The 110,908-nt window shown below is 62.4% G+C and carries 110 protein-coding genes and 1 tRNA gene (2 of these 111 only partly in view); 58 read left to right on the top strand and 53 right to left on the bottom strand.

Annotation, left to right across the window (positions count from 1 at the left end; genetic code table 11):
• From GTP69_RS10310 to GTP69_RS10220, 19 genes are all read left to right on the top strand, one after another.
• Window positions 1-788, top strand: partial view of an MFS transporter gene (locus tag GTP69_RS10310; protein ID WP_161054804.1) — the 3' portion only. It extends 565 nt beyond the left edge of the window; 788 of the gene's 1,353 nt are visible here — the last part of the coding sequence; its start codon lies beyond the left edge, outside the window; its stop codon occupies window positions 786-788.
• Between the two features lie 16 nt (window positions 789-804).
• Window positions 805-1,752: a glycoside hydrolase family 43 protein gene (locus GTP69_RS10305; RefSeq protein ID WP_161054803.1), complete on the top strand. Its 948-nt coding sequence runs from the start codon at window positions 805-807 to the stop codon at window positions 1,750-1,752.
• A gap of 72 nt (window positions 1,753-1,824) precedes the next feature.
• Window positions 1,825-2,883, top strand: a complete 1,059-nt coding sequence (locus GTP69_RS10300) for an aldose epimerase family protein (protein WP_161054802.1) — start codon at window positions 1,825-1,827, stop codon at window positions 2,881-2,883.
• A 132-nt stretch (window positions 2,884-3,015) separates the two neighbouring features.
• Window positions 3,016-4,758: an IlvD/Edd family dehydratase gene (locus GTP69_RS10295; protein WP_161054801.1), complete on the top strand. Its 1,743-nt coding sequence runs from the start codon at window positions 3,016-3,018 to the stop codon at window positions 4,756-4,758.
• A 50-nt stretch (window positions 4,759-4,808) separates the two neighbouring features.
• Entirely contained in the window at window positions 4,809-5,801 is a 993-nt protein-coding gene (araD1, locus tag GTP69_RS10290; RefSeq protein WP_161054800.1) for an AraD1 family protein, read from the top strand.
• Window positions 5,798-7,366: an aldehyde dehydrogenase (NADP(+)) gene (locus tag GTP69_RS10285; RefSeq protein ID WP_161054799.1), complete on the top strand. Its 1,569-nt coding sequence runs from the start codon at window positions 5,798-5,800 to the stop codon at window positions 7,364-7,366. The genes araD1 and GTP69_RS10285 overlap by 4 nt, the downstream gene beginning before the upstream one ends.
• Before the next feature lie 30 nt (window positions 7,367-7,396).
• Window positions 7,397-8,164, top strand: coding sequence for an SDR family NAD(P)-dependent oxidoreductase (locus GTP69_RS10280; protein ID WP_161054798.1), 768 nt, complete (start codon window positions 7,397-7,399; stop codon window positions 8,162-8,164).
• 86 nt (window positions 8,165-8,250) lie between these two features.
• Window positions 8,251-10,176 carry a glycoside hydrolase family 97 protein gene (locus GTP69_RS10275; protein WP_161054797.1) on the top strand — a complete coding sequence of 642 codons (1,926 nt, stop codon included), beginning with the start codon at window positions 8,251-8,253 and terminating at the stop codon, window positions 10,174-10,176.
• Between the two features lie 18 nt (window positions 10,177-10,194).
• A complete protein-coding gene (locus GTP69_RS10270; protein WP_161054796.1) occupies window positions 10,195-11,745 on the top strand; it encodes an alpha-N-arabinofuranosidase in 1,551 nt (516 codons plus the stop codon).
• A gap of 4 nt (window positions 11,746-11,749) precedes the next feature.
• Window positions 11,750-13,336: a glycoside hydrolase family 43 protein gene (locus GTP69_RS10265; protein WP_161054795.1), complete on the top strand. Its 1,587-nt coding sequence runs from the start codon at window positions 11,750-11,752 to the stop codon at window positions 13,334-13,336.
• Window positions 13,337-13,349: 13 nt separating this feature from the next.
• A complete protein-coding gene (locus GTP69_RS10260) occupies window positions 13,350-14,363 on the top strand; it encodes an arabinan endo-1,5-alpha-L-arabinosidase (protein WP_161054794.1) in 1,014 nt (337 codons plus the stop codon).
• Window positions 14,363-16,789 (top strand): glycoside hydrolase family 127 protein, encoded by a 2,427-nt coding sequence (locus tag GTP69_RS10255; RefSeq protein WP_161054793.1) that lies wholly within the window; start codon window positions 14,363-14,365, stop codon window positions 16,787-16,789. The genes GTP69_RS10260 and GTP69_RS10255 overlap by 1 nt, the downstream gene beginning before the upstream one ends.
• Window positions 16,790-16,899: 110 nt before the next feature.
• On the top strand, window positions 16,900-17,865 hold the full coding sequence (locus GTP69_RS10250; protein ID WP_110849412.1) for an ABC transporter substrate-binding protein: 966 nt from the start codon (window positions 16,900-16,902) through the stop codon (window positions 17,863-17,865).
• Window positions 17,865-19,415 carry a sugar ABC transporter ATP-binding protein gene (locus GTP69_RS10245; RefSeq protein ID WP_161054792.1) on the top strand — a complete coding sequence of 517 codons (1,551 nt, stop codon included), beginning with the start codon at window positions 17,865-17,867 and terminating at the stop codon, window positions 19,413-19,415. The genes GTP69_RS10250 and GTP69_RS10245 overlap by 1 nt, the downstream gene beginning before the upstream one ends.
• The gene (locus GTP69_RS10240; RefSeq protein WP_371867884.1) at window positions 19,408-20,502 is read left to right on the top strand and encodes an ABC transporter permease; all 1,095 of its coding nucleotides are present in this window, start codon (window positions 19,408-19,410) and stop codon (window positions 20,500-20,502) included. The genes GTP69_RS10245 and GTP69_RS10240 overlap by 8 nt, the downstream gene beginning before the upstream one ends.
• Before the next feature lie 5 nt (window positions 20,503-20,507).
• Window positions 20,508-21,506: a galactofuranose ABC transporter, permease protein YjfF gene (yjfF, locus tag GTP69_RS10235; protein WP_161054791.1), complete on the top strand. Its 999-nt coding sequence runs from the start codon at window positions 20,508-20,510 to the stop codon at window positions 21,504-21,506.
• Window positions 21,507-21,546: 40 nt separating this feature from the next.
• Window positions 21,547-22,500 carry a glycoside hydrolase family 43 protein gene (locus tag GTP69_RS10230; RefSeq protein WP_161054896.1) on the top strand — a complete coding sequence of 318 codons (954 nt, stop codon included), beginning with the start codon at window positions 21,547-21,549 and terminating at the stop codon, window positions 22,498-22,500.
• Window positions 22,501-22,556: 56 nt separating this feature from the next.
• Window positions 22,557-23,495, top strand: a complete 939-nt coding sequence (locus GTP69_RS10225) for a LysR family transcriptional regulator (protein ID WP_110849415.1) — start codon at window positions 22,557-22,559, stop codon at window positions 23,493-23,495.
• Window positions 23,496-23,539: 44 nt separating this feature from the next.
• Window positions 23,540-24,907, top strand: coding sequence for a hypothetical protein (locus GTP69_RS10220; protein WP_161054790.1), 1,368 nt, complete (start codon window positions 23,540-23,542; stop codon window positions 24,905-24,907).
• Here the strand turns inward: GTP69_RS10220 and GTP69_RS10215 are convergent.
• The 3 genes from GTP69_RS10215 to GTP69_RS10205 form a co-directional block, all read right to left on the bottom strand.
• Window positions 24,904-25,233: a four-helix bundle copper-binding protein gene (locus tag GTP69_RS10215; RefSeq protein WP_161054789.1), complete on the bottom strand. Its 330-nt coding sequence runs from the start codon at window positions 25,231-25,233 to the stop codon at window positions 24,904-24,906. The genes GTP69_RS10220 and GTP69_RS10215 overlap by 4 nt on opposite strands.
• An 89-nt stretch (window positions 25,234-25,322) precedes the next feature.
• The gene (locus GTP69_RS10210; protein WP_161054788.1) at window positions 25,323-25,742 is read right to left on the bottom strand and encodes a DNA-binding transcriptional response regulator; all 420 of its coding nucleotides are present in this window, start codon (window positions 25,740-25,742) and stop codon (window positions 25,323-25,325) included.
• Window positions 25,735-26,238, bottom strand: coding sequence for a GAF domain-containing protein (locus GTP69_RS10205; RefSeq protein WP_161054787.1), 504 nt, complete (start codon window positions 26,236-26,238; stop codon window positions 25,735-25,737). Before GTP69_RS10205 ends, GTP69_RS10210 begins: the two co-directional genes overlap by 8 nt.
• A 136-nt stretch (window positions 26,239-26,374) precedes the next feature.
• Between GTP69_RS10205 and GTP69_RS10200 the strand changes: the two genes are divergently transcribed.
• Both GTP69_RS10200 and GTP69_RS10195 read left to right on the top strand, forming a co-directional pair.
• Window positions 26,375-27,337 (top strand): bifunctional helix-turn-helix transcriptional regulator/GNAT family N-acetyltransferase, encoded by a 963-nt coding sequence (locus GTP69_RS10200; RefSeq protein WP_161054786.1) that lies wholly within the window; start codon window positions 26,375-26,377, stop codon window positions 27,335-27,337.
• 12 nt (window positions 27,338-27,349) lie between these two features.
• Complete coding sequence (locus GTP69_RS10195; RefSeq protein ID WP_161054785.1) at window positions 27,350-29,755, top strand: penicillin acylase family protein; 2,406 nt, start codon at window positions 27,350-27,352, stop codon at window positions 29,753-29,755.
• Here GTP69_RS10195 and GTP69_RS10190 read toward each other — a convergent pair.
• Window positions 29,691-30,887: an acyltransferase family protein gene (locus tag GTP69_RS10190; RefSeq protein ID WP_161054784.1), complete on the bottom strand. Its 1,197-nt coding sequence runs from the start codon at window positions 30,885-30,887 to the stop codon at window positions 29,691-29,693. The genes GTP69_RS10195 and GTP69_RS10190 overlap by 65 nt on opposite strands.
• 182 nt (window positions 30,888-31,069) lie before the next feature.
• Between GTP69_RS10190 and GTP69_RS10185 the strand changes: the two genes are divergently transcribed.
• Window positions 31,070-31,792, top strand: coding sequence for a PEP-CTERM sorting domain-containing protein (locus GTP69_RS10185; protein ID WP_161054783.1), 723 nt, complete (start codon window positions 31,070-31,072; stop codon window positions 31,790-31,792).
• Here GTP69_RS10185 and GTP69_RS10180 read toward each other — a convergent pair.
• The 3 genes from GTP69_RS10180 to GTP69_RS10170 are packed head-to-tail and all read right to left on the bottom strand — an operon-like array spanning window position 31,789 to window position 35,220.
• A complete protein-coding gene (locus GTP69_RS10180) occupies window positions 31,789-32,523 on the bottom strand; it encodes a LytR/AlgR family response regulator transcription factor (RefSeq protein WP_161054782.1) in 735 nt (244 codons plus the stop codon). The two genes, GTP69_RS10185 and GTP69_RS10180, sit on opposite strands and share 4 nt — an antisense overlap.
• Entirely contained in the window at window positions 32,511-33,527 is a 1,017-nt protein-coding gene (locus GTP69_RS10175; protein ID WP_229260883.1) for a sensor histidine kinase, read from the bottom strand. The genes GTP69_RS10180 and GTP69_RS10175 overlap by 13 nt, the downstream gene beginning before the upstream one ends.
• Before the next feature lie 58 nt (window positions 33,528-33,585).
• The gene (locus GTP69_RS10170) at window positions 33,586-35,220 is read right to left on the bottom strand and encodes a Na+/H+ antiporter (RefSeq protein WP_161054780.1); all 1,635 of its coding nucleotides are present in this window, start codon (window positions 35,218-35,220) and stop codon (window positions 33,586-33,588) included.
• Between the two features lie 119 nt (window positions 35,221-35,339).
• Between GTP69_RS10170 and GTP69_RS10165 the strand changes: the two genes are divergently transcribed.
• The 3 genes from GTP69_RS10165 to GTP69_RS10155 all read left to right on the top strand — a co-directional run bounded on the left by GTP69_RS10165 (window position 35,340) and on the right by GTP69_RS10155 (window position 37,158).
• A tRNA-Gly gene (locus tag GTP69_RS10165) sits at window positions 35,340-35,415 on the top strand.
• Between the two features lie 125 nt (window positions 35,416-35,540).
• Entirely contained in the window at window positions 35,541-36,503 is a 963-nt protein-coding gene (locus GTP69_RS10160; RefSeq protein WP_161054779.1) for a chemotaxis protein, read from the top strand.
• Window positions 36,504-36,576: 73 nt separating this feature from the next.
• On the top strand, window positions 36,577-37,158 hold the full coding sequence (locus GTP69_RS10155) for a DJ-1/PfpI family protein (RefSeq protein ID WP_161054778.1): 582 nt from the start codon (window positions 36,577-36,579) through the stop codon (window positions 37,156-37,158).
• Window positions 37,159-37,160: 2 nt separating this feature from the next.
• Here GTP69_RS10155 and fghA read toward each other — a convergent pair whose 3' ends face one another.
• On the bottom strand, window positions 37,161-38,003 hold the full coding sequence (gene fghA / locus GTP69_RS10150) for an S-formylglutathione hydrolase (RefSeq protein ID WP_161054777.1): 843 nt from the start codon (window positions 38,001-38,003) through the stop codon (window positions 37,161-37,163).
• Between the two features lie 86 nt (window positions 38,004-38,089).
• Between fghA and GTP69_RS10145 the strand changes: the two genes are divergently transcribed.
• A complete protein-coding gene (locus GTP69_RS10145) occupies window positions 38,090-39,277 on the top strand; it encodes a cation:proton antiporter (protein WP_161054776.1) in 1,188 nt (395 codons plus the stop codon).
• On the top strand, window positions 39,277-40,395 hold the full coding sequence (locus tag GTP69_RS10140) for a YbdK family carboxylate-amine ligase (RefSeq protein WP_161054775.1): 1,119 nt from the start codon (window positions 39,277-39,279) through the stop codon (window positions 40,393-40,395). Before GTP69_RS10145 ends, GTP69_RS10140 begins: the two co-directional genes overlap by 1 nt.
• Here GTP69_RS10140 and GTP69_RS10135 read toward each other — a convergent pair whose 3' ends face one another.
• The 6 genes from GTP69_RS10135 to GTP69_RS10110 all read right to left on the bottom strand — a co-directional run bounded on the left by GTP69_RS10135 (window position 40,396) and on the right by GTP69_RS10110 (window position 44,898).
• Window positions 40,396-41,103 (bottom strand): substrate-binding periplasmic protein, encoded by a 708-nt coding sequence (locus GTP69_RS10135; RefSeq protein ID WP_371867883.1) that lies wholly within the window; start codon window positions 41,101-41,103, stop codon window positions 40,396-40,398.
• Window positions 41,104-41,156: 53 nt separating this feature from the next.
• Window positions 41,157-42,146 (bottom strand): gamma-glutamyl-gamma-aminobutyrate hydrolase family protein, encoded by a 990-nt coding sequence (locus GTP69_RS10130; RefSeq protein ID WP_161054773.1) that lies wholly within the window; start codon window positions 42,144-42,146, stop codon window positions 41,157-41,159.
• A 121-nt stretch (window positions 42,147-42,267) separates the two neighbouring features.
• A complete protein-coding gene (locus GTP69_RS10125) occupies window positions 42,268-42,738 on the bottom strand; it encodes a nuclear transport factor 2 family protein (RefSeq protein ID WP_161054772.1) in 471 nt (156 codons plus the stop codon).
• A gap of 18 nt (window positions 42,739-42,756) precedes the next feature.
• Entirely contained in the window at window positions 42,757-43,740 is a 984-nt protein-coding gene (locus tag GTP69_RS10120) for a saccharopine dehydrogenase family protein (protein WP_161054771.1), read from the bottom strand.
• Window position 43,741: 1 nt separating this feature from the next.
• The gene (locus GTP69_RS10115) at window positions 43,742-44,137 is read right to left on the bottom strand and encodes a VOC family protein (RefSeq protein WP_161054770.1); all 396 of its coding nucleotides are present in this window, start codon (window positions 44,135-44,137) and stop codon (window positions 43,742-43,744) included.
• A 17-nt stretch (window positions 44,138-44,154) separates the two neighbouring features.
• Entirely contained in the window at window positions 44,155-44,898 is a 744-nt protein-coding gene (locus GTP69_RS10110) for an SDR family NAD(P)-dependent oxidoreductase (protein WP_161054769.1), read from the bottom strand.
• Between the two features lie 145 nt (window positions 44,899-45,043).
• Between GTP69_RS10110 and GTP69_RS10105 the strand changes: the two genes are divergently transcribed.
• Both GTP69_RS10105 and GTP69_RS10100 read left to right on the top strand, forming a co-directional pair.
• The gene (locus GTP69_RS10105; protein WP_202424365.1) at window positions 45,044-45,919 is read left to right on the top strand and encodes an AraC family transcriptional regulator; all 876 of its coding nucleotides are present in this window, start codon (window positions 45,044-45,046) and stop codon (window positions 45,917-45,919) included.
• Between the two features lie 6 nt (window positions 45,920-45,925).
• Entirely contained in the window at window positions 45,926-46,684 is a 759-nt protein-coding gene (locus tag GTP69_RS10100; RefSeq protein WP_161054767.1) for a substrate-binding periplasmic protein, read from the top strand.
• Here GTP69_RS10100 and GTP69_RS10095 read toward each other — a convergent pair.
• On the bottom strand, window positions 46,681-47,571 hold the full coding sequence (locus GTP69_RS10095; protein ID WP_161054766.1) for a LysR family transcriptional regulator: 891 nt from the start codon (window positions 47,569-47,571) through the stop codon (window positions 46,681-46,683). The two genes, GTP69_RS10100 and GTP69_RS10095, sit on opposite strands and share 4 nt — an antisense overlap.
• Window positions 47,572-47,807: 236 nt before the next feature.
• Here GTP69_RS10095 and GTP69_RS10090 point away from each other — a divergent pair, with 236 nt between their 5' ends.
• Both GTP69_RS10090 and GTP69_RS10085 read left to right on the top strand, forming a co-directional pair.
• Window positions 47,808-48,791, top strand: a complete 984-nt coding sequence (locus GTP69_RS10090) for an Lnb N-terminal periplasmic domain-containing protein (RefSeq protein ID WP_161054765.1) — start codon at window positions 47,808-47,810, stop codon at window positions 48,789-48,791.
• 54 nt (window positions 48,792-48,845) lie between these two features.
• Window positions 48,846-49,601 (top strand): substrate-binding periplasmic protein, encoded by a 756-nt coding sequence (locus GTP69_RS10085; protein WP_161054764.1) that lies wholly within the window; start codon window positions 48,846-48,848, stop codon window positions 49,599-49,601.
• On the opposite strand, the gene GTP69_RS10080 is transcribed toward GTP69_RS10085, so the two are convergent.
• Window positions 49,561-51,102 (bottom strand): class I adenylate-forming enzyme family protein, encoded by a 1,542-nt coding sequence (locus GTP69_RS10080; protein WP_161054763.1) that lies wholly within the window; start codon window positions 51,100-51,102, stop codon window positions 49,561-49,563. The two genes, GTP69_RS10085 and GTP69_RS10080, sit on opposite strands and share 41 nt — an antisense overlap.
• A gap of 34 nt (window positions 51,103-51,136) precedes the next feature.
• Window positions 51,137-51,463 carry a flagellar basal body rod C-terminal domain-containing protein gene (locus GTP69_RS10075; RefSeq protein WP_161054762.1) on the bottom strand — a complete coding sequence of 109 codons (327 nt, stop codon included), beginning with the start codon at window positions 51,461-51,463 and terminating at the stop codon, window positions 51,137-51,139.
• Window positions 51,464-51,624: 161 nt separating this feature from the next.
• On the opposite strand from GTP69_RS10075, the gene GTP69_RS10070 reads away from it, so the two are divergent.
• The 6 genes from GTP69_RS10070 (at window position 51,625) to trxC (ending at window position 58,014) form a co-directional block, all read left to right on the top strand.
• The gene (locus tag GTP69_RS10070) at window positions 51,625-52,482 is read left to right on the top strand and encodes a substrate-binding periplasmic protein (RefSeq protein WP_161054761.1); all 858 of its coding nucleotides are present in this window, start codon (window positions 51,625-51,627) and stop codon (window positions 52,480-52,482) included.
• Window positions 52,483-52,549: 67 nt separating this feature from the next.
• On the top strand, window positions 52,550-54,181 hold the full coding sequence (locus GTP69_RS10065; RefSeq protein WP_161054760.1) for an OFA family MFS transporter: 1,632 nt from the start codon (window positions 52,550-52,552) through the stop codon (window positions 54,179-54,181).
• A gap of 64 nt (window positions 54,182-54,245) precedes the next feature.
• Window positions 54,246-55,124: an ABC transporter ATP-binding protein gene (locus GTP69_RS10060; RefSeq protein WP_161054759.1), complete on the top strand. Its 879-nt coding sequence runs from the start codon at window positions 54,246-54,248 to the stop codon at window positions 55,122-55,124.
• Window positions 55,121-56,701: an ABC transporter permease gene (locus tag GTP69_RS10055; protein WP_161054758.1), complete on the top strand. Its 1,581-nt coding sequence runs from the start codon at window positions 55,121-55,123 to the stop codon at window positions 56,699-56,701. Before GTP69_RS10060 ends, GTP69_RS10055 begins: the two co-directional genes overlap by 4 nt.
• Before the next feature lie 96 nt (window positions 56,702-56,797).
• Window positions 56,798-57,415 carry a phasin family protein gene (locus tag GTP69_RS10050; protein WP_161054757.1) on the top strand — a complete coding sequence of 206 codons (618 nt, stop codon included), beginning with the start codon at window positions 56,798-56,800 and terminating at the stop codon, window positions 57,413-57,415.
• 140 nt (window positions 57,416-57,555) lie between these two features.
• Window positions 57,556-58,014: a thioredoxin TrxC gene (gene trxC / locus GTP69_RS10045; RefSeq protein WP_161054756.1), complete on the top strand. Its 459-nt coding sequence runs from the start codon at window positions 57,556-57,558 to the stop codon at window positions 58,012-58,014.
• Here the strand turns inward: trxC and GTP69_RS10040 are convergent, their stop codons facing one another.
• The 10 genes from GTP69_RS10040 to dctP are packed head-to-tail and all read right to left on the bottom strand — an operon-like array spanning window position 58,015 to window position 67,108.
• Complete coding sequence (locus GTP69_RS10040; protein ID WP_161054755.1) at window positions 58,015-58,926, bottom strand: ACP S-malonyltransferase; 912 nt, start codon at window positions 58,924-58,926, stop codon at window positions 58,015-58,017.
• On the bottom strand, window positions 58,923-59,954 hold the full coding sequence (locus GTP69_RS10035; RefSeq protein WP_371867881.1) for a triphosphoribosyl-dephospho-CoA synthase: 1,032 nt from the start codon (window positions 59,952-59,954) through the stop codon (window positions 58,923-58,925). The genes GTP69_RS10040 and GTP69_RS10035 overlap by 4 nt, the downstream gene beginning before the upstream one ends.
• The gene (gene mdcG, locus GTP69_RS10030; RefSeq protein WP_229260881.1) at window positions 59,951-60,604 is read right to left on the bottom strand and encodes a malonate decarboxylase holo-[acyl-carrier-protein] synthase; all 654 of its coding nucleotides are present in this window, start codon (window positions 60,602-60,604) and stop codon (window positions 59,951-59,953) included. The genes GTP69_RS10035 and mdcG overlap by 4 nt, the downstream gene beginning before the upstream one ends.
• Window positions 60,588-61,304 (bottom strand): biotin-independent malonate decarboxylase subunit gamma, encoded by a 717-nt coding sequence (gene mdcE, locus GTP69_RS10025; protein ID WP_161054754.1) that lies wholly within the window; start codon window positions 61,302-61,304, stop codon window positions 60,588-60,590. The genes mdcG and mdcE overlap by 17 nt, the downstream gene beginning before the upstream one ends.
• 1 nt (window position 61,305) lies before the next feature.
• Window positions 61,306-62,208: a biotin-independent malonate decarboxylase subunit beta gene (locus GTP69_RS10020; protein WP_161054753.1), complete on the bottom strand. Its 903-nt coding sequence runs from the start codon at window positions 62,206-62,208 to the stop codon at window positions 61,306-61,308.
• A complete protein-coding gene (gene mdcC / locus GTP69_RS10015; RefSeq protein ID WP_161054752.1) occupies window positions 62,205-62,519 on the bottom strand; it encodes a malonate decarboxylase acyl carrier protein in 315 nt (104 codons plus the stop codon). The genes GTP69_RS10020 and mdcC overlap by 4 nt, the downstream gene beginning before the upstream one ends.
• 12 nt (window positions 62,520-62,531) lie before the next feature.
• Window positions 62,532-64,184 carry a malonate decarboxylase subunit alpha gene (gene mdcA, locus GTP69_RS10010; protein WP_161054751.1) on the bottom strand — a complete coding sequence of 551 codons (1,653 nt, stop codon included), beginning with the start codon at window positions 64,182-64,184 and terminating at the stop codon, window positions 62,532-62,534.
• Window position 64,185: 1 nt separating this feature from the next.
• Window positions 64,186-65,535 (bottom strand): TRAP transporter large permease, encoded by a 1,350-nt coding sequence (locus GTP69_RS10005; protein WP_161054750.1) that lies wholly within the window; start codon window positions 65,533-65,535, stop codon window positions 64,186-64,188.
• Window positions 65,532-66,089: a TRAP transporter small permease gene (locus tag GTP69_RS10000; protein WP_371867879.1), complete on the bottom strand. Its 558-nt coding sequence runs from the start codon at window positions 66,087-66,089 to the stop codon at window positions 65,532-65,534. Before GTP69_RS10000 ends, GTP69_RS10005 begins: the two co-directional genes overlap by 4 nt.
• The gene (gene dctP / locus GTP69_RS09995; RefSeq protein ID WP_161054748.1) at window positions 66,086-67,108 is read right to left on the bottom strand and encodes a TRAP transporter substrate-binding protein DctP; all 1,023 of its coding nucleotides are present in this window, start codon (window positions 67,106-67,108) and stop codon (window positions 66,086-66,088) included. The genes GTP69_RS10000 and dctP overlap by 4 nt, the downstream gene beginning before the upstream one ends.
• A gap of 122 nt (window positions 67,109-67,230) precedes the next feature.
• Between dctP and GTP69_RS09990 the strand changes: the two genes are divergently transcribed.
• Complete coding sequence (locus GTP69_RS09990) at window positions 67,231-67,893, top strand: GntR family transcriptional regulator (RefSeq protein ID WP_161054747.1); 663 nt, start codon at window positions 67,231-67,233, stop codon at window positions 67,891-67,893.
• 1 nt (window position 67,894) lies between these two features.
• Here GTP69_RS09990 and GTP69_RS09985 read toward each other — a convergent pair whose 3' ends face one another.
• A complete protein-coding gene (locus GTP69_RS09985; RefSeq protein ID WP_229260880.1) occupies window positions 67,895-68,926 on the bottom strand; it encodes an AraC family transcriptional regulator in 1,032 nt (343 codons plus the stop codon).
• A gap of 133 nt (window positions 68,927-69,059) precedes the next feature.
• On the opposite strand from GTP69_RS09985, the gene fabF reads away from it, so the two are divergent.
• From fabF to GTP69_RS09965, 4 genes are all read left to right on the top strand, one after another.
• Entirely contained in the window at window positions 69,060-70,313 is a 1,254-nt protein-coding gene (fabF, locus tag GTP69_RS09980) for a beta-ketoacyl-ACP synthase II (protein WP_161054746.1), read from the top strand.
• 96 nt (window positions 70,314-70,409) lie between these two features.
• On the top strand, window positions 70,410-70,844 hold the full coding sequence (locus tag GTP69_RS09975; protein WP_161054745.1) for a nuclear transport factor 2 family protein: 435 nt from the start codon (window positions 70,410-70,412) through the stop codon (window positions 70,842-70,844).
• Between the two features lie 3 nt (window positions 70,845-70,847).
• Complete coding sequence (locus GTP69_RS09970; RefSeq protein WP_161054744.1) at window positions 70,848-71,366, top strand: RNA polymerase sigma factor; 519 nt, start codon at window positions 70,848-70,850, stop codon at window positions 71,364-71,366.
• The gene (locus tag GTP69_RS09965; protein ID WP_161054743.1) at window positions 71,363-72,178 is read left to right on the top strand and encodes an anti-sigma factor family protein; all 816 of its coding nucleotides are present in this window, start codon (window positions 71,363-71,365) and stop codon (window positions 72,176-72,178) included. The genes GTP69_RS09970 and GTP69_RS09965 overlap by 4 nt, the downstream gene beginning before the upstream one ends.
• Here the strand turns inward: GTP69_RS09965 and GTP69_RS09960 are convergent.
• Window positions 72,175-73,026, bottom strand: a complete 852-nt coding sequence (locus tag GTP69_RS09960; protein WP_161054742.1) for a LytTR family DNA-binding domain-containing protein — start codon at window positions 73,024-73,026, stop codon at window positions 72,175-72,177. The genes GTP69_RS09965 and GTP69_RS09960 overlap by 4 nt on opposite strands.
• Window positions 73,027-73,158: 132 nt before the next feature.
• On the opposite strand from GTP69_RS09960, the gene GTP69_RS09955 reads away from it, so the two are divergent.
• On the top strand, window positions 73,159-74,682 hold the full coding sequence (locus GTP69_RS09955) for a carboxylesterase/lipase family protein (protein WP_161054741.1): 1,524 nt from the start codon (window positions 73,159-73,161) through the stop codon (window positions 74,680-74,682).
• Here GTP69_RS09955 and GTP69_RS09950 read toward each other — a convergent pair whose 3' ends face one another.
• Window positions 74,683-75,150 (bottom strand): RrF2 family transcriptional regulator, encoded by a 468-nt coding sequence (locus tag GTP69_RS09950; protein WP_161054740.1) that lies wholly within the window; start codon window positions 75,148-75,150, stop codon window positions 74,683-74,685.
• Between the two features lie 121 nt (window positions 75,151-75,271).
• On the opposite strand from GTP69_RS09950, the gene GTP69_RS09945 reads away from it, so the two are divergent.
• Window positions 75,272-75,523 (top strand): hypothetical protein, encoded by a 252-nt coding sequence (locus tag GTP69_RS09945; RefSeq protein WP_161054739.1) that lies wholly within the window; start codon window positions 75,272-75,274, stop codon window positions 75,521-75,523.
• Window positions 75,524-75,533: 10 nt separating this feature from the next.
• Here GTP69_RS09945 and GTP69_RS09940 read toward each other — a convergent pair whose 3' ends face one another.
• On the bottom strand, window positions 75,534-76,718 hold the full coding sequence (locus GTP69_RS09940) for a multidrug effflux MFS transporter (RefSeq protein ID WP_110849630.1): 1,185 nt from the start codon (window positions 76,716-76,718) through the stop codon (window positions 75,534-75,536).
• Window positions 76,719-76,867: 149 nt separating this feature from the next.
• Between GTP69_RS09940 and epsC the strand changes: the two genes are divergently transcribed.
• The gene (gene epsC, locus GTP69_RS09935) at window positions 76,868-77,791 is read left to right on the top strand and encodes a serine O-acetyltransferase EpsC (RefSeq protein ID WP_161054738.1); all 924 of its coding nucleotides are present in this window, start codon (window positions 76,868-76,870) and stop codon (window positions 77,789-77,791) included.
• Window positions 77,792-77,796: 5 nt separating this feature from the next.
• Here the strand turns inward: epsC and GTP69_RS09930 are convergent, their stop codons facing one another.
• Complete coding sequence (locus GTP69_RS09930; protein ID WP_161054737.1) at window positions 77,797-78,453, bottom strand: hypothetical protein; 657 nt, start codon at window positions 78,451-78,453, stop codon at window positions 77,797-77,799.
• Window positions 78,454-78,598: 145 nt separating this feature from the next.
• Between GTP69_RS09930 and GTP69_RS09925 the strand changes: the two genes are divergently transcribed.
• Window positions 78,599-78,973, top strand: coding sequence for a YXWGXW repeat-containing protein (locus GTP69_RS09925; protein WP_161054736.1), 375 nt, complete (start codon window positions 78,599-78,601; stop codon window positions 78,971-78,973).
• On the opposite strand, the gene GTP69_RS09920 is transcribed toward GTP69_RS09925, so the two are convergent.
• The 5 genes from GTP69_RS09920 to GTP69_RS09900 are packed head-to-tail and all read right to left on the bottom strand — an operon-like array spanning window position 78,958 to window position 83,801.
• The gene (locus GTP69_RS09920; protein WP_161054735.1) at window positions 78,958-80,280 is read right to left on the bottom strand and encodes an LLM class flavin-dependent oxidoreductase; all 1,323 of its coding nucleotides are present in this window, start codon (window positions 80,278-80,280) and stop codon (window positions 78,958-78,960) included. The genes GTP69_RS09925 and GTP69_RS09920 overlap by 16 nt on opposite strands.
• Window positions 80,281-81,099 (bottom strand): MetQ/NlpA family ABC transporter substrate-binding protein, encoded by an 819-nt coding sequence (locus tag GTP69_RS09915; protein ID WP_161054734.1) that lies wholly within the window; start codon window positions 81,097-81,099, stop codon window positions 80,281-80,283.
• Between the two features lie 8 nt (window positions 81,100-81,107).
• Window positions 81,108-81,800 (bottom strand): methionine ABC transporter permease, encoded by a 693-nt coding sequence (locus GTP69_RS09910; RefSeq protein ID WP_202424363.1) that lies wholly within the window; start codon window positions 81,798-81,800, stop codon window positions 81,108-81,110.
• Window positions 81,793-82,605 (bottom strand): methionine ABC transporter ATP-binding protein, encoded by an 813-nt coding sequence (locus GTP69_RS09905; RefSeq protein WP_161054733.1) that lies wholly within the window; start codon window positions 82,603-82,605, stop codon window positions 81,793-81,795. The genes GTP69_RS09910 and GTP69_RS09905 overlap by 8 nt, the downstream gene beginning before the upstream one ends.
• Entirely contained in the window at window positions 82,605-83,801 is a 1,197-nt protein-coding gene (locus tag GTP69_RS09900) for an acyl-CoA dehydrogenase family protein (RefSeq protein ID WP_161054732.1), read from the bottom strand. Before GTP69_RS09900 ends, GTP69_RS09905 begins: the two co-directional genes overlap by 1 nt.
• 199 nt (window positions 83,802-84,000) lie before the next feature.
• Between GTP69_RS09900 and ssuE the strand changes: the two genes are divergently transcribed.
• From ssuE to GTP69_RS09870, 6 genes are all read left to right on the top strand, one after another.
• Window positions 84,001-84,588 (top strand): NADPH-dependent FMN reductase, encoded by a 588-nt coding sequence (ssuE, locus tag GTP69_RS09895; protein WP_161054731.1) that lies wholly within the window; start codon window positions 84,001-84,003, stop codon window positions 84,586-84,588.
• Window positions 84,589-84,597: 9 nt separating this feature from the next.
• Window positions 84,598-85,584, top strand: coding sequence for a sulfonate ABC transporter substrate-binding protein (locus GTP69_RS09890; RefSeq protein ID WP_161054730.1), 987 nt, complete (start codon window positions 84,598-84,600; stop codon window positions 85,582-85,584).
• A 17-nt stretch (window positions 85,585-85,601) separates the two neighbouring features.
• Complete coding sequence (gene ssuD, locus GTP69_RS09885) at window positions 85,602-86,747, top strand: FMNH2-dependent alkanesulfonate monooxygenase (RefSeq protein ID WP_202424372.1); 1,146 nt, start codon at window positions 85,602-85,604, stop codon at window positions 86,745-86,747.
• Entirely contained in the window at window positions 86,748-87,506 is a 759-nt protein-coding gene (gene ssuC / locus GTP69_RS09880; protein WP_161054728.1) for an aliphatic sulfonate ABC transporter permease SsuC, read from the top strand. It begins immediately after the preceding gene.
• A 9-nt stretch (window positions 87,507-87,515) separates the two neighbouring features.
• Window positions 87,516-88,343, top strand: a complete 828-nt coding sequence (locus GTP69_RS09875) for an ATP-binding cassette domain-containing protein (protein ID WP_161054727.1) — start codon at window positions 87,516-87,518, stop codon at window positions 88,341-88,343.
• 130 nt (window positions 88,344-88,473) lie between these two features.
• Window positions 88,474-89,040, top strand: a complete 567-nt coding sequence (locus tag GTP69_RS09870) for a YceI family protein (RefSeq protein WP_110849482.1) — start codon at window positions 88,474-88,476, stop codon at window positions 89,038-89,040.
• Between the two features lie 50 nt (window positions 89,041-89,090).
• On the opposite strand, the gene GTP69_RS09865 is transcribed toward GTP69_RS09870, so the two are convergent.
• Together GTP69_RS09865 and GTP69_RS09860 are read right to left on the bottom strand one after the other, a co-directional pair.
• Window positions 89,091-89,678, bottom strand: a complete 588-nt coding sequence (locus GTP69_RS09865; protein WP_161054726.1) for a chromate transporter — start codon at window positions 89,676-89,678, stop codon at window positions 89,091-89,093.
• A complete protein-coding gene (locus GTP69_RS09860; RefSeq protein ID WP_161054725.1) occupies window positions 89,675-90,247 on the bottom strand; it encodes a chromate transporter in 573 nt (190 codons plus the stop codon). Before GTP69_RS09860 ends, GTP69_RS09865 begins: the two co-directional genes overlap by 4 nt.
• A gap of 134 nt (window positions 90,248-90,381) precedes the next feature.
• Here GTP69_RS09860 and GTP69_RS09855 point away from each other — a divergent pair, with 134 nt between their 5' ends.
• On the top strand, window positions 90,382-90,573 hold the full coding sequence (locus GTP69_RS09855; RefSeq protein ID WP_161054724.1) for a hypothetical protein: 192 nt from the start codon (window positions 90,382-90,384) through the stop codon (window positions 90,571-90,573).
• A gap of 268 nt (window positions 90,574-90,841) precedes the next feature.
• On the opposite strand, the gene GTP69_RS09850 is transcribed toward GTP69_RS09855, so the two are convergent.
• Both GTP69_RS09850 and GTP69_RS09845 read right to left on the bottom strand, forming a co-directional pair.
• Window positions 90,842-91,732 (bottom strand): PAS domain S-box protein, encoded by an 891-nt coding sequence (locus GTP69_RS09850; RefSeq protein WP_161054723.1) that lies wholly within the window; start codon window positions 91,730-91,732, stop codon window positions 90,842-90,844.
• Between the two features lie 324 nt (window positions 91,733-92,056).
• Window positions 92,057-92,419, bottom strand: coding sequence for a hypothetical protein (locus GTP69_RS09845; protein ID WP_161054722.1), 363 nt, complete (start codon window positions 92,417-92,419; stop codon window positions 92,057-92,059).
• A 198-nt stretch (window positions 92,420-92,617) separates the two neighbouring features.
• Between GTP69_RS09845 and GTP69_RS09840 the strand changes: the two genes are divergently transcribed.
• On the top strand, window positions 92,618-95,587 hold the full coding sequence (locus GTP69_RS09840) for a sensor histidine kinase (protein WP_161054721.1): 2,970 nt from the start codon (window positions 92,618-92,620) through the stop codon (window positions 95,585-95,587).
• 5 nt (window positions 95,588-95,592) lie between these two features.
• Here the strand turns inward: GTP69_RS09840 and GTP69_RS09835 are convergent, their stop codons facing one another.
• Entirely contained in the window at window positions 95,593-95,964 is a 372-nt protein-coding gene (locus GTP69_RS09835) for a hypothetical protein (RefSeq protein ID WP_161054720.1), read from the bottom strand.
• A 117-nt stretch (window positions 95,965-96,081) separates the two neighbouring features.
• Between GTP69_RS09835 and GTP69_RS09830 the strand changes: the two genes are divergently transcribed.
• Entirely contained in the window at window positions 96,082-96,768 is a 687-nt protein-coding gene (locus tag GTP69_RS09830; protein ID WP_161054719.1) for a hydrolase, read from the top strand.
• Window position 96,769: 1 nt separating this feature from the next.
• On the opposite strand, the gene GTP69_RS09825 is transcribed toward GTP69_RS09830, so the two are convergent.
• The 5 genes from GTP69_RS09825 to GTP69_RS09805 all read right to left on the bottom strand — a co-directional run bounded on the left by GTP69_RS09825 (window position 96,770) and on the right by GTP69_RS09805 (window position 101,217).
• Complete coding sequence (locus tag GTP69_RS09825; protein WP_161054718.1) at window positions 96,770-97,393, bottom strand: response regulator; 624 nt, start codon at window positions 97,391-97,393, stop codon at window positions 96,770-96,772.
• Window positions 97,372-98,109: a sensor histidine kinase gene (locus GTP69_RS09820; RefSeq protein WP_161054717.1), complete on the bottom strand. Its 738-nt coding sequence runs from the start codon at window positions 98,107-98,109 to the stop codon at window positions 97,372-97,374. The genes GTP69_RS09825 and GTP69_RS09820 overlap by 22 nt, the downstream gene beginning before the upstream one ends.
• Before the next feature lie 141 nt (window positions 98,110-98,250).
• On the bottom strand, window positions 98,251-99,225 hold the full coding sequence (locus GTP69_RS09815; RefSeq protein WP_161054716.1) for an MBL fold metallo-hydrolase: 975 nt from the start codon (window positions 99,223-99,225) through the stop codon (window positions 98,251-98,253).
• Between the two features lie 71 nt (window positions 99,226-99,296).
• Window positions 99,297-99,920: a response regulator gene (locus GTP69_RS09810; RefSeq protein ID WP_202424362.1), complete on the bottom strand. Its 624-nt coding sequence runs from the start codon at window positions 99,918-99,920 to the stop codon at window positions 99,297-99,299.
• A 148-nt stretch (window positions 99,921-100,068) separates the two neighbouring features.
• Window positions 100,069-101,217 (bottom strand): helix-turn-helix transcriptional regulator, encoded by a 1,149-nt coding sequence (locus GTP69_RS09805; RefSeq protein ID WP_161054715.1) that lies wholly within the window; start codon window positions 101,215-101,217, stop codon window positions 100,069-100,071.
• Window positions 101,218-101,394: 177 nt separating this feature from the next.
• Between GTP69_RS09805 and GTP69_RS09800 the strand changes: the two genes are divergently transcribed.
• Entirely contained in the window at window positions 101,395-102,378 is a 984-nt protein-coding gene (locus GTP69_RS09800) for a hypothetical protein (protein WP_161054714.1), read from the top strand.
• Between the two features lie 14 nt (window positions 102,379-102,392).
• Here the strand turns inward: GTP69_RS09800 and GTP69_RS09795 are convergent, their stop codons facing one another.
• Window positions 102,393-103,034 carry a phosphohydrolase gene (locus GTP69_RS09795; protein ID WP_161054713.1) on the bottom strand — a complete coding sequence of 214 codons (642 nt, stop codon included), beginning with the start codon at window positions 103,032-103,034 and terminating at the stop codon, window positions 102,393-102,395.
• Between the two features lie 96 nt (window positions 103,035-103,130).
• Between GTP69_RS09795 and GTP69_RS09790 the strand changes: the two genes are divergently transcribed.
• A complete protein-coding gene (locus tag GTP69_RS09790) occupies window positions 103,131-106,232 on the top strand; it encodes an NAD(P)-binding protein (RefSeq protein WP_161054712.1) in 3,102 nt (1,033 codons plus the stop codon).
• Here GTP69_RS09790 and GTP69_RS09785 read toward each other — a convergent pair.
• The 3 genes from GTP69_RS09785 to GTP69_RS09775 are packed head-to-tail and all read right to left on the bottom strand — an operon-like array spanning window position 106,229 to window position 107,721.
• Window positions 106,229-106,774, bottom strand: coding sequence for a GNAT family N-acetyltransferase (locus GTP69_RS09785; RefSeq protein ID WP_161054711.1), 546 nt, complete (start codon window positions 106,772-106,774; stop codon window positions 106,229-106,231). The two genes, GTP69_RS09790 and GTP69_RS09785, sit on opposite strands and share 4 nt — an antisense overlap.
• A complete protein-coding gene (locus GTP69_RS09780; RefSeq protein ID WP_161054710.1) occupies window positions 106,771-107,352 on the bottom strand; it encodes a helix-turn-helix domain-containing protein in 582 nt (193 codons plus the stop codon). Before GTP69_RS09780 ends, GTP69_RS09785 begins: the two co-directional genes overlap by 4 nt.
• A gap of 42 nt (window positions 107,353-107,394) precedes the next feature.
• On the bottom strand, window positions 107,395-107,721 hold the full coding sequence (locus tag GTP69_RS09775; protein ID WP_161054709.1) for a hypothetical protein: 327 nt from the start codon (window positions 107,719-107,721) through the stop codon (window positions 107,395-107,397).
• Between the two features lie 152 nt (window positions 107,722-107,873).
• On the opposite strand from GTP69_RS09775, the gene GTP69_RS09770 reads away from it, so the two are divergent.
• Window positions 107,874-108,944 (top strand): flavodoxin family protein, encoded by a 1,071-nt coding sequence (locus GTP69_RS09770; RefSeq protein ID WP_161054708.1) that lies wholly within the window; start codon window positions 107,874-107,876, stop codon window positions 108,942-108,944.
• 7 nt (window positions 108,945-108,951) lie between these two features.
• Here GTP69_RS09770 and GTP69_RS09765 read toward each other — a convergent pair whose 3' ends face one another.
• Both GTP69_RS09765 and GTP69_RS09760 read right to left on the bottom strand, forming a co-directional pair.
• On the bottom strand, window positions 108,952-109,611 hold the full coding sequence (locus tag GTP69_RS09765) for a class I SAM-dependent methyltransferase (RefSeq protein ID WP_161054707.1): 660 nt from the start codon (window positions 109,609-109,611) through the stop codon (window positions 108,952-108,954).
• 57 nt (window positions 109,612-109,668) lie between these two features.
• On the bottom strand, window positions 109,669-110,908 hold the 3' portion of the coding sequence (locus GTP69_RS09760; RefSeq protein WP_161054706.1) for an MFS transporter. 149 nt of this gene lie beyond the right edge of the window; the window shows 1,240 of its 1,389 coding nt (coding positions 150-1,389); its start codon lies off the right edge, out of view — the gene reads right to left on this strand; it ends in the stop codon at window positions 109,669-109,671.

Below are 110,908 nucleotides of genomic sequence, written 5' to 3'. Positions count from 1 at the left end.
TGGCGGCGATGGGCGTGGCATTGTTCCTGTTCTGCTTCTTCACCACCACCGAGCGCGTGGTGCACAAGGTGCAGCGCCAACCGCTGGGCGACCAGATCAAGGTCTTGATGCAGAACGACCAGTGGCTGATCCTGTGCGCCGTGTGCGTGGTCGGCACCATCGGCTACGTGGTGCGCGGCTCGGTGGCCATCTATTACGCCAAGTATTACCTCGGCGCGAATACGGAAACTGTGTCGGCCTTCCTGTCGACCGGCGTGGCGGCCGCTATCCTGTCGATGGTCGCCTCGACCTGGATTACCAAGTTCTATTGCAAGGTCAAGCTGTTCCGCTGGACCCAGATTGCGGTGGGCGTCATCAGCGTCGTGATGTACTTTGCGGTCAAGCCGGGCGACACGGTGCTGGCCTTTGCCTTGTATTTCCTGCTGTCGTTCGTGGTGGACCTGCACGCGCCGGTGTTCTGGTCGGCGATCGCCGAGACCATCGACTACGGCATGGTCAAGACCGGCCAGCGCGTCTCCGGTTTCGCCTTCGGCGGCATCTCTGTGTGCCAGAAGGCCGGCATGGGCATCGCCGGCGCGCTGGTGGGCGTGCTGCTGACGTACTTTCAGTATCATCCCAACCAGGAGCAGAGCGCCTTTGCCATGCACGGCATTGTGCTGATGCTGACGGTGATTCCTGGCTTCTTCCACACCGTCATGGGCCTGCTGATGTTCCGGTATCGTCTCACCGATGCCCGCTACGGCGAGGTCAAGGCGCAACTGGGCGCCAAGGATTATGTGGCAGTTTAATTTTTTGGAAAACGACATGGACAACGTTCTTACCCCATTGATCGAGCAGCGCGCCGATCCGCATATCTACCGCCATACCGATGGCTATTACTACTTCACCGCCTCGGTGCCGCAGTACGACCGCATTGAGCTGCGCCGCGCGACAACCATCGCCGGCCTGGTGGATGCCGAAAAGGTCGACGTCTGGCACAAGCCGGACACCGGCGCGTACAGCGAACTGGTTTGGGCGCCTGAACTGCACTTCAATGACGGCGCCTGGTACGTCTACTTCGCCGCCGCGCCGAGTCGCGAGATCAAGTACAAGCTGTTCCAGCACCGCATGTACGCGATCCGTAACACCAACGCCAATCCGCTGGAGGGCGAGTGGGAGTTCATGGGCCAGATCGATACCGGCATCGACACCTTTTGCCTGGACGCCACCACCTTCACCCACAAGGGGCAGCTGTACTACGTGTGGGCGCAGAAGGACGTCGCCATCGAAGGCAATTCCAACATCTACATCGCGCCGATGAAGACCCCGTGGCAGCTGGGCGGTCCGCCGGTCATGCTGAGCAAGCCGGAATTCGACTGGGAGATCCGCGGCTTCTGGGTCAACGAAGGTCCGTCGATCCTGAAAAAGAACGGCAAGATCTTCATCAGCTATTCGGCCAGCGCCACCGATGAAAACTACGCCATGGGCCTGTTGTGGGCGGACGAAAACGCCGATGTGCTGGACCCGGCGGCATGGACCAAGGTCAAGGAGCCGGTGCTGCAAACCGACTTTGAACACAAGGTCTACGGCCCTGGCCACAACAGTTTTACCGTGGCGGATGATGGCGAAACGGTGATGTTGGTTTATCATGCTCGTACCTACACCGAAATTATCGGCGACCCGCTGTGGAACCCGGACCGTCACACGTTCGTCAAACCATTGAAATGGGACGAGCAGGGGATGCCAGTATTCGGGAAACCGTCGATCGCCTAAGTCCGCGAACGCACCATATTCCGGCGGCCGAACAGGGAAACCTCTCGGCCGCCTTGTCATTAGAGAGCCAAGATGCAAGCTACCATCACAGAATCCCCATTCGGCACGTTGCCGGATGGCCGCGAAGCCACGCTGTACACGCTGACCAACGCCAACGGCATGGTCGCCAAGATCAGTAACCTGGGCGGCGTGATCGCCGAACTGCACGTGCCGGACCGCGACGGCCTGCTGGCCGATGTCTGCCACGGCTACGACAACGTCGCTGCGTACACGGGGCAGTCGAATTACTTCGGCGCGCTGATTGGCCGTTACGGCAACCGCATCGCCAACGGCCGTTTCACGCTGGACGGCGTCGACTATCAGCTGGACCTGAACGATGGCGCCAACCATCTGCACGGCGGAACCAATGGTTTTCACCGCCAGTTGTGGGACGCCGAAACCTTCAACACGCCGAAATCGGCGGGCCTGATCCTGTCTTACGTCAGCCCGGACGGCGACCAGGGCTACCCTGGCAGCGTTGAAGTCACCGCCATTTATGAACTGCGCAACGATAACGAGTTACGCATCGCCTTCCACGCGGTGGCCGACAAAGCCACGCCGATCAACCTGACCAATCACGCGTATTTCAACCTGGCCGGCCAGGGCGACATCCTCGGTCACGAGTTGACCATCGTCGCCGACGCGTACACGGAAGTGGGCAAAGGTTTGATCCCAGTTGGCGCCCCGGCATCGGTGCAAGGCACGCCGTTCGACTTCCGCGTACCGCACACGATCGGCGAACGGATCGGCCAAAAAGACGCGCAGCTGGACTTCGGCTCGGGCTACGACCATAACTTCGTCTTGAATAAATCGGCGGAAAAAGCGCTGGAAGTGGCGGCCCGCGTGGTCGACCCGGTGTCCGGCCGCGTGCTGGAAGTGCTGTCGCAGGAGCCGGGTATCCAGTTCTATAGTGGCAACTTCCTCGACGACAGCATCAGTGGAAAAGGGCGTATCTACGGCTATCGCAGCGGCTTCTGCCTCGAACCGCAGCACTTCCCGGATTCGCCGAATCGCCCCGACTTCCCGTCGACCATCCTGCGGCCGAACGAGGAGTATTCCACGGTGATGGCCTACCGCTTCAGCGTGGCCTGACCCATATCGATTTCGATATCGAAGTCGATAAACAATTTATTGGAAAGTTATCTCAGTACATCTTAGTATGCCCTATCGATGCGGGGGCATGACATTCACGTCCCCGCACAGGAAAATACTGAGGAGAATTGCATGTCTGAGAATGACAAAAAGGTGAAGCTGCGCTCCGCCGAGTGGTTTGGTACCCAAGACAAAAACGGTTTCATGTACCGTAGCTGGATGAAAAATCAGGGCATTCCTGATCACGAATTCGAAGGCAAGCCGATTATCGGCATCTGCAATACCTGGTCTGAACTAACACCCTGCAACGCCCATTTCCGCAAACTGGCGGAACACGTCAAGCGCGGCATCTACGAAGCCGGCGGCTTCCCGGTTGAATTCCCAGTGTTCTCCAACGGCGAATCGAACCTGCGTCCTACCGCCATGCTGACCCGTAACCTGGCGTCGATGGACGTGGAAGAATCGATCCGCGGCAATCCGATGGACGGCGTGGTACTGCTGGTCGGTTGCGACAAGACCACCCCGGCGCTGCTGATGGGCGCTGCTTCGGTTGATATCCCGACCATCGTAGTTACCGGCGGCCCTATGCTGAACGGCAAACTGAACGGTAAAAATATCGGCTCCGGCACTGCTGTATGGCAGCTGCATGAGCAAGTGAAAGCTGGTGAAATCTCTATGCACGAATTCATTGGCGCAGAAGCGGGCCACTCGCGCTCCGCCGGCACCTGCAATACCATGGGCACCGCATCGACCATGGCCTGCATGGCTGAATCGCTGGGCACCTCGCTGCCGCACAACGCCGCTATCCCTGCAGTGGATGCGCGCCGCTACGTGCTGGCCCACATGTCGGGCATTCGCATCGTCGAGATGGTGAAGCAGGACCTGAAGCTGTCGAAGATCCTGACCAAAGAGAATTTTGAAAACGCGATCCGCGTCAACGCCGCCATCGGCGGTTCGACCAACGCGGTGATCCACCTGAAAGCCATCGCTGGCCGTATCGGTGTCGATCTGGAACTGGAAGACTGGACCCGTGTGGGCCGCGGCACGCCGACCATCGTCGACCTGCTGCCATCGGGCCGCTTCCTGATGGAAGAGTTCTACTATGCAGGCGGCCTGCCTGGCGTAATCCGCCGCATGGGCGACGGTAACATTCTGCCGCACCCGAACGCGCTGACCGTCAACGGCAAGACCATCTGGGAAAATTGCGTCGATGCGCCAATCTACGATGAAGAAGTAATCCGCACGCTGGATAACCCGATCCGCAAGGACGGCGGCATCTGCATCTTGCGCGGCAACCTGGCGCCACGCGGCGCGGTGCTGAAGCCATCGGCTGCTACCCCTGAACTGATGCAGCATCGCGGCAAGGCCGTGGTGTTTGAAGATTTCGAGCACTATAAATCGCGCATCATGGATCCGGACCTGGACGTCGATAAGGACTCGGTGCTGGTGATGAAGAACTGCGGCCCGAAAGGTTATCCGGGCATGGCGGAAGTGGGCAATATGGGCCTGCCGCCCAAGCTGCTGGCGGCTGGCGTAAAGGACATGGTGCGGATTTCGGATGCGCGCATGTCGGGCACCGCTTACGGCACCGTGGTGCTGCACGTGGCGCCGGAAGCCATGGCCGGCGGCCCGCTGGGCATCGTCAAGGATGGCGACTACATCACGCTGGACTGCGCCGGCGGCTTGCTGAACCTGGAGATTTCGGACGAAGAGATGGCGGCACGCCAGGCGGTCCGCGTGCAGGGCAGCGCGCCTGGTCCCAAGACCGGCTACCAGCAGTTGTACATCGAGCACGTGCTGCAAGCCGACGAAGGCTGCGACTTCGACTTCCTGGTCGGTAACCGCGGCTCCGCGGTACCGCGCCACTCGCACTAAATAACACTTTGTCGCGCCCTCTACGGAGGGCGTGATTCCAAGGAGACCCCATGTTACTCGTACAATTCAAAAACGAACAAGGCGCGCGCCAGGTCGGCGTGCTGGAGCAGAACACCATCCGCATCATCGATGGCTACAGCACCACCTACGCGCTGGCCCAGGATGCGATCCGCAAATCGGTCGGCCTGGCCGCGCTGGTGGATAAAGTGGTCGGCGCGCAAACTGCCGCCTTCGACGCCGTGGCCGCAGCCGGCCGCCTTCTGTCGCCACTCGATCACACCGACGACGCCCACACCTACGTCACCGGCACCGGCCTTACCCACCTCGGCTCCGCCGACACCCGCGACGCCATGCACAAGAAAATCGGCGGCGACGTCGAGTCGCTGAGCGACTCCATGAAGATGTTCCGCATGGGCGTGGAAGGCGGCAAGCCAGCCGCCGGTGAAGCTGGCGTGCAGCCGGAATGGTTCTACAAGGGCGATGGTTCCATCGTCGCCGCCAGCGGCCAGGACCTGTCGATGCCGGACTTCGCGCTGGACGGCGGCGAAGAGCCGGAAGTCGCAGGCCTGTATGTGATCGGCGACGACGGCCAGCCATACCGCGTCGGTTTCGCCATCGGTAACGAGTTCTCGGACCATGTGACCGAGCGCCAGAACTACCTGTACCTGGCGCACTCCAAGCTGCGCGTCTGCGGCCTGGGTCCGGCGCTGCTGGTCGGCGAAGCGCCAGCCAGCATTGAAGGCACCTCGCGCATCTACGACAAGGAAGGCAAGGTACGCTGGGAGAAGCCATTCTTCAGCGGCGAACAGAATATGTCGCACACCATCGCCAACCTGGAACACCATCACTTCAAGTACCCGCTGTTCAAGCGTCCGGGCGACGTGCATGTGCACTTCTTCGGCACCGCCACCCTGAGCGTGGCCGACAACATCGTGGTGCAGCCTGGCGAAACCTTTGAAATCGATTCGCCGCAATTTGGCCCGGCGCTGCGCAACAAGCTGGCCGTGTACAAAACCGAAGTCGCGAAAGTGAAAACCTTATGATTATTACTGGTGATGCACTGATCGGCGGCAAAGCCGTCAAGGGCACGGGCGCCGGCGTCCGTGCGTACAACCCGGCGCTGGGCCAGGTCATCGAACCTGAGTTCCGCACCGTGGACGCATCGCAGATCGACCAGGCCTGCCGCCTGGCCGACGAAGCATTCGACACCTTCCGCGCGCTGAGCGACGACAAGCGCGCCTACTTCCTCGAAACCATCGGCGAGCAGATTATGGCGCTGGGCGATGTGCTGGTCGAGCGCGTGATGGAAGAAACCAGCCTGCCGCGCGCCCGCGTGGAAGGTGAGCGTGGCCGCACGGTCGGCCAGCTGAAACTGTTTGCCAACCTGCTGCGCGAAGGCTCGTGGCACGATGTGCGCTTTGACAAAGCTCTGCCGGATCGGACGCCGCCGCGTCCCGACCTGCGCATGCGCATGATCGGCCTTGGCCCTGTGGCTGTTTTCGCGGCCAGTAACTTCCCGTTGGCTTTTTCTGTCGCTGGCGGCGATACCGCGTCGGCGCTGGCCGCCGGCTGCCCGGTGGTGCTGAAGGCGCACTTTGCGCACCCAGGCACCTCGGAGCTGGTTGGCCGCGCTGTCGTCAAAGCGGTTGAGATCTGCGGCCTGCCGGCCGGCGTGTTCTCGCTGCTGACCGGTGTAGGCAATGAGCTGGGCATTGAGCTGGTGCGTCATCCAGCCATCAAGGCGGTCGGCTTTACCGGTTCGCGTGGTGGTGGTCTGGCGCTGATGGCGGCTGCCGCTGCGCGTCCGGTGCCGATTCCCGTATATGCGGAAATGAGCTCGATCAATCCTGTGTTCCTGCTGCCGCAGGCGCTTAAGAACCGCGCCGAAGATATCGCCGCCGGTTTCGCCGCCTCGCTGACGCTGGGCGTGGGCCAGATGTGCACCAATCCTGGCCTGGTGCTGGCGATTGATGGTCCGGACCTGCAACGCTTCACCGCCGCCGCTTCGCACGCGCTGGTGGGTGGCGCCGCCTGCTCGATGCTGTCGCCGGGGATCGCCGGTAACTTCGCGCGCGGCGTGAATCAGTTGGCTGAACATGCGGACGTGAAGACGCTGGCCTTGGCGCCACAAGCGGAAGGCAAGGGCGCGCCGGCGCTGTTCGTGTCGTCGGCGGCATCGTTCCTGTCGCAGCACGCATTGCAGGAAGAGATTTTTGGCCCGGCGTCGCTGGTCGTAGTGTGCAAGGACGTGGCGGAACTGCGCCAGGTCACGGAGAAGCTGGAAGGCCAGCTGACTGCCACGCTGATGATGGACGAAGGCGATCTGGAAGCGGCGCAGTCGCTGCTGCCGGTGCTGGAGCGTAAAGTCGGCCGGATTCTGGCCAACGGCTATCCAACCGGCGTGGAAGTATGCAGCGCCATGGTGCACGGCGGTCCGTTCCCATCGACTTCGGATGGCCGCACGACGTCGGTCGGCACGGGGGCGATTTCGCGTTTCCTGCGTCCGGTGTGCTATCAGAACCTGTCGCAAGGCTTGCTGCCTGAAGTCCTGCGCGACAACGGCTCAGCCACCTGGCTGCGCCGCGAAGGTGAATTGACTCGTAACTAAAAAAACAGCGATAAAAATCAGGGAGACTGTATGACACAACTGGCCAAGTTCGGCAGCCTGCGCGGCAAGCGCGTATTCATTACCGGCGGCGGCACCGGCATCGGTGAAGCCATGGTGATTTCCTTCGCAGAGCAGGGAGCGCAAGTCGCTTTCGTCGACATCGCCCGCGATGCCAGCCTGGCGCTGATCCGCCGCGTGAAGGAAGCCGGCTATCCCGAACCGCTGTTCCGCCAGTGTGACATTACAGACATCCCTGCGCTGCAGGCCACCATCACCGAACTGGCCGGCCTGGTTGGCGACTTCGATATTTTGGTGAATAACGCCGCCAACGACCAGCGCCACGAAACCGCCGACGTCACGCCCGATTTCTGGGACAAGTGCATCGCCATCAACCAGCGTCCGATGTTCTTCACCTGCCAGGCTGTCCTGCAGGGCATGCAGAAAAAGGGCGCCGGCTCGATCATCAACATCGGCTCGATCTCGTGGCATGTCAAGAATGCCGGCTATCCGGCCTACGCCACCACCAAGGCTGCCACGCATGGCCTGACCCGTGGCCTGGCGCGCGAATTCGGCTCCCACGGCATCCGCGTCAACACGGTCACGCCGGGCTGGGTAATGACCCAGCGCCAGATCGACCTGTGGCTGGACGAAGCGGGCGAAGAAGACATCAAGCGTAACCAGTGCTTGCAGAACAAGCTGATGCCGCAGCACGTGGCATCGATGGTGCTGTTCCTGGCCGCCGACGACGGCGCCATGTGCACCGCGCAGGAATTCATCGTCGACGCAGGCTGGGTATAAGTCACACGCAGTAGCAGCACCGTTCGCCCCCGGAGACACCGCGCATCGACGCGGCGGGGTATCGCAACCATATAAATGGTAGGAACATGGTGAAGACAACCGTAGTCACGGCGCTGACCTGCGCCGCCGCATCCCTGGCCGCCGCCGCGCAACCTTCTGCCGCGCTGCATAGCCCGGACAATCACATCGCCGTCACCGTGGGCCAGACTGACGGCCGGCTGACCTATGCCATCGCCCGCGACGGCAAGCCAGTCCTGCAGGCCTCCGATCTCGGCCTGCAACTGGCCGGCGCCGACCTGACCAACGACCTGACGCTGCTGACGACCTCCACGCCGCGCGCGGTCGAGGACCACTACCAGATGGCAGTCGGCAAACGCAAAGACATCACCTACCGCGCCAACGAACAAACCTGGTCGCTGCAAAACAAAAAGCAGCAGAAGATCGACATCGTCTTCCGCGTGTCGAACGACGGCGTAGCCTTCCGCTACATCGTCGCCGACACCTCGCTGCCGCTGAAAAAACTGGTACAGGAACACACCACCTTCGCGCTGCCAAGCGGTGCCAAGGCCTGGTTGCAACCAATGGCCGTCGCCCAAACCGGCTGGAGCAACACCAATCCATCCTACGAAGAGCACTACCAGATGGAGATCGCGGCCGGCACCAAATCGCCGACCGAAGCAGGATGGGTATTCCCCGCACTGTTCAAGACCGGCGCCAACTGGGTAGCCATCTCCGAAGCGAATATGGACGGCAGCTGGCAAGCCTCGCGCCTCGCACAAGAGTCCAGCGGCGGCATATACAGCATCGGCAACCCGATGCCGGCCGAGGTCTATACCAACGGCGGCCTGCTGGCGGAAACGGAGGGCACGCTGACCTCCCCATGGCGCGTCATCGCCCTCGGCTCACTGGCCACCGTCACCAACTCCACGCTCGGCACCGACCTGGCCGCACCCGCCGTCGACTTCGACGCCACGCGCGTCAAGCCTGGCCACGCGTCGTGGAGCTGGGCGATCCTGAAAGACGACTCCATAGTCTACGACGTACAGAAGAAATTCATCGACTACGCCGCCGACATGAAGTGGGACTACACCCTTATCGACGTCAACTGGGACCGCAACATCGGCTACGACAAGATCAAGGAACTGGCCGATTACGCCGCCACCAAAAACGTAGGCCTGATCCTCTGGTATAACTCGTCCGGCGCCTGGAACAAAACTGAATACACGCCCAAAGGCCAGCTGCTCACGCACGAACAGCGCGTAAAAGAATTCAAGCTTTTGAGCGACATCGGCATCAAAGGCCTGAAGATCGACTTTTTCGCCGGCGACGGCCAGTCGATGATCGCCTACTACAACGACATCCTGCGCGACGCCGCTGATGCCGGCCTGCTGGTCAACTTCCACGGCTCCACGCTGCCGCGCGGCTGGGCGCGCACCTGGCCCAACCTGATGACCATGGAAGCGATCCGCGGCTTCGAGTACACCACCTTCGAACAGAAGGACCAGGATTTGATGCCAAGCCACGCCGCGATGCTGCCATTCACGCGCAACCTGTTCGACCCGATGGACTTCACGCCGATGGTGTTCGGCGACATCCCCAACATCAAGCGCGCCAGCCGCAACGGCTTTGAACTGGCTACCTCGGTGCTGTACCTGTCCGGCATCCAGCATTTTGCCGACACGCCGGAAGGCATGGCCACCGCGCCGGACTACGTAAAGACCTTCCTGCAAAAGCTACCGCGTAGCTGGGACGACAGCCGCCTGGTGGACGGCTATCCGGGCAAATACGCCGTCATCGCCCGCCGCGCCGGCGACACCTGGTACATCGCCGGCATCAACGGCGGAACCACCGACAAAACGCTGACGCTGGACCTGTCCTTCATCGGCAACAAGCAGGGCGTCATCATCACCGATGGCGACGGCCCGCGCAATTTTAGCCAGCGCAGCATCGCTGCCGGCAAAAAAGTAGCAGTAACCATCAAGCCGCACGGCGGCTTTGTCATCCAACTATAAAATCAAGGAGACTGAGAAATGAACCCAATCCAACGTGGTGTACTCGCACTGTGCATGATGACCGCCGGCGGCGCATTCGCTGCCGATGCGGTCAGCCTGACCATCGACACCGGCAAGCCAGGTGCGGTGATTAATAAGGACGTCTACGGCCAGTTCGCAGAACACCTGGGCACCGGCATTTATGAAGGCCTGTGGGTCGGTCCGAAATCGAAGATCCCGAATACCAAGGGCTGGCGTAACGACGTGGTCGGCGCGCTGAAAGACATCCACGTGCCGCTGGTGCGCTGGCCGGGCGGTTGCTTCGCCGACGAATACCACTGGCGCGACGGCATTGGCGCGCGCGAGAAGCGTCCGGTCAAGGTCAACACCAACTGGGGCGGCGTGGACGAATCCAACGCCGTCGGCACGCACGAATTCTTCGATCTGGTAGAGATGCTGGGCGCGGACGCCTACGTCAACGGCAACCTGGGCACCGGCAGCGCGCAAGAAATGTCGGAGTGGGTGGAGTACATGACCTCCGACAGCAAATCGACGCTGGCCAATATGCGCCGCAAGAATGGCCACGACAAACCGTTCAAGGTGGCGTACTTCGCGGTCGGTAACGAGGCCTGGGGCTGCGGCGGCAATATGAGTCCGCAGTACTATTCGGACCTGTACAAGCAGGTTGAGACCTTCCTGCGCGCGCCTAAGCAATATCGCCCGAAGATCATCGCCAGCGGCGGCAACGACAATGACGTGACCTGGTCCGAGGTGCTGAGCAAGGAACTGAAGAAGCAAACCGACGGCATCAGCTTCCACTATTACACCATCCCGACCGGCAAGTGGGAAGTGAAGGGCGCTTCGACCGGCTTCCAGGAAAACGAGTGGATCTCCACCTTGTCCAACACGCTGCGCATGGAAACGCACATCCAGAAAAACAGCGCCGCCATGGACAAGAACGACCCGGAGAAAAAACTGGGCCTGCTGGTGGACGAGTGGGGGACCTGGTATGACGTGGAGAAGGGCACCAATCCTGGCTTCCTGTTCCAGCAAAATACGCTGCGCGATGCAGTGGTCGCGGCGCTCAACTTCAACATCTTCCATGCCCACGCGGATCGCGTGCGGATGACGAATATCGCGCAGATGGTCAACGTGCTGCAGTCGATGATCATCACCGACAAGGACAAGATGCTGCTGACGCCAACCTACTACGCTTACCAGATGTATGTGCCGTTCCAGGGCGCGACCTCGCTGCCGGTGTCGTTGAAGGATAATCCGGACTACAGCGCTGGCGGTTTCAAGGTGCCTGAGATTAGCGCTTCGGCCGCGCGTGGTGCGGACGGCAAGCTGTATGTGGCGCTGGTGAACACCAATCCGAACAAGGCTGCCGATGTAGCGTTGAATATTCCGGGCCAGAGCATCAAGTCGGTGAAGGGCAATCTGCTGACGGCATCGGCCATGGATACGCATAACACCTTCCAGTCGCCGAATGCGATCAAGCCTGTGGCGTTCAGCGCAGCAGCCGGTGCGGATGGCAAGCTGACGGTCAAGGTTCCGGCCAAGGCAGTCATCGTGGTAGCGGTGGAGTAAGCGCGTGGACGATATCAAAATCACGCGCCGCAAGGTGATTACGGCCGGCGGCGTAGCGCTGGTGCTGGCCGGCTGCGGTGGCGGGGGCGGCGGCAGCACCGTCGCCGCCACGCCGACACCGACGCCCGCGCCAACGCCCGCGCCAACGCCGACACCGACGCCCACTCCGACACCTACGCCAACGCCAACGCCGGTGCCAACGCCGGCGCCTACGGCCATCACGTTTGCCGAAGCCTCGGTTCACGATCCATCAGTCATCAAGGTGGACGGCACGTTCTACGTCTTCGGTTCGCACCTGGCTGCGGCCAAGTCGACGGATCTGATGAACTGGACCAAGATCGCCGACAACGTGACCGCCACCAATCCGCTGTTCAACAACGTGGTGACCGCGCTGGCCGATACTTTCGCCTGGGCGCAGGTCACGGACCTGTGGGCGCCGGACGTGGTCAAACTCGCCGACGGCAAGTTCTATCACTACTACTGCGCCTGTAAAGGCGACTCCCCGCGCTCAGCGCTGGGTGTCGCGGTGGCGGACAAGGTAGAAGGCCCATACGTCAACAAGCAGATCCTGCTCAAATCGGGCATGTGGGGCTTGCCGGGCGAGGACGGCGTGACGATCTACGATGCGCTGACCATGCCCAACGTGGTGGACCCGAACACTTTCTTCGACCAGAACGGCAAGCTGTGGATGATCTACGGCTCCTACTCGGGCGGCATCTTCATTCTGGAGATGGATACCACCACCGGTTTGCAGAAACCGGGCCAGGGCTACGGCAAGCATCTGCTGGGCGGTAACCACGCTCGCATCGAAGGCGCCTATGTGCTGTATAGCCCGCAGTCGAAGTTCTACTACCTGTTCACGTCCTTTGGCGGGCTGGATGCAAATGGTGCGTACAACATGCGCGTATCGCGGTCGCTGAATCCGGACGGTCCGTATGTGGACGCGAAGGGCACCGATATGGCCAACGTCAAGGCCAATCCGGCGCTGCCGCTGTTTGACGATGCGTCGATCGCGCCGTACGGTCAGAAGATCATGGGGAACTACCAGTTCGCGCTGGCGTCCGGCGAGACCGGAACGCCGCTGGGTTATGTATCGCCGGGCCACAACTCGGCATACTATGAAGCGTCGACCGGCCAGCACTTCCTGATCTTCCATACGCGCTTCCCGAATCAGGGCGAACTGCATCAGATTCGTGTGCATGAGATGTTCATCAATGCCGATGGTTGGCCGGTGGTGGCGCCGTTCCGCTACGCGCCGCTCAGCAAGAATGCGACCGCGCTGTCGGCTGAGGTGACGGCGGCCGATGCTGTGGGCACGTACAAGATGGTCAACCACGGCAAGGATATTACGACGACGATCAAGCCGTCGGCGAATGTTCTGCTGGCGTCGGATGGCACGGTCACCGGCGCGGCGACGGGTACGTGGAAGCATGATGGCAGTAACAAGGTCACCCTGATGCTCGGCTCGACCGGCACTTTCTCTGGCGTGTTGTCGCGCCAGTGGAATACCAACGCCAGCGCGTTTGTGGTGACGTGGACGGCGCAATCGGTGGACGGTGTGTCCATCTGGGGCGCCCGTACGGGTAATTAAGAAGAGGTTCGCAATGAAGTATGTTTTATCGACGGTGGCGTTGGCGTTGGCGGCCATGGGATGCTCGGCCAAGGAAGTCAGCGTGCATGATCCGGTAATGGCGAAGGAGGGCGATACCTACTATGTGTTCAGCACAGGGCCGGGTATCACTTTCTACAGTTCGAAGGATATGAAGAACTGGACGCCGGAGGGCCGCGTGTTCAAGGGCCAGCCGGTGTGGGCGAAGAAAGCAGCGCCGACGTTTGACGACCATATCTGGGCGCCGGACATCCAGTTCCATGACGGTCAATACTATTTGTATTATTCCGTTTCGGGCTTTGGCAAGAACACATCCGGCATTGGCGTCACCGTTAATAAAACGCTCAATCCACATTCTCCCGACTACAAGTGGGTGGATAAGGGGATGGTGTTGCAGTCGGTGCCGGTGCGCGACGACTGGAACGCCATCGATCCGAATGTGATTGAGGATGGCAAGGGCAATGCGTGGATGTCGTTCGGTTCTTTCTGGAGCGGGCTGAAACTGGTCAAGCTGAATAAGGAGTGGACTGGCATCGCGGAGCCGCAGGAGTGGCATGCGATTGCCAGCCGCACCAGCGGCGAAGCGGCGGCCACCGAGAAGGCGGGGCCGGGCGAGATCGAGGCGCCGTTTATCTTCAAGAAGGGCGATTACTATTATTTGTTTGTGTCGTTTGGACTGTGCTGCAAGAAGGCTGACAGCACTTACCATGTGATGGTCGGCCGCTCGAAGGAAGTGGCGGGGCCGTATCTGGACAAGAACGGCGTTGACATGATGAAGGGCGGCGGCACGCTGGTGATCGCGGGTGACAAGGACTGGAAGGGCCTGGGCCACAATAGTGCTTACACCATGGACGGCAAGGATTACCTGGTGCTGCATGCGTATGAGACTGCGGATAATTATCTGCAAAAGCTCAAGATCATGGAGATGAAGTTTGACGCCACCGGCTGGCCGACGGTCGATCAGGCGGATTTGAATAAATACCGCAGCAACCAGCTGCCGGCGAAATAATGGCCAGCCCGCGCACATCCTCCCGCCGCCACACGTTGAAGTTGGCCGCCGGCGCAGCTGCCACGGTGGCGTCGCATGGCGCGTTTGCCGCTGTGACGCCGGCCGCGCGGGCTGAGGATACCGCCGCGTCGCAGGGGACGGTCGTGCTGTTCCCGCTGAACGCCGTGCGCCTTGGGCCGAGTCCTTTCCTGGAAGCGCAACGCACCGATTTGCGCTACATCCTGTCGCTGGACGCCGACCGCCTGCTGGCGCCATTCCTGCGCGAAGCCGGCCTGCCGCTCAAGCAGCCGACCTACGGCAACTGGGAGGCCACCGGCCTTGATGGCCACATGGGCGGCCATTACCTGTCGGCGCTCGCCTTGATGTACGCATCCACCGGCGATGAAGAAGTCTCCAAGCGCCTGAACTACTTCGTCGCAGAACTCAAACGCTGCCAGCGAGCCAATGGTGATGGCTATATTGGCGGCGTCCCCGGCGGCGCGTCCGCATGGCGCGACATCGCCCAAGGCAAACTGCAAGCCGATAACTTCTCGGTCAACGGCAAATGGGTCCCGTGGTACAACCTCCACAAAACCTACGCCGGCCTGCGCGACGCCTATACCTACGCCAACAACCAGGATGCCCGCGCCATGCTGATCGCCCTGTGCGACTGGACCCTGGACCTGACCTCGCACCTGAGCGACGAACAAATGCAATCCATGCTGCGCGCGGAGCACGGCGGCATGAACGAAGTGCTGGCCGACGTCGCACAGATGACCGGCCAGCAGAAGTACATGGACCTGGCGATCCGCTTCTCCCATCAAGCCATCCTGCGCCCGCTGGAAGAAAACAAGGACCAGCTCACCGGCCTGCACGCCAATACGCAGATCCCGAAAGTCATCGGTTTCAAACGCATCGGCGACATCACCAGCCGCAAAGACTGGCAACAAGCCGCTGCTTTCTTCTGGCAGACCGTCCACGATCACCGCACCGTCGCCATCGGCGGCAACAGCGTCAAGGAGCACTTCCACGACGATAAAGACTTCGGCCCGATGATCGAAGAAGTGGAAGGCCCGGAGACCTGCAACACCTACAATATGCTCAAGCTCACCGAGCTGCTGTTCCTCGGCGACGCAAAAGGCAGCTACGCCGACTACTACGAGCGCGCGCTGTACAACCATATATTGTCATCTCAGCGGCCAGATAGCGGCGGCTTCGTCTACTTCACGCCGATGCGGCCGAATCACTACCGCGTCTATTCGCAGCCGCAGAAAGCCATGTGGTGCTGCGTTGGCTCCGGGCTGGAAAGCCACGCCAAGTACGGTGAATTCATCTACGCCCATCGCGGCGACAGCCTGTACGTCAACCTGTTCATCCCATCCACGCTGGATTGGCGCGAGCAGGGCGTGCAAATCCGCCAGGCCAACCGCTTCCCGGATCAAGACCGCAGCACCATCACCGTCAAGGGTAACAAGACCTTCACGCTGAAGATCCGTTATCCCGAATGGGTGGAGCAGGGCGCTTTGCGGATCACCGTCAACGGCAAGCCGGTAGCCGCCGCCATTGGCGCCGACCGTTACGTCAACGTGCGTCGCGCATGGCGCGATGGCGACAAGGTCGAAATCCGCCTGCCGATGACAACGCGGCTGGAGCAGATGCCCGACAAATCCGCTTACTACGCCGTGCTGCACGGCCCTGTGGTGCTGGCCGCAAAAACCAATCCATTCCCCGGCGAGCAGCTGAACTACCTGGCTGACGACAGCCGCATGGGCCACATCGCCAGCGGCCCTGTATGTCCGCTGGAGCAGGCGCCGGTGCTGGTCAGCGGCAGCGCGGCTTTTGCTAACCGCTTCCGTCCCGTCCCCGGCCGGCCATTGACCTTTACCGCGCCGGGACTGGTGCAGTCGGTGGACGCCGGCCCGACCACCTTCGTGCCGTTCTTCCGCGTGCACGATGCGCGCTACGTCGTCTACTGGCCGTATTCCACGCCAGGCGATCTGGCCCAGCGCCGCGCCAAGGCGGCCGAGGATGAGAAAGAGCGTCTGGCGTTGGACGCGCAGACCATCGACCAGGTGGCGCCGGGCGAGCAGCAGCCGGAGTCCGACCACTTCTTCAAGGCGGAAGGCGCCGACGCTGGCATTAACAAGGGCAAGCACTGGCGCCATGCGACCAGCTGGTTCAGCTACGACCTGACCGACAAGAAAGGCGAAGCCCGCAGCCTAAGGCTGACATATTCAAAACTGGATGCGGGACGCCGTTTCGATATTCTTGTCAACGACAAGCTGCTGGCCGAAGTGCGTCTCGACGCCAGCGCGTCACAGGAGCTGTACACCCGCGACTACCCTATTTCCCCCGGCGCCGCTCAGGCGGGAAAGCTGGTAATCAAGTTTGTCGCCCGTGACGGCTCGGTGGCCGGAGGGCTGTACGGGCTGCGCCTGCTGCGTTGATATACCAAAAAAGATATCGCAGAGTGTGAAAATATCATTGGATAGATATTTATGTTTCTCATAGTATTGATCCAAATAACAATATAAAAAAACTTATCAGGAGACTTGCCATGACATGCAATCGCAGAACCGTATTGGTCACCGCTTTGGCCGCCGCCATCACCCTGAGCGTGCCATCCGCCTTCGCCGCTAAGCCGTTGGTGATCGGTTTCTCGCAGGTCGGCGCCGAAAGTGAGTGGCGCACCGCGAATACCGTCTCGATCAAGGACGCCGCCAAGAAGGAAGGCGTCACCCTCAAATTCGCCGACGCCCAGCAAAAGCAGGAAAACCAGGTCAAGGCCATCCGCTCCTTTATCGCCCAGCGCGTGGACGTGATTGCGTTCTCGCCGGTGGTGGAATCGGGCTGGGATACGGTGCTGCTGGAAGCCAAGCGCGCCAAGATTCCTGTGATCCTGACCGACCGCGCGGTCAAGGTCAGCGATCCGTCGCTGTACGTGACCTTCCTCGGCTCGGACTTCGTGGAAGAGGGCCGCCGCGCCGGCCGCTGGCTGGTAGAGCGTCAAAAGAAAACGCCTGATGCTGTTTTGAATATCGTTGAACTGCAAGGCACCGTAGGCTCGGCGCCTGCGCTGGACCGCAAGAACGGCTTTGAAGAAGTCATCGCCGGCAATCCAAAGTTGAAGGTGATCCGCTCGCAGACCGGCGACTTCACCCGCGCCAAGGGCAAGGAGGTGATGGAAGCCTTCCTGAAAGCCGAGGGTAAGAAGATCAACGTGCTGTATGCGCACAATGACGATATGGCCATCGGCGCGATCCAGGCGATTGAGGAAGCCGGCCTGAAACCGGGCAAAGATATCCTGGTGATTTCCATCGATGGCGTCAAAGGCGCGTTTGAGGCCATGATCGCCGGTAAGCTGAACGTGACGGTGGAGTGCAATCCGCTGCTCGGTCCTCAGCTGATGCAGCTGGCGAAGGATGTCGTCGCCGGCAAGCCTGTACCCAAGCGCGTTGTGACGCAAGAAGGCGTATTCCCGGCCGACGTCGCAGCCAAGGAATTCCCGAACCGTAAATACTGATGACGATGAATTCTTCCGCACCCATGAATCCGGTGCTGGAGCTGCGCGGCATCAGCAAGGCTTTCACCGGTGTACAGGCGTTGAGTGGAGTGTCGCTCAATCTGTATCCCGGTGAAGTGCATACGCTGATGGGCCAGAACGGCGCCGGTAAGTCGACTTTGATCAAGGTGCTGACCGGTGTGTATGCGCCGGATCAGGGCCAGATTCTACTGGCCGGCCAGGCGATCCAGCCGCAGTCCACGCTGGATGCGCAGCACCATGGCATCAGCACTGTTTATCAGGAAGTGAATCTCTGCCCGAATTTGTCGGTGGCGGAGAATATCTTTATTGGCCGTTATCCGCGCAAGCTGGGACGCATCGATTGGGCCAGCATGGCGACGCAGGCCACGGCGCTGCTGGAGCGGATGCAGATTCGGATCGATGTGACGGCGCCGCTGGCGCAGTATCCGTTGGCGATTCAGCAGATGGTGGCGATTTCGCGTTCGCTGCTGGTGTCGGCCAAGGTGCTGATTCTGGACGAGCCGACTTCCTCGCTGGATGAGAAGGAAGTGGATTTGCTGTTCAGCGTTTTGCGTGGCTTGCGCGAGCAGGGCATGGCGATTCTGTTTGTGACGCACTTCCTCGATCAGACCTATGCGATTTCGGATCGGATCACGGTGATGCGCAATGGCGAGCGGGAAGGTGAATACCTGGCCGTCGATTTGTCGCGCGTGGAGCTGGTCAACAAGATGGTTGGTGCGCCGGCCGCTACGCAAGCACCCGCTGTCGCGCAGGCGGATGCCGAGCAAGCGCCTGCCAGCGGCGGCTCGCGCTTCGGCTCCTTCCTGCGTGCTGTCGGCTTGAGCCGCAAGGGCGCCTTGCAGCCGATGGATCTGGAAATCGGCCAGGGTGAAATGCTGGGCCTTGCCGGCCTGCTGGGCTCCGGCCGTACCGAGGCTGCGCGCCTGCTGTTCGGCGCCGACAAGGCCGATGCCGGCACGATCACCATTGACGGCAAGGAGCGCAATTTCTCGTCGCCGCGCGACGCCATCGCCGCCGGCATCGGCTTCTGCTCGGAGGACCGCAAGCACGAAGGCGCGATCCTCGAACTGTCGGTGCGCGAGAACCTGATCCTGGCGCTGCAAGCCCGCATGGGCATCCTGCGCGCCATTCCGTTGAAACGCCAGCAGCAACTGGCGGAAGAATACGTCAAGGCGCTCGGCATCAAGACCGCCAGCATCGAAACGCCAATAGGCTCGCTCTCCGGCGGCAATCAGCAGAAAGTGCTGCTGGCGCGCTGGCTGGTGACCGATCCACGGCTGCTGATCCTGGACGAACCAACACGCGGCATCGACGTGCGCGCCAAGCAGGAAATCATGGACTACGTCTCGGCCCTGTGCAAGAAAGGCATGTCCATCCTGTTCATTTCGTCCGAGCTGCCCGAAGTGCTGCGCGTGAGCGACCGCATCGTCGTCATGCGCGACCGCAAGCAAGGCGGCGAATACCCGCGCGGCGCGCTGGACGACACCACCGTGCTGCACGTCATCGCAGCAGGGGACCAGCATGCGTAGTCCCGCCGCCAGCAACGCCGCAGCCGGCGCGTCAACCAAACCGAGTCTGCCCATGTTTGTGCACCATCCCATATTCCGTCCGCTGGCCGCACTGGCGATCCTGCTGCTGATTGACCTGATCATGGTCCCTGGCTTCTTCCATCTGGAGATCAAGGACGGCCACCTGTACGGAAGCCTGATCGATATCGCCAACCGCGCCGCGCCACTGATTCTGGCCGCCATCGGCATGACGCTGGTGATCGCCACGCGCGGCATCGACATCTCGGTCGGTGCCACCGTCGCCATCAGTGGCACCGTCGCCGCCATGCTGGTCGGCGGCACCATGGTCATGAACAACGGCACGCCGGAATACGTGGCCAACACGCCGATGTGGATCGCGCTGGCCGTCGCCATGGGCGCCGCGCTGCTGTGCGGCGCCTGGAATGGCGCGCTGGTGGCCGGCCTTGGCCTGCAACCCATCGTCGCTACGCTGATCCTGATGGTGGCGGGGCGCGGCCTGGCGCAGCTGTTGACCGATGGCCAGATCGTCACCGTCTACTACCAGCCGTTCTTCTTCCTCGGCAGCGGCTATCTGTTTGGCTTGCCGTTCTCACTGTACATCGTGGCCGCCGTGTTCGTCGTTACCGCGCTGTTAATGCGGAAGACGGCGCTCGGTCTGTTTATCCAGTCGGTCGGCATCAACCCGGTGGCGGCGCGTCTCGCCGGCCTGAAGACGGCAGTCCTGATCTTCTTTGTCTACGTGTTTTGCAGCGCCTGCGCCGGTGTGGCCGGCCTGATGATCACTTCCAACATCAAGAGCGCGGACGCCAACAACGCCGGCCTGCTGCTGGAACTGGACGCCATCCTGGCCGTGACGCTGGGTGGCACTTCGCTGGCTGGCGGCAAATTCAACCTGGCCGGCAGCGTGATCGGCGCCTTGATCATCCAGACGCTGACTTACACCATCTACTCCATCGGTCTGCCGCCGGAGGTCAACATGGTGGTCAAGTCGGTGGTGGTGTTCGTGATTTGCGTATCGCAGTCGGCGGAGTTCAAAACCATGTGGCGGCGCGCGTTCCCGGCTGCCCGCGGAGGTAAAGCACAATGAGCAGTATGAGCACCACCAGCCCCGCCGCCGCCCGGCCGGCGCGTTCGATCATTTCGTCACCGTACTTTACGTCGCTGATCACAGTCTTCCTGCTGCTGGTGCTGCTGGGCGCGGGCGGCGCGGCCTATCCCGGCTTCCTGTCCTTGCAGGTGCTGTTCAATCTCCTGATCGATAACGCCTTCCTGCTGGTGATCGCGGTCGGCATGAGTTTCGTCATTCTCTCCGGCGGCATCGACCTGTCGGTCGGTTCGGTGCTGGCGCTGACCACCATGATCTGCGCCTACATGCTTCAGACCTGGCATCTGCCGCCGCTGCTGGTGATCGTGATCGCGCTGGCGCTGGGCACCGTGTTCGGCGCCGGCATGGGCGCGTTGATCCATTACTTCAAGCTGCAACCGTTCATCGTCACGCTGGCCGGCATGTTCCTGGCGCGCGGCTTGTGCTACCTGATCAGCATTAACTCGATCACCATCGACGATCCGTTCTTCGTCGCCCTGTCGCAAACGCAGCTGCCGATTGGCGATTGCTTCATCTCGCCGGGCGCGCTGATTGCGCTGGTGACGCTGGCCGCCGCCATCTACGTTGCGCATTGCACGCCGTTCGGCCGCGCCATCTACGCCGTTGGCGGCAATGAGCAGTCGGCGCTGATGATGGGATTGCGCGTGGCCCGCACCAAGGTGCTGATCTATGCCTTTTCCGGCTTTTGCGCGGCGCTGGCCGGCGTGCTGTTTTCGTTCTATATGCTGTCCGGGTACGGCCTGCACGCGCAGGGCACGGAGCTGGACGCCATCGCCGCCGTGGTCATCGGGGGCACGCTGCTGAGCGGCGGTTATGGATACGTGGCTGGCGCGCTGACCGGCGTGCTGGTACTGGGTGCGATCCAGACGCTGATTGCCTTCGACGGCACGCTCAGCTCCTGGTGGACCAAGATTGTGATCGGCGGCCTGCTGTTCATCTTCTGTGTAGTACAACGCGTGATGACCATGCGCGCCAATAAAAAATAAATTAACGACGACACTGGAGAGTATTTTGAAAAAAAGTCTGATGTTCGCTACGGCGAGCGTGCTGGCGGGTTTGCTGGCGCCTGCCACGCAAGCGGCCAATCCCATCCTGCCGAAAGTTTTTACCGCCGATCCTGCGGCTTTTGTGGAAAACGGCACGGTCTATCTGTACGTCGGCCATGACCAGGCCACGCCGGCCGACAAGGACTATGTGATGAAGGAATGGCGGCTGTACAGCAGTTGCGACATGAAGAACTGGACCGACCGAGGTTCGCCGATCCAGCCATCCGCCTTCAAATGGGCGATCGGAAAAGTGGATGCGTGGGCGGCCGACATTACCAAGCGCGATGGCAAATACTACTTCTACGCTACCGTGGATCACGCCAGTATTCCAGGCCGCGCCATCGGCGTGGCGGTATCCGACAAACCGGAAGGCCCGTTTGTCGACGCGCGCGGTTCTGCGCTCATCACCAACAACATGACGCTGGAAACGCAAATCGCCTGGGATGATATTGATCCGGCGATCTTCCAGGATGACGACGGCCAGGCCTATCTCTACTGGGGCAACTCGGTGCTGAAGTGGGCCAAGCTGAAAGCCAATATGATCGAGCTGGATGGCCCGATCCACACGGTGGGCGTGGAGCGCTTCACGGAAGCGTCCTACCTGCACAAGCATAACGGCACCTACTACCTGTCGTATTCGCGCGAATTCCCGGAGGAGACGGCCTACATGACCGGCCCAAGCGCCACCGGTCCGTGGACTTATCGCGGCGTGATCATGTCGAAGAACGTCAAGGTCAAGACCATCCACCAGGCGATTGTTGAATTCAACGGCAAGAACTACATCATCTATCACAACGCCAAACTGCCGGGTGGCGGCGAGTACCGCCGTTCGGTCGCGGTAGAGGAGTTTGCGTACAACGCCGACGGCACGATTCCATTTATCAAGCAGACCAAGGAAGGCCCTGCGGCCAATCCTAGTGCTGCTTGCAAGTGATATCAATAACAATGGCATTGAATAATAATCAATGCCGAACCTGATATCATTTACCTATGGATACAAACCCTAACTGGTTCCTGCGCGCGCGCCTCAAAACGCGCCAGCTGCTGCTGCTGATCGCGCTGGACGAACAACGCAACATCCACCGCGCCTCCGAGGAGCTGCACATGACGCAGCCCGCCGCGTCCAAGCAGCTCAAGGATCTGGAGGAGATGCTGGGCGTGCAGCTGTTCGACCGTCTGCCGCGCGGCATGGAGCCAACTATCTACGGCGAGACGATGATACGTCACGCCCGCATGGCGCTGACCAGCCTGTCGGCGGCGCATGAGGACATCGTCGCCATCAAGGCCGGACTGACCGGGCAGGTCGACATCGGCACCATCATGACGCCGGGGATTTCGCTGCTGCCGAAGGCGATCACGCGCACCAAGCAGCTGGCGCCGAAGCTGCGCATCGGCGTGGAGATGGAGCTGTCCAACGTGCTGCTGGAGCAGTTGCAGCGCGGCCGGCTCGACTTCATGATCGGCCGGATTCCTGAGCGCGAAAGCGCCCAGGGACTGAGCTACGAGGAGCTGGGCGACGAGCCGGCATGTGCGGTGGTGCGTGTTGGCCATCCGCTGATGAAGTCCAAGAACCTGCAACTGCGCGATATCGCCAACCAGCCGTGGATCTTGCCGCCGCAAGGCTCGATCCTGCGCGCGCGCTGTGAACTGATGTTCCGCCGCGCGGGGCTGGAAGTGCCGATCAACGTGGTCGACACCACGGCGGTGCTGCTGATTAAACCGCTGCTGCAGCAAACCGACGCGCTCAACGTGATGCCGATCGCGGTGGCGCAGTATTACGAGTCGCAGGGTGTGCTGAACATCCTGCCGATCGAGCTGCCGTGCCGCATGGATGCTTTCGGCATCATCACCGTTAATGGCCACATCCTGTCGCCAGGGGCCGAGCTGCTGCTCAAGTCCGTGCGCGAGGTGGCGCAGGAGATCTACTGACGGCGGATTTAATTTTGGTAGGGATTTTGTCGCTACTATAGGTTATGACGACCATATCCCCCCTCAGCAGCAGCGTTGTCCCGGTGCTTCCGGTATTCAAGGCGCAGGGACAACAAAATCTTCCCATTGTTGCTGACACTGGGGCGCAAGCGTCCAGTGTCGCATCTTCCGGCAGCCTGCAAAGCATGCAGGCGCCGTTGGCTAGCGCGCTGACGTGGAAGGTCAAATCCAGCGATCCGCTGACGTCGCTGATGACCATCAATTACGGTTCAAAATCCCTGTTGAACCGCTTTGACGGTTTGGGTGCTGCCGCGCTGCGCGACGTGAACAATTTCTCGCAGTCGGTATCGCTGTTGAATGCCGATCCGGTAGCGGGTGGATATCAAGTCACGTTGAGCATCAAGATGGCTGACGGTATCGACGTCAAGGTCAACCTGGATAGCAAAGCCAATAGCCTCTCGCTACAGGTAAGCAGTAGCAGCAAGCTGGGGGCGACTGATCGCGCTGCACTGGCCAAGCTGGCGGATGGCTTTCAGAGTGCCATCGACAGCATGCGGGATGGATCCAGGCTGGATTTCACAGGGCTGCTGGCCTACGATTCGTCATTGGTGTCGTCGATTGATGTGGAGGCGAAAACGCAGTTTGGTACCACGCCGGCGCAAACGCAGACTTTTCATGTCGATCACGCGAAGCGCTCGTTCACCTCGGATGGGCCGGACGGTAAAGCCAATGTCAGCGTCGACCTGCGCCAGTTGGCCGGCATGGGCAATGCGCAGCAGCGCAAGGCGGGCATGGATGCGTATCTGAAGCAGTTTGACGAAGCGGGTATTCGTGGCCACGCCAACGAGTCGACACTGGCCACGTTCAAGTCGGCGTTTCAGCAGATGACGGGTGTTGCGTCGGAGACCACGGTGGTCAGTAATCGTCCCATCAATTTGTCGGACAGCGATCATGCGCTTTTGACCGGGCTACCGGATTTTGACGCTTCCATGAGCGACACGCCGGTAGCGTCCAATCCGATGCGGCAGAATGAAATGGATACATTCTCTTATCAGGTCTCGCAGAGCACCAACATCAGCGGCGACAGCCAGCGCAATCGCTCCATCTCGCAGAAGCAGCACGCGCACCTGGAGGCCAGCTTCCATGAGTCCCTCGGCGCTACGCCGCTGGCGCTGGACAACAGCAAGGGCTCGCAAAACTACTACTTCAAGCATGTCAGCGAGGACCGCTCAAGGGACACCGAAATCGGCTACCACAATGGCATGCTGGTGCGCGGGACTGTCGACGAACACATCACCCGCACCACGCAAGTGCTGAAGTACGTGATGGGCATGTTGACCGACGAAAGCAGCACGCCCGAAGTATCAAATACCCGGCGCGATCTGCTGACCCAATCCCACCTCGGCAACTAAGCAGCCATCGCACGGCAAGTGTGCTCGCACGCCTCACAGGCGCGGGCGCATTCTTCCATGCCATCCAGTTCCAGGCAACTCAGCGCACAGGCATGGCAGATGTCTGCGCACAGGGCACAAAGTCGCGCGCTGAAGGGGGACCCGCTCAGTTGCAGGTTGGCGGAGGTTTCGCAGATAGCGGCACAGTCCATCATCAAGCGGAAGTGGTCCGGCGCGACGTGCCGGCCGCCCATCTTGAGGCAGTGCGTGAGTGCAGTTTGCAGGCAAGCCTGGTGGCAGTTGGTGCAGGCGTCAATGCAGTCCTGCATGTCGGGGATGTCGTTCATGGCCGCTCCTTTAAAGAAGCTACCATGCTAGGCCAGCGACGCCTGGGCCTCTGTGCGGTGCCTATCAAATCAGGGTGAGGGATGTGGTTCTACTGAGTCCCGCGAGCGGACGACATTTGCGCAAACGCTTCCAGCAGGATTTTGGCCCGGAAGGGTTTGAGGATGACCCGGCTGACTTGGCGTTCGCGCAGTTCGCGCATCAGGTCTGCGGTGGCCTGGTCGACCATCACCGCGATGGGGATGGAGGCGTCGCTGGCCGACAGGCCGTTGCGGACTTTGTCCAGCAGTTCCAGCGTGTAGTGGCAGCCGCCTTGGGCGCCGCAGTCGATCGAAATCACCGCCCCTTGAAACGCGCGTTCGCGCAGCATGCGTTCGGCCGACTGCACGGTGGCCGCTTCGTGCACAGTGCCCAGGCCCAGTGAGCGCGCCGTCATCGATACCGTCTTGCGCAGCAGCGTTTGCTCTTCCACCAGCAGCATGTTGAGGTTTCTGGAAGGTGCATCATGCATGGTTTGCCTCCGCGCGGTTGGCCAGTTCTTCCAGAAGCAAGTCGCGCAGCGAGGTGAAAATCGCCATTTCGGTAGCGTCCAGCGTGCGCGGTTCATGGTCGATGATGCACAGCGTGCCGATGACGAAGCCCGACGGCATGGTCAACGGCGCACCGGCATAGAAGATCACGTGCGGCGGATTGACCACCAGCGGGTTGTCGGCAAAACGCTCGTCGGCGCGCGAATCGGGAATAATGAACAGGTCCGGTTGCAGGATGACGTGGCCGCAGAAGGAGATATCGCGGGCGGTCTCGCAGACGTCCACGCCTACGCGGGCCTTGAACCACTGGCGGTTTTCGTCCAGCAGCGAGATCAGCGCGATCGGCACGTCGAACTCCTGTGCCGCAAACTCCACCACCTTGTCGAAGCGCTCTTCGGGCGGTGTATCCAGGATCAGCATTTCGCGCAGGGCGGCGAGACGCTCTTTGTCGTAGGCAGGGATAGGCGCAGCTAACATGGCGTGAGACGGCGCGGCGGCCGCGTAGTCGTGTTGTTCTTACTCTAACACTATCCGGCAAGCTGGGCTACGCGAGATTGTTGACTCAGTCAGCAATGTGTCGCACAATTGCCCTGTATCGTTTGCTGGAGTTGCCATGCCTGTCCCTGTTTTTAACGACCGCGTCGCGACGGTCCGTTCGTTTAACCGATTTTTCACGCGCCAGATCGGCGTGCTGCGCGAAGGCCTGCTGCACAGCGAATTCACGCTGACCGAGATGCGCGTGCTGTACGAATTGGCGCACCATGGCGACCAGCCATCGGCCGCGCTGTGCCGCGACCTGGGGCTGGATCGCGGTTACCTGAGCCGCATCGTCGCCAAGTTCGAAAGCGCTGGTCTGGTCAGCAAAGTGCCGTCCGCCACCGATGGCCGCTCCAAGCTGCTGCATCTGACGGAGCACGGCCGCGCCGTCTACGAGCCGCTGGACCGCCGCTCACGCGAAGAGGTGGGCGACATGCTGTCGCGCTTCGGCGATGCCGACCAGCTGCGCATGCTGGATGCGATGCGCACCATCCGCGAGCTGCTGGACACCGAGGCCGGCCTCAAATACGCCCAGCCGTTCGTACTGCGCGCGCATCGTCCGGGCGACATGGCGTGGATCACACGCCGCCACGGCGAACTGTATGCCACGCTGCAGGGCTGGGACCGCAGTTTTGAAACGCTGGTCGGCCAGATCTGCGCCGACTTCGAGCGCGACTTCGATCCCGTGCTGGAGCATTGCTGGATCGCCGAGATGAACGGTCAGTCGGTCGGCTCGATCGCGCTGGCGCGCAGCGGCGAGGACGGCGTGGCCAAACTGCGGCTGCTGCTGGTGGAAGAGCAGGCGCGCGGCTACGGACTCGGATCGCGGCTGGTGGATGAATGCCACCGCTTCGCGCGCGCAGCCGGCTACCGCAAAATGCGCCTGTGGACCACGGACCAGCAAAAGGAAGCGCGCCATATCTACCAGAGCAAAGGCTATGTGCTGGTGGCTGAGGAGCCGGTGCACGCCTTCGGCAAAGATATGGTGAATGAGACGTGGGAGCTCGATCTTATGGCAATATGCATAGCTTCATCCTAAATTGGGGACAGCATGCGGACGAGCAGACTGGCGGAGTGGTCGAAGCGGATTTTATTGGCGGCGCTGGTGCTGCTGGTGCTGGCAGTAGCCGGGGCGTGGCTGTATTTGCGCGGCAGTCTGGCGCAGCTGGACGGCACGCGCCAGGCGGCCGGAATCGAAACCACGGCCAGCGTCGCGCGCGATGCGCATGGCGTGCCGGTCATCAGTGGCGGCAGCCGTGGCGACGTGGCTTATGCCACCGGCTTTGTGCATGCGCAGGAGCGCTTCTTCCAGATGGATCTGCTGCGCCGCGTGGCGGCCGGTGAATTGTCCGAACTGTTTGGCGACCGCGCGCTGCCGCTGGATAAAGCGCACCGACTGCACCGCTTCCGCGCGCGCGGCGAACTGGCGCTGAAGTCCATGCCCGCAGAAGACCGCGCGCTGCTGGATCGGTATGTGGCCGGCGTCAACGACGGCCTGCACGCGCTCAATACCAAGCCGTTTGAATATGCGCTGGTGGGTGAGACGCCGCGCCCGTGGACCCAAGCCGATACGCTGCTGGTGATCTGGGCCATGTATTTCGATTTGCAAGGCAATCTGGAATCGCGTGAACTGGCGCGCGGCTGGTTCCGCGATCACACCACCGACGAGCAGCGCGCCTTCCTCGCGCCCGAGTCCACGCCTTGGGATGCGCCACTTGATGCGCAGCAGATCGACGCCGAAGTGGTGATGCCATCGGCGCCGCCGGCATGGTGGGGCAAGCCGAAAGCCGCAGATAGGCCGGCAGCGGTCAAGGTCGCGCAGGCCGAATTCCTCAACACGGTCGGCAGCAATAACTGGGCGGTGGCCGGCACCCGCAGCGACACCGGCGCCTCCATCGTCGCCGACGATATGCATCTGGGTATCCAGCTGCCGGCCATCTGGTATCGCGCCGCCTTGCAGTTCCCGGATGGGAAGGGCGGCCAGCGCCGCATGGTGGGCGTCACGCTGCCCGGCGCGCCGTTCGTGGTGGTGGGCAGTAACGGCCATGTGGCCTGGGGTTTCACCAACAGTTATGGCGATTACCTGGACCTGATCGCGCTGGATAGCGACGCCGCCAAGCCGGGCCAGGTGCGCACGCAAGCGGGATGGGAAACGCCGGTGGTGCAGGAAGAAACCATACTGGTAAAAGGTGCGCCGGCCGTTAAACTGGCGGTGCGCGAGACCTCGCTCGGTCCGATCCGCGAGGTGCAGGGCCGCAGCTATGCGCTGCACTGGAGCGCGCATCTGCCGGGCGCCGTCAACTTCAACGCGGGCAAGCTGGAGTCGGCCGATACGCTCGATCAGGCGCTGGCGATTGCGCCGACGCTGGGTGTGCCGGTGCAGAATTTCGTCGCCGGCGATGACAAGGGCAATATCGGCTGGACCATCGCCGGCCCGCTGCCACGGCGCGCGGCGCACGGCGTGACTTCGACCTATCCGCTGACGGCCGACGATGCAGCCGGCCAGTGGCAAGGCTGGCTGGCGCCGGCGGAGTATCCGAAGGTGGTTAATCCGCCGCAAGGGCAGCTCGGCACCGCCAACAACCGCCAGTTGGCCGGCGAGGGCGCGGCGCTGATTGGCGATGGCGGCTTCGACCTCGGTGCGCGCGCGCATCAGGTACGCGACGACTTGACCGCATTGGGTCCGAAAACGGATGTAAAAAAAGTCTACGCCATCGGTCTCGATGACCGCGCCGTGTTCCTGACCGCATGGCGTGAACGCGCCATCGGCGCGCTGGACGCCAAGGCCATCGCCGGCAATGCACAACGCACCGAGGCGCTGGCGCTGCTGAAGGATAACTGGAGCGGCAAGGCCAGCGTGGATTCGGCCGGTTACCGCATCACCCGCGGCTTCATGTACGCGGTGTACGACATCACCTATGGCGGCGTCAACTCGGAGCTGGCGCAGATCGATCCCAAGGCCAGCATGGCCGCAATCAGCGCGCGCTGGCCGGTGGTGCTGGCGCGCTTGCTGGACCAGCAGCCGGCCGGCTGGCTGCCGTCGCAGTATCCGAGCTGGGAAGCCTTGCAGCTGGCGGCGCTTGACCGCGTGATCGCGGAGCTGACCAAGGACGGCCAGCCGCTGAAGAACGCCACCTGGGGCCAGCGCAACACGGCAGCCAGTGCGCATCCGATGGCGTCCGCCGTTCCACTGCTGGGCAAATACCTGAAGGTGGCGCCGGACATGCTGGCCGGCGACCAGCACATGCCGCGCGTGGCCGGGCCGACGTTTGGCCAGTCGGAGCGGCTGACGGTATCGCCGGGCCACGAAGAGCAGGGCATCTTTAACATGCCTGGCGGGCAGAGTGGCCATCCCTTGTCGCCGTACTTCCTCGATGGCCGTATGGACTGGCTTACCGGGCGGGAGTCGCCACTGCTGCCGGGGCCCGCGCAGCATACGCTGACGTTTGTGAAGTAAGTCCGAACAGTGGGCGCAGCACGCCGATGCGGCGCACCACTTCAAACACGCCGAAGCTGATGCCGAAGGTCAGCACGATCAGGAAGGTGCCTTCGATGCCCGGCGCCAGTTTGATGGGTTTCATCCAGTGCGCCATGCTGACGATCAGCGTCTGGTGCAGGATGTAGACCGGGAACACGGCTTCGGTCAGGTAGCGACGCTTGGCGCTGTCGAAGTTCAGGTGACGGTGGCCGAAACCGCATACGGTCAGGATCGGCGCCCACTGGCACAGGCAGTAGATGGCGCGCATCACCGGCTTCCATTGCAGCACTTCCGGCGTGGCCAGCGCTTCCGGGATCGACCAGTAGCAGACGATCAGCGCCCAGCTGCACAGCCACAGGCCAAGGCTGGTCCAGCGCAGTGCGTCGACGCGGACCCAGAAGCCGGTCTGCATCGCCAGCAGCGCGCCCAGGGCGAACAGGAAGAAGTACTGGGCGTGGCTGTACCAGTCATCGACCAGCGCATGGGTAGTAGGGAAGCGGTCGGCCAGCGTGTAGCGCGCCACCGCCAGTACGATCACCGGCAGCACGATGATGCGCCAGCCGCTCAGCAGGCGTCCCACCGCGTCGGACAGGCGCTGGAAGCGGGCGCCGAGCAGCCACACGATCAAGCCGCCGATCATGGTGTAGGCCCACAGGTAGGACACGAACCACAGATGGTTCCAGGTCGGCATGCGCAGGCAGTCGGCGCCACGGCAGAAGCCATGGTAGCTGCTGACGTAGAGGCGCATGAATTCCGCGTAGCTGCCATGGTAGGCGACTTTTTCCACCACCTCGAAATATGCCTGCGGGGGCACGATGACGAACATGCCGAATATCAGCGGCACCAGCAGCCGCCAGCTGCGCTGCTTGAGCAGGGCGCCGACGCGCAGTTTTTGCAGCATGAAGGCGGTGGCCACGCCGGAAATCATGAACAGCAGGCCGAGACGCCATGGCGACGACAGGATCATCAACGGTTCGATGGCGTCGCTGGCGTAGGGACTTTTGACGTGCCAGTCCCAGGTCACGTAGTACATGCCGGTGTGGTAGAAGATCAGCACGAAGAACGCGAAGATGCGGATCCAGTCGAGGAAATACAGGCGTGGCTTAGTCATTGATAGCTCCTTTGTGATGTCTTTAGATTAAGCAGCCGGCGATGCTGCGTCCAGCGTCATGGGGCGAAACGGGCGGCGCGTGGGGTGAGCCGGAGACTTGCAAAAAAGAATAAACAAAAAAACATCAAATATTGTATTTGTGGATACAATAAAAGTCTTCTTTCTAAAACATAGGGGATGACATGAAACGTATCAAAGCTTTGAAGGCGCTGTCGATGTTGGTGCTGGGCCTGGCCTCTGCGGTCAGTCAGGCGGAGATGGTGCGGTTCGACTTTACTGCGCACGGCACCGCAGTCGATTTTGGCAACGGCGCGGCGGACGATTTTCCATCGGGTAGCGCCAGTCACTTGCTGAGCGTGGGCACCACCCTCAGTGGCCACTTCTTTTACGACCTGAGCACGCCAAGCATTTTTTACGATACCGATTCCAATGGCACCTATGCCGGCTATGCCAGTCCGACGCATGTCGGCGTTACGTTCACCAGCAGCACCGGCTACAAGTTTGAGCCGAACAGCACCGCAGCCTTCGATCCGATGGCGATCATCAGCGACGGCATTGGCGGCAATGCCGGTGCGCAGGATTCGATCAAGGTGGTGGCGGCACAGAATCTTTCGCCGGGCGTCAGTCAGGATATCGACATCACGCTGACGGACAAGAACAATGGCAAGACATGGAACAGCGGCGCCTTGCCACCGACGCTGGATCTGAAGGATTTCGATGGCACGATCACGTTCTTTTGGGGCGATGCGCAGAATAATACCTTCACCTTCAATGCCAACATCGATACGCTGACCCAGGTGGCGGCGGTGCCGGAGCCGGAAACCTATGCCATGCTGCTGGCCGGACTGGCGCTGGTGGGCGTGGCCAAGCGCCGCCAGCAGAAGGGGCAGCAGGCTGTGGTTTAAATATTGTCGGCGATCCGCGCGACGACGTCGGCGCGGTATTGACGGCTGAGGGGGACGCGCGCGCCGCTGTGCAACAGCAGTTCGCCGTCCCCTTTTTCGTGGTTGACGATGCTGGCGATCCAGTCCAGCTGCACGGCGGCGCGGCGGTGGCAGCGGATGAAGCGCGGGCCGAGTTTGTCCAGCAGGCCGGCCAGGGTCTGGCGCATCAGCGGTTGGCCGTCGGCGGTATGCAGGATGATGTAGTTGTCGGCGGTTTCGATCCATTGGATGGCGTCGACTTTGATGATGCGGGTGCCGGTGCGTTCGGGGACCAGCAGTTGAGTGACGGCGGGCAGGGCGGGCGCGGCTTCGGTTGCGGTGGCGGCGGTGCGCGGCAGGACGAGGCGTTCGCGTGCGCGTTGCAATGCGCGTTGCAGACGTGGCTGGTCGTAGGGCTTGAGCAGGTAGTCGATGGCGTTGGCGTCGAAGGCGCGCACGGCGTATTCGTCGTAGGCGGTGACGAACACCACCAGCGGCGCGGGAGTCGGCAGCGAGGCGGCGACATCGAGGCCGGTGATCTCGGGCATCTGGATGTCGAGCAGCAGCAAGTCGGGCGCGAAGGCTGGCAGCATTTCCAGCGCTTCGACGCCGTCGCGGGCTTCTTCGATGGCGCTGATGTCCGGTTCGGCCGCCAGCATGCGGCGCAGTTTGTCGCGGGCAGGGCGTTCGTCGTCGATGATCAGGACGCGCATGGCAGCCTCACTTCGGCCCGCACGCCGGCGGGCGACAGCTGGATCAGGTCAAACGCGGCGCGATTGCCATACAGCGCGGCCAGTCGTTCGCGCAGGTTGCGCACGCCGATGCCGCCGGCCGCCGGAGGCGACGAGGCGGTCGGCGCGGCTGGCAGCAGGCCGCTGTCGTCTTCAACGCGCAGCACCAGCGTGTCTTGCTGGCGCTGGGCGGATAGTGTGATGGCGGTTGGCTGGCGGCGCTTTTCGACTGTGTGCTTGAATACATTCTCCAGCAAGGGCTGCATGCTCATCACCGGCACCGCGCAGGCCAGCAGCGCATCGTCGACCTGCCAGGCGATGCTGACGCGGTCCGAGAAGCGCTCGGCCATCAGTGCCGCGTAACCGCGTAGCAGCCGCAGTTCCATTTCCAGGGGCACCAGATGGCGCTCGCCGACATCCAGCGTGGCGCGCAGCACGTCCGACAGCTGCACCAGCATGGCGTCGGCGCGCGCCACGTCGCTGTACATCAGCGACGATATCGTGTTCAAGGCGTTGAACAGGAAGTGCGGCTGCATCTGCTGGCTCAGGCGCAGCAGCTGCGCCTCGCGCAGCGACGCATTGGCGCGCTCCACCCGCAGCTTTTCATCCAGCATGGCATGGAACGACAGCACGCCAAAGGTGATGGTGGCGAAGATGAAGAAGAACACCGTCATCTTGATGTCTTCGTACAGATAGATCTCGATCCAGCCGCCGTGCGGATAGCGTTCGCCGGCCAGCCCGTAGACCGCGTGACGCATGCCGAAAGCGATCGGCACGAACCCCAGCCAGTACACCGGCAGCCAGGCCAGCTGGCGCGCGAACCAGCGCAGCGGCGCATGGATCAGGTGGTCGTAACGGCGCGTGAAGCGGCGCTGCGCTAGCAGCAGCACGGTGCCGGTCAGCGCCGACGAGCCTTCCCACAATATCGGCTTCCATACACCGTGATCGTGATCGCGCAGATATTCCTGGACTGATGTGGTAATCATCAGTATCCAGAACAAGACCCAGGCGAGGGCGATGACGGTGCGGGTTCTCTGCATGGCGTTAGCGGTAGCGTGCTTCCATCAGGTCGATTTCGCGTACCAGCTTGCGCGAGGTTTCGTCGGAAATGTGATCGTGGCGCGCCAGGTCGAACACGGTGTTGCGCTCGGCGGCCAGCGCCGCCAGCCGCAGTTCGCGTTCGGCGGAATCGGTCTTGCGCCACGCCTGTTCGCTTTCTGGATCGACTTCCTTCAGCTTGTGCTCATAGAAGGCGATCACGCGCGCGGCGGCCTGCGGATAGACATCCGGATCGATGCAGGCGTCGGATTCCATCAGCTCTATCTGCGCTTTCTCGATGGCGGAAATGGCGGCATTGGCGGCGGTGCGGCGCGCCAGATCTTCTTCCTGCTGCTCTTCCGGTTCGGCCGGGAAGGTCATGCCGGCCAGCAGCCGTGGCAGGGCGATGCTGGCCACCAGCAGCGACAGCAGGATCACCGAGCAGGCCATGAAGATGGTCAGCGCGCGCGCCGGGAACGGCGAGCCGTCCGGCAGCACCAGCGGCAGCGTCAGCACGCCGGCCAGCGTGATGGTGCCGCGCGCGCCGGCCAGCGTGGTGGCCAGCAGCAGGCGCGGATTGATTTTCTGACGCGGCTGGTGGCGGAACTTCTGTTTGAAGATGGTCAGCCGCAGCGAGGCCCACACCCACGCAAAGCGCAGCACCAGCAGGCCGGCGGTAATGGCGACCGCGTACACCAGCAGCCACCAGCGGTTCAAATGGCCGCTTTCCTCCAGCGAAGTGCCGGCCAGGTGGAAAATCTCCGGTAGCTGTTCGCCCAGCAGCACGAACATCACGCCGTTCAGCGAGAACTGCACCGTGTCCCACACGGCCGAGCGCTGGATGCGGGTGCTGGCCATGGCGTGGCCGCTCAACTCGACGTAGCTCATGGTGATGCCGGCCGCCACTGCGGCCAGGATGCCGGAGGCGTGCAGGCGTTCGGCCACCAGGTAGGCGCCGAACGGCATCAGCAGGTTGACCAGGATCGGCGAGCCTGGCGGTTCGCCGAAGTGGCGCGTCAGCCAGCGTTGCAGCCAGGTGATCAGCCAGGTCACGCCGACGCCGGCCGCGATGCCGCCGGCCACCAGCCAGAAGAAGGTGATGGCGGCGGTTTGCAGCGAGAAGGCGCCGGTCATGGCGGCGGCCACCGCAAAGCGGAAGCACACCAGGCCGGAGGCGTCGTTCAGCAGCGATTCGCCTTCCAGGATGTGCATCAGCCGCTTCGGAATCGGCGAGGTGGCGGCGATCGAACTCACGGCCACCGGATCGGTCGGCGAGACGATGGCGGCCAGCGCAAACGCCACCGGCAGCGGCATGGCGGGAATCATCCAGTGGATCAGGAAGCCGGCGCCGATCACAGTGAACACCACCAGCCCGAACGCCAGTTCGATGATGGTGCCTTTGTCGCGCAGCAGGCCGCTCTTGGGAATGCGCCAGCCGTCCAGGAACAGCAGCGGCGGCAAAAAGACCAGGAAGAACAGGTCCGGTTCGAGGTCAACCCCATGTTCGGACTTGGCGGCGATCAGTGCGCCCAGGCCGATCTGCACCAGCGGCAGCGGGATGGTGCCCGGCAGCACCCGGCGAATATAGGCGCTGGCGACCACCGCCAGCATCATGACTAAGACGACTTCAATTGAATCCATTCCTACCTTTACTCCGTGTACAGTTAAACAGGCTAAGCTTACACTATCGGGTGTTCGCTAAAAAGTTGGGGTATGGCACTGGCGGAAGAGAAATCTTTCTGTCATAATGCATGCCTTCTGCGGGAGTAGCTCAGTTGGTAGAGCGCAACCTTGCCAAGGTTGAGGTCGAGAGTTCGAGACTCTTCTCCCGCTCCAGAATTCAGTAGCACATTAAAAGGAAGCCCACGGGCTTCCTTTTTTGTTGTTTATCGTTCTCCAATACAACATCTTGGGCATTGCTAACGTTATACTAAGCAAGGACCACCGAAGGAGACGAATCCATGAAATCTGTTCAACAGGAAGTTGATGAGCGTAGTAACTTAACCAACTCCAACAAGTTCGAACTCCTCTTGTTCCGTCTCGGCGGCGACGCCAATGGCGAACATTCTGAGCTGTTCGGTATTAACGTCTTCAAAATCCGCGAAATCGTCGCAATGCCCGAAGTGACTGCTGTGGCCGGATCCCCGCCACACATGCTGGGCGTTGTGAATCTGCGCGGACAAATCATCACGGTGCTGGATTTGCCAGGCATTGTCGGTGTGACCCCAAAAACTGGTCTGAATATTATGTTGGTCACTGAATTCGCGCGCACCACGCAAGCGTTCGCGGTCGAGTCAGTGGATGAAATCGTGCGCCTGGACTGGAGCCAGGTGCTGACTGCCGAAGGCACGGCTGGCGGCAAGGTCACCAGTATCGCCCGCGTGGATGGCGACACGCAAAACACCCGCCTGGCGCAGGTGCTGGACGTGGAAACCATCTTGCGCGAACTGGTGCCGCCAGAGCGTGATGATATCGATCCCGAAACCATCGGCCCGAAAGTGCTGCTGAAGCCGGGCGCCGTGGTGCTGGCCGCCGACGATTCGGTGGTGGCGCGCAACCTGATCGAAAAAGGTCTGGAAGCGATGGGCGTGCATTTCATCATGACCAAGTCCGGCAAGGAAGCCTGGGACCGCCTGCAGTCGATCGCAGAAGGCGCCAAGGCCGAAGGCCTGCAGATTACGGATCGCGTGGCGATGGTGCTGACCGATCTGGAAATGCCGGAGATGGATGGCTTTACCTTGACCCGTTTGATCAAGCAGGACCCGCGCTTCGGCAAGATTCCTGTGGTGATCCACTCTTCGTTGTCGGGTAAAACCAATGAAGACCACGTCAAAGGCGTGGGTGCGGATGCGTATGTCGCCAAGTTCTCCGCCGAGGATCTGGCCGGCACCATTCGCTCGGTATTGGCCAAGACTGCAGCCTGAGTAGAAAAACACGGTAGTATGAAGGGCCACGACGGCAGCGTCGTGGCCCTTTATTTTTTCGAAAGGATATACCGTGGCAGCCAAGAAAATTCTGTTCCTGACCGGCGACTTTGCGGAAGATTACGAGACCATGGTGCCGTTCCAGGCGCTACAGGCCGTCGGCCATGTGGTGCACGCCGTGTGCCCCGACAAGCAGGCCGGCGACACCATCAAGACCGCCATTCATGATTTTGAAGGCGACCAGACCTACACCGAAAAACCCGGCCACCTGTTCAAGCTGAACGCCAGCTTTGCCGACGCCGAGGTGGGCAACTACGATGCGCTGATGATCGCCGGCGGCCGCGCGCCGGAATACCTGCGGCTGAATTCGCGCGTGATCGAGCTGGTGCAGCAGTTCGCTGCGGCGGCCAAACCGATTGCGGCGGTGTGCCACGGCGCGCAGCTGCTGGCGGCAGCCGAAGTCATCCGCGGCAAGACCATCTCCGCGTATCCGGCCTGCGCGCCGGAAGTGAAGCTGGCCGGCGCCACCTATGCCGAGATTCCGGTCGACCAGGCGGTCACCGACGGCATCTTCGTCACCGCGCCGGCGTGGCCTGCGCATCCGGCGTGGATCGCCCAGTTTCTGCAGAAGCTGGGCACCGAGATTAAGCTATAGCGTTAAGCTGCAAGATTCTTCGCGTGGAAGCGCAGGTGGTCTTCGACGAAGGTCTGGATGAAGTAGTAGCCGTGATCGTAGTCCGCGTGGCGCCGCAGGGTCAGCGGCTGCGCGGCCGTCTGGCAGGCCGCCTCGAACGCTTCCGGATGCAGCTGTTCGGCCAGGAATTTGTCGCCCAATCCCTGGTCGATCAGGATGCCGGCCGGGAAGGGCGTCTTCAGCCCTGCCATTAGCAGGGTGGCGTCGTACTGTGCCCATGCCGTAGTATCCTGCCCGAGGTAGCCGCTGAACGCCTTCTGGCCCCACGGGCATTGCGACGGCGCGGCGATCGGCGCAAACGCCGATACCGAGCGGAACACGTCCGGGCGTTTCAGCGCCATGGTCAGCGCGCCATGGCCGCCCATCGAGTGGCCGAAGATGCCGATGCGGCCGGCATCGACCGGCAGCGTTTTTTCAACCAGTTCGCGCAGCTCATGAATGTAGCTGTACATGCGATAGTGCCTGGCCCACTTGGCCTCGGTGGCGTCGAGATAGAAGCCGGCGCCGACGCCGAAATCCCAGCTGTCGCTTTCGCCGTCGACATTGGCGCCGCGCGGGCTGGTGTCGGGCGTGATCAGCATCAGGCCCAGCTCGGCCGCCACGCGCTGCGCGCCGGCCTTGATCATGAAGGTCTCTTCGGTGCAGGTCAGGCCGGCGAGGTAGAACAGCGCCGGCACCGGGCCTTGCTGGGCCTGTGATGGAATGAATACCGAGAAGCGCATCGGCAAGCCGATCTCGCGCGATTCGTGACGATAAAAGCGCTGTACGCCGCCGAAGCAGGCATGTTCGTTGACAATCTCTAGCATATTTGTTTCCTTATGTTCCCCAGCGCACAGTGAAAGCGGCCGATACAGCGCAGAATTGTACAAGTATTGTTAAAAAGGAGAAGTACATGCCGGATATTCAGGTCATTTTGGCCGATCTGGGCTGGCCACTGGCAATTGCCTTGGCTTGGCTCTCGGGGGAATTCGTGCATCGCTGGACGCGCTTGCCGCGCATCAGTGTTTACGGTTTGGTGGGTTTTTTACTGGCACAGGCATTCCCGGAAGCGCTCAGCAGCGGCGCATCGAGCAATGTGACCATTCTGGCCAATATGGCCTTCGGTCTGATCCTGTTTGAATTTGGTTATCGCATCAATCTGCACTGGCTGCGGATTAATCCGTGGATCGCCGTCAGCGGGCTGGTGGAATCGGCCGCGACCTTCGGCGTGGTCTACCTGATCTCGCATCTGACCGGCATGCCGCCGCTGACTTCTCTGCTGCTGGCTTCGCTGGCCATGTCGACTTCGCCAGCCGGCGTGCTGCGCGTGATTAACGAAGAAAACAGTTCCGGCCAGGTGACCGAACGGGTGCTGCACCTGGTCGCCATCAATAGCGTGATCGCGGTGTTCGTGTTCAAGGTGGTGGTCGGCTTCTGGGTGTTCCAGACCTCCGGCAGCCTGACGCAGGCGGTGTCGCACAGCGGCATCGAACTGCTGGTATCGGCCGCGATGGGTGCGGTGATGGGCTTTATCGTGCCGGCCTTGCTGCGCCGGCTGGGCGCGCTGGCGCAGGATGGCACCATTGCCTTCGCGCTGGGCGTGATCCTGCTGGTGGCGGCATCGCGCGCGTTCGACGTGTCGCCGGTGCTGGCCACGCTGACCTTCGGTCTGGCGGCGCGCCACAAACGGGTGGCGTTCAGCCGTACCGAGCGCAACTTCGGCGGTATCGGCGAACTGCTGACCGTGCTGCTGTTCGTGTTTGCCGTCTCGACGCTGGAGTGGGAGCGGGTGGTTGACGGCGCCGGCCTGGCGGCGGTGCTGCTGCTGGCGCGCTTCCTGGTCAAGACGGCCAGCGTGGCGGCGTTTGCGCACGTCAGCGGCATCTCGTGGCGCAAGGGCGTGCTGACCGGCATCGCGCTGTCGCCGATGTCGGTGTTTGTCACGTTGCTGCTGGAACAAACGAAATACATGGGGATCGTGCTGGTCGATGAGCTGGCCGCGCTGACGGCCATGACGCTGCTGCTGGAAGTGGTGGGTCCGGTCATCACCCAGCGGGCGCTGATCTGGGCCAATGAATCGCCATCGCAGGAGGAAAAATAATGGCATTGGAAGAATTTCAAACATCGAAGCCGCTGACCATGGGCGTCGAGCTGGAACTGCAACTGGTCAGCCTGTCGGACTTCGACCTGACCGCGTCCAGCCCGGACTTGCTGCATCTGTTGAGCCGCAAGCCGTTCCCCGGCAACGTCACGCCGGAAATCACCGAGAGCATGATCGAGATTAACAGCGACGTGCACACCAACCACACGGAACTGGTGGCGCAGTTGCAGGTGATCCGCGACACGCTGGTGACCGCTGGCGAGCAGCTGAATATCGGCATTTGCGGCGGCGGCACTCACCCGTTCCAGAAATGGTCGGATCGCCGCATCTTCTCCAAGCCGCGCTTCAAGGAAGTGTCGGAGCTGTATGGCTACCTGGCCAAGCAGTTCACCATTTTCGGCCAGCACGTGCATATTGGCTGCGCCTCGGGCGATGACGCGCTGTTCCTGCTGCATTCGCTGAGCCGCTACGTACCGCACTTCATCGCGCTGTCGTCGTCGTCGCCGTATGTGCAGGGCAATGACACGCTGTTTAACTCGGCGCGGCTGAACTCGGTGTTTGCGTTTCCGATGAGCGGCCGGGCGCCGTTCACGCAAAGCTGGCATACCTTCGAGCACGAGTATTTCGCCAAGATGGAACATACCGGCGTGATCAAGAGCATGAAGGACTTCTACTGGGATATCCGTCCCAAGCCGGAGTTCGGCACCATCGAACTGCGCGTGTGCGACACGCCGCTGACGGTGGAGCGGGCGGCGGCGCTGGCGGTGTATCTGCAATCGCTGTGCGCCTATCTGCTGGAGCGGCGCGAGGCGGCGCCGGAAGAGGACGACTATCTGGTGTACAACTACAACCGCTTCCAGGCTTGCCGCTTCGGGCTGGACGGCACGGTGGTCCATCCGAAAACCTACGAGAGCCTGTCGCTGCGGGAAGACATCCTGACCACGCTGCGCAAGATGGAACCGTACGGTGCGCAGCTGGGCGCCACGGCCGGCTTGCAGCATCTGGTCCAGGTTACGCACGAGGGCAGCGATGCGCATTATCTTCGCCAGCAGTTTGACGCCAGCGGTAGTGTGGAAGGTGTGGTCGACGCGGCCATCCATCGCTTCCGCGGGCGTTGATTACTTGAAGGTGATCGCCTTGTTGAGACGGGCGATCACCTCATCCGGCACGCTCTTGCCGCACATGATGTAGCGCTCCATGCCGCGCGGCATATCCTTGAATTGCAGCAGCCGCAGGTTGGGTGCCTGCTGGCCGGCGTGGTGCTCAATGATGTAGTGGCCTTCGTCTTCGGAGACAAACATCAGGTCTACCATGCCTGTGCTGACCGACTGCACCATCTTCAGCGTTGGCGCGGTCGAGATGGCTGTGACCGGCTGCCAGTGCTGCATGAAGGTGTCCAGTTCGCCATAGGAATAGTTATCCTTGATCAGTACGCGCGCGTCGTGCTGGTGCGCCAGTTCGTCCAGCGAAGCGATGTTGCGGGCGGCGAAAGCGGCGTTGGTCAGCACCGCCCAGCTGCGGTCGCGATAAATCGGCTTGGTGAACTTGCCGTACTGCCGCCGTTCCGGCGTGTTGAACCAGCCGATGGCGCAGCTGGGGCTGGCGTGGTCTTTCACCATCATCAATTGGCGGTTGGTCGGCACCTTGTGCCATTGCACCGGAATGCCCGCGTTTTTGAAAGCGGCAGTGGTGGGTGCGCCCGTCAGGCCGCCAAGGGTGCCATCCGGCTGCGTGATCACGTAAGGCGGCCGTTCGCTGTAAGCCATGTGGATCACTTCCTCGGCCGAGGTAGTTGGCGAGGCAAGTAGCATACAAGCGGCAATCACGGCACGTCTCATGACTATTGTTCTGATTTTATGGTGCCGCCAGTCTACACCATTCAGAAACGCGTCTCGCGGGCCACGCGCAGGAAGTTGTCGAGGATGCCGGTGCAGTCCAGCAGCTCCACGCCACCGGCGCGGTGGAATTCCGGGTGCCATTGCAGGCCCATCACGAACGGCGCCTTGCGGTAACGGATCGCCTCAACCATATTGTCTGGCACCGACAGCGCCTCCACCGACATATCCCGCCCCAGCGTTTTGACCGCCTGGTGGTGGATCGAATTGACCAGCCCACGCGCCTGTCCCTTGAACATGCGCGCCAGCGACGAGCCGGCCGGGAAGCTGATTTCATGGCGGTTGCGGTCATAGTCGTCGTTGACGTGGGCCAGCGATTCCGGCACGTCCGACGCGATATCCTGGTACAGCGTGCCGCCGAAGGCGACGTTGATCAGCTGGCAACCACGGCAAATCCCCAGCACCGGCTTGCCGGCCTCGACAAATTCATGCAGCAGCTCCAGCTCGTACATATCGCGCGCCCGGTCGCCGCCCCATTCGGGCCGGGTTGGCACCTCGGAATAGCTCTGCGGCGAAACGTCGGCGCCGCCTTGCAGCACCAGCCCGTCCAAGTGCTTGGCGTAATCGCGCAGGCGGATGTTGGACGGATGCAGCAGGCCATCGGTATTCACAGTGGGTATCATGAACACCAGCACATCGCGCGACATCACCCATTGCGCAATCGACTCTTCCAGATATTGCAAGTTCTTGCTGCGCAGGCCGGTCGCACCCGGTTCCGGGTGGAAGATGCGCGCGGAGACGCCGATGTGCAGCGGTCGCTGGATAATGTGCCGGGTAGCGGCCGCAGCGACGCGCCGGTAGCGCGCCATGATGACGCGGCCCCACAGGCTGAAGACGGTGTCGCCGGGATCGAGATAACGCGGCGTGCCGCTATCGTGTTGGGTCTTGCGGTCCTGCTTACGCCGCTCGCCCTGGTCGGCGGCGCGGCGTTGTGGATTGACTTGCGGCTCCTGGTCGTCTGGTCCGGCGCTCATGCTAATTCCTGTTGGTCTCGGATAGCATCAGTGTGCCACAGGTCGAAGTCAACAGTCGTACGCTATGGCGGGCGGGTGTGAGGGCGCGCACAGAGTCGCGCCTTCAGCAGCGCCGGGCGCGCTAGATGCCCGACAGCACGGCAATGTCGCCCGAACGCCAGACGTTGTCGACCGTGGTGCGCGTGATGACCCAGCCGTCGCCCGCTCTTGCCAGTTCAACATCGTAGCGGTTCTTCATCAGATAGTGGCGGGCAGGATCGGCGCGCGAGACATGCTGGGCTTCCACCAGCGCATCCAGGCGCGCGGTGGCGCCGTCGATGGTGACGCGCGGATTGCTGACGGAGTGCGTGGTATCCAGCGCCGCGAGGGCGGCCGTCAGGGCTGTCACGATGACGTCGCGGCCCTCGATGACCGGATATTCAAAGCCGGCTTTGGCGGCAGCCGGACGAAAGTCCGAGACGGCGTTTTCTGCCAGTGACGATGCCAGCAGGCGTTGGTCGCGTTGGTCGATGCCAGCAGCAAAACGATACAGGGCATCGATTACCGCCAGTTGGTCGGCGGCGGTGTTGGCGGAGGAAGGGGAGATGGTCATTAGTATTTCCTTGGTTTTTTACGTATTGATGATGGTGGTGTCGGCGATGGTTTCAGCAAAGCCGTTACCGAATAGCTGCGCGGGTGTCTGGAAGCCCGGCCGGTGTTCGCCGGCCAGCACGCGGCGGCCGGCTTCGGCGGCAGCGATGGCGGTGAAGGTGTAGCCGTTGACGGTGTCGAGCACCGAGCGGACCACCGCGCCATCGGACGTGGTCACCTCGGCGACGGCCTGATAACGATGGGCCAGGCGTTCCTGCTCGCTCGGCCCATCCGGCAGCGCCGACAGATCGCCTTGAGGAAAGCCGTTACCCGTCACATGGACCAGGGTCTCAATGTCGGCGATGCCGGTGGCGCGCCAGATTGTGATCAGATCGGGCAGCGTCACCTGGAAGCAATCGACCGCACCGTCGCCAAAGTCGAGTTGCCGGATCACGCCGGGCGGCTGCGCTACCAGCGCTCCGGCGTTGCGCACCAGCGTTTCGGCGGTGACGCTGCCCATGGCGCTGACGGCCGAGCCGCGCGACAAGCCGCCCGACACATGCATGGCCACCTTGATGCGCGCTGGGTTTGTTACCCGCGCCGCCGTGTGGCCGGCCAGGCAGCCGAGCATCGCCACGCTGCCGCCGCTGCCCGGCAGCAGCATCACGCCGGCCGCCTTGGCCTCGGCGTCGAGCACTTCGGCCAGACGGTAGCTGTCCAGTTCTGCGGCGACGTCAAGATAGTGCACGCCATGGCGGATGCAGGCGCGCATCAGCACCTCGGCCGTCCTGGCGAACGGACCGGCGCAATTCAGCAGCACAGCCACCCCGTCCAGTGACCGCTCAATTGCAGCCAGGTCGTCCAGCGCGAAGACGCGGTACGGCACCTCGCAGCTGGCGGCGAGTGCGGCCAGTGCCGCCTCATTGCGTCCCGCCAGGATCAGCGGTGTGCCGGCGGTTGCAGCGTGCTGCGCCACCATGCGACCGGTATAGCCGGACGCGCCATAAATCATCAGTTTCTTCATATTAATGCTGCCATTCCTTGTAGACGAATTCGAGGCTGTAGCCATCCGGATCGCGCACCTGCGCGGCGTAATAGCGCGGGTCATAGTGCAACTGCGGTCCGGGCGGATGAATTTCGGCGGCGCTGGCAGCCATCGCCGCCGCGAAGGCCGCGTCGACCATGGGCTGGCTATCGGCGACGAAGCCCACATGGGCGGCGCGGCCTTCCACCGTACCTTCTCGCAGCCAGAAGAACACGCGGCCGTTGGCACCGAAACCCTTCAGGTCCGGGTGGCCGGGCGGGCCTTGGCGGCCGTCGTAGTCCAGCGCATGGGCAATGCCAAGCGGCGCCAATGCTTTTTCGTAAAAGGCAATCGAGCGGGCGATATCGCTGACGCTGATGAAAACGTGATCGAGCATGATGCGTTCTCCTTGATTCAGATGATGTAGCCGCCAGCCACTTCGATGTTCTGGGCATTGATCCAGCGGTTCTCGTTGGACAGCAAACTGGCGATGACGCCGCCGACTTCTTCCGGCTCGCCGACCCGGCCGAGCGCCGTCTGATCCGCCAGCATAGCCTCGAATTCCGGGGTCAGCCCGCCGCCCAGCTCAGTGCGAATCGCACCCGGCGCGACCGAGTTGGCCCGGATGCGGCGCGCGCCGAATTCCTTGGCCATGTAGCGCGTGAGCACCTCCAGACCACCCTTGAAGGCGGCATACGGCGCCACGCCCGCCGTGGCTACCCGGCTGGTTGCGCTGGTGACATTGATCACGTGGCCGCCGTCTTCGATGAACGGCAGCAGCGCCTGGGTCAGGAAAAACGGCCCCTTTAGGTGGACGTTAAACAGGCCGTCGAACTGCGCCTCGGTGACCTCGGAGATCGGCGCATACAGCCCGTAGCCGGCATTATTGACAAGAAAGTCGAAGCTCTTGCGGCCCCAGATGGCGTCCAGCCGGCCAGACAGCACCTGACGGAAATCGGCGAATGATCGGCTGTCGCCAACGTCCAGCTTCAGCGCAACCGCCTTTCCGCCCATCCCGGTGATGGCTTGCACGACCGCTTCCGCCTTTTCCGGATTGCTGTTGTAAGTGACGACCACGCCCATGCCGCGCTTGGCGCATTCCAGCGCAGTGCTGGCGCCGATACCACGGCTGCTGCCGGTTACGATAACGATTTTCATGCGATTCCTCCAGTAGATTAGTGAGATCCATGGTAAGACTGCCGTCTGCCACGCACTCACCCGATCCTCCTCGAAACTTGCCTATTTCTGCTTTCCCATTGCATCCGGCGATGGCCCCTGTTAGGGTTTCAACATGGAACAGCAAATGCAAGAATTGAGAGCACTGGCCGCAGGGGCCGAGAATCGCCGCACCGAAACCGGCATCCCACGGGTGGCCATGGTGCAGGGCGAGATCCCGGAGCACCTGCTGGCCGCCGTCTACGATCCCATGATTAACCTGATCCTGACCGGTTCCAAGACCATGACGGTAGGGGACCGCACGTTTCACTACGATCCGGCGACTTACTTCGTGATGTCGGTGGATCTGCCGGCTGTAGGCGCGGTTCATCCCGCCGCCACCGGCGAACCTTACCTGGCGGTCAGCCTGACGCTGGACCCCGCCATCGTCGCCGCGCTGATCCGCGATCTGCCGGTGCCGCTATGCCGCACGCTGTTCGGTTCCGGCTTTTCGGTGGCGCCGGTCAACGGTGAACTGCTGGACGCCTGGATCCGCATGCTGCGGCTGATGGAGCGGCCGGACGAGATCGCAGTGCTGGCTCCCGCCTACGAACGTGAGATACTATTCCGCGTGCTGCAGGGGCCGCTCGGCTGGATGTTGCGCGACATCGCATCGCCCGACACAGCCCTGTCACGCATCGGCATCGCCATCAACTGGATCCGGCGCAACTTTACCCAGCAGATCAGGGTGGAGGCGCTGGCGGAGATGGCGGCCTTCAGCGTGTCGGCATTCCATCGTCATTTCAAGGCGGTGACAGCGTTGAGTCCCTTGCAGTATCAAAAACGCATCCGCCTGTTACACGCGCGCACGCAACTGATCGCGGGCCAGGGTAGCGCGACGTCGATCGCGTTCAGCGTTGGCTACGAAAGCCCGAATCAGTTCAGCCGCGAATATGCACGCTTGTTCGGCCAGCCGCCTTCCAGGGACCTTGCCAAAACTATGCTAAAGACCGGAGAAAGTTGAATCCATATGCGAGTTCCGCTATTTCTATTGTGTGTATTGCTCAATTTACTGTGGCAGCCTGCACATGCCGAGCAAAGACCTTTAACGTTGCTGAGCTTTGACTATCCTCCGTTCATGGAGCCTACTGCGGCGCCGGTCCCCGCAAGTGGGATGGCTGTCGATATCGTCGTCGAGGCATTCCGCCGTATGAAAGTGCCAGTCCGGATAGTCTTCTACCCGTTGGCCCGCGGGCTGGCGATGCTAGAGGCGGGCCAGGCCGATGGCATTTTTACGATCAAGAAAAATCCGGAGCGGGAGGCCAGGTTTTTATTCCCGGTCCGTCCGTTATTGAGCCAGGATTATGTGATCTTTGTCCGAAAAGATTCCAATATCACCTTTGATGGCGACCTCAAGTCGCTGGAGCATTTGTCGATCGGCGTATTGAACAAGTCGTCTTATGGCCCGGTATTTGATGGCGCAGTACAAACCGGCCTGTTTACAAAGCTGGAAGTCGCCAACAGCCATGAAGGCAATTTCCTCAAGCTGCTGGCCCACAGAATGGATGCTGTCGTGTGCAGCCGCGTGGTCGGCATCGCGCTGCTCAAGCGGCTCAATGCGGAAGACGCGGCGGTCGTCACTGGGCCGGTACTGGAATCAGCCCCGAGCTACCTGATGTTCAACCGCCAGTTGGTGTCGCCCGAGCTTGTGCGGCGGTTCGATGTTACCTTGGCGGCCATGCAGGACGATGGCACGCTGGCCGACATCGAAAAGAAATATCCTCGCTAAACCAGCAGCCCGACCAGCGCATCGGCAAACGCCGTCACCAGCGGATCGGCGTCGCGGCGCGTGGCCAGGCCGACGGTCGTCAGTAGCTGGCCTTGCGACAGCGTCACAAAGCGCACGCCGGCCGGCGCCGTCAGCCGCATGCATTCGGGCACGATGGCGATGCCCAGTCCTGCCTCGATCAGATTCAGCTGCGACGACTTGCGCGACAGAGCCCGCGCCGGCTTGGGGAAGAAGCCTTGCTCCAGGCAGAGATTGGCCACCAGATAGCTCAAGCCGCCGCGATCCTTGTGCGGGATGGAGATAAACGCCTCATCGCTGAGCGCCGCCAGGTCCACGTTGTCCAGCGCCGCCAGCGGCGAGTGCTGCGCCACCGCCACCATCAGCCGCTCGCTGCCGATCTCGCGCACCTGGATGTGCGGATGGCGGCGCAAGGTCGGCAGCCGCAGCAGGCCGATGTTGGCGCGGCCTTCTTCGATTTCCAGCGTCTGGTTTTCCGACGGCAGCATGGACACTTCCAGCGTCACGCCCGGATGCGCATCCAGCGTTTGCGCCAGCGCGTTGCTGATGCGCGGCGTCAGGATCACCGAGCTGGAGTGCTGTAGCCGGATCACGCCTTGCGATCCCTGGCCCACATGGCGTGCCTGCACCAGCGTGTCGTCGATGTCTTCCAGGATGCGCTTGCCGCGCTCGAAGAACAGCTGTCCGGCCGGCGTCAGTTCGAACTGGCGGGCGTCGCGCATCAGCAGCGGCGTTTGCAGCTCGTCTTCCAGTTCCTTGATTTGCCGGCTCAGCGCCGACTGTGCGATGTACAGCTTTTCCGCCGCGCGCGAGTAGCTGCCCGCTTCGACGATCTCTATAAAATATTTAAACTGTTTGAGCGAAATCACCGTTATGCCGTTTCGAGATAGATGGCCGCCGTTTTTGATATTGGATCAAACCCGGGCTGGCCGTTAAAGTGAAGCGTCTCTTCTTCGCATCTCTATTTATTGAACGGAACCTGCCATGTTGGAATTATTGGGCATTGTCGGCGTGGTGCTGAGTATTGCAGTAAAACTGATCTGCGTCCAGATCGGGTGCACCAGCGGAGTCGACGACAAGGAGGATTAGGCCGCATAATCAGGGCATGACTAAACATATCCTGACGATTGCCGCCATGCTGATTGCCTCTCTTGTGATGGCCGCGCTGGCGGCTTGGGGCGCGGGCGCGCTGTGGTTCCAGCTGCCGGCCGGCGATTTGCCGCGCAAGCTGGCGCTGGTGGTCTGGGCGGTGATCAGCGTCGCCGCGCTGGTCTGCCTGTGGCGCCGCAGCTGGCCGGCACCGTCCGTGTGGCTGGTGCTGCTGGTCGGACTGATGGCGTGGTGGAGCACCATCCAGCCTTCGCACGACCGCCTGTGGGCCGACGATGTCGCGCGCATGGTGACGGGCAGGGTGGACGGCAGCATCGTCACGCTGGACCAGGTGCGCAATTTCGACTGGCGCAGCGACACGGATTACACGGTGCGCTGGGAGCCGCGCCAGTACGATCTGAACCAGCTGCGTTCAGTCGATGTGGCGCTGTCTTACTGGATGGGACCAGCCATCGCCCACACGCTGGTGTCGTTTGGCTTTGCCGATGGCCGCTACCTGACGTTTTCGATTGAGATCCGCAAGGAGCGCGGCGAGAGTTTCGATGGGCTGGCCGGCTTCTTCAAGCGCTACGAAACGGTGCTGATCGCCGCCGACGAACGCGACATCCTGCGCGTGCGCACCAACGTCCGCGACGAGGATATGTGGCTGTATCGTCTGAAGATGCCGCCGGAGATGATGCGCTCCCTGTTCCTGGCCTATCTCGATGAGGGCGAACAACTGAAACGGACGCCGCGCTTCTACAACACGTTGATCGGTAACTGCACCACCATCATCTACGAGATGGCGCGCCGCATCCAGCCTGGCCTACCGCTGGACTGGCGTCTGCTGGCCTCCGGCTATCTCGACCGTTACCTGTACGACTTGGGCGCGCTGCAAGGGCAGGGCGATTTCGACACGCTGCGGCAAAATGCCCACATCACCGCCCGGGCGCGGGCTGCGGGCCAGGCCGCCGATTTCTCCGAGCGCATCCGTCGCTGACAAGCGGCCCGATCTCGCGTATAAGGGAGGAAGTCCTGGCGCAGGGGAGAACCGATGCGGCACTTGATCGCAGCATGGCTGGCTATGTGGTGCATGACGGCGTGGGCGGCCCCGCTGGAGCTGGTGATCGCCACCAACGAATATCCTCCCTATATCAGCACCGATCCCCGGCAAAGCTTCATTAGCGAATTGTTCGATCGTATCGGCAAGGACATGGGCGTGAAGTTCACCTTCCGCTTCATGCCGTGGAAGCGCTGCCTGGTGCTGCTGGACGCGCGCGACGTCTGGGCGGCGGTGCCGTTTGTGGTCACGCCGGAGCGGCTGGAGCGTTATCTGCTGTCCGACACGCTGTATGCGCGTCGGGCCAAGTTCTTCTATTACGACCAGCCTGGCCGCAGCTGGCCGGGCGGTTACAAAGATCTGGCCGAGCTGCGGCAATTCAAGATCGGCGGCGTGGCGGGCTATTGGTACGAGGACTTGTTCAAGGCTGGCGGCATTGCGCTGGATCTGGCCAATAATGACCAGACCAACTTCCGCAAGTTGCAGGTGGCGCGCTTCGACCTCGCCATTGCCGATGAAAACGTCGGCAACTACATTATCCGCACCGAATTCACGCAGCAGTCAGGAGGCTTCCATAGCCTGGACACGCCGTATTACCGCTCCGAGAACGTCATGCTGGTGAACCGCAGTCCGGCCAACGCCGAGTTGCTGGCCAAGTTCAACCGCGTGCTGGACAATCTGCGCCGGAGCGGCGCTTATGACGATATCGTCAGTCGCCGCAAGCTGGTGCTACTACCAGTCGGCTCTTGAGGATTTTGCCGGAGGCCGCTGCCGGCAGCGCGTCCATGGCGATGATCTGCGACGGCCGCTTGTACGGCGCCAGCTGATCGCGCAGGTACAGGTGTAGCGCTTCCATCGTCACCGGTTGGCGCGCATCGAGCTCCACGAACGCCAGCACCTGTTCGTCACCATCGGCCGCCGGCCGGCCTACCACCGCCGATTGCGTCACGGACGGATGGGCATTCAGTACCGTCTCCACTTCCAGCGGATAGACGTTGAAGCCGGAACGAATGATCAGCTCCTTGGTACGGCCGACGATGTGCAGCGCGCCGTCGTCGTCCTGGCGCACCATGTCGCCCGTGTTGAGCCAGCCGTCCGCATCCAGCACGGCTGCCGTCAGCGCCGGCTCGCGGTAGTAGCTGCGCATGACGTTAGGCCCGCGCACCCACAGTTCGCCGACGCAGTCCTCGCCAGCCACTACACGCACCTCAATGCCGGGAATGGCGTGGCCAACCGAGGTATCGCTGCGCGGCCGGTCCAGGCGGGTCTGGCTGACGGTGGGGGAGGTCTCGGTCAGGCCGTAGCCGTTGTGCAGCGGCAGGCCAAGCAGCTGTTCCACCTGCGCCTTCAGCGACGGCGGTAATGGCGAGCCGCCGGCGTAGGCGAAGCGCAGTTGCGTTTCCAGGCGCGGTTGCGCGCCGCCCAATTTCTCCAGCAGGCGCGCATACATGGCCGGCACACCTTGCACGATGGTCAGGCGATAATCGCGCAGCGCCGCCAGCAGGCCATCCGGCGTAAAGCGAGGACACAGATACAGGCATGCGCCGGCATACAAGGTGCCCAGCATGACCGACGTCAGGCCGTAGACGTGGGTAATCGGCAGCACGCCATAGGCACGGTCGGCCGGCGTCAGGCCACGCAGCGTGCTCGATACGGCGGCGATGAACAGCAGGTTGCGGTGCGTGAGCATCACGCCTTTCGGCTGGCCGGTGGTGCCGGTGGTGTACAGCAGCGCCGCCACTTGCTGCTCCGGCGCCGCATGCACCGGCTCCGGCACGCAATGCGCGTTCAGCGGGCCGACCAGCCACCGGCCCAGTGAGGCGTCTACCGTCTCCGCCGCCATCGCCCCGTTACGCGCGCCATGCGCCGCCGTTTCCGGCGAGGCCGCAGTAGCCAGATAGATCGCCCGTCGCGCGCCGCTATGTTCCAGCACCCCGTCCACTTCGCGCGCCGTCAGGCGGCCGTTAATGTGTACTATCCAGGCATCGACATCGGCGGCGGCAAAACTCAGCACCACCTGCGCCACGCAGTTTTCGCCCACCACGGCCAGACGGTCGCCCGGCCGCAGCTGCCAGGCGCGAAGCTGCGCGGCGGCGTGGTCGATGGCGGCGGCCAGTTCGGCATAGGTCCAGTGGCGCTGGCCGTCGTGCAGCGCGTGCGCGTGCGGCGTCTGTACGGCCCAGCGGCGCGGGATAGCGGAGATACGGGAAGGCAGGTCTGCGAGGAGTTGTGCGATATTCAGGGTATTCATTACCGCGCATTGTGGCCGAAACGGCCGGTGGCGATCAAGCCTTGATGTCGATCAGCGTGCCCAGATTCTGGTCCGCTGCCTGTACCACCTTGGCCGACAGGTCGAATTGCGCCTTGTAGACCAGCGAATTGGTGGTCTCCACCGCCAGGTTGGTGGCGCTGGGAGCGTCCACCTGCTGCAACTCCTGGCCGCGCATGGAAATCGTTACGCCGGTGCCGGCCGGGGCGCTTTCGGCAAACGTGGCCTGCGCCGGCTGGAAGCCCTGGGTGCCGATGTTGGCGATCGCGTGCGCGCTATTGCCCAACGCGCGTTGGGCGACGTTGAGACCAGTAACTCCTGAGCTGAGTGCGGCGATGGCCATAATATTTCCCTTCGGCAATAACCGGTAGTTTACACCGTTGCTCGCAAGAATGCACGAACTGATTAAAAAAGAGGCGCATCCGTGTTGCAATTATTCTTGTCAGCTTGACAGTGCCGTGCAGCAAGCGCACGATGAAAGTAGATTCATTTTTGGAAGCCGCCATGCGTATCCTGTTGCTGCTGTGTCTATGGTTGAATGGACTGGCCTTTGCCGCCGGGCCGGCGGTCGTTCATTACCCGCGCGTGGACGGCGATGGCGAGCAGGGCGATTACGGCATCGCCTTGCTGCAACTGGCGCTGACCAAGGCCGGTGGACACTACTGCGCGGAACTGTCGCCGGCGCGCATGCAGCAGAACCGCGCGTTGGTCGAGCTGCAATCCGGTGCCGGCCGCATCGACGTGGTTGGCACCATGACCTCGGCCGAGCGCGAGGCGCGGCTGCTGCCGGTGCGCATTCCGCTGACGCGCGGCCTGATCGGCTGGCGCATCGCCTTGCTGCGCGCCGACCACAAGGATCTGCTGCAATCCGTAAAAAGCCTGGACGATCTGCGCCGTTACACCAGCGGGCAAGGACAGGACTGGCCGGATTTGCAGATCCTGCGCCACAGCGGCGTGACGGTGCAGCCGGCGGCGGTCTACAGCACGATGTTCGGCATGCTCAACGCCGGCCGCATCGACTGGGCGCCGCGCTCGGTCAACGAAATCTGGGCCGAGGCCGCGCGCCATCCCGAGCTGGCCGTCGATCCCTACGTGGTGGTGCATTACCCGACTGCGGACTATTTCTTCGTTAACCGCAACAATCCGGCGCTGGCCGAGGAACTGCGCGTGGGACTGGAAGCGGCGCTGGCCGACGGCAGTTTCGAGAAGCTGTTCTACGCCCACTACGGCGCCCAGATCCGCCGCGCGCGGCTCGACAAGCGCGTGCTGATCCACCTCCCCAATCCCTTGCTGACGCCTGAAACGCCGCTGCAACGCAAGGAATTGTGGTTCACGCTGGACGACCTGAAACGGCTGCCCTAGCCATTTCACTTGTGCTATCCTTGCGCCCGATATTGTTCATAAGAAACACATTTCGGGGAAAAAGTGAATGGCTTTGTTTGATTTTCTAGAGAAGGAGCGCACCGTCGCCGGTGCCGGGTTCAATCGTTGGCTGGTGCCGCCTGCGGCGCTGGCGATCCACCTGTGTATCGGCATGGCCTACGGTTTTTCCGTATTCTGGCTGCCGTTATCAAAGGCGCTGGGGATCAAGGAATCGATTGCGTGCGCAGCCGATATCGGCCTGCTGGAACGCATCCTGTCGTCCAGCTGCGACTGGCAGATATCCATGTTGGGCTGGATGTACACCATGTTCTTCGTCTTCCTTGGCCTGTCCGCCTGGCTGTTCGGCGGCTGGCTGGAACACGCCGGTCCGCGCAAGGCTGGCGTGGTGTCGGCGTTGTGCTGGTGCGGCGGCCTGGTGATTTCGGCGCTGGGCGTGTACCAGCACCAGATCTGGCTGATGTGGCTGGGCTCCGGCGTGATCGGCGGCATAGGCCTTGGCCTGGGCTACATCTCGCCCGTGTCGACGCTGATCAAATGGTTCCCGGACCGGCGCGGCATGGCGACCGGCATGGCCATCATGGGCTTTGGCGGCGGCGCCGTGATCGGTGCGCCACTGGCCGACAAGCTGATGAAATACTTCGCCACCGCCAGCTCGGTGGGCGTATGGCAGACCTTCCTGGTGATGGCCGCGATTTACTTCGTCTTCATGATGGCTGGCGCGCTGGCCTATCGCGTACCGGCAACCGGCTGGAAACCGGCCGGCTGGACGCCGCCCGCCACCAACGGCAATGCGATGATCACCACCCGCCACGTCCATGCCAGCAAGGTGTGGGGCATTCCGCAATTCTGGCTGGTGTGGTGGGTGCTGTGCCTGAACGTGACGGCCGGTATCGGCATCCTCGGCATGGCCTCGCCGCTGTTGCAGGAAATCTTCGGCGGCCAGCTGCTGAATTTACCGCTGTCGTTCAATGAGCTGGATACGGCGCAGAAGGCGCAAATCGCCGCGATTGCCGCCGGCTTCACCGGCCTGCTGTCGCTGTTTAATATCGGCGGCCGCTTCTTCTGGGCGTCGTGCTCGGACTATCTGGGCCGCAAAGCCACCTACGGCATTTTCTTTGTCCTGGGCCTGGCGCTGTATGCGTCGATTCCATCGCTGGCCCATAGCGGCCTGCTGCCGCTGTTCGTGATCTTCTTCTGCGTGATCCTGTCGATGTATGGCGGCGGCTTCGCCACCGTGCCGGCCTACCTGGCCGACTTGTTCGGCACCCAGATGGTCGGCGCCATCCACGGCCGCCTGCTGACCGCATGGTCGGCGGCCGGCGTGTTTGGTCCGCTGCTGATCGGCTTCGTGCGCGAGTACCAGATCGCCCATGGCGTGCCGAAGGCGCAGGCTTACGACATCACCATGTACGTGCTGGCCGGCTTGCTGGTGGTGGGCCTGATCTGCAATCTGCTGGTGCGTCCGGTGGCCGACAAGCACTTCATGACCGACACCGAACTGGCGGCCGAGAAGAAGCTGGCGCACGAACGCGACGCCGCGGCATCGAACGGTGCGGCGGTCACGTCGAACGGCGTTACCAGTCCGCTGGCAGTGGTCTTTGGTTGGCTGGCGGTCGGCATTCCTCTGGCGATTGGCATAGCGCTGACGGTGCAAAAAGCGTCGGTGCTGTTTAAATAACAAGGTAGAATAAATCTCCAGCTTACGGGGCCGGCGACGGCCCCGTTTTCATTTCAGGAGTGCCATGCTCGAATTACGCAATGTCGTCAAGACCTTTGGGAAGAATGTCCGCGCGGTGGATGACGTTAGCTTGACGCTGCCGGCCGGCGTGGTAGGCCTGATCGGCCATAACGGCGCCGGCAAGACCACGCTGATGCAGATGATCGCCACCATCGCCAAACCCACCAGCGGACAAATCCTGTTCGACGGTGTCGACATCGTGAAAAAGCCGGAAGCCATGCGCGCGCGGCTCGGCTTTCTGCCGCAGGACTTCGGCGTCTATCCCAATCTGAGCGCGCTGGAATTCATGCAGTATTTCGCGGCGCTCAAAGGCGTGCGCGATCCGGGTCGCATCCGCCGCTTGCTGGAACTGGTCAACCTGCACGACCATGCGGACCGCCAGGCGGCCGGCTTCTCGGGTGGCATGCGGCGACGGCTGGGCATCGCGCAGGCGCTGCTCAACGACCCCGATGTGCTGATCGTCGATGAGCCGACCGCTGGTCTTGATCCGGAAGAGCGGCTGCGCTTCCGCCATCTGCTGTCGGAGATCGGCTTCCGCAAGCTGGTGATCGTGTCGACGCACATCGTCTCGGATATTGAAAACATGGCGGGCCGGCTGGCCGTCATGAATCAGGGCCGGCTGGTGGCTTGCGATACGCCGGACAGCTTTGTGCAGCGCGCGCGCAATCAGGTGTGGTCAGTCACGGTGACGGCCCAGGATTACGACGCACTGCGCGCACAAGTGCAGGTGCTGCAAGCGCAGCGCCATGCGGACGGCATCACGCTGCGCATCGCCCATCCCACGTCGCCGCTGGCCGGCGCCGTACCGGTCGAACCGACATTGGAAGAAGCCCTGATGGCACAGCGCTATGCAGTGCGCGACAGCGCGGAACTGGCGGCATGACTGCGGCGTTGATGCCATTCACCGGCGACGCGCTCAAGATGCTGCTGCTGACCGAAGTGCGGCTGCGCATGCGGCGCACCGGCACGCTGGTCGCTGTGCTGGCGCTGATTGTACTCACCTGGCTGATGGTCGGCGATCCGGCGCAAAATCAGGCGATGATCGTCAGCGACGACGCGCGCGTGGCGTACACCAGCATCTGCCTGGCGATGGGCAGCGCCGCGATGGCCGGCTTGTTCTTCGGTCTGGCCGGCTTTTATCTGGCGCGCGGCCGCATGGGCGAGGATGTCCGCAGCGGCATCGGCGCCGTTATGGCCGCCACGCCGCTGGGCTCCGGCGTGTTCCTGCTGGGCCGCTGGCTGGGCAACGTGGCCTATCTGTGCGGGCTGCTGCTGATTTTTTGGGTCACCATGCTGGTGCTGCATCTGCTGCGCGGCGAAGGTCCGATCCAGCTGTTCATCTATCTGCAAACCTACACGCTGGTGCTGCTGCCGCTGGTGTTTTTCACGGCCAGCATGGTGCTGCTGTTTGACGCCTGGCCGCCGTTGATGGGCAAGGGGGGCGATGTGCTGTTCTTCTTCATCTGGGCCGCGCGACTGGGCGGGGGCGCTTTCGCAACCATAGGCCACGCGGACTGGCATCCCTTGCTGCTGCTGGATTTCTCCGGCATTGGCGCTATCGTCGGCGCGGTGCAGCAGGTGCTGCCGTCGAAAGGGCTGACGATCGGCGGCGGTACGTTCGATCCCGCGCTGGCCGCCGTCACCTTGCCGGATCACTTGTGGAGCGCGCAAGCCGGATGGACGCGCGCCGCTTGCGCCGTGCTGGCATGGTTGCCGATGCTGCCTGCGCTAGCGCTGTTCCACCGCTTCTCGCCGGACCGCGTGAAGGCACGGGCAGGGCGTCGCAACTGGTCGCCACTGGCGCTGCTGAACGGTTGGCTGCAACCGTTTGCGCGCGTGGCGCGGCCTGTGTTCGGACTGGCGGCGCGGCTGCCTGGCGTGGCCGGTCACGCGCTGGCGGTGCTGGCGTTGGTGCTGGCATCCAATCCGGCGGCGGTGGTGGCTATTCCTGTATTGCTGGTGGTGGGCTGCGTGATCGGCAGCGCAAAACTGGGTGCGGTGGTCGCCGCCGCCATCGCCATCTGGGGCATCCTGATCAGCGAAATCAGCGTGCGCGATACACAGCACGATGTGGCGGCGCTGAACGCGGCGGTGCCTGGCGGTTGGCGGCGTGCCTATGCCGCGCAATGGCTGGCGTCCGTGTTGCTGGCGCTGCTGTTCACGGTGCCGGTGCTGATCCGCTGGCTGGCGATCGCACCGCTGCGCGCGGCGGCGTTGTTGAGCGGCGTGCTGGCGCTGTCGGCCGCTGCCGTCCTGTTCGGCGGCCTGAGCCGGACGGCGCGGGTCTTCCTGGGCCTGTTTCTGTTTGGCATGTATGTGGCGACGCAGGCGAAGACGGTGCCGGCGCTGGATGTCGTCGGCTTCAACGGCGCGGCGACCGTGCCATCCGTGCTGGGCTACCTGGTGGCGGCGGTGCTACTGTTGTGTGCGGGTTGGCTGGTGGAATTACGGCAGAAGTAGGCCACGTTTGACGCAGATCAAACGTGGCAAATCGGGCTAACGTAGCCTTGACGTTCGCGCTGCATGTCGCGGCGCTGACAACTCAACGAGGCTTTTATGTACCCATTTTCCCAAACTGTCACCCCAGCCGCAAAAACCCATCTGGAAGCGCAACTGTCGTTCTTTAATGATCTGTCGAAAACCTTGTTCCGTTCTGTTCAGCAATACAGCGACCTGAACATTCAACTGGCGCAAACCCTGTTGGAAGAATCGACGCAAGTCGGCCAGCAGATCATTATCGCCCATCGTCCGACCGAGGCAATTTCGGCGGCGGCTTCGCACGCGCAGCCTACCGCTGAAAAACTGCGCGCCTACCAGCAACACCTGTCGCGCATCGCCGCCGACACGCAAGTGGACCTGTCCCAAGTGGCCGAAGACCACATTCAGGAAACCAGCCGCACCGCCAAGGCCCTGGCCGATGAAGTGGCGCGTGTGACGTCGGAAGAAACGGAAAAAACCCTGCGCAGCCACCAGGACGCGGTGGAGAAATTCACCGATCCGTTCCGTATCGACGGCCAACGTCAGGCGCGCGGTAACGAAGGCCGCAGCCAGTCCGCGCAAAATGGTCAAAGCGGCGCCGAAGTCCGCGACAGTGGCCAGGCCACCCAGGCCCAAACCGCCGCCCAAGCTGCCGCCCAGAGCAGCAAACAGACTGGCGCTCGTAAAGAAACCTGATAGCAACCCCTAAACGAAAGGGTCTGACCCCGCATGGGGTCAGACCCTGGCGTAGCGGTGTGCGGGGTCCTCTACGTTTAAGCGGATACACATTTTCCGTCCTTGGATTATCATGCTCAGCTTGTAGCCGGAGATGAGACATGACCAATTCCCCCAACGCGCAGCCTGAGTCGCTGCATATCGTCTGCCCGCATTGCGACGCAGTCAACCGCGTGCCGACCGCCAAGCTGGCATCCGAGCCCGTCTGCGGAAAATGCCAGAAGCTGCTGTTCACTGGCCAGCCGACCGACCTGAGCAGCGCGCGATTCCTCAAACATATCGAACGCAGCGACATTCCCGTGCTGGTGGACTTTTGGGCGCCTTGGTGCGGCCCATGCCGCACGATGGCGCCGTTTTACGCCCAGGCGACCCAGCGGCTGGAGCCGCATTTCCGCGTCATCAAGGTCGATACCGAACAAGCACAGGATCTGGCCGCACGCTATGCGATCCGCAGCATTCCGACGTTGGCCCTGTTCAAGGGCGGACGCGAAGTGGCGCGCCAGCCCGGTGCGATGGACGCGCAAAACATCGTCGCCTGGGCAACCCAGAACAACCGCTGATCAGTCCTCGGCCGCACGCTCCAGCCACTTGCGGATGCCGTCCAGCGTCCGGAAGTCGGCCACCGAGCGGGTGGCAATGTGCGGGTGACGGTTTTGCAGCATGCGCGACAGGGCGCCGCCGGGACCGAGTTCCAGCGCGACGGTGATGCCGGCTTCGGCAGCGGCGTCCATGCAGGCGAGCCAGCGTATTGGCTCGGCCAGTTGGCGCGAGAGCGTCTCGACAGCGCGCGCCTGGTCGTGCACGGCCGCTGCATCGATGCCGGCCAGTACCGGCGCTTGCATAGTCTGGAACGCGGTTGCGCGCACGGCCTGCGCCAACGGTTCGACCGCGCCTTGCATATAGGGCGTGTGTGACGCCACCGCCACCGGCAAGCGTTTGCCGCGTGCGCCGGCTGCTTCTATCGCTTGCAATAGGTGGTCCGCCTGCGCGCCGGGGCCGCCGGCGATGCAGGTGTCTTCTCCCGTTTCTATGCTGACGTGGTAGCCGTATGCGCTTGCCAGTTTGCCGGCGTTTGCCAAAGTCAGGCCGGTGATGCTGACCAGCGCCTGGCCCGGTGCGGCTTGCTGGCAGTTGTCCATCCACTGCGCGCGCTTCGCGGCCAGCGTGACCGCCTGTTCGGGCGTGAGCGCGCCAGCCACGCCGTAGGCCGACAGTTCGCCGATGCTGTAGCCGGCCACCAGCGCGGGCGGCGGCGCAAAGTCGCGGATGGCTTGCCACATGCCCAGTGTGGCCGTCACGATCAGCGGCTGGGCGGTGCTGTTAGCGAAAATATCGTCGCCGGCTGGTGGCTGCATGTTCAGCAGATGGTCAATCAGCGCGCTGGCGGCTGGATTGGTGCGGGCCAGGTCGAACATGCCGGCATGCTGGTCGCCTTGGCCGGGGCAGAGCAGCAGGAGACGCGCGCGGCTCATGGCGTGTCCAATGCGGCGATGGCTTGCACCAGGCAGCAGGCCGCCAGCAGATCGGCCGCGCCGCCGGGTGACAGGCGGTGCTGCATGAAGACGTGATGGCTGGCGATGGCGTCGACGCGCCAGTTGCTGTTGGCGGTGCCGCCTTGGGCGAGAAAGCGTTCGGCATGATCGCGGACGATCTGCGCCCCTTGTGGGCCGGCGCGGTGATAGACGTTACTGTCGCTGATGTGGGCCATCAGCGTGTACAGCGTATCGACGCGTTCCTCGGTGACGGTAGCGCCACGCGCGCGCGCGGCCAGCAGGGCAGGGAGGCCGACCTCAAACACCGACGGCAATCCCAACGCCCCTTCCTCCCGCGCACCACTCACCGCATACCGCGCCGCCACGCGCAAACCGTTACTCAGCCCGCCCGCAACCTCGCCGCCTGGCAGGCTACTGCCCGCCGCCGCCGCCGCCGCCGCCGCTTGCGTGGCGTGCGTGCGTGCGGAGTCCACGCGCGGTGGGCTGGAGGTGGCTGCCGCAGGGGCGGCGTGCATTGCCAGTTCTTCGCCCCAGCGGATCAGCATGGCGGCGCGGAGGGCGGCGGGTGTCATTGGTGTGCCGCGCGCGCGCGCGTGGCCGGCGGTGGCGCATAGCATGCCAAGGCTGAAAATCGCGCCACGATGCGTGTTGATGCCACGCGTCGCTTTCAGCATCGCCGTCTCCGCTGCGATGCCCAGTGCCTTCAGCTGCGCAAACGGCGCATCGTTCAATCCTGCCAAACAGATTTTCTTAAAGTAGTGGCGCAGCGCGAACATGCTGCGCATGAACGTCCTCGCGTCCATGTCGTCATGACTGCCGTTGTCCACCGGCGACACGAGGCCAGGCTTTGGATACAGGCACAACTCCGCATGCAAACTGCGCACCGCCAACCGCGCAACCTCGCGCGCAAAGCCTAGTTTCTCGGCGCGCCCGAGCCGACGGACGCTGATGGCCGACGTCGCCATTGCCGGCGCGGCGCGGAGCGATATAGCTGTCGCGCGCGTCATTGCGCCTCCAACGTCGCCAGCAGCGACGCCGTATCGGCCAAGCGCACCGACTGCAAACCCTTCACCAACACTTTAGCCGGATGCGTCATCGCCATCTGCCACTCCTTCCACGACACGGCGCCGCCGCCAGGAAACACAATCTCGCCGTCCAGCGGCAAGCGTGCCGCATGGCGCGCCAACAGCGCTACGCCTTCTTCAAGCTGCAAACGGCTGGCCGGATGAAACAGCACATCCACATCCGACGTCGGCGACAGATACTGCAAGCCAGTCAACGCCTGCATCGCCACCGACCCAAACACGTGCAACGGCAACGCGCCGGCATCGTCACACAACGCCTCCACATCCCGCACCGTCGCCGCGTCACGCAGCAAGAGCGCCGGCGTCGTGCGGCTGATATCTGTCATCCGCGCGCGCAACGCAATCCGCACTTTCAAGCCAGCGCTATCCGGCGGCAGCGGCAGGCCAAGACACACCTCATCGTCTCCAGCATCCGCATCCAGCCGCCGCACCACCACCGGCCAATCCTGACTCTCCCACAACGACAGAGCCGTTTTGTGCTCATCGCGCGCAGCGGCAATCGCGGCGTGCCAACCGATGGCGGTCAGCCACACCAGCATATGCCGCTCAAGATGGTTAGACGCGTTGGACATGACCGCCAGACAGCACCGCATCAATCACCGGTTGCGCCAAACGACGCCCGCCACGCTGCAAACCAAGCGCGCTACGCTGATCGCCCGCTACCGGCTGCGTCAGCGCCGTCCGCAAATGCGCCGCCAGATCGCCATGCCAGATCGATTCCAAACCACCCATGCGCAGATAATTCTCCGGCCCCGGCGCAAACACCGGATTACTCTGCGCCAGTTCCGTCAACTGCTCCTCCGGCACCTTGGTAATGCGCGCCATTGCCGGCAAACCCATCACGCGGATGGTGGCATCCGGCAGCGCATGACACGCGTCTGCCATCAAGCCGCTGGTAATAAATCCACCCGACAGCGCCTGGTCGTACACCAGACCGATAATCTTGTGTCCTTTGCGCCGCGCCAGATCCACGCACTTGCCCAGGTGCGCCATATAGCTGTTAATGCCCAACATCTCATCGCGATGCCGCAGGCGCTGGCCCTGCGTATCGATCAGCATCAGAATCGGCCGGCCGGGGAAATCACGCACCGTGCGCAGAATCGCCTGCGCCTGCGCCAACGCGATCTCGATGCCGATCGGCGTGTGACCAGTGGTACCGATCACCGCCACGGTCTGACCATCCACCTGCGCGTCACCGCTCAGGAACTCATTCTGCTCACCGATGGAATGCCCTTCATGGAACAGCGTACTTGCCAGTTTTTTCCAGTCCATCTCAACCTCCGTGGCGGTGCGATGCCGCCGCCGCGATAAAACTGTCCGCATCCAGCATCGGAATATTGGCCGCATCCGGCATCTGCATCGCCGTCCAGATATCGATTGGATCGTGCAGGGCGCCGTAATTATTCAGGCGGTCCGACAGCATTTTCTGCTCGGCCTCCAGCGCTTCCAGCGACAAAGCAGTGTCGCCGCCAGCCAGCGAAGCCACCGCCTCCTGAGCCGCAGCGCGGAACGCCGCAACATCATCGGCCACGATGCGCTGACAGTCGCCGAGCAGGTAGCGATGCTTGCCGCCGGTCGTGCGCCACACTAGCGCGCGGTCCCGCGAATCGAATTCCTCCACACCGTTGGCGGTTTCAATCACCTCGGGGCCGGACATCGCCAGCCGTCCTTCTTCCGACATGATGACCACGTTGGCGCAGCGCGTCACGATGCCCATGCCGCCGAACGCGCCGTTGGAGCCACCGACCAGCACTATCACCGCCACGCCAGCGTCACGCGCATCCAGCAAAGCGCGCATCACTTCCGACACCGCGATCAAACCAGCATTGGCTTCGTGCAGACGCACGCCGCCCGATTCCACCAGCAACACCACCGCTGCCACCTTGTCGGCCACCGCCTTGCGCAGCAGGCCAACCAGTTTGGCGCCGTGCACCTCGCCGACCGCGCCGCCCATGAAGGCGCCTTCCTGCGCCGCCACGTACACCGGCACGCCGCCCAGCAGCGCGCGGCCGATTGCCACGCCATCGTCAAACGCCACCGGCGCGTTCAACTGCGGCAGGTGAGGGCTGGTGACGCGCTCCGACGGCGGCAGGAACTCTTCAAAGCTGCCGGGATTGAACAGGTGCTGCACGCGTTCGCGCGCAGTCGCTTCCTGATAGCTGACAGGGCGGCTCATGACGCATCTCCCAGCATGGTCTGCACCGCCTGGTCTAGCCGCAGGCTGACCACGGCCGGCGTGGCGCCCATGTCGTTGATCGAAATGCGCGTATCGGCCAGCAGCCAGCGCTGGTGGAAATCGCGCATCACCGCTTCCCAGATCTGGCCGAAGCCGACGGCGGCGGTGGTGATCTCGATGCTGCATGCGCCATCCAGCGCCGCCGGCTCGATCAGCACTTCCAGATTGCCCGAGCCGACCACGCCCACCACTTCCGGCGGTGCGGTCAGGCGGTGCGTGCCGTTTTCAAATCGATAGTTCAAGGTTTCCATCTGTGTGCTCCTTTACCAGTTGCGGAAACGCTTGGGCGGGTTGTACAAACCGCCCGATGCGCGCACCAGGTCTTTCATATTACGGGCGGCCAGCAGATCGCGCGTGGCCATGCGCTTGTCGATGTCCAGATCCTCGGCGCGGGTGATGATGCCACGGTCGCGCAGGTTCTCCACCATGCGCTGGTCGCGCGCCAGACCGACCGGCGTGTAGCCCGCTACGCCGCGTATCGCCTGCTCGCGTTCCTCGTCGGTGCGGCATAGCAGCAGGTTGGCGATGCCTTCCTCGGTCAAAATATGCGTGACGTCGTCGCCGTAGATCATCACCGGCGGGATCGCCATCTTGGCTTGTTCCATCAGCTCCCACGCATCCAGCTTTTCAACGAAAGCAGGCTGCATATGTTCGCGGAAGGTCTCGACCATCTGCACCACCAGCTTCTGGCCGCGCGGGATGGTGTTGCGGCCCGCGCGCGCCTGCTCGCCGGCCTTGAGCCACGCCGGGCTGGCGTGGCGCCGGCCGCGCGCATCGGCGCCCATGTTGGAGGCGCCGCCGAAGCCGGAGATGCGGCCGGCCGTCGCGGTGGACGAGTTACCCTGCAAATCAATCTGCAGGGTCGAGCCGATGAACATATCGCAGGCATAGTGGCCGGCGGCCTGGCACATGGCGCGGTTGCTGCGCATGGTGCCGTCCGGGCCTATCGCAAACACGTCAGGCCGCGCATGGATGTAGTCTTCCATGCCCAGTTCCGAGCCAAACGAATGGATCGAGGTGACAAAGCCAGCTTCAATTGCCGGTATCAGCGCCGGATGCGGATTCAGCGCCCAGTGCTTGCCGATCTTGCCGCGCAGGCCGAGCGACTCCGCATAGGTTGGTAGCAGCAGCTCAATCGCTGCCGTATCGAAGCCGATGCCGTGGTTCAGCCGCTGCACTTCATATTCGGCGTAGATGCCTTTGATGGCCATCATCGCCATCAGGACCTGGATCTCCGAAATCTGCGCCGGGTCGCGCGTGAACAGCGGCTCGATGTAATAGGGACGCGGCGACTGCACCACGAAGTCCACCCAGTCACCCGGCACGTCGACGCGTGGCACCTTGTCCACGATCTTGTTCACCTGGACGATAACGATGCCTTGCTTGAACGCCGTCGCTTCCACGATGGCCGGCGTATCCTCGGTATTCGGCCCGGTGTACAGATTACCGTCGCGGTCCGCCGCTTCCGCCGCGATCAGGCAAACGCGCGGCGGCAGGTCGATGAAGTAGCGGCTGAACAGTTCCAGATAAGTGTGGATAGCGCCGATATTCAGCTTGCCGCTGGACGCCAGCCGCGCCACCCGCGCCGCCTGCGGGCCCGAGAACGAAAAATCCAGCCGCGAGGCGACGCCGCGCTCGAAGACATCCAGATGCTCCGGCAGCGCCAGCACCGACTGCAGCATGTGCAGGTCGTTGACGCGCTCCGGATTCAGGTTGGCCAGTGCATGGCCGAGGAAATCGGCCTGCTTCTGGTTGTTCCCTTCGAGGCAGACGCGGTCACCGCACTCGATGAGCGCATGCAGCAGATCGGCGATGCGCGCGGGCGGCAGGCTTTTGCCATCCAGTTCATTGCCCAGCGCCGCTCGGGCGCGCTGCAATCGCGCTTCGCGATTTTGCTGCAAGGTGTTCCAGGACATTTTATTTTGCTCCCATAATCATGTCAGGCAGGCCGGTTGCAATCGATGGGAAGACGCACAGCAGCAGCACCGCCAGCACCATCAGCAACAGGAAGGGGAACACGCCCCAGATCACATCCTTCAAAGGAATGTCCGGCGCGATGTTCTTGATGACGAAAATATTCAATCCTACCGGCGGGTGTATCAGGCCCATTTCCATCACCACCGTCATCACGATGCCGAACCAGATCAGGTCAAAGCCGGCTTCGCGCAATGGCGGCAGGATGATCGGCGCCGTCATCAGGATGATCGACACCGGCGGCAGGAAGAAGCCGAACACGATCACCATAAAGAGTATCACCGCCAGCAGCACCCATTTGGACAGGTGCAGACCAACCACCCACGCCGCCGCCGACTGGCTGATGTGCAGGTAGCTCATCACATAGGAATACAACAGCGACATGCCGATGATCAGCAACAGCATGGTCGATTCCTTGATCGACGAACCGAGGATCGGCGCCAGGTCTTTGGGCTTCCACACGCCGTAGATTACGGCCAGCAGCGCCAGTGCCAGCAGCGCGCCAAGGCCTGCGGTTTCCGATGGTGTGGCGAAGCCGCCGTACAGCGCCACCATCACACCAATCAGCAGCACGATGAACGGCAGCACGCGCGGCAGCATTTCCACTTTCTCTTTCAAGGTGAAATGCTCGTCTTCCAGGTAGGCCGACTTTTCACCGCCTTTTTCGTAGATCTCCAGCGCCATGCGGTATTCCTTGCGGGCGCGGTAGACGGCGTAGCTGGCAAACAGCAGCACCAGCAGGACGCCAGGGCCGATCCCGGCCAGGAACAGGCGGCCCAGCGACTGCTCGGCAGCCACCGCGTACAGGATCATGGTGATTGACGGCGGCAGCAGAATGCCCAACGTGCCGCCGGCGGCGATGATACCGGCCGCGAAGCCCGGCGAGTAGCCGCGCTTGCGCATTTCCGGAATGCCGGCCGAACCGATCGCCGAGCAGGTGGCAGGCGAGGAGCCGGCCATGGCCGCGAACAGCGCGCAGGCAAACACGTTGGCGATGCCAAGACCGCCGGGGATCTTGTGCATCCAGGTGTGGATCGCCGAGTACAGGTCCCGGCCCGCCGGCGATTTGCCGATGGCCGCGCCCTTCAGGATAAACAGGGGAATCGACAGCAGCGTGATCGACGCCATCTCTTCGTAGACGTTCTGGGTGATGGTATCCAGCGACGATGCCGGCATGAAGAAGTACATAAAGCCGGTGGCCACGATGCCCAGCGCGAATGCGATCGGCATCCCGGAGAACATCACCACCAGCGTGACGGCGCCGTACAGCGCGCCCAGGGTCAGGTCACTCATGCTGCATGCTCCGGTTTGTTGGTCAGGCGGGCCAGCGTTTGCAGCAGCAGCTGCAAGGACAGCAGCGTCATGCCGGCGGCCATCATGGAGTAGGGGATCCACAGCGGCGGCGCAAAGGTGGACGAGGTGGTTTGTCCATCGACCCACGCTTCATGAAACAGCATCCACGATTTCCACGTGAAGAAGGCGACGAACAGCAGCGACGCCACATCCACGATGAACAACCGCACCGCATTCACGCGGCGCGGCAGCAGGCCGGCCACCGCTTCGATGCCGATATGGCCGCGATGGTGCTGCACAAAGGCGGTGGTGAAGAAGGTCACGCCGACCAGCATGAACACCGAGGCCTCGTCCTGCCAGTCGGTGGGCGCGTTGAAGAAGTAACGCGATACCACCGAGTAGGTCAGCACGACCGCGGTGAGGATCAGCGCGCACATGGACAGTGTCATCAGACCGCGATTGAGCTTGTCCAGCGCCGCCGTCAGCGCTGCGATGACGGCGTTGTCGGGCGGCGCAGGGCCGCGCGACGGGCCGATATCGACGCCGTGGCTCACAGCGTTTTCTCCGCCAGTTTCAGCAGGTTGGCGCAGCTGGCGTTCTTGTCGCTGAAGTCCTTCCATGCGGTGGCGCGGGCGATGGTCTGCCATTTTTTCAGCGATGCCGGCGTCATGTCAGCCACTTTGGCGCCAGCCTTCTGGTACACCACGGCCACTTGCTGGTCGTCTTCCTTGGATGACTTGAGCGCAAACGCTTCCAGTTCGGCGCCGACGGCCAGGATCAGCTGCTGCTGGTCCTTCGGCAGTTTGTCGAACACGCTGCGCGACATCATCAGCGGCTCCAGCATGAACCAGTAGGAGCCGGCGCGCGCGGTGGTCAGCGCCTTCGACACTTCTTCGAGGCGGAACGAGATCAGCGAAGTCGAGGAAGTCAGCGCGCCTTCCATGGCGCCGGTCTGCATGGCGGCGTAGATTTCATTGGACGGCAGCGTGACCACGGCGGCGCCTGCGGCTTTCAGCATCATGTCCATCTCGCGCGAGCCGCCGCGGATCTTCATGCCCTTGGCGTCGTCCGGATCGATCACTGGCTTGGTGCGCGAGGCCATGCCGCCGCCTTGCCAGATCCAGCTGACCATCACGATGCCTTTGTCGTACAGGATGCGCGCCAGTTCCTTGCCCACTTCCGCGTTCTTCCAACCGTAGGCCTGATCGTAGGAGGTTACCAGGCCGGGCATCAGGCCGATGTTCACTTCCGGGACTTCGCCGCCGGCGTACGACAGCGGCACGAGCGACAGGTCCAGCGCACCTTTGCGCATGGCCGAGAACTGGGCATTGGTCTTCATCAGCGACGAACCGGGATAGATCGAAAACTTCAGCGCACCCTTGGAGCGCTTCTCCACTTCAGCTGCAAACATGCGGGACAGGCGGTCACGGAAATCGCCGGCATCGATGGTGCCGCCGGGGAATTGGTGGGACAGCTTGAGCGAGGTCTGGGCCCAAGCGGATTGCAACAACAGGGGGCTGGCTGCCAGTGCTGCAAGGGATGCTATCGCGGACCTGCGGGTGGTTACAGTCATACGTCCTCCAAGGGGTTGATGTAGGGAAATATTATCGTTATCGCATTCGATATGCAATCAGCTTTTTTATGTATACAAGAATAGCGCTTGCGAATACATTGTCAAGCGATATAATGCGATTCATGACTACGCACTCCGCCACCCTCCGCGAGCACATTGAAGAAATGATTGCTGTCGGCGAGCTCAAACCCGGCCAGCATCTGGACGAGACCGAGCTGGCCACGCGCTTTGGCGTGTCGCGCACGCCGATCCGGGAAACCTTGATCCAGCTGGCTTCGATGGGGCTGGTGGTGATACGGCCGCGGCGCGGCGCGATCGTCGCCGAACTGGGACCGCAGCAGCTGGTGGAGATGTTCGAGGTAATGTCGGAACTGGAAGCGACTTGCGGCCGCCTGGCTGCGCGCCGCATGACGCCGGAAGAGCAGACGGCGCTGCTGGCCGCGCATCAGGCCTGTCAGGAAGCGCTGGACGCGCAAGAGCCGGACACGTATTACTACAAGAACGAGATCTTCCACGAAGCGATTTACGCCGGCAGCCACAACCAGTTTCTGATCGAGCAGACGCGCGCGCTGTACCGCCGCCTGCGCCCATACCGCCGGCTGCAACTGCGGGTGCGCAACCGGCTGGCCAACTCCTACAATGAACACGACGGCGTGGTGCAAGCCATCATCGACGGCGATGGCGACCGCGCGGCCCAGCTGCTGCGTGAGCATGTGATGATCCAGGGACAGCGCTTCTCGGATTTGATGGCCTCACTGCCGCAGCTGCGCCAGGACGCGGCGTAGCTCACTCCTTATCGCGCGCGCCTTTGCGGTATTCGGTGGGGCTGTTGCCGGTCCACTGCTTGAAGGCCCGGCAGAATACCGCTGAATTGGAAAAGCCCAGATCCAGCGCCAGCGCTGCCACCGTGACGTTGGAGTGCGTTAGCTTATGCACGGCGATGTCGCGCCGCAGATCGTCTTTCACCGTCTGGAATCCCGTGCCTTCCTCGGCAAACTTGCGGGTGAGGTTGCGCACCGAGAGGTGCAGGGCGTCAGCCAGATCCTGAATCGTGATCGCCTCCTCAATGCGCGGCTCCAGGAAAATCCGCGTCTTGGCCGCCAGCGAAGTGCGGTTGACTGCGGCGAAGGTCCAGTCCTCCGGCGCGCGTTTCAGAAATCCCCACAGTGCATGCTTCTCGCGTTTGAACGCGGACGCGCAATCCTTCTCGTCGAGATAAATGCTGGTGTCGGCGGCGTCGAAACTCACCCCGCCCGGAAACAGGAAAATATAGTCCTGCACATAGCGCGGGCGGGCAAAGCAGAACTCCACCTTGTGCACCGCGACCTCGCGTCCCAGCAGCCATGAGGTGACGCCGTGGACCAGCTTCATCATCAAGCCGTGGCCGAGCGGATTGGCGTTGCTGGCAGGCGAGCGCGCGATCAACGCCAGCCGGACCGTGTCATTTTTTCTGACCATTTGCAGCCGGTAATCGTCCAGCAGCAGATTCCAGAAACGCACAAAGCGGTTCAGCGCCACCATCACGGTGGGCGTGTCCAGCAGGCTTAGCATCAGGTACTTCAATGTGCCGCTGCGAATCGGACGTGACCACAACCCCAGCATCTCGTCGTCCAGCTGCGCCGCCACCGATTTGTACAGCGCCACATATTGCTGACGCGTGATGCGCGCATCCGGCTGCGCCATCAGCGAGAGCGGGATGCCTGCGCTGGCCAGCGTGTCCGCGACAGCGCCGCCACCCCGTTGCGAGCGCATAAACGCCAGCATGCCCTGCACGAAATGGGCGGAAACGGTATGGGAAAATGTTGGCGCGTTTTGCATATAAACTGGCTCGAACGGTGAAGCACGGTTGAATGTTGCCCTCTATACTTGCTGTCCATAGAGGGCGGCGTCGCATGGGAATGTGGCGTACTTTGCCTATTCTGCATGGCTAATCTGGATGGAGCAAGTATTCATGAGCAAACGTATCGTGGTGACCGGCATGGGCATCGTCTCGCCGCTGGGGAGCGGCTGTGAAACAGTCTGGCAGCGCCTGCTGGCGGGACAGTCGGGCGTGGTTCAGCTGGACGAACAGCACACGCTGGATATTCCTTGCAAGATCGGCGGCGTAGTGGCCGACTTTGACGCCACCTTGGCGGCCGAGCCCAAAGACCAGAAAAAGATGGACCGCTTCGCGCTGTTTGCCTTGGCGGCGGCGCAGGAAGCGTTGGATCAGGCAGGCTGGCATCCCGACACGGAAGACGCGCAACTGCGCACCGCCACCGTGGTCGCTTCCGGCATCGGCGGCTTTGGCGCGGTGGTGGAGGCGGTGCGCACCACGGATGGACGCGGCCCGCGCCGGCTGTCGCCGTTCACCGTGCCGGGCTTCCTGGCCAATATGGCAGCCAGCCAGATCTCGATCAAGCACGGTTTGCGCGGCCCGCTCGGTGCACCGATCACTGCTTGCGCCGCTGGCGCACAGGCAATCGGCGACGCCGCCCGTTTGATCCGCGCCGGCGAGGCCGATATTGCCGTCTGCGGCGGGGCAGAGGCGTGCATCGACCGCGTCAGCCTCGGTTCTTTTGCCGCCATGCGCGCACTGTCCACCAGCTTTAACGATGACCCGACCACCGCATCGCGACCGTTCGACCAGGCGCGCGACGGCTTCGTCATGGGCGAGGGCGCTGGCATCCTGGTGATTGAAGAGCTGGAGCACGCATTGCAGCGCGGCGCCGTGCCGATCGCGGAACTGGTGGGCTACGGCACCAGCGCCGATGGCTATCACATGACATCGCCGCCGGACGACGGCAACGGCGGCCGCCGCGCCATGGAGCAAGCGATACGCCAGGCCGGCGTGCCGGTATCGTCGATTGGCCACCTGAATGCGCACGCCACCTCAACCTCGGTGGGCGATATCAGCGAACTGGCGGCAATCCGCGCGGTGTTTGGCGCGGACGGCGGTCCGGCCATCTCCGCCACCAAATCGGCTACCGGACATTTGCTGGGCGCTGCCGGTGGTGTGGAGGCGATCTTCACTATCCAGGCGCTGCGCGACCAAACGGCGCCGGCCACGCTGAATCTGACGGAGCGCGATCCCGCGGCTGAAGGTCTCGACATCGTGGCCGGCTCACCGCGTCCGCTGCAAACCGAATACGCGATTTCCAACGGCTTTGGCTTCGGCGGCGTCAACGCCAGCCTGCTGTTCCGCCGCTGGCCGTCAGGAGGCTGATAAAATATTTCTGTTTAAATGGAATAAAGTAGCTCCAGCTGCGTTCACCACGTAGTAACACACAGTTTTCACTTGTCGATCACTACGGAGCTACCCATGAAACGTCTTAGTCTGCCTCTTATCTTCCTGTTGACCTGCGCCGCTGGCGCCAACGCTGTTGCCGGTCCGGCACTCGATTCGGCGCAAGCCCATTTCGCCGCCATCGGCGCCGGCGACCGCAGCGCCATCCTGCGTGATTACAGCGATAGCGCGCAGCTGCTGTGGGTCGGCGGTCTGCTGGATGGCGCGTATGACGGCACTGCCGCCATTGGCGCCGTCTGGGACAAGTTCGGCGCGGCCCTGGGCAATGCCAAAGTGAGCGTCGGCGCAATCGAGGAGTCGGCCAATCCGAAAGGCGCGACGGTCACCGCCGCCGTGCTGTTCGACGGTAAAAGCCAGGTGAAAGTGCGTTATGTGCTGACCTATCGCGAGGGCAAGCTGGTTCACGAAACCTGGCAAGTCGATCCCAAGCTGGCGATCACCGCGCGCTGAACCATGCCTCACCAAGCACCGGGCGCCGATGCGCTTCTCTTGGCTTGCGTGCCGCGTCTGCGGCGGTACGCGCGCGCGCTGACGGGCAATGCCGCCAGCGCCGACGACCTGGTGCAGGACACGCTGGAGCGAGGCTGGGGCCGCCTCGCGTCCTGGCAAGCCGGTACCGATATGCGTGCCTGGCTGTTTTCGATCATGCACAATGTGCGGATCGACCAGCTGCGGCGCAATCCGGCGCAGGTGGAAGAATTTAACGCGGACACCCATGCCGGCGCCGTGCAGGACGATGCCACCGTACGCCTGCAATTGCGCGACATGGAGACCGCCCTGCGTCTGCTGCCGGAAGACCAGCGCACCGTGTTGCTGCTGGTCGGACTTGAAGAGCTGCGCTACGAAGAAGTCGCCGCCATGCTGGAAATCCCGTTGGGAACGGTGATGTCGCGCCTCGCGCGCGCCCGTGAAAAATTGCGTGCCCTGATGGAAGGCCGCCCGTTGCGCGCGCCGCTGAAAGTCGTCAAATGAGCCAGATGCCTGTTACCGAAGCCGAACTGCACGCCTATGTCGATGGCGTCCTGCCCGCTGTCCGCATGGCGGAGATCGAAGCCTATCTCAACGCCCGCCCGGAAGAGGCGGGGCGCATCGCCGCCTACGCCACGCAAAATGACGAACTGCGCCGCCTGTTTGATCCGGTGCGGGATGAGGTTCCGCCTGCCGCCATGCTGGCGCGGCCGCAGGCTGACCGCCAACGCCAACCATGGCTGCGCGCGGCGGCCATGGTCGCCATCGCCTTTATGGGCGCAGTCGCTGGCTGGGGATTGCACGGAACGGTCGCGCCGGCGCAGATGTCGGCGCGCGTGACGGACGATGCCGCGCCCATGCTGGCCAGCGCCGGTGGCTTGGCCCAGCGCGCCGCCGTGGCGCACGCGGTCTACACGCCGGACATGCGGCGGCCGGTGGAGATCGGCGCGCTGCAGGAAGATCAACTGGTGACGTGGTTGTCGAAGCGGCTGGGCAGCGATGTACGGCCGGCTCATCTCGGCAAGCTGGGTTATGAACTGATCGGCGGGCGGCTGCTGCCCGGTGATAGCGGGCCGGTGGCGCAGTTCATGTATCAGGACCAGGCCGGCCGTCGCTTGACTTTATACGTGTCCAACGACCAGACGCACAATCAGGACACCGGCTTCCGCTTTGCCAAGGAGGGCAGGGTCAACGTCTTCTACTGGATCGATGGTAAATTCGGTTATGCGCTGTCGGCCAGCGCGGACAAAGGGGAGCTGGCGCGCGTCGCGGCTACCGTCTATGAACAACTGGATAAACCGGAGTCAAGGCCTTAGCGTTTCGTTTCCCGGATTGCTTTGATGGCGGCGGCGTAAGTGCGGCTGGCGCGTAGCGGGTCGCCGTGGGCCAGGTGGAGCAGGCTGTCGCCGTTAGCGAGTGCTTCGACGGCCGTGATGCGGTCCAGCGCCACGACCATGCTTCGATGTATGCGCAGGAATTTGCCAGCGTCGAGCTTATCGGCAAAACGGGACAAGGTGTCGCGCACCAGGTGTTGCTCGGCGCCCACATGCAGCGCTACATAGTTGCCTTGCGCCTCGATCCAATCCACTTCGGACAGCGCCAGCGATATGACCTGGCCGCGCCGTTTAATCTCCACGTGGGTCAAGGCGGACGTGACATCGATGGCCGGCGCTGGCGTATCGCTTGGTGCCGGCGTTGGTGTCGCCCTGCGCTGCACCAGCGCTGTCAACGCGGCCAGTGCGAACATCAATAGCGTGAAATTGCCCATCAACTGGTCCCACATTTCGTCCCAGGACGGCAGCCATTTGCCGGCGAACACCCACGCCGCGAGAAAACAGGATGCAAGTATCAACGTCAACGCCAGGCCCGCAGCGGCTGCGGCGTGGATCAGGAAATGTGAGGCGCGGTGCGGGCCGTGCAGCGGAAAACGCTCCACCAATATCTGTATGACCGAGGTGACCGTTGTGCCCAGCATGGCAGCCACCAGGATGCGCAGCGCTTCATGCGGAAGGCTCAATAGCTGGCCGGCCTGACTGGCGCGCAGGACGTTGCCGGGTTCGAGCACCAGCAGAAACGCCAGCCAATACACCAATGCCCACGCGTGCGAACGTAGCCAGGCAGGCATGGCTGCCGGTACGGGATCGGGATAAACGGAAGTCGTCATGCGACCGATTCTAGCAGCGATTCTGCCGGCCACGAAAATGGGATAAGACGAGTGGGAAAAGTGACCAGCCGGTCTGGCCCTGTCAGCGCCGGCGGGCGACACTAATTGCTCACAAAACGGTTGGGAGCGAATATGAAAAAATGGTGTTGGATGCTGCTATGGTTGTCCTGCGCGTGGACGCAGGCAGCGCGGCTAATCACCGAAGGCGGCGCGTTGGAGGGCCGGCGGGAGGATGGTGTCGACGTTTATCGTGGCATTCCTTACGCGCTGCCGCCGCTGGGCACATGGCGCTGGCGCGCACCGCAGCCTCTGCTCACGTGGCCCGGCGTGCGAGATGCCGGCAAGTTCGCTCCCGCGTGCATGCAGCAGGGCGTGTCGATGCCGGGTGAGACGCCGCCGGTTGTCAGCGAAGACTGTCTATATCTGAATATTTGGGCGCCGCCGCAGCGCGCCGGCCAGCGGTTGCCGGTGATCGTCTGGATCCATGGCGGTGGCTATACCAACGGCTCGGCGTCGATGCCGCTGTATCACGGCGATCGTCTGGCCCGCAAAGGTGTGCTGGTGGTGACCATCGCCTACCGCCTCGGCGCGCTGGGCTTCCTCGCCCATCCGGCGTTGAGTGCCGAATCGCCGCATCACTCGTCCGGCAATTACGGCTTGATGGACCAGATAGCGGCGCTGCAATGGGTACAGCGTAACATCGTTGCCTTTGGCGGCGATCCGCAGCGTGTGACCGTGGCCGGACAATCGGCAGGCGCGATGTCCATCAGCGCATTGTTGGTATCTCCACGCGCGGAGGGGCTGTTTCAGCGCGCGATTGCGCAGAGCGGCGGCATCTTCGAGCCGCTGCAGATTGCGCCTGGCTACTTGCTGGCGAACGCGGAACGCGATGGCGCCACTTACATGAAGTCACTCGGCGCTGGCGACCTGGAGGCGATGCGCGGACTGCCCGCCGAACGGTTCACCGGCGCGGCCGGCATCAGCCATCCGGTGATCGAACCTGATGTGCTGCCCATGTCGCCCTATGACGCCTATGCGCTTGGCCGCTATCAAGATGTGCCCTTATTATTAGGCTCGAACAGCGAGGAGGCGCGGTCCTTGATCGATGTGTCGAACGTGCGTGCCGACCAGTTTGAGGCCGGCATCACCGCCAGCGTAGGCACTTTGCCACCGGCGCTGCTGGCGGCATATCCTCACGCCACCGACACGCAGGCGCGCGAAGGGCGGCTCGCACTGGAACGTGACTTGCGTTTTGGCTGGGATATGTGGGCGTGGGCGCGGCTGGCGCAAACAAAGCGCAGCCAGGTCTATTACTACAGCTTTGAGCAGCGCCCCCCGTTTCCTGCGGATTCCATCCATGCCAACTGGGGCGCCAGCCACTTCGCGGAGCTATGGTATATGTTCGACCATCTGGGGCAGGCGCCATGGCCCTGGCGCGCAGCAGACCGCGAGCTGGCAACCACGATGGCTGACTACTGGGTGAATTTTGCCGCTACCGGCAATCCAAACGGCAGAGGCGTTCCGCATTGGCCGGCGTTTCGCGGCGCAACGGGACAGGTGCAGCGGCTGGCGATACCGATTCGCAGCCAGCCAGTACCAGCGCTTGAGCAACTACAGGTATTCGACACGGTTTATTCGGAAATCCGCAGCAAGTAGTTAGCTCTTCTGCGACTTGACCGAGTTGCGGATGATGCGTACCGGCTTGCTCTGCGAGTGCACCGGATCGGCCGGCAGCATGTCGGCCAGCGTTTGCTGATCGAGCACGTTGAGGAAGGCTTGCGTGGCGTCGTTGAGCGTGTGTTTCAGCTTGCAATTCGGCGTCAGCGGACAGGTGTCGGTGGAGCGGTCGAAGCACTCGGCCATGAAGAAATCGGTCTCGGTGGAGCGCACCAGCGCGCCGATGTTGATGTCCTTCGGCTCTTTCCCCAACCGCAGCCCGCCATTGCGGCCGCGCACCGTCTCCACTAGGCCGGCCAGGCCCAGTTGATACACCACTTTCATCAAGTGGTTTTTGGAGATTACGTGCAGGTCGGCGATATCCTGGATAGTAACCAGGCGATCCCGATTGGCCGCCAGGTACAGCAGCGTGCGCAGTGAGTAATCGGTAAAAGAGGTGAGACGCATGCGTTGATTCTGACTTAAGACAGATTAATGCGCCATTTTACATGCTAGTGAGTTATCTTGCGTACCGACGCGCATAAGCGATGGCCGCAGACTGGCGTTATCTGGAATCTCGGGAGGCCTTATGGACAATGAAGATGAACGCCGCCGCTTTATCGGCGAATTGTGGCAACGGTTCGAACACTTGCAGGCATGGGCAGTGGAGAACTGGCCTGACAAGGAACACCCGCTATCGAGTGCGGACTTTGTCGAATCGCGCAAGGAGATCCTCGGCCTGCGCAATCCGGCCCAGGCCCCCGGCGGCGTACCGGCAGACCGCGAGCCGGAGCAGGGCGGCGCGCAGTATATCGACGTGACGCCGGCGCCCTGGCCCTGATGCGCTGTGATTAGTCGTGAACGACCGGCGTGCCGATTTGCGCCAGCAGCCACGCGATCAGGCTGACCACCAGGCTGGCCAAGACGCCCCACGCCAGATTCAGCGCGCTGTCGAACAGCAGCGGCGCCACCAGTCCAGACACCAGTGCAAACAACAGCATCTGGATGAAGGACTGCATCGACGACGCCAGCCCGCTGTTGTTCGGGAAGTACTCCATCGCGATCAGTGACAAAGGCGTCATCGCCAGGGCCAGGCCGAAGGAGTAGATAAACAGCGGCATCACGGCCCATGGAATCGCCGCGACAAACGCCAGGTTATAGGCGACGTTGATCGCGCCTGCGGTAATCATGACCGCAAAGCCCAGCCACACCTGGCCTTTGCGCGAGAATTTCTGCGCAAATTTGCCCGACAGCGCGGAGCCGATCACCATGCCGCTAATCAGCGGCACGAACATCCACGCGAACGCGGTTTCCGGCAGGTGCAGGATGTTCATCACGAAGTAGGCGGCCGAGCCGATATACAGCGCCACACCCGCAAAGCACATGCCCACGGCCACTGCCAGCAGCAGGAAGTGGTGGTGGCACAGCACCTTCCAGTAATTTTTGGCGATCACGCCCAGGTGGAACGGATGGCGGTCCTTGACGGCCAGGCTTTCCGGCAGCGCGCGGAATACCGACACCAGCATCAGCAGGCCGAAGGCGCTGAGGAACCAGAAGATCGAACGCCAGCCGAGGCTCACTTGCAGCCAGCCGCCCAGCACGGGTGCAATCGCCGGCGCCAGGCCGAACACCATCATGATGTGCGACAGGATTTTCTGCGCCTGGATGCCGTCGAAGCGGTCCAGCACAATTGCGCGTCCCACCACCGAGCCGGCGCCGGCGGCCAGGCCTTGCACCACGCGGCAGGCCAGCAGCACGCCGATCGACGGCGCCATCGCCGCTACCACCGACGCGGCGATGTAAGCCACCAGCGAAACGATGATGACAGGGCGGCGGCCGAAGGAGTCGGACAGGGTGCCGTAGAACAGCATCATGAACGCGAAGCAGAACAGGAACATCGATAGCGTCTGCTGCACCAGCAGTGGGCTGGCGTTGAAGGCCACGGTAATCGCCGGGAAGGACGGCAGATAGGTATCGATGGCCAGCGGTCCGACCATGGTCAGGCCGGCCAGCAGCAGCGTCAGCAAAATATTCATGAATAGCGTATTGTTCGTTGGACCCGGCATTTTACGCGATATGCGCTTGCCGCATAAGAATGGGTGAAAACCTTCGTTTGTTTGTGTGCGTCGCGCGTTTATGCTGCACAGTGGGCGATTACGCCCAGGATTTTCGAATTAGAGACATTATGACTAGAGATACCTTTGACGGCACTTCCGTCAAACCGTCGCACTGGAACCTGGCCAGTGTGATCGAACAGCTGCGCGTTTCGCGCGAGGCCACCCACAACATCCGTCACCATGGCCGCGTGCGCGAACTGCCTTCGCGCGAGGCGCTGACCATCATCGTCAATGGTTTGCAGGCGGCGCTGTTCCCGACCCATTACGGCCGTCCCAACCTGACCGACGAGAGCATCGATTTCTTTGTCGGCGATACGCTCAACACCACCCTGAACCGCCTGGCCGAGCAGGTGCGGCGCGGCTTGCAGTTCTCGTCGGAGGAGGCGATTCCCAACGAAGAGGCGCTGACCAGGCAGGCGCAGGACATCACGCGCCAGTTTGCCGCCGGCCTGCCGGAGATTCGCGGCTTGCTGGTGTCCGACGTGCAGGCGGCGTTTTCCGGCGACCCGGCGGCGACCTCGGTGGCCGAGATCATGCTGTGCTATCCCGGCACCATCGCCATTCTGTACTACCGCCTGGCGCATAGCCTGCACCGCCTTGGCTCGCCGTTCCTGGCGCGGCTGATTTCCGACATCGGCCACTCGATGACCGGGATCGACATCCACCCCGGCGCGCAGATCGGCGCCAGCTTCTTCATCGACCATGGCACCGGCGTGGTGATCGGCGAGACCGCCATCATCGGCCAGCGCGTGCGCCTGTACCAGCATGTGACGCTGGGCGCCAAGCGCTTCCCGGCCGACGAGCAGGGTGTGTTGATCAAAGGCGTACCGCGCCACCCGATTGTCGAAGACGACGTGGTGATCTACGCCGGCGCCACCATTTTGGGCCGCATCACCATTGGCGCGGGGTCCACCATCGGCGGTAACGTGTGGCTGACGCAAAGCGTGCCGCCGGCCAGCAACGTCTCGCAGGCGCAAATGCGCAACGACTGAGGCACTCAGTCCACCATCCGCTTCACGCCCAGCCTTTCCAGTTGCTCCGACACCTCGGGCGAGGCGTGCAGCAGGATGCCGTAGGGTTCCTGCGATGTGTGTTTTTTGTACAGCAGCGTAAATCCATCGCCCGGCAGGTAGACGCCCTTGAGCGCATGCTTCCAGCATAGTTCCGGCTTGTCGGCGGCGATGCGCGTGTAGGCCACTTTGTCATCAAAGAACCGATACTCGGCGTCGAACGGTAACGACTTCTTCGCAGATTTGAGCACGCGATTGGCCGTGAAGCCGGCCAGCCGAAGGTTGAATGCCGGTTGGCGTCTTTTCTGCCGCGCTTCAATCGCCGGCACGAAGTAGGTCACCACCATGATCGCGACAAAGAACGCTGCGAACAGCAGTTCCAGCCGATAGCCCTTGTAGGGAATCCCACCGACGAGCGTCATCAGCGCTGACACGATCAATCCGAACGTACCGAGCGCGTAAACGATTTTTTGCGAATTGGGCCGCCGCTTCGGAAAGTAGCGTATGAAGCGGCTGACGAAGCGCGCATTCATCATGGCCAGCCTGGCGGCGGAGATGGCGCGGACTTCGGCGTGCATGCGCTCCCATTCGGCAGCATCAATGGGTGCGCACACGCGCAACAGGGGATCGGCTGGTTTATACATATCAAAGATGATTTGCCACGCAATCGAGGATTGTAAGCTTACATTTGCTTACGCGGGAAACCTGCTTTATACATCAGATTTCGCCACTCGCGCGTTATTGATCCTGGTTGCGGCAATCGCCGCACGAAGAACGAGGACTTATACAATGACGAATAAAATTATCTATGCGGCGGCTCTCGCCACGGTGATCGGCCTGGGTGGTTGCACCACGGTGGTCAAGGAGCGCGTTGTGGTGCATGACCATCCCGCCACCGTGCGCTATGCACCGGCCCCGGTGCAGGAAGTGATGCCGCCAGCGCCGGCTCCCGGCTACGCGTGGGTGCAAGGCCACTGGGCCTGGCGCGACCACGGCTGGCAGTGGCAGCGCGGTTACTGGTATCAGGGTCCGTCGCGTCCCATGCCAGCCGTGATCGTGGAGCAGATCACGGTAGCGCCGAGTCCTGCGCATTACTGGGTACCTGGCCATTGGGCGTGGCATCACAACGAGTGGCAGTGGACACGCGGTCACTGGGAACGTTGAAACACCTTCTCGCGTAAGGTGCCAGGCGCGTATTCCGTGCGATAGCGGCCGCGCCGCTGCAGTTCCGGCACGATCAGGTCGACCACGTCGCGCATGCTTTCGTGGGCGACGGCGAAGGCCAGGTTGAAACCGTCGATGCCGGTGTCGTCCTGCCAAGCTTCCAGCTGGTCGGCGATTTGCGCGGGATCGCCCACCAGCACCGGACCGCGTCCGCCAAGGCCGATGAACTGCGCGGCTTCGCGCACGGTCCAGCGGCGGTCCGGGTCGGCCTGGCTGAAGGAGGCCAGTGCCGAGCGCCCGGCGTCGGAGTCGATGTATTCGATGGTGGCGTCGAGCGGGAACTTGCTGAAGTCGACGCCGGTCCAGCCGGATAGCAGCGCCAGTGCGGCTTCGATGTCGATGTAGCGCTTGTATTCTTCATGTTTGGCGTGCGCTTCGACCGCCGTTGGTGCGGTGACGATCAGCGCCTGCGCGTAGATTTTCAGGTCGTCGCCATCGCGGCCGGCGGCGCGCACTGCCGCACGCAGGTCGTCCGCATACTTCTTCACCACCTTTTTGCTTGGACCGCTGACGAAAGTGCACTCGGCATGTCTGGCGGCGAATGCCGTGCCACGCGGCGAGGTGCCGGCCTGGTACAGCAGCGGCGTGCGCTGCGGCGACGGTTCGCACAGGTGAAAGCCGGGCACCTTGAAGTATTTTCCCTCGTGGTTGATCGGGTGGATGCGCGACGGATCGGCATACACGCCGCGTTCCTTGTCGTTGACCACCGCGCCGTCTTCCCAGCTTTCCTCCCACAGTTTATGTACCACCTCCATGTATTCATCGGCGAGGTCGTAGCGTTCGTCGTGACTCAGTTGCTGGTTTAGGCCCAGGTTGCGCGCCGCGCTGTCGAGGTATCCGGTGACGATGTTCCAGCCGATGCGGCCACGCGTCAGGTGGTCCAGCGTGGAGATGCGGCGGGCGAAGGTGTAGGGATGCTCATACGTCAACGCGCATGTCACGCCGAAGCCAAGGTGCGTGGTCACCTGCGCCATCAGCGGGATCAGCGCCAGCGGGTCGTTGAGCGGCACCTGCACGCCATGGCGGATGGCGGCGGCGGGGCTGCCTTCAAAGACGTCATACACACCCAGCACGTCGGCCAGGAAGATGGCGTCGAAACGGCCGCGCTCCAGCAACTGCGCCAGTTCGGTCCAGTGGTCCGGGTCCTTGTAGCGGTGGCTGTTGTCACGCGGGTGCGTCCACAGTCCCGGAGACTGGTGACTCACCGTGTTCATTTGAAAAGCGTTGAAGCGTATGAGTTTCGGCATTTACTTGGTTTTTTCCAGCGCCACTTGATCGTCGGTCTTGGCGTAGTCAGGGAAGTACTTCTCGGTCACGGCGAGGAATTCGCGCGAGCGGTAAGCGGCGGCGATATCCTTGGCGAATTGCTTGTCCTTGTCGGCGGTGCGGATGGCGACCAGGTTGGCGTAGGCCGGCGAGATTTTCTCTGTCAGCAGCGCTTCCTTCAGCTTCAGGCCCGAGGCCAGCGCGTAGTTACCGTTGATGAAGGCGTAGTCGGCGTCTTGCAGTGAGCGTGGCAACTGCGCGGCTTCCAGCGGCAACAGCTTGATCTTCTTGATGTTGGCGGCGATGTCGCGTTCCGAGGCCTTGATTGGATCGGTCTTGTCGCGCAGCTTGATCCAGCCCAGTTGATCCAGCAACACCAGCGCGCGGGATTGGTTGGTCGGGTCGTTCGGCAGGGCGACGGTGGTGCCTTCTTTGACTTCGTTCAGCGACTTGTGCTTTTTGCTGTAGATGGCGATCGGCGCGGTCGGGATCTTGACCAGTTCCGACAGCGCCAGTTTATGGTCGGTCGAGAATTTGGTCAGGTAGATGATGTGCTGGAAGACGTTGGCGTCCAGCGAACCTTCGGCCAGCGCGTAGTTGGGCTGGATGTAGTCGTTGAATTCCACCAGTTTGATTTTATAACCCTGCTTTTCCAGAATCGGCTTGATGCCCAGTTTGAACTGGTCCGCATATGGGCCGGAGCTCGTGCCGATGACGATCTCTTTCGGGTCCTTGGCGTAGGTGGAGAAGCTGATTGCGGCGGCGACTGCGGCCAGCAGCAGGTGACGGCGAGTGTTCATGTGTTCCTTTAGCGTTTGTCGATGCGTTTTGCGATGCGGTTGCCGGTGAACTGGATCACCTGCACCATAAGAATCAGGATGGCGACGGTGGCGACCATGATGTCGGTTTCGAAGCGGTAGTAGCCGTAGCGGATGGCGAGGTCGCCGATGCCGCCGCCGCCCACCACGCCGGCCACCGCAGAATACGACAGGAAGCTGATCGACAGCACGGTCAGCGCCAGCACCAGGCCGGAGCGGGCTTCCACCAGCAGCACGCGCAGGATGATCTGGAATTCCGAAGCGCCCATGGCGTGGGCGGCTTCGATCACGCCGCGCGGGACTTCTCGCAGGTTTTGTTCGACCAGACGGGCGAAGTAGGGGATGGCGGCGAACGACAGCGGCACGGCGGCGGCCAGCGGGCCGATGGAGGTGCCGGCGATGATGCGCGTGAACGGCACCAGCGCCACCAGCAGGATAATGAACGGGAAGGAGCGTACGGTGTTCACCAGCCAGCCCAGTACCAATGCGGCAGGGCGGTTTTGCAGTGACTGGCCGTCGCCCACCAGGAACAGCATGATGCCGAGCGGGCCGCCGATCAGGATCGCGGCCGTCAGGCCGATGCCGAGCATGACTAGTGTCTGGCCCAGCGCTTCCCACATTTCGGGCAGCATGGCGAAGATGGCGTTGGCCGAGGCGCCCAGCGAGGACAGGAGTTCAGACATGGGCGGTCTCCGTGAGTGGGGCGATGGCCGCCAGCGCGTTGGCGGCGGATGCACGGTTGGCGACGGCGGCGGCGAGTTCGCGGCCGAGCGCCGTGTGGCGCGGGGCTACCAGGCTGGCTGCATCGTCCAGCGCGAATTGTTCGGCGATGGCGCCGTTTTCGATCACTGCGACGTGGTCGCAGATTTCGCCGATCACGTCCAGCTCATGGCTGACGATCACGATCGTCACGTCCAGCCGCTGGTTGATGTCCTTCAGCGTGCCAAGCAGCGCGCGCGTGGTTTCCGCGTCCAGCGCGGACGTCGGCTCGTCGCACAGCAGCACCGCCGGCTTGCTGGCCAGCGCGCGGGCAATCGCGACGCGCTGCTTCTGGCCACCCGACAGCTGCGCCGGATAGCTGTCCGTCTTCTCGGTCAGCCCCACCAGATCGAGGCAATCGCGCACGCGTGCGGCGATCTGCTGCTTGCTTTGCCCGCCATGGATGTGCAAAGGGAAGGCGACGTTATCAAACACGGTCGCATTCTGCAGCAGATTAAACTGCTGGAAGATCATGCCGATATTGGCGCGCGCGTCGCGCAGGTCACGCTTGGACAGCGACGTCAGTTCACGGCCATCGACCGTGATCGCGCCCCGGTCCGGCCGCTCCAGCAGGTTAATCAAGCGAAGCAGCGTCGATTTGCCGGCGCCGCTCTTGCCGATCAGGCCAAAGATTTCGCCTTGGCCGATGTCCAGCGACACATCACGCACCGCGTGAAAATCGCCAAACGCTTTGCTCGCATGCTCGATGCGAATCAGGGGAGTAGTCATCAGGAATAAGCAGTAGGTTCAGGCAGCGTACCGTCGAGCGCATAGCGTCCGAGGTCGCGGATTTTGTAATCGACCGGATCGTGCAGGGTATGCACGCGCACGTTGCGCCAGAAACGGTCGTAGCCAAATTTGGCGGAAGTGGAGCGGGCGCCGGTCAGCTCGAAGATATCGTTGCTGACATCTACGCCCGCCTGGTGCGCCAGCACCTTGGCCTCCGCCACCGACACCGCCAGCTCGCCGCGCTGCTGCGCCGTGACGGCCGCGCCGAGGCGGAACAAGCGGTCCAGCTCCTGCGCCGCATGGTCGGCCAGCACCGAGGCAGGCCGCAGCTTGAGCCACAACTGGCCGAAGCGATGCTGGATCAATGTATCGGCGCCGGCTTTCTCCACGCCGGAGGCGAACCAGGGCCGCGCCTCCTTGGCGATGTAGGCGCGCGCTGCTTCAAACGCGCCTTCGCCGATGCCGAGGTACAGATTGGCCATGATCAGCTGCGCCACCTGCGAGCGCAGCGTGGCCTGTGCAGTCGCTTTCACGCCCGGCGCTTGCAGCACCTGCGTAGACGGCAGAGACACCTGATTGAAATGCACATTGCCGCTGTCGGTCTGCTTCTGGCCGAAGGCGTCCCAGTCGGCTTGCACCGCCACGCCATGTTGGCGCGTCGGCACCACGCCGATCAGCGCCGACTGCGACTCTTCGTGCCAGGCCGAGATGGTCAGCCAGTCCGACCCCACCGAGCCAGACGAAAAACTCTTGATGCCGTCCAGCTGGAAACCGTAGTCGGCATCCGTGGCGAGGGTGCGCTTGTCGAGCGGATTGAGGGCGTTGCCCCAAAAGAGATTCTGATCCACGGTCTGCGTCAGGAAGCGGCGCTGCTGCTGCGCGCTGCCATACAGTTGAATCCCGGCCAGTTGCAGATGGTGGAAGCCGAAGACGTGCGCCAGCGCGCTGTCGGCGCGGGCCAGGATGCGGATGACTTGATAGACCGTCGGCCAATCGACGCCCTGGCCGCCGTAAGCGGTGGGGATCGATAACGTCAGCAGGCCGGATTCGCGTATCCATTCACGCTCCTGCGCCGCGTGGCCGCCGGCCTGGTCGCGCGCATTGGCGGTTGCTGCAAGCCGCTGCGCCAGTTCGGCCGCGACTTGCAGCGGGTCGTGCGCACGGTCGTGCGACGTTTTAAGTACGGCTTGAGACATGGTATGTCCACTAATTAGAGAAATCGGTCTTGCCAGTATGACGACCGCTCTAAACTCAGTACACGAAGAATTCCGGCTTTCCTTATGCGAAAAACTCATGCTATGGATTTTGCATATAGAAGCGCAAAACTATTCGTTTTGAATTGAATGGGGCGGATTTATGCTAAGCGCCACCATCAAAAAAACAGGGGATAGGACCATGAGCATTCTTCTACTCAGCGGCAGCCCGGCAGCGCCCTCGAGCACCGGCCGTTTGCTGGATCACGTCGGCGACAAGCTGGCTGCGCTCGGCCACCGTCACAGCAAGCTGCAAGTGCGCGACCTGCCGGCCAAGGCGCTGCTGCATGCGGACTTCGCCGACCTGACGCTGAAGCGCGCGATAGACGCCGTGGCCGAAGCGGATGCGATTGTGATTGCCACCCCTATTTATAAAGCCTCCTACACCGGCGTGCTGAAAGCCTTCCTGGACCTGCTGCCGCAGGACGGGTTGAAGGACAAGCTGGTGCTGCCATTGGCCACCGGCGGCAGCCAGTCGCACATGCTGGCGTTGGACTATGCGCTGCGCCCGGTGCTGCACGCGCTGGACGCGCGCCAGGTCTTCACCAGTATTTACGCCACCTCGCAGCAGCTGGTGTGGAATGACGTCAGCGGCCTGACGGTCGATCCGGCCATCGCCTGGCGCGTACAGGCCGGCGTGGATGCGCTGTCGGCATGTCTGAACGCGCTGCGCCAGCAGCCGGATGATGTCTTCGTCACGCAGGCGCAGCCCGTGCGGCTGGCGCGCTAAGGAGACACCATGAGCATCGAACAGAAACGCGCCTCGCGCCGCCATACCCTCGGCCTGCTGTTTGCAGCGGGCGTGATGGCGGCCGGCGCAGGCCAGTCGCAGGCGCAGACGCCGGCCAAGCAGGAAATCCGCATCGGCTATCAGAAGTACGGCACGCTGACGCTGCTGAAAGGCCGCGGCACGCTGGAGCAGCGCCTGGCCTCGCGCAACGTCACCGTAAAGTGGACCGAATTCCCGGCCGGCCCTCAGCTGCTGGAAGGCCTCAACGTCGGCAGCGTGGACTTCGGCACGGTAGGCGAAGCGCCGCCGATCTTTGCGCAGGCGGCTGGCGCCAACCTGGTTTATGTCGGCAACGAGCCGCCGTCGCCCGGCAGCGAAGCCATCGTCGTGCACAAGGATTCCAAGCTGCGCAGCCTGGCCGATTTGAAAGGCAAGAAGGTCGTATTGAATAAAGGCTCCAACGTCCACTACCTGCTGGTGAAGGCGCTGGAAAAGGCGGGACTGGGCTACAAGGATATCGAAGTGGTCTACCTGCCGCCGGCCGATGCACGCGCGGCGTTTGAGCGCGGTAGCGTGGATGCGTGGGCGATCTGGGATCCGTTCCTGGCCGCCGCCGAGAAGCAGCTGAACGCACGCGTGCTGGCCGATGGCAAAGGGCTGGTCGCGAATCACCAGTTCTACCTGGCCGCGCGTCCGTACGCTGAAAAGAACAGCGACATCGTCCGCATCGTGTTGGAAGAAATCGCCAAGGTTGATGAGTGGGGCGCCAAGAATCCGAAGGACGTGGCGCAGATCCTGTCGGCGCAAACCGGACTGGATATCGACATCGTGGCGCTGGCCGCCTCGCGCTACAGCTACGGCGTCAAGCCGATCAGCGCCGACGTGCTGGATCAACAGCAAAAAGTCGCGGACGCTTTCTCGAATCTGAAACTGATCCCGAAACCGATCGCGGTCAAGGACGCAACCCTGCCGGCCAAACAGCTGGCGGCGCAATAAGGAAGTCAACGATGTCTCTGAATCTGTTCTGGTTTATTCCGACCCACGGCGACAGCCGCTACCTCGGCACCTCCAAGGGCGCGCGCGCCATCGACGCCAACTATCTGAAACAGGTGGCGGTGGCCGCCGACACGCTGGGTTATGACGGCGTGCTGCTGCCGACCGGCCGCTCGTGCGAAGACGCGTGGGTGGTGGCGTCGTCGCTGATCCACGTCACACAGAATCTCAAGTTCCTGGTGGCGATCCGGCCTGGCCTGACCACGCCGGGCCTGGCGGTGCGCATGGCGTCGACCTTTGACCGTCTGTCCAACGGCCGCCTGCTGATCAACGTCGTCACTGGAGGCGACCAGGGCGAGCTGGAAGCCGACGGACTGTATGCCGACCACGCCAAGCGCTACGAAATCTCGGATGAATTCATCCGCGTATGGCGCGCGTCACTGGCCGGTGAGGGCGGCGACAAGGGTTACGATTTCGAAGGCAAGCACATTACGGTGAAAGGCGCCAAGACGCTGTATCCACCGGTGCAAAAGCCGTATCCGCCGCTATACTTCGGCGGCTCGTCGGAGCCGGCGCACGAACTGGCGGCCGAGCAGATGGACGTCTACCTGACCTGGGGCGAACCGCCTGCCGCCGTGGCGGCGAAGCTGGAGGACATCCGCGCGCGCGCCGCCAAGCGTGGTCGCACGGTCAAATTCGGCATCCGCCTGCACGTCATCGTCCGCGAAACCAATGAAGAGGCCTGGCGCGCCGCCGATGAGTTGATCAGCAATCTGGATGATGAAGTCATCGCCAAGGCGCAGGCGTCGTTCGCCAAAATGGATTCGGTAGGACAGCAACGAATGGCAGCTTTGCACGGTGGCCGCCGTGACAAGCTCGAAGTATCCCCCAACCTCTGGGCCGGCGTGGGACTGGTGCGTGGTGGCGCCGGAACCGCGCTGGTGGGGGACCCCGAAACCGTGGCCGCGCGTATCAAGGAATACGCCGACCTGGGTATCGAGACCTTTATCTTCTCGGGTTACCCGCACCTGGAAGAATCGTATCGTTTCGCGGAACTGGTGTTCCCGCTGCTGGGCAAGGGCAAGGACCACGGCGAGCAATCGCTGACCGGCCCATTCGGCGAGATCATGGCCAGCGATATCCTGCCCAAGAAGAAGGCCGCGTAGATGAAGAAGCAAAGTGTATGGGCGCCTTGGGCATTGCCGGTGCTGCTGATCGTGGTGTGGCAGGCGTCGTCGCAACTGGGCTGGCTATCGAGCCGCATCCTGCCGGAGCCGTGGGCGGTGGCCAAGGCTTTCTGGACGCTGGCGGTATCGGGCGAGCTGTGGGTGCACCTGCGTACCAGCTTGTGGCGCGCGATCATCGGTTTCGCCATCGGCGCTGGCCTGGGCCTGGCGCTTGGGCTGCTGACCGGCAGCTTCCGCCGCGCCGAGACGCTGCTGGATACGACGCTGCAAATGGTCCGCAATATTCCTGCGCTGGCGCTGATTCCGCTGGTGATCCTGTGGTTCGGCATCGACGAAACGGCCAAGCTGTTCCTGCTGGCGGTGGGCGTGTTCTTCCCGGTGTACCTGAACACCTTTCACGGCATCCGGTCGGCGGACCAGGGATTGATCGAGATGGCGCGCAGTTACGGCTTGTCCGGCTGGCCGCTGTATCGCGATGTGATTCTGCCGGCGGCGCTGCCATCGATCCTGGTTGGCGTGCGTTTTTCGCTCGGCCTGGTGTGGGTGCTGCTGATTGTGGCGGAAACCATTTCGGCGCAAGCGGGCATCGGCTACATGACGATGAATGCCCGCGAGTTCCTGCAAACCGACGTGGTGCTGGTCGGGATTCTGTTGTACGCCTTGCTGGGCAAGGCGGCTGACCTGGTGTCGCGCGGATTGGAGAAGCACTTCCTGCGCTGGAATCCGGCTTACCGTTAAGGAGATCGCATGTTTATTTCTACCAGTTTATTTGATACCGGCGCGCTGCCGCGCGAGAGCGCTACCTGGACCAAGGCATCACCGGCGCCGGCGGCACGCCGTCAGGGCGTGGCGCTGAATCTGGAGAGTGTCAGCAAATCCTTCGGCGCGCGCCAGGTGCTGCATGATGTGCAGCTGGAGCTGCATCCGGGCGAATTCGTCGCCATCGTCGGCCGCAGCGGCTGCGGCAAGAGCACCTTGCTGCGCGCGATTGCCGGGCTGGAGACCACCGACAAGGGCAGCGTCAAGGTCGGCGCCGGCAATCTGGCGTCCAGCATCCGCATCATGTTCCAGGAAGCGCGCCTGCTGCCGTGGAAGACGGTGCTGGAGAATGTGGCGATCGGCCTGCCGCGTTCCCTGAACGCGGCGGCGGCCACGCTGGCGACGGTCGGCCTGGCCGAGCGCGCGAACGACTGGCCGGCCGAGTTGTCCGGCGGCCAGCGTCAGCGCGTGGCCCTGGCGCGCGCGCTGCTGCACGAGCCGCAGTTGCTGTTGCTGGATGAGCCGCTTGGTGCGCTGGATGCGCTGACGCGGATCGAGATGCAGCAGCTGATCGAGTCGCTGTGGTTGTCGCGCGGCTTCACCGCCGTGCTGGTGACGCATGATGTGCAGGAGGCCCTGGCGCTGGCCGACCGCGTGGTGCTGATCGAGGAAGGACGGATCACGCTGGACATGAAAGTCGACCTGCCGCGTCCGCGCGGACGGGGGAATGCGGCGTTTGCCGCGCTGGAACAGCGCTTGCTGGGCCGCATCCTGAATCAAACGCCGGCCGAGAGCAATATCGCAGCGGCTGCCTGAGGGTAATAATTCCGATACAATCGATTTTATCGATAGTAAGGCGGTAAATTTTTCGTTTTACAACTTTAGATGTGGCGCGCATAATCGTCCTCACTCGAACAATCTTGTTCACCACTCTAGGAGTTTCTAAATGAAAAAAATCGTTGCCCTGCTGATCGCCGCTGGTTTCTCGCTGTCCGCCTTTGCCGCTGCTGATACCTTCGTTTCCGACGCTAACCACACCTTCTCCAGCTTCAGCTACAGCCACTTTGGCTTCAGCAATCAGCAAAGCCGTTTCAACAACACCACCGCCAAGGTCACGCTGGACCGCGCTGCCAAGACTGGTTCGGTAGAAGCAACGATTGACGCTAAATCGGTCGACACCGGTTCGAAACTGTTCGACGGCCACATCCAGGGCGAGCAATTCCTGGACACCGCCAAGTTCCCAACCATCACCTACAAGTCGACCAAGGTCAACTTCAAAGGTGACGAGCCATCGACCGTTGAAGGCAACCTGACCGTCAAGGGCGTGACCAAGCCAGTGACCCTGACCATCACCAACTTCAAATGCGCTGACCACCCAATGGCCAAGAAACTGGCTTGCGGCGCCAACGCCACCGCCAAAATCAAACGCACCGAATTCAACGCCGGCGCCTACGCACCAAACGTTGGCGACGACGTGACCCTGACCTTCGCTATCGAAGCCATCAAGGAATAATCGGCACTCGCTGAATGAGGAGCCCGATCCCGCGTGGGATCGGGCTTTTTTTATTGTGGCAGGAACCAGCCGATCAGTGCGCCTGCGGCCAGTAGCCAGAGCAGGTGGATGCGGGTGCGCCAGATCAGCAGGCCGGCGATCAGTGAGATCAGCCACAGCGGCCAGTCGGTTGCGGCGTCGCCCCCGGCCGATGCGAGGATGATGCCGACCGAGATCATCAATCCGACCACCACCGGCGCCATGCCTTGCTTGAAGGCGCGCACACCCAGCAGTTCGCGGTTTTTGTGGCCCCAGCGCGCGGCGCAGTAGGTCAGCGTGGTGCTTGGTATCAGAATCCCAAGCATGGTCACCGCCACGCCCGCCAACGCGGCCACGTAGCTGCCGGCATTCAAGCCCACATTCCAGCCCATCAGCGCGACGAACAGCACGTTGGGGCCAGGCGCGGCCTGGGCGATGGCCAGCGAGTTATTGAACTGCGCTTGCGTCAGCCAATGATGTTCCACTACCAGGTAGCGGTGCATCTCGGTCGAGGTCGATACCGCGCCGCCGATCGACATCAACGACAGCAGCATGTAATGGCCGAACAGGCCGATCCAGTCCGCCAGCGTCAGCACGATGTGGATGGGGGCGTCGTTCATGGCGTTGTCTTTTTCAGCTTGCGCCAGGTCAGCGCAAAACTCAGGCCGCCGAGGATCAGCAGCGTGTAGGCCAGCGGCAGGTGCAGCAGCAGGCCGAAGCCCATGCAGGCCAGTACGATCAGCCCGGTCAGCCAGACTGGCAGTGGATGCTTGCGCAGCGCCGCCCCCAGCTTGACGCCGGTGGCTGTGATCAGCCCGGTGGTGACGGCCGCCATGCCGCGCAACGCACCCGCCACGCCCGGATGGTTGCCGTAGTGCGCGTACAGCACGGCCAGGCCCAGCACCACCAGCAGCGGCACGCACAGCATGCCTGCCAGCGCCGTCAGCGCGCCGCGCAGGCCGAAGTAGCGGTCGCCGATCATCAGCGACAGGTTGACTACGTTGGGGCCGGGCATGATCTGTGCGACCGCCCAGTCTTCGATGAATTCTTCCTGCGTCAGCCAGCGCTTGCGCTCGACCATCTCGCGCTGGACAACCGCCAGCACGCCGCCAAATCCTTGCAGCGCAAGAAGGGTGAACGAGATGAACAGATCCAGCAGGGAAGTAGGGCGAGGGCGCTCGTCAGTCATCCCGCATTATAGAACGGAACATTTTAATTGCGGAATGATAGGAGCCTGACATTGACTTTGTCCGGTCGTCGTCCATACTCGTTGAGCGCATCACAGATCGGGGCGGCAGCCTCTCCACTCTCGCAAGGATCATGATGAATGTCTCGCTCGTCCAGCAGTCCCGCCACAACGAAGAATGCAGCGCAGTCGTCAACCGCGGCATCCTGGTGCAATCCAGTTTTAATACCGTATGTGCGATCGAATACATGAAGTCGCACAACGTCGATCCCAAGGTGATCGAACGGGTGTTGCTACACCCGGACCAACGCCGGGAAGTAACGCATTGATATGCCTTCCCGGCGTTTACTTATGCACAAATCATGTTGGCAAGAATTTTTTTGAAAACTTTTCGCGTTACAATCCGTGAGTTTGTAAGTCATTGATTTTTAAGGCGATTGGTTTTGCCTGTTGGACGGGCAGTTTGTAGAAAACCGCGCCGTTACAGGCTGTATCCGTTGTCAATGGGGGGCTATCCACATAGTTATGCACAGCATTTGTGGATATCTGGAAAAACGCCACTAGAATCCGGGACTTAAGCCAAACTTAAGGCGGAATTCAGAGCGGAACTTTTAGCGCCTGCAGTACGCTACCGACGATGATGGCGCCGCCGTTGTCACCGGTCACCGTTACCCGCAGGCGCACTTCCTGTCCGTCGCGTCGCCAGGTGGTGATGACGTCGGTCCATGCTTCGCCGTCTTTGAGCGCTTGTAGCGCGTCGGCCAGCTGGTCCTGCGGATAGGGCGGGGCGTGCAGCAGGCGCGCGTCGGCGCCCAGCAGTTCCTCGCGGCTGTACTGGAATACGGCGCACAGCTTGTCATTGACTGACGTGATGTGGCCGCGACCATCCAGCGTGGCGATCACCGCGTGCTGGTCGACCGCGGCCAGCAGCTTGCGCGCCGCATCCAGCTCCACTTGCAGCGCCTGCGTGCGGCGATGCGCTTCTTCCAGTCCTGCATAGGCGCGCAGCGACGAGATCACCGTGGTGAACAGTTTGCGCGTGGTCAGGTCGGTCTTGCACCAGAAATCGTTGATGTCGTAATCGAGAATAATGCTGTGTTCTAGCGCCTGGCCCGGCTGGCCGGTGCGCAGCACGATGCGGACCAGGTTGTTATGCAGGGTATCCCGGATCTGGCGCGCCACATGCAGGCCGGCGTCGCTGGTCTCCATGATGACATCCAGCAGCACCAGCGCGATGTCCGGCGTGTTGCGAAGCACGTTGAGCGCTTCCTCACCGCTATAGGCGTGCAGGAAGCTCAGCCGGCGGCCCTGGAAGCAGGCATTGCTGAGCGAAAATTTGGTGACCACGTGTACATCGACATCATCGTCCACGATCAGCACCCGCCATGGCGGCGGCGCTGGAGTGGCATTGGCGCTGCCGCTGCGGACCTGGCTGCCCGGCGCCTCGTCTTCTATCATCCAATCGGTATCGTCGTCGTTCTGATTCATGCAGGTTCCCATGGTAAGTCGAACTAGCCGCACTCCAGAGTGACACTATTCCTTGCCAGCACTTTTGTCAAAGGATTCCCGGTGTGGCGTAACAACGGTGTCACGCTTCCCACTTATGCACAGAAAACTTATTTTCAAGTCCGCCGAAATACGCTCGCCGTCAAGTTTTTACAATTTGTAAGTCGTTGATTTTACGAGAGAAAAAATCTGCCTGTGGATTAGGCATTTTGTTGTACAGCCCGCCGTTACAGGGCTTCTTGGCTGTCAAGAGGCGCTTATTCACACCCTTATCCACAGTTGATGTGGATATCTGGAAAAACCACTTTAAATACGCTGGTTTATCCCTTTTTGCTGAGAAAATGCTTGCGCTATGTCTTCTGACAGATGGCGGCTGGTCAGGATAAGGAAAACCACCAGCGCATGCAAGGCCAGCGCAAAGGTGATGCTGACGTTGGCCTGGTCGCCTGCCAGGGCCGGGTAGGCCAGCAGCGCCAAGGCGGGCGACAGGCCGTAGCGGTCGGCTTTCAGCAGCTGTTTGGCGTCGAAGCGGACCCAACCGATTATACCGGCGCCGAACAGCACCCAGCCGGCTGTCTGGTAGTCAAGGTTGGCCAGCACCAGGGCGGCAAGCAGGGCAATGGCGCTGATCGGCAGTGGCAGGGAGTGAAGGCGGGCTTTGATGTGCATGATCGTGCTCTCTAATCTGTGGAAACTTGTGACCAGATTAACGGCTCCACGTTGATTGGTAAAATTTATTGTATCTATATTTGCGATAGATTTTACTTATACTTAAATTTTCGTCTATCATATAAGTCTCATCAACAAACTAATTGCCCACCTGTGAGCCGCCGCCTTTTCCCGTTGTTATTGGTGTTGGCCCTCTTCATGCCGCGCGCGTGGGCGTTGGATAGCAAGGTCGCGCTCAGCGATTACCATCACGATATCTGGACCGGCAAGGATGGCGCTCCCGGCGAGATCGGCGCCATGGCGCAAACTGCCGACGGCTGGCTGTGGATCGGCAGCAGCAACGGCCTGTACCGCTTTGACGGCCTGCGTTTCCAGCGTTTTGAGGCGCTGCCAGGCGAAGCCATGCCCAACCGGCCGGTGACGGCGCTCAAGGCATTACGCAATGGCGACCTGCTGATCGGCTACATCTTCGGTGGCGTCAGCCTGCTGAGCCACGGCCATCTCACCCATTTTCCCGCGCGCCTCGGCCCCATTCTGATGGGCGGCGTGATCAACGTCATCAAGGATGACGACGGCATGGTGTGGGCCGCCACCAATGACGGTCTGCTGCAACTGCGACAGGGCGCCTGGCGCGAAGTCGGTGCCGAGATGGGGTTGCCGCCAGGACGCGTGTCCAACATCCTGATCGACCAATATCGGCAAGTCTGGCTGGCGGCCGGCGAGCAGTTGATGGTGCTGGCGCCTGGCGCCAAGCGTTTCCGCGCCGTGCTGAGCGGCTACAAGGCTGTCAACCTGAGCGAGTCGCCGGACGGCCGGCTGTGGCTGGACACGCACGAGCAGCTGATCGCCGTGCCATCCCAACACACGGGACCGCAATTGCCGCGCCCCGATAGTCTGGTGCTGGGCGAAGGGCAGGAAAACGGCTTGTTCGACCGCGATGGCAATTACTGGGCACTGAATTGTCCCGGCATCTGCCGCACCGACGGTATTGGCCAGCGGCCCAACGGCATCTATTCGCCGACCGCAAAGCCGGACAGCAGGCTGGACCAGCCATGGCAGGTCAGCAGCCTGACCGGCAACCTGGTGTTCGAGGATCGCGACGGCAGTATCTGGATCGGCACCTCGTCGGGCGTGGAGCGCTTCCGCCATAACCGGTTGACCCCGGTGCGGCTGACGGGCGGCGAGCGTTTTTTCAGCTTTGCGCTGGATGAGGCAGGACGGGCGCTGGTGCTGGGCAAGCCCACCAACGAACTGTGGCAGCTGAACGCCGACGGCCGCGCCAGGCTGCTGGAGCGCGGCGAACCAACCGATTACGGTTCACTGTCCAACGGCGCCGATGGTTCGCTGTTGCGCGGCGGCCCGCAGCATATCGAACGCCGGCGTGGCAACACGCGCGAAATCATCGCCTATCCGGAAGGGCTGCTGGAGCACGGCGTGGTCGAGGCCATGCGCATCACGGACGACCGCCGCGCACTGTGGCTGGCCATGTCGCGGCGTGGCCTGTATCGCCGGCTGGATGGTAAATGGATGACGCAGGCGGAGCTCGGCATACCAGCCGGCATTGCGTTTGCCGCAGCCGGTGCTGCCAACGCGCCGGGCACCATGTGGTTCGGCTATAACGATGGCCTGGTCGTCCATTACGACAATGGCCGGCTCACGCGTTACGCGCCGCAGCCGGACGGCGATGTCGGCACCATCACCTTTGTGCATGCCGGACCGGAGGTGGTCATCGGTGGCAACGCCGGCCTCGCCGTGCTCAGCGGCACAGGCTTCCAGCGGCTGAATACCGCCGATGCGGATGCGCTGTCGCGCGTCTCCGGGATGGCGATCTCGGCCAATGGCGACCGCTGGTTCAACGGCAGCAAGGGCGTGGTGCTGGTGCGCGCGGCCGATTGGGCGGCCGCCATCAGCCAGCCCGGCCACCTGCTCAAGTACGTGCTGTTTGGCGTGCTGGACGGCTACCCCGGCTTTGCCGCCATTTCCAATCGCTTGCAGAGTGCGATCGCCGACAAGGACGGCCAGCTGTGGTTTGCCGGCGTCAGCGGCATCGCCCGCCTCGACAGCACGCGCAGCTACGCGCCGCCGTCGCCGCCGCTGGTCAAATTGCAGACGCTGGTGGCGCAAGGCAAACGCTATCTCGATTTTTCGCAGCCGCTGCAACTGGCGCCGGGCACCACTTCGTTCCGCATCGAATACACCGCGCTCAGCTACACCATGCCGGATGGCCTGCGTTTCCGCTACCGGCTGGAAGGCGTGGACGCCGACTGGCAAGACCCCGGCATGCGCCGCGCCGTTTCCTATACCAATCTCGGACCGGGCGAGTACCGTTTCCGCGTGGTGGCGGTAGACCAGTTCGGCCAGTGGAGCACGGACGAATCCAGCATGACGGTGCGCATCCTGCCCACCTTTATGCAGACGCCGCTGTTCTACGTGCTGGCCGCGCTGGCGACGGCCGGTGTGTTGTACCTGCTGTATCTTTTATGGTTGCGCCAGGCCACGCTGCGCTTAGCCGCCCGCATGGCTGAGCGCGAACGCATCGCCCGCGCGCTGCACGACAGTTTCCTGCAAAGCGTGCACGGCCTGACGCTGAGCTTCCAGTCTGCGCTTGGCGGCCTGGCGGCCGATTCGCCGGCGCGCGCCAAGATCGAACGCGTGCTGCGGATGGCGGACAAGGTGATGGAAGAGGGGCGTGACGAGTTGCAGGAATTGCGTTCCGGCGCAATGGGCGACGGCGACCTGACGCGCGGCCTGCTGCTGGTGGGGGAAGTGCTGGAGGAAAGCCATCGCGCCGTGTTCAGCCTGCGCACGCAGGGAACGCCGCGCGCCATGCAAGAGCTGGCGGCCTGCGAAATCTACAGCATTGGCCGCGAGGCGCTGATGAATGCCTTCCGCCACGCCGATGCGGCATCGATACAAGTGGAATTACATTATGGCGCCGGCCAGTTCAGCCTGCAGGTGCTGGACGACGGCAAGGGCATCGAGCCGGCGATCCTGAACAAGGGCAGCTCCGGTCATTGGGGCTTGACCGGGCTGTTCGAGCGCGCCAACCGCGTCGGCGGCCAGTTAACGCTAGACAACCGCGACAGCGGTGGCGTCCGCGTGCGCCTGATCGTGCCGGCCGCGCGCGCCTACGCCGGGCAGGCGCGCTGGAAACGCTGGTTCAATTAAGCAGCTTACATCTGCGCCAGCAGCTTGCGCACGGCGCCATGCGCCATCACCAGTTCCGGACCGTCGTGCAGCAGCGCGTTGTACTTGGCGCGGAATTCCTGGTCGCCTTCCTCGCACGGGCCGATCAGCATTTCCAGCGACTGGCGGAAAGCCTTGGCTTCTTCGCGCGTGACCGGCTCCGGATCATCAAGGCGCTCGTCGATTTGTGTCATCAGGCCGGACAGTTTTTGCAGCCAGGCGAAATGCGGGTGGTTGGTAATCAGCTGCAAATGCTCCAGCGGGCTGCCGACGGCGCCGAAATACTGGGTTTCCAGGTTGATCAATTGTTTGTGCAGGTCGCGCAGGGCGCGAGTCAGGTCATTGAGTTGTGTCTTCATGGTGCGCTTATCTTAGCAGAGGCAAGATCGGTGCGACGCCTATATTTAGATGAGTGGTGTTTGCGGCTTTCACCCCCTAAGATGGATTTTCCCTTTACACCACATGGAAACACCATCATGAGCAATCCGAAATTAGAAGTCCTGACGCCGCAAAACAGCCAGCTGATCTTCATCGATCACCAGCCGCAAATGGCGTTTGGCGTGCAGTCGATCGACCGCCAGGTGTTGAAGAACAACACCGTGGCACTGGCCAAGGCAGCCAAGGTGTTCAATATCCCGACCACCATCACCACCGTGGAAACCGAAGCCTTCTCCGGTCACACCTACCCGGAACTGCTGGACGTGTTCCCAGAGAAAGAAATCCTGGAACGTTCGTCGATGAACTCGTGGGACGACCAGAAAGTGCGCGATGCACTGAAGGCCAACGGCAAGAAAAAAGTTATCGTGGCCGGCCTGTGGACCGAAGTCTGCAACACCACCTTCGCCCTGTGCGCCATGCTGGAAGGCGACTACGAAATCTACATGGTGTCGGACGCTTCCGGCGGCACCTCGAAAGAAGCGCACGACCAGGCCATGGCGCGCATGATCCAGGCTGGCGTAGTGCCTGTCACCTGGCAGCAAGTCATGCTGGAATGGCAGCGCGACTGGGCCCGCCGCGAAACCTATGATGGCGTGATGGCCATCGCCAAGGAACACTCGGGCGCCTATGGCATGGGCGTGGACTACGCCTACACCATGGTGCACAAAGCGCCGGAACGCACCAGCACCCAACACAAGGTGCTGGCGGCAGTGCCGGCCAAGTAAGCTAGAACACGCTGAGCAAGCCGCGCCGGGCCGCCACTGTGGCGGCTTCGGTGCGGCTGGCAACGTTGAGTTTGGCCAGAATATTATTGACGTGGAATTTGACGGTGCCGACTTCGATGTCCGCGCTGCGCGCAATCATCTTGTTGCTCTTGCCGGTAGCCAGGTGGGCCAGGATGTCCAGTTCGCGCCGCGACAGCTGGCTGGTGGCCTTGCGCTCGGCCAGCTTGCTGGCCACTTCGGCCGGCAAGAATTGCTGGCCCCTGGCCACAGTGCGCAGGCAGTCGACCAGTTGCCGCGAGTCGCCGTCCTTCAGCAGGTAGGCTTTGGCGCCGGCGCGCAAGCCGCGGAAGACGTCTTCGTCACCCTGGTAGGTGGTGAGGATGACGATGCTGGCGCTGCTGTCCTCGGCGCGGATCTGCTCGATGGCCTCGACGCCGTTCAGGCGCGGCATGCTGAGGTCCATGATGACCACGTCCGGCCGGTGCTGGCGGTATAGTGCGACTGCTTCGAGGCCGTCGGTGGCTTGCGCCACCACGCGGAATTCCGGCAGCGTCGCCAGTAGCGAAGTCAGGCCGGCCAGGATCAGCGGGTGATCATCCGCGATCAGGATCGAGATGGGGTCCATAAGGTGTACTCCTTGAAACTCAGGTGAAAAACGGTGCCGTGCGGTTGTCCGGGTTCATTCCAGATGCGGCCGCCGTGCGACTGGACGATATTGCGGCAGATCGCCAGGCCCATGCCGGTGCCGCCAGGCTTGGTGGAAAATAGCGGATCGAAAATCCGCTCGGCCAGCGCCGGCACAATGCCGACGCCGTTGTCGGCCACGCTGATGCGCAAGCCGTCATCGGCCAACGCGGTGTGCAGCGTTAGCATACGCGGGCGGTCGTGCAGATCGCGCGCCGCCTCGATGGCGTTGACGATCAGATTCATCACGACTTGCATCAGTTGCACACGGTCGGCATGCAGCTGGAAGTCCGGGGCATAGATTTCGGTCACGGTGATGCATTGTCGGCGCAACTCGCTGCGTAGCAGTTGCAGCACGTCGCGCACCACATCGTTGACCACCAGCGAGGTCCGTTGCGGCGCGGCCTGGCACGCCATGCCGTGCAGGCTGCGCACCATCGCCGACGCGGCGGTGCTGGCCTCCAGCACCATGCGCAGCGCGGAGCGGGCCTGGTCCAGATGTGGCGGGTCCTGCGCCAGCCAGTGCAGGCAGGCTTGCGCGTTGAGCGTCACAGCCGCCAGCGGCTGCTTGACTTCATGCGCGATGGAAGCGGCGAATTCGCCCAGCGCATTGATGCGCGCCGGTCGCAGATCGGGAGTGGGCTTGATACTTGCCATGCTGCAGCTCCAGTGATGTTAAACAGTTTGCGTCAACACACATCATGCAGGATAGGCCGGAAGAGGGACATACGGCAGATTTGCAATAAGCGGCATACCCGATAGGGTTAGTCGCTTATTGCTAGCCATTTCTACTTATTGCTATGGATTAATGCTTGGGGAGCTTGCGGGCGTCTCATCGTAGTTCAGCGGCAACCATTGATACTCGCCCTGGTGCTGGCGAATATGGCCGAGGCCGGGGAAAGCGATGTGGGCTGCGGCCACCATCAGTTGCTTGCCGGTGACCAGTGCCAGCAGCCGCGCGCGCGTGGCTTGCGCATTCGGCTCGCTGCTGTCGTACTTGAGCGTGGCGCTTGGATGGGGGAACTGGATGCCGGCCACGTGCACGATGTCGCCCCAGATCAGCAGCTGCTGCGACTTGTTCTGCACCAGATAGGCGGCGTGGCCTGGCGTGTGGCCGGGCGCCGGCAGCGCCTCGATGCCGGGTTCGAGCGGGCCGAAGTCCTTGTATGGCTGGTAATGCCCGGCCGCCTTGTACGGCGCTACCGCCGCCTGCGCCGCATCGAAGAAAGTCGACAGGAACTCCGGCGCCTTGGCCTTGTTGGCCGGCGTCAGCCAGTAATCGGCCTCGGCTTGCGACAGGCGCAGCACGGCATTGGGGAAGGCGGCCTGACCGTCGCGCATGATGCCGCCGGCATGGTCCTTGTGCAGGTGGGTCAGGTAGACCTCGTCCACCTGCTCCGGTTGGTAGCCGGCGGCGCGCAGATGCGCCATCAGCTTGCCGCAGCACGGACCGTACAGCGCACCGGCGCCGGCGTCCACCAAGATCAGCTTGCTGCCGGTGTTGATCAGGAAGGCGTTAATCGAGCCTTGCACAGGCAGCTTGAGGTCGACCTCAGCCAGATCCTGTAAGGCTTGCTGTTGCGTGATGTTGGTCATCACGGTATCCACCGGGAACGGATGGGTGCCGTCGGACAGCGCGGTCACCTCAAAGTCGCCCAGCATGATGCGGTAGTAGCCAGGCGCCTGGCTCTTGGCCATCGGCGCGGCGGCGTGGACCAGGCCGGCATAAGCCAGCAGACAGGCCGCCATCAAGCGGCGCGGGAATGCAAACATAGTCTCTCCAGTGACAGGCGTAAAGCCAGCATACTAGGCGTTGCAGTGGCCCGCGGCTACTGGCTATTAGATTAGTTCAGGTGGACCAGGCCGCGCTTGGCGGCCACCATGGCGGCCTCGGTGCGGGTGCAGACGTTGAGTTTGGACATGATGCTCTTGACGTGGAACTTGACCGTGCCAACGCCGATGCCGGCGGCGCGGGCGATGACCTTGTTGCTCATGCCGGTGGCCAGGTGCATCAGGATGTCGCGTTCGCGCGGGGTCAGCTGGTTGCCGTGGATGCGGCTGGCCAGCTTGACGGCCAGTTCCGGCATCATGAATTTCTTGCCTTGCAGGACGGCGTGGATGCAGGTCATCAAGTCGTCGAGCGGGGCGCTTTTCAGCATGTAGGCGTGGGCGCCGGCGCGCATGCTGCGGTCGGCATCGTCTTCACCGTCGTGGCCGCTGAGGATGATGACCTTGGCGTCCGGATGCTGGGCGCGGATGCGGCCGATGGCTTCGACGCCGTCGCAGCCCGGCATGTTCAGGTCCATCAGCAGCAGGTCGGGGTGCAGGCGGTCGCACATCTCCATGGCTTCCTGGCCGTCGCAGGCCTGGCCCAGCAGCGTGAACTTGCCGTCGGACTCGATCAAGGCGGCCATGCCGGCGCGGATCAGCGGGTGGACGTCGGCAATGAGAACGGATGCGGTATTCATGGTCTGGATCTCCAGGTGAGGTTGATGAAGTCATTCTCGTCAACCTTGGCCGCTGCGTATAGTTATACGTTGGTATAGGCGGCGCGCGCATCCGCGTGGCAGCGTTGATGTTTCAGCTGTCAGAATGTTCAGTCAAGCGCTCAAGTGCTCAAGCGCATCCGATCACTGGGGTGGTCTCAGTCACCTCGATCATGCACAATGCTTCGAGCAGGTGCACCAGTTCGGCCTGACGGCGGGTGCCGGTTTTGTGGAACACTGCACTTAAATGGCTTCGGATGGTGGCCATGGAAACGCCCGAGCTAGCAGCCAATGAACTTGGTGTGGCGCCGTGCAACACACCCAGCGCAATGCGTGCTTCTGAAGCAGTCACGCCGTACAGTTGCTGTAGCAGTAACGCTGGCGTGTCGCGTGGCGTATGTCCGTCATGTAGCAAAACTAGCGCAAGCTGAGCGCGGCCGCCGCCGCAAGGTGCGTGCCGTTCCGGTAAAGGCGCGACAAGGATCTGCAGCGGTGCGCCATCCATACGCCCGGCAAGCATGGCCCCGGCCACGCGGCGCGCGGCGCCGCCGCAGGCGTGCACCAGCAAACGAGCCAGGCGAGGGCCGTCGATACCTGTGAGAGCAAGACGCTCCGCTGCACTGTTGATACAGCGATGCTTTTTCACAATTGTCTCGGCCGCCTTATTTGCCAGCGCAATACGACCACTTGCATCCACCACCAACAGCGGCGTTTGCAGACCGGCGAGTAGATCCGCACATATCGATTTTTCAATGGTGAGCGCGCTAAAGCGGCGACGTAGAAGTAAGGCGCGTCGAATATGTGGAAGCACTTCACATAGTTCCGGGGACGCATGCCAGGAATATGCCTGTTTCAGGCCAAACTGAAACACCAGAAAACTATCGCCTGTGTCGTTGCGAGCTAGTGGCGTCGCAATGATTGACTCAAGTCCATAGTCACGCATGAATTCCTGATAAAAAGCGCTACGGCCCATCATCTGCGTATTCAAATGCTGATGGTCGATATACCAGCCACCCACAGCGATCCGGTCGATGTTGTCGCGTGTGGGGTCAAGCACATGGTAATAATCGGAAAATTGCTGGCGGCACTTTGGCGGCAACTCCATGCTTTCATGTAGCACGGTTATGTTGCGTGTCCGTTCCCAAGTGGTCAAGGCAACGTGCGTGCTTGCGGCAATTAAACGTAGCGAATTTAAAGCGTCTTGCCATGCCGCAGGTGATGTCACGCCCTCATAAAATTGTTCGACAGCGCTGTCGGCAAGGCGTGCGAGATTCGTCATGGTTGCTCTCCCATCCGCCGAGAAGGCGCACGCAAAATAAACCACACCAATTCATTCAGATGAATGATGACGTGACACGCTCTTGATTCTACGCTCACCACCGATGGATACCGATTCGCTATCGAGCAAACTCCATCAAAAAATCCATTGCTAAGCGACTTTTATGAGGAGAAGACCATGCCAGATGACAATATCCCAGTACTCGATATCAAGCCAGGCTTGTTTCCTGCCGAAGTGCAGGCAGCCATCAGCGCCGCCGCATCGCAGGGTGAATTATTTTCGGTAAACGGCATACGAGCGTTCGGTGGCCAAGTTCTAAAAGCTGGTGTCGTAACATTTCAGCCTAATTCCAAACTCATCCTCAGCGATTACGATCATCCCTGGGTTGCCATTGTGATGAATCAACTGCAGTTCGTGGACACAAATAAAGATGCCACGTTGAAGCTTACTGTTGATTGGCAAGCCAATGTATATCAACCGCCACCACCACCACCCACGCCTGCGAAAGGGGGAAAGGCGGGAGTCACTTACGATGGTCCACGTGGAACGGATGGCGCGCGTGGTAGCGACGGTCAAAAAGGTGACGATGCGCCGGCCACTCCAAAACTATATATCGTGTGTGGCGGCGTCGCCGACAAGCAAAGCCAACCTATCCCCGCTGCATTGAAATTGTCCGTGAGCGCAAACGGTTACTCAGGCAGTAATGGCACCAATGGCGGCCAGGGCGGTGTTGGCGGAGACGGCGGTGATGGTGGCGACGGTGAAATGGGCGGTGGCCTTTTCGACGGCTGTAAGCATAGCGCCAGTAATGGCGGACCTGGTGGAATTGGCGGACAAGGCGGGGCTGGTGGACGCGGCGGCAATGCAGCTTCTGGAGCAGATGTGGTACTAATAGGTCCGAATGACGCGTGGGTGGCGCTTTCATATGCGGCGTTCGAGCTTAATCCCGGCGCGGTGGGCCAAGGCGGCTACGCAGGGACTTCCGGCCCATCCGGACGCGGTGGTGCTAGGGGAGCGCATCCGGGAAGTTGCGGCGGTGGGGAAGAAGGTCCAACGCCAGCCACGCCTGCGACGGCGCACGAGCAGGCAGCCCATGGCGCTGAGGGACGGATTGGGATAATCACCAAGGTGATTGACAATAATATAGCGCGCTTCTTTTGACGACGAAAAGGGGCTTAGGCGCTGAGCAGCTTGAGGCGCTCCAGCTCAGCCAGAAAGCGCTCGGCGGCAAGGGCGGGCGGCCACGGTTCCCACGGCGTGCCGCCGTAGATGGCGTGCAGTGGGTCGTCGTGCAGCGGTGGTACGGTGATTTTCAGCGTCTGCTGTACTTCCGTGGCGGACCAGCCGGCGATGTGGACTGCTTCGCTGGCGGCTGCCAGGCGGTCGGCGAGTTTGTGGGCGGCGTATTCTTTTGCGGTCCAGCCCGGCAGACCGTAGCGCAGGAAGACGGCGGCGTCGAGTTTTTGCGACAGGGTCTTGAAGGCATCACCCAAAAAAGGCTTGAGCGGCGAGATGCAGTCAAAGCCCAGCAGGCCTTCTTCGGCATCGTGCAGCAGTTCGCGCAGCGCCGCCAGCGGCGGTAGCGTCAGGCCAGCTGCAGTGCAGGCAGCGATGCGCACGTGCATCACCGTTAGCGAGTGTTGCGCCACCGACAGCGGCAACGGCCACGCCGAATGGCCGCCCCAGCGATAGGTGCGCGCCAGCCCCAACGCCAGGTCGCTATCGTCCCAGTCGAAGGGCGTGGGGTCGAGCAAATCGAGGCGCCGTCCGGACGGCATGCGCACCCAGGCGCGGTGTTCGTGATGATCTCTGGCCATGCTTCATTCTACACCGCCATTCGGCGATTTATTTTTGGCAATATGTGCGGAATTTCACATACACTAAAGGTCTAGTTCAACCTCTTTCTCCAGACTATGGCGACCAGACCTCACTACATTTACCAGGGCGGCTCGGTGATGATGCATTCACCGCTGCAATTGAAAAACGCTGATATGTACGGCTTCTTCGTCAGGGGCGACCTGGCGAAATTGCAGGCCACGCTGGACGGCACGCTGAACGCGGTGGCCGGCGCGCGCATGCGCTTCAAGGCGATCTCGCCGTATGTGCTGATCACCTTCACGCAGGTGAACCATGCCGACTCCGCGGCGCCGGTCGATCACGCCAAGGGCTGGATCACGGAGATCGATATCGTCACCTGGATCATGGTCGGCGCCATGGACGACGACGGCGAGCTGTCGCACATTTACTACTACCCGGCGCACATCTTCGTGGACGATGCGATGGCGCTGATTAATGGCCGCGAACTGTTCGGTTATCCCAAGTATTTGTGCGAATACGAGATCGGTGCGCAGCGCTGCGCCTTGTCGGCCAAGGGCTTCCATCCGTTTTCGCCGGAGACCAAGATCGCGCTGCATCCGCTGCTGGAGGTGACCCCCACGCAGGCCAACGGCGACGAACGGGAAATCGGCAGCCTGCTGGAGTTGATCGAGCAGGCGATAGAACTGTTCGCGTCCATTCCCGATTTTTTCAACATGGATATCGCCGGCTGGGAGGACATCATCTCCCTGCTGCGCAATCCGCGCATCGATCAGATCTTCCTCAAGCAGTTCCCGGACAGCTTTGGGCTGAAGGCGGTGTACCAGGCCATTCTGGCGGCGCCGGCGACCATCGACAAGATCCACGGCGGCAAACTGCTGGGCCATGATTACGAAGCGGTGTTGCACGCCTTCGACAGCTTCCCGCTCAACGATACGCTGGGTCTTCAACTCGGTGCGCAGCAAGCCATCCTGCCGTACTACCTGAATTTCGATTTCACCGCGCAGCCGGGTGAGGAGCTGGTGGACAACTCGTCGGTCGCACCGCAGAAGATTGCGATCCTCGGCGGCGGCGTTAGCGCCATGACCACGGCCTATTATCTGACCGATCAACCGGGCTGGCAGAACAACTACGACATCACGGTCTACCAGCAAGGCTGGCGACTGGGCGGCAAGGGCGCCAGCGGGCGCAATGCGGCATACGGCCAGCGCATCGAGGAACATGGCCTGCACATCTGGTTCGGCTTTTACTCGAACGCGTTCAGGATGATCAAGGCCGCCTATGCGGCGCTGGATCGTCCGCCCGGCGCGCCGCTGGCCACCTGGCGCGACGCCTTCAGGCAGCAGGACTACTTGGCCTTGTCCGAGAAGGTCGGCGACCAATGGCACAACTGGTCGATCACGTTCCCGACGCTGCCGGGCGAACCGGGAGAGGGCGATCAGAAGATCACGCTGTGGCAGATGGCCGTGGCAATGGTCAGCTGGATCGAACAGTGGATACGCAGCCTGGATCATCTCACCAAGGAGATGGAGCTGGCGCCGCATCCGCACCATACCGGCATCATTCCGGACTGGCTGTATCACCTGGCCGAAGGCGTGACATCGTCGGCGTCAGAGTTGATGGATGATGTATCGCTGCTGGCGGGCGCCTTGTCCGGCATGGTGTTCAACATGGCGGAGGATGCGAGCAAGGGCCAGCATCTGGCGCTGGCCGGCGCCATGGCGGGCGTGCGCAGCAAGCTGCATTCGCGCTACGATAAGCTGATTGCGCGCGCAGATGGTGATGTCGCTGACGATATCCGCCGCCTGTTCATCTGCCTGGACCTCGGCATGACCATCATGAAGGGCGTGTTTGAGGATGGCGTGATACGCAACGGCTTCGATGTGATCAATGATATCGATTTTCGCGACTGGCTGCGCAAGCATGGCGGCGATGAGCAACTGGCCGTGAATTCGGCGCCGGTGCGCGGTTTCTATGACCTGATCTTCGCATACGAAGGAGGTCATTTCGACAAGCCGAACGCGGAAGCCGGCACCATGCTGCGCTCCATGGCGCGCATCGGCCTGGCCTACAAGGGCGGCATCATGTTCAAGATGCAGGCGGGGATGGGCGATACCATCTTTACGCCGCTGTATCAGGCGCTGTTGAAGCGGGGCGTGAAGTTCAAGTTCTTCCACAAGGTGGAGGAGCTGGTGCCGGATGGCGCGCAGATCGGCAGCATCCGCATGACGCAGCAGGTGCAGCTGGCAGGCGCCGATTACGATCCGCTGGTGCCGGTAAAAGGGTTGGATTGCTGGCCGAGCGCACCGCTGTATCCGCAGATTGACGAGCTGCAGGCGCAACTGCTGCAGGCCAAGGAAATCAACCTGGAGTCGCATTGGACCGACTGGCCGGAGGTGTACCGCGAAGCCTTCGGCAAGGAGCTGCCAACAGTAACGCTGAAGCGCGGCGTGGATTTCGATCAGGTGGTGTTCGGGATTTCGATCGGTTCCTTGCCGGTGCTATGCCCGCAGTTGCTGGCGCAAAGCCCGGCGCTGCTGACGACGTCGGAGAAAGTGCAGACGGTGGCCACGCAAGCCTATCAGGTCTGGCTGGACAAGGATCTGAAACAGATGGGCTGGGCGTATCAGCCGGGCGGCCAGCAGCCGGTGTTGAGTGGTTTCACCGAGCCGTTTGATACGTGGGCGCCGATGGATCAGCTGCTGGAGCGCGAGGACTGGCCGGCGCCGCTCGATCCGCGCAATGTGTCCTACTTCTGTAGTGCGCTGACGGTGGATAGCTATCCGCCTGCCAGCGTGCATGGCTTCCCGGCTGAGATGGCGGAAGTGGCGAAGCAGGGTGCGATTAATCAGTTGAGCAAGGAGATTGCGTCGCTATGGTCGGCGGCCGGGCCGGCGGGCGCGTTCCCGTGGCAATGGCTGGTGGACGGTAGCGAGGCCACTGGCGTGCAGCGCTTCGATGCGCAGTACTGGCGGGCGAATGTCGATCCGTCCGAGCGCTACGTGATGTCGGTGGTCGGCTCGACCAAGTATCGGCTGCGCACCGACCAATCAGGCTTCTCGAATCTGTTCCTGACGGGCGACTGGATCAAGACCGGCATCAATGCCGGCTGCGTGGAGGCGGCGGTGATGGCGGGCATGCAGGCCTCGCGCGCGATCAGCGGTTATCCCGCTGTCATTGAAGGCGAGACTGACTTCTAAAGCTGCTTGTGGAAGAAGGTGGTGCCGCAGTAGGCGCCATCCGGCATCAGCGCGAAGTTGGGCACGGTGCCGACGGTCTGCCAGCCGGCACGTTGGTACAGGCGTTCGGCGTCGCCACCGGTGACGGTGTCCAGTACCAGCACGGTCTTGGCTTCGTCGCGCGCTGCCTGTTCAACGGCGGCCATCAGTTGGGCAGCGAGGCCACGGCGACGGGCGTCGCGGTGTATCAGCATTTTGGCGACATCGGCGCGGTGTGGCTGGTTGTCCGGTTGCGCGGTGATTAGCTGTACGGTGCCGAGGATGCGGCCTGCGGTTTCCGCCACCAGTAGCACGCGTTCCTTGCGAGCGGCGGCTTGCAGTACGCCTTGCCAGAACTCCAGCGCTTTTTCGCGCGCCAACGGCAGCATGAAGCTGACCGAGGCGCCGCCTTCCACGCAATCGATCAAGACATCGGCCAATGCCTGTGCCAGCGGGGCTGCGCGTTCGCGCGCTTCGTCGGTGCTGATGCGGCGGATGACGATATCGGCGTCGATGGCGGTCATGGATTTCTCCGGGTAGTGGCTTGCGTGGCCAGCGCCACCAGATAGCGCGCCGGCTTGTCGGTAGGGTTGTGGTAGACGATGTGTCGGTCCAGGCGCATGGCCAGCGTGTCGCCGGCTTCAAGGCGCCATTGCTGGTCGCCGGCGCTGATATCCATTGCGCCTTCGATCATCCACACTTGCTGGTGAATGTCGGCGTTGTGCGGCACGCTGTCGTAGGCCACGCGTTGACCGGCCGGGAAGACCACATCGACCAGTTGCAGCGGCGACGGCGCGGAGGGCGACAGGCTGCGTCGCATATAGCCGGAGCCGGGATCGGTCCATACCGGCTGCTCGGCCACGCGCGCCACCGGTGATGGCTCGCTGTCTTCGCTTTTGTCTTCAAACAGGGTGGCCAGCGACACGCCTAGCGCGCTGGCGAGTTTGTCCAGTACCGCTGCGGTAGGGCTGCTCTCGCCGCGTTCAATCAGCGAGATGTTGGAGCGGCTGACGCCACTGCGGGTCGCCAGCGCGTCCAGCGACAGCCCTTGGGCGTCGCGCAGTTCCCGCAGACGGCGGGCAATGAGAAGGTTGATGTCCATGGATTTCCATTTTACAGGAAATCCATGTCCAGTAAACTGGAATTAAGGTTTTTTGCTGACGTTGGTGTGGCTTGAATCGTCGCCGCGCGCGCCGGCATTCTTGTCGCGATGCGAGGCTGCGGTGGCGGCAGCGGAGGCGCTCTGCTGGTTGCGCTGGTCTTCGCGGTTGTGGTTGTCCTGGCGCAGCGCGCGTTCGCTCTGTTCCTTCGGATCGTGCTGGAGGTTGCCCGCCGGCGTGTCGTTGCCTGGATGGCCGGTAGCGTGGTTGCCGCTTTCGGACATGCCTTGCGTTTTGGGATCGTAGCCTTCCTGCGGCATGTTGGCGCCGGGTTTGAAACCGCGTGGATCTGGTTTGTTGGATTGGCTCATGATGGGTCTCCTGTGTAAAGGTGTAGCGCTATGCTAAGCCCGCCCTGCGATGTGGTCCGTAGGTGCACACGCCGTGGCCGTGTAGGAGTGTGCGTGAGCGAACGGAGCCGCCTTTGGCTGCGTGCCAAGCTTGCCTCACACAAGGAGGTCACATGCCGGAAGTACGACAAGGACAAGCGCCAGAAAAGCTGGAGCGCAAGGAGTTTCACCTGCAGTTTATGCGGTCGTTCGTTGATCCGAGGTTTGAGCAGGCCTCGGACGCCCTGGCGCAGGTGGAGGAAATCGCCTGGCGTAATTATGATGAGGGACGCAAGGCGCCTATCACGCAGAAGGCCGGCAGCGAGTTTGCCGATCCTGACTACGATATGTCAGTGGAATGGAAGGAGACGCGCGATCGTTTGCTGGCGGCTGAGCAGCGGCAGAAAGATCCGTCGACACAGTCGCGCGTGTTGCTGATCATTGGCGCGGCACGCAATGACGGCAGCTGTCCGGGTGAGATATCCAAGACCTATCGCATGAGTTTATGGGCGAAGGAAGTGCTGGAAGCTGCGGATATCGAGGTCGATATATTGGATTTGAGTTTGCTGACGTCTGCCTATGACCAGCATATCCATCCTTGCAAGGGCTGCGTGTCGACTGCCATGCCGCTGTGTCACTGGCCGTGCAGCTGTTATCCAAATCATGGCGAGCGCCAGGTGAATGATTGGATGGCGGAGATTTACGAAAAGTGGGTGGCGGCGCATGGCGTCATCATTCTGACGCCGACATACTGGTATCAGGCGCCGTCTGTGCTCAAGCTGATGATCGACCGCTTGGTCTGTGCTGACGGTGGCAATCCAGATCCGACTACGACGCATGGCAAGAAGGCAGCGGAGGCCAAGGCGCTGGAGCTGGCTGGGTGGGATTATCCCAAGCACCTAGCCGGACGGGCGTATGGGCTGGTGGTGCATGGCGATGTAGCGGGCATTGAAGGGCTGCGGCGCGGATTGGCCGATTGGCTGGACTGGATGGGGCTTATCGATGCCGGCAAGCAGTCGGCGTTGGATCGGTATGTCGGCTATTACGAATCGTATGCAGACAGCCACGCGACGCTGGATAAGGATGAGGCATTCCAGGAAGAGGTGCGCAATGTGGCGCGCTCGGTCGCGGTGGCGGTGGAGCAGCTGCGCAGCGGCGCGCTGCACAAGGCGGACGAAGATATTAAGCCGGCGCGGCCGAAGTGAACTCGCTTTAGCGCTTGCGCGCCAACGTCACGCCGTCGCTGATTGGCAGCATCGACAGGTCGATGCGTTGGTCTTCGCGCAGTTTGATGTTGAGCGCTTGCAGGGCGGCGGTGTCCGGATCTTCGGCGCGGGCGGCGACACGGCCGTCGCGCAGCGTGTTATCCAGCACCATCAGGCCGCCGGGGCGCAGCAACTGCAGGCAGCTTTCGTAATAACCGTCGTAGCCCACCTTGTCGGCGTCGATGAAAGCAAAGTCGTACAGCCCGGCCTCGCCGTCGTTCAGCAACGCTTGCAGTGTATCTTGCGCCGGCGCCAGGCGCAGGTCGATCTTGTCGGCCACTCCGGCCTGCTGCCAGAACGGCTTGGCGACACTGGTGTATTCATCGCTGATGTCGCAGGCGACCAATCGACCTTCCGGCGGCAGCGCCAGCGCCACCGACAGCGCGCTGTAGCCGGTGAACACGCCGACCTCAATCGCATTGCGCGCACCCATCAGCTTGACCAGCAACGCCATGAACTGGCCTTGCTCCGGCGAGATTTGCATGCTGGCGCGTTCATGCCCACGCGTGGCGGCGCGCAGCGCGGTTTGCGCCGGATGTTCGCGCAATGAATGCGCGAGGACGTAGTCATACAATGTATCGGTCAAATTAAGCGTGCGGTTGGACATGCTGATAGCTCCCTGAATATGTGAGCCAGAGTGTAGCAGCGTCCGCGCCAACGCGGCTCACGCTTGATCAGTAGCCTGCGTTACCACCAGCCGCGAGAAGCTGGCCACGCAGCCCACCGCCGCAAACGCCGCCGCCAGCATCAGCGCATACGACGTGCCACGCAAGGGCGACAGCGTGAAGCAGTACGCCACCAGCGCCGCACCGGTAGCCTGGCCGATCAGCCGCGCAGTGGCGACAATACCGCTGGCGCCGCCCGCGCGCGACGGCGGTGCGCTGCCCATGATGGCTTTCAGGTTCGGCGCCTGGAAGAAGCCGAAGCCGATACCGCACCACGCCATGCGCCAGCCGATATCGAACACGGTCGGATTCGCCGGCAGCATCACCATCGCCACCAGGCCGGACGACAATATGGCGGTACCGATGCCGCCCAGCGCACCGGGCGGATAGCGGTCGCTCAGGCGGCCGGCGATCGGCGCCATCACCGCCACCAGCACCGCCCATGGCGTCAGCAGGAAGCCGGTTTCAATTGGTGAGCGGCCCAGCGTATGCTCAAAATAAAACGGCAGCGAGACAAACGCCAGGCCTTGGGCGGCGAAGGTGCACACCGCCGTCAAGGCGGACAGCGCGAACAGCGGCCGCTTGAACAAGTCCACCGGCAGCATCGGCGCCGCATGGCCGGCCTGGCGGCGCAGCAGCAGGGCAAACAGCACCAGCGTGATGATCACCTCCGGCAGCAGTCGTTGCCAGCCTTCCTGGTGCGCGGCGTCGCCGAAGGTGAGGATCAGCATGCCGAAGGCGAACACGTTGAGGATGGCGGTTGGCGCGTCGATCTTGTGGCTGGCGCGGTGCGTGTGCGGCAGCGCGCGGCGGCCCAGCAGCACGGCGATCACGCCCAGCGGCACGTTGATGGCGAACAGCCATGGCCACGAGGCCACTGCCAGAATCAGCGAGGCGGCGGTGGGGCCAACCGCAAAGCCCACCGCTACCACCAGCGAATTGAGGCCGAAGCCGCGTCCGTGCAGCTTGGACGGGAAGATGGAACGCACCAGCGCGGTGTTCACGCCCATCATGGCGGCGCCGCCGATGCCCTGGAACAGCCGCGCCACTACCAGCGACGGCAGCGACCACGCCAGCGCGCAGGCCAGCGAAGCGGCGGTAAACAGGGTCAATCCGATCAGGCATACGCGCCGGTAGCCGATCACTTCGCCCAGCGCGGCAAACGGCAGCAGCGTGGCGACCATGGCCAATTGATAAACATTGACGATCCAGACCGAGGCGGCGGGCGTGGTGCGCAGT

This window comes from Duganella levis (genome assembly GCF_009857605.1).
Classification (GTDB): Bacteria; Pseudomonadota; Gammaproteobacteria; order Burkholderiales; family Burkholderiaceae_D; genus Rugamonas; species Rugamonas levis.
This window is presented reverse-complemented; position numbering and strand designations above follow the sequence as displayed.

What these genes read in the sequence shown, in the direction of transcription:
- GTP69_RS10305 (WP_161054803.1), top strand. Translation starts at nt 805, where the DNA reads ATGGACAACGTTCTTACCCCATTGATCGAGCAGCGCGCCGATCCGCAT.
- GTP69_RS10300 (WP_161054802.1), top strand. Translation starts at nt 1,825, where the DNA reads ATGCAAGCTACCATCACAGAATCCCCATTCGGCACGTTGCCGGATGGC.
- GTP69_RS10295 (WP_161054801.1), top strand. Translation starts at nt 3,016, where the DNA reads ATGTCTGAGAATGACAAAAAGGTGAAGCTGCGCTCCGCCGAGTGGTTT.
- araD1 (WP_161054800.1), top strand. Translation starts at nt 4,809, where the DNA reads ATGTTACTCGTACAATTCAAAAACGAACAAGGCGCGCGCCAGGTCGGC.
- GTP69_RS10285 (WP_161054799.1), top strand. Translation starts at nt 5,798, where the DNA reads ATGATTATTACTGGTGATGCACTGATCGGCGGCAAAGCCGTCAAGGGC.
- GTP69_RS10280 (WP_161054798.1), top strand. Translation starts at nt 7,397, where the DNA reads ATGACACAACTGGCCAAGTTCGGCAGCCTGCGCGGCAAGCGCGTATTC.
- GTP69_RS10275 (WP_161054797.1), top strand. Translation starts at nt 8,251, where the DNA reads ATGGTGAAGACAACCGTAGTCACGGCGCTGACCTGCGCCGCCGCATCC.
- GTP69_RS10270 (WP_161054796.1), top strand. Translation starts at nt 10,195, where the DNA reads ATGAACCCAATCCAACGTGGTGTACTCGCACTGTGCATGATGACCGCC.
- GTP69_RS10260 (WP_161054794.1), top strand. Translation starts at nt 13,350, where the DNA reads ATGAAGTATGTTTTATCGACGGTGGCGTTGGCGTTGGCGGCCATGGGA.
- GTP69_RS10255 (WP_161054793.1), top strand. Translation starts at nt 14,363, where the DNA reads ATGGCCAGCCCGCGCACATCCTCCCGCCGCCACACGTTGAAGTTGGCC.
- GTP69_RS10250 (WP_110849412.1), top strand. Translation starts at nt 16,900, where the DNA reads ATGACATGCAATCGCAGAACCGTATTGGTCACCGCTTTGGCCGCCGCC.
- GTP69_RS10245 (WP_161054792.1), top strand. Translation starts at nt 17,865, where the DNA reads ATGACGATGAATTCTTCCGCACCCATGAATCCGGTGCTGGAGCTGCGC.
- GTP69_RS10240 (WP_371867884.1), top strand. Translation starts at nt 19,408, where the DNA reads ATGCGTAGTCCCGCCGCCAGCAACGCCGCAGCCGGCGCGTCAACCAAA.
- yjfF (WP_161054791.1), top strand. Translation starts at nt 20,508, where the DNA reads ATGAGCACCACCAGCCCCGCCGCCGCCCGGCCGGCGCGTTCGATCATT.
- GTP69_RS10230 (WP_161054896.1), top strand. Translation starts at nt 21,547, where the DNA reads ATGTTCGCTACGGCGAGCGTGCTGGCGGGTTTGCTGGCGCCTGCCACG.
- GTP69_RS10225 (WP_110849415.1), top strand. Translation starts at nt 22,557, where the DNA reads ATGGATACAAACCCTAACTGGTTCCTGCGCGCGCGCCTCAAAACGCGC.
- GTP69_RS10220 (WP_161054790.1), top strand. Translation starts at nt 23,540, where the DNA reads ATGACGACCATATCCCCCCTCAGCAGCAGCGTTGTCCCGGTGCTTCCG.
- GTP69_RS10215 (WP_161054789.1), bottom strand. Translation starts at nt 25,233, where the DNA reads ATGAACGACATCCCCGACATGCAGGACTGCATTGACGCCTGCACCAAC.
- GTP69_RS10210 (WP_161054788.1), bottom strand. Translation starts at nt 25,742, where the DNA reads ATGCATGATGCACCTTCCAGAAACCTCAACATGCTGCTGGTGGAAGAG.
- GTP69_RS10205 (WP_161054787.1), bottom strand. Translation starts at nt 26,238, where the DNA reads ATGTTAGCTGCGCCTATCCCTGCCTACGACAAAGAGCGTCTCGCCGCC.
- GTP69_RS10200 (WP_161054786.1), top strand. Translation starts at nt 26,375, where the DNA reads ATGCCTGTCCCTGTTTTTAACGACCGCGTCGCGACGGTCCGTTCGTTT.
- GTP69_RS10195 (WP_161054785.1), top strand. Translation starts at nt 27,350, where the DNA reads ATGCGGACGAGCAGACTGGCGGAGTGGTCGAAGCGGATTTTATTGGCG.
- GTP69_RS10190 (WP_161054784.1), bottom strand. Translation starts at nt 30,887, where the DNA reads ATGACTAAGCCACGCCTGTATTTCCTCGACTGGATCCGCATCTTCGCG.
- GTP69_RS10185 (WP_161054783.1), top strand. Translation starts at nt 31,070, where the DNA reads ATGAAACGTATCAAAGCTTTGAAGGCGCTGTCGATGTTGGTGCTGGGC.
- GTP69_RS10180 (WP_161054782.1), bottom strand. Translation starts at nt 32,523, where the DNA reads ATGCGCGTCCTGATCATCGACGACGAACGCCCTGCCCGCGACAAACTG.
- GTP69_RS10175 (WP_229260883.1), bottom strand. Translation starts at nt 33,527, where the DNA reads ATGATTACCACATCAGTCCAGGAATATCTGCGCGATCACGATCACGGT.
- GTP69_RS10170 (WP_161054780.1), bottom strand. Translation starts at nt 35,220, where the DNA reads ATGGATTCAATTGAAGTCGTCTTAGTCATGATGCTGGCGGTGGTCGCC.
- GTP69_RS10160 (WP_161054779.1), top strand. Translation starts at nt 35,541, where the DNA reads ATGAAATCTGTTCAACAGGAAGTTGATGAGCGTAGTAACTTAACCAAC.
- fghA (WP_161054777.1), bottom strand. Translation starts at nt 38,003, where the DNA reads ATGCTAGAGATTGTCAACGAACATGCCTGCTTCGGCGGCGTACAGCGC.
- GTP69_RS10145 (WP_161054776.1), top strand. Translation starts at nt 38,090, where the DNA reads ATGCCGGATATTCAGGTCATTTTGGCCGATCTGGGCTGGCCACTGGCA.
- GTP69_RS10140 (WP_161054775.1), top strand. Translation starts at nt 39,277, where the DNA reads ATGGCATTGGAAGAATTTCAAACATCGAAGCCGCTGACCATGGGCGTC.
- GTP69_RS10130 (WP_161054773.1), bottom strand. Translation starts at nt 42,146, where the DNA reads ATGAGCGCCGGACCAGACGACCAGGAGCCGCAAGTCAATCCACAACGC.
- GTP69_RS10125 (WP_161054772.1), bottom strand. Translation starts at nt 42,738, where the DNA reads ATGACCATCTCCCCTTCCTCCGCCAACACCGCCGCCGACCAACTGGCG.
- GTP69_RS10120 (WP_161054771.1), bottom strand. Translation starts at nt 43,740, where the DNA reads ATGAAGAAACTGATGATTTATGGCGCGTCCGGCTATACCGGTCGCATG.
- GTP69_RS10115 (WP_161054770.1), bottom strand. Translation starts at nt 44,137, where the DNA reads ATGCTCGATCACGTTTTCATCAGCGTCAGCGATATCGCCCGCTCGATT.
- GTP69_RS10110 (WP_161054769.1), bottom strand. Translation starts at nt 44,898, where the DNA reads ATGAAAATCGTTATCGTAACCGGCAGCAGCCGTGGTATCGGCGCCAGC.
- GTP69_RS10105 (WP_202424365.1), top strand. Translation starts at nt 45,044, where the DNA reads ATGCAAGAATTGAGAGCACTGGCCGCAGGGGCCGAGAATCGCCGCACC.
- GTP69_RS10100 (WP_161054767.1), top strand. Translation starts at nt 45,926, where the DNA reads ATGCGAGTTCCGCTATTTCTATTGTGTGTATTGCTCAATTTACTGTGG.
- GTP69_RS10090 (WP_161054765.1), top strand. Translation starts at nt 47,808, where the DNA reads ATGACTAAACATATCCTGACGATTGCCGCCATGCTGATTGCCTCTCTT.
- GTP69_RS10085 (WP_161054764.1), top strand. Translation starts at nt 48,846, where the DNA reads ATGCGGCACTTGATCGCAGCATGGCTGGCTATGTGGTGCATGACGGCG.
- GTP69_RS10080 (WP_161054763.1), bottom strand. Translation starts at nt 51,102, where the DNA reads ATGAATACCCTGAATATCGCACAACTCCTCGCAGACCTGCCTTCCCGT.
- GTP69_RS10075 (WP_161054762.1), bottom strand. Translation starts at nt 51,463, where the DNA reads ATGGCCATCGCCGCACTCAGCTCAGGAGTTACTGGTCTCAACGTCGCC.
- GTP69_RS10070 (WP_161054761.1), top strand. Translation starts at nt 51,625, where the DNA reads ATGCGTATCCTGTTGCTGCTGTGTCTATGGTTGAATGGACTGGCCTTT.
- GTP69_RS10065 (WP_161054760.1), top strand. Translation starts at nt 52,550, where the DNA reads ATGGCTTTGTTTGATTTTCTAGAGAAGGAGCGCACCGTCGCCGGTGCC.
- GTP69_RS10060 (WP_161054759.1), top strand. Translation starts at nt 54,246, where the DNA reads ATGCTCGAATTACGCAATGTCGTCAAGACCTTTGGGAAGAATGTCCGC.
- GTP69_RS10055 (WP_161054758.1), top strand. Translation starts at nt 55,121, where the DNA reads ATGACTGCGGCGTTGATGCCATTCACCGGCGACGCGCTCAAGATGCTG.
- GTP69_RS10050 (WP_161054757.1), top strand. Translation starts at nt 56,798, where the DNA reads ATGTACCCATTTTCCCAAACTGTCACCCCAGCCGCAAAAACCCATCTG.
- trxC (WP_161054756.1), top strand. Translation starts at nt 57,556, where the DNA reads ATGACCAATTCCCCCAACGCGCAGCCTGAGTCGCTGCATATCGTCTGC.
- GTP69_RS10040 (WP_161054755.1), bottom strand. Translation starts at nt 58,926, where the DNA reads ATGAGCCGCGCGCGTCTCCTGCTGCTCTGCCCCGGCCAAGGCGACCAG.
- GTP69_RS10035 (WP_371867881.1), bottom strand. Translation starts at nt 59,954, where the DNA reads ATGACGCGCGCGACAGCTATATCGCTCCGCGCCGCGCCGGCAATGGCG.
- mdcG (WP_229260881.1), bottom strand. Translation starts at nt 60,604, where the DNA reads ATGTCCAACGCGTCTAACCATCTTGAGCGGCATATGCTGGTGTGGCTG.
- mdcE (WP_161054754.1), bottom strand. Translation starts at nt 61,304, where the DNA reads ATGGACTGGAAAAAACTGGCAAGTACGCTGTTCCATGAAGGGCATTCC.
- GTP69_RS10020 (WP_161054753.1), bottom strand. Translation starts at nt 62,208, where the DNA reads ATGAGCCGCCCTGTCAGCTATCAGGAAGCGACTGCGCGCGAACGCGTG.
- mdcC (WP_161054752.1), bottom strand. Translation starts at nt 62,519, where the DNA reads ATGGAAACCTTGAACTATCGATTTGAAAACGGCACGCACCGCCTGACC.
- mdcA (WP_161054751.1), bottom strand. Translation starts at nt 64,184, where the DNA reads ATGTCCTGGAACACCTTGCAGCAAAATCGCGAAGCGCGATTGCAGCGC.
- GTP69_RS10005 (WP_161054750.1), bottom strand. Translation starts at nt 65,535, where the DNA reads ATGAGTGACCTGACCCTGGGCGCGCTGTACGGCGCCGTCACGCTGGTG.
- dctP (WP_161054748.1), bottom strand. Translation starts at nt 67,108, where the DNA reads ATGACTGTAACCACCCGCAGGTCCGCGATAGCATCCCTTGCAGCACTG.
- GTP69_RS09990 (WP_161054747.1), top strand. Translation starts at nt 67,231, where the DNA reads ATGACTACGCACTCCGCCACCCTCCGCGAGCACATTGAAGAAATGATT.
- GTP69_RS09985 (WP_229260880.1), bottom strand. Translation starts at nt 68,926, where the DNA reads ATGCAAAACGCGCCAACATTTTCCCATACCGTTTCCGCCCATTTCGTG.
- fabF (WP_161054746.1), top strand. Translation starts at nt 69,060, where the DNA reads ATGAGCAAACGTATCGTGGTGACCGGCATGGGCATCGTCTCGCCGCTG.
- GTP69_RS09975 (WP_161054745.1), top strand. Translation starts at nt 70,410, where the DNA reads ATGAAACGTCTTAGTCTGCCTCTTATCTTCCTGTTGACCTGCGCCGCT.
- GTP69_RS09970 (WP_161054744.1), top strand. Translation starts at nt 70,848, where the DNA reads ATGCCTCACCAAGCACCGGGCGCCGATGCGCTTCTCTTGGCTTGCGTG.
- GTP69_RS09965 (WP_161054743.1), top strand. Translation starts at nt 71,363, where the DNA reads ATGAGCCAGATGCCTGTTACCGAAGCCGAACTGCACGCCTATGTCGAT.
- GTP69_RS09960 (WP_161054742.1), bottom strand. Translation starts at nt 73,026, where the DNA reads ATGACGACTTCCGTTTATCCCGATCCCGTACCGGCAGCCATGCCTGCC.
- GTP69_RS09955 (WP_161054741.1), top strand. Translation starts at nt 73,159, where the DNA reads ATGAAAAAATGGTGTTGGATGCTGCTATGGTTGTCCTGCGCGTGGACG.
- GTP69_RS09950 (WP_161054740.1), bottom strand. Translation starts at nt 75,150, where the DNA reads ATGCGTCTCACCTCTTTTACCGATTACTCACTGCGCACGCTGCTGTAC.
- GTP69_RS09945 (WP_161054739.1), top strand. Translation starts at nt 75,272, where the DNA reads ATGGACAATGAAGATGAACGCCGCCGCTTTATCGGCGAATTGTGGCAA.
- GTP69_RS09940 (WP_110849630.1), bottom strand. Translation starts at nt 76,718, where the DNA reads ATGAATATTTTGCTGACGCTGCTGCTGGCCGGCCTGACCATGGTCGGA.
- epsC (WP_161054738.1), top strand. Translation starts at nt 76,868, where the DNA reads ATGACTAGAGATACCTTTGACGGCACTTCCGTCAAACCGTCGCACTGG.
- GTP69_RS09930 (WP_161054737.1), bottom strand. Translation starts at nt 78,453, where the DNA reads ATGTATAAACCAGCCGATCCCCTGTTGCGCGTGTGCGCACCCATTGAT.
- GTP69_RS09925 (WP_161054736.1), top strand. Translation starts at nt 78,599, where the DNA reads ATGACGAATAAAATTATCTATGCGGCGGCTCTCGCCACGGTGATCGGC.
- GTP69_RS09920 (WP_161054735.1), bottom strand. Translation starts at nt 80,280, where the DNA reads ATGCCGAAACTCATACGCTTCAACGCTTTTCAAATGAACACGGTGAGT.
- GTP69_RS09915 (WP_161054734.1), bottom strand. Translation starts at nt 81,099, where the DNA reads ATGAACACTCGCCGTCACCTGCTGCTGGCCGCAGTCGCCGCCGCAATC.
- GTP69_RS09910 (WP_202424363.1), bottom strand. Translation starts at nt 81,800, where the DNA reads ATGTCTGAACTCCTGTCCTCGCTGGGCGCCTCGGCCAACGCCATCTTC.
- GTP69_RS09905 (WP_161054733.1), bottom strand. Translation starts at nt 82,605, where the DNA reads ATGACTACTCCCCTGATTCGCATCGAGCATGCGAGCAAAGCGTTTGGC.
- GTP69_RS09900 (WP_161054732.1), bottom strand. Translation starts at nt 83,801, where the DNA reads ATGTCTCAAGCCGTACTTAAAACGTCGCACGACCGTGCGCACGACCCG.
- ssuE (WP_161054731.1), top strand. Translation starts at nt 84,001, where the DNA reads ATGAGCATTCTTCTACTCAGCGGCAGCCCGGCAGCGCCCTCGAGCACC.
- GTP69_RS09890 (WP_161054730.1), top strand. Translation starts at nt 84,598, where the DNA reads ATGAGCATCGAACAGAAACGCGCCTCGCGCCGCCATACCCTCGGCCTG.
- ssuC (WP_161054728.1), top strand. Translation starts at nt 86,748, where the DNA reads ATGAAGAAGCAAAGTGTATGGGCGCCTTGGGCATTGCCGGTGCTGCTG.
- GTP69_RS09875 (WP_161054727.1), top strand. Translation starts at nt 87,516, where the DNA reads ATGTTTATTTCTACCAGTTTATTTGATACCGGCGCGCTGCCGCGCGAG.
- GTP69_RS09870 (WP_110849482.1), top strand. Translation starts at nt 88,474, where the DNA reads ATGAAAAAAATCGTTGCCCTGCTGATCGCCGCTGGTTTCTCGCTGTCC.
- GTP69_RS09865 (WP_161054726.1), bottom strand. Translation starts at nt 89,678, where the DNA reads ATGAACGACGCCCCCATCCACATCGTGCTGACGCTGGCGGACTGGATC.
- GTP69_RS09860 (WP_161054725.1), bottom strand. Translation starts at nt 90,247, where the DNA reads ATGACTGACGAGCGCCCTCGCCCTACTTCCCTGCTGGATCTGTTCATC.
- GTP69_RS09855 (WP_161054724.1), top strand. Translation starts at nt 90,382, where the DNA reads ATGAATGTCTCGCTCGTCCAGCAGTCCCGCCACAACGAAGAATGCAGC.
- GTP69_RS09850 (WP_161054723.1), bottom strand. Translation starts at nt 91,732, where the DNA reads ATGAATCAGAACGACGACGATACCGATTGGATGATAGAAGACGAGGCG.
- GTP69_RS09845 (WP_161054722.1), bottom strand. Translation starts at nt 92,419, where the DNA reads ATGCACATCAAAGCCCGCCTTCACTCCCTGCCACTGCCGATCAGCGCC.
- GTP69_RS09840 (WP_161054721.1), top strand. Translation starts at nt 92,618, where the DNA reads ATGCCGCGCGCGTGGGCGTTGGATAGCAAGGTCGCGCTCAGCGATTAC.
- GTP69_RS09835 (WP_161054720.1), bottom strand. Translation starts at nt 95,964, where the DNA reads ATGAAGACACAACTCAATGACCTGACTCGCGCCCTGCGCGACCTGCAC.
- GTP69_RS09830 (WP_161054719.1), top strand. Translation starts at nt 96,082, where the DNA reads ATGAGCAATCCGAAATTAGAAGTCCTGACGCCGCAAAACAGCCAGCTG.
- GTP69_RS09825 (WP_161054718.1), bottom strand. Translation starts at nt 97,393, where the DNA reads ATGGACCCCATCTCGATCCTGATCGCGGATGATCACCCGCTGATCCTG.
- GTP69_RS09820 (WP_161054717.1), bottom strand. Translation starts at nt 98,109, where the DNA reads ATGGCAAGTATCAAGCCCACTCCCGATCTGCGACCGGCGCGCATCAAT.
- GTP69_RS09815 (WP_161054716.1), bottom strand. Translation starts at nt 99,225, where the DNA reads ATGTTTGCATTCCCGCGCCGCTTGATGGCGGCCTGTCTGCTGGCTTAT.
- GTP69_RS09810 (WP_202424362.1), bottom strand. Translation starts at nt 99,920, where the DNA reads ATGAATACCGCATCCGTTCTCATTGCCGACGTCCACCCGCTGATCCGC.
- GTP69_RS09805 (WP_161054715.1), bottom strand. Translation starts at nt 101,217, where the DNA reads ATGACGAATCTCGCACGCCTTGCCGACAGCGCTGTCGAACAATTTTAT.
- GTP69_RS09800 (WP_161054714.1), top strand. Translation starts at nt 101,395, where the DNA reads ATGCCAGATGACAATATCCCAGTACTCGATATCAAGCCAGGCTTGTTT.
- GTP69_RS09795 (WP_161054713.1), bottom strand. Translation starts at nt 103,034, where the DNA reads ATGGCCAGAGATCATCACGAACACCGCGCCTGGGTGCGCATGCCGTCC.
- GTP69_RS09790 (WP_161054712.1), top strand. Translation starts at nt 103,131, where the DNA reads ATGGCGACCAGACCTCACTACATTTACCAGGGCGGCTCGGTGATGATG.
- GTP69_RS09785 (WP_161054711.1), bottom strand. Translation starts at nt 106,774, where the DNA reads ATGACCGCCATCGACGCCGATATCGTCATCCGCCGCATCAGCACCGAC.
- GTP69_RS09780 (WP_161054710.1), bottom strand. Translation starts at nt 107,352, where the DNA reads ATGGACATCAACCTTCTCATTGCCCGCCGTCTGCGGGAACTGCGCGAC.
- GTP69_RS09775 (WP_161054709.1), bottom strand. Translation starts at nt 107,721, where the DNA reads ATGAGCCAATCCAACAAACCAGATCCACGCGGTTTCAAACCCGGCGCC.
- GTP69_RS09770 (WP_161054708.1), top strand. Translation starts at nt 107,874, where the DNA reads ATGCCGGAAGTACGACAAGGACAAGCGCCAGAAAAGCTGGAGCGCAAG.
- GTP69_RS09765 (WP_161054707.1), bottom strand. Translation starts at nt 109,611, where the DNA reads ATGTCCAACCGCACGCTTAATTTGACCGATACATTGTATGACTACGTC.